The organism is Ketobacter alkanivorans (genome assembly GCF_002863865.1).
GTDB classification, from domain to species: Bacteria; Pseudomonadota; Gammaproteobacteria; order Pseudomonadales; family Ketobacteraceae; genus Ketobacter; species Ketobacter alkanivorans.
The window spans coordinates 2382571-2497913 of sequence record NZ_CP022684.1; the positions used below are offsets into that span (position 1 = coordinate 2382571).

98 protein-coding genes (2 of these 98 only partly in view) are annotated in these 115343 nt (G+C 51.9%); 53 read left to right on the plus strand and 45 right to left on the minus strand.

Annotated features, from left to right (window positions below):
* The 3 genes in view from Kalk_RS21695 to slmA are tightly spaced (at most 60 nt apart) and all read left to right on the plus strand, a layout consistent with a single transcriptional unit that may run on beyond the window.
* Positions 1-2136 carry the 3' portion of a phosphomannomutase/phosphoglucomutase gene (locus Kalk_RS21695; RefSeq protein ID WP_101894158.1) on the plus strand. 504 nt of this gene lie to the left of the window's left edge, so 2136 of the gene's 2640 nt are visible here — the last part of the coding sequence; its start codon lies off the left edge, out of view; the stop codon is at positions 2134-2136.
* A gap of 60 nt (positions 2137-2196) precedes the next feature.
* Positions 2197-3099 (plus strand): acetylglutamate kinase, encoded by a 903-nt coding sequence (gene argB, locus Kalk_RS10265; RefSeq protein WP_101894159.1) that lies wholly within the window; start codon positions 2197-2199, stop codon positions 3097-3099.
* A complete protein-coding gene (gene slmA / locus Kalk_RS10270) occupies positions 3099-3695 on the plus strand; it encodes a nucleoid occlusion factor SlmA (protein ID WP_101894160.1) in 597 nt (198 codons plus the stop codon). Before argB ends, slmA begins: the two co-directional genes overlap by 1 nt.
* Before the next feature lie 4 nt (positions 3696-3699).
* Here the strand turns inward: slmA and Kalk_RS10275 are convergent, their stop codons facing one another.
* Positions 3700-4326: a DUF4124 domain-containing protein gene (locus tag Kalk_RS10275; RefSeq protein WP_158643425.1), complete on the minus strand. Its 627-nt coding sequence runs from the start codon at positions 4324-4326 to the stop codon at positions 3700-3702.
* A 496-nt stretch (positions 4327-4822) separates the two neighbouring features.
* On the opposite strand from Kalk_RS10275, the gene Kalk_RS10280 reads away from it, so the two are divergent.
* Positions 4823-5200: a response regulator gene (locus Kalk_RS10280; RefSeq protein ID WP_101894162.1), complete on the plus strand. Its 378-nt coding sequence runs from the start codon at positions 4823-4825 to the stop codon at positions 5198-5200.
* A gap of 10 nt (positions 5201-5210) precedes the next feature.
* Here the strand turns inward: Kalk_RS10280 and Kalk_RS10285 are convergent, their stop codons facing one another.
* From Kalk_RS10285 to rph, 3 genes are all read right to left on the minus strand, one after another.
* On the minus strand, positions 5211-6113 hold the full coding sequence (locus Kalk_RS10285) for a CHAD domain-containing protein (RefSeq protein ID WP_101894163.1): 903 nt from the start codon (positions 6111-6113) through the stop codon (positions 5211-5213).
* 78 nt (positions 6114-6191) lie between these two features.
* Positions 6192-6842: an orotate phosphoribosyltransferase gene (pyrE, locus tag Kalk_RS10290; protein ID WP_101896278.1), complete on the minus strand. Its 651-nt coding sequence runs from the start codon at positions 6840-6842 to the stop codon at positions 6192-6194.
* Between the two features lie 6 nt (positions 6843-6848).
* Positions 6849-7565, minus strand: a complete 717-nt coding sequence (gene rph, locus Kalk_RS10295; protein WP_101894164.1) for a ribonuclease PH — start codon at positions 7563-7565, stop codon at positions 6849-6851.
* A gap of 159 nt (positions 7566-7724) precedes the next feature.
* Here rph and Kalk_RS10300 point away from each other — a divergent pair, with 159 nt between their 5' ends.
* Together Kalk_RS10300 and Kalk_RS10305 are read left to right on the plus strand one after the other, a co-directional pair.
* A complete protein-coding gene (locus tag Kalk_RS10300; RefSeq protein WP_101894165.1) occupies positions 7725-8591 on the plus strand; it encodes a YicC/YloC family endoribonuclease in 867 nt (288 codons plus the stop codon).
* Positions 8592-8780: 189 nt separating this feature from the next.
* A complete protein-coding gene (locus Kalk_RS10305) occupies positions 8781-10127 on the plus strand; it encodes an alpha/beta hydrolase (protein ID WP_158643426.1) in 1347 nt (448 codons plus the stop codon).
* Between the two features lie 9 nt (positions 10128-10136).
* Here the strand turns inward: Kalk_RS10305 and Kalk_RS10310 are convergent, their stop codons facing one another.
* Positions 10137-11978, minus strand: coding sequence for a sensor domain-containing diguanylate cyclase (locus Kalk_RS10310; RefSeq protein WP_101894167.1), 1842 nt, complete (start codon positions 11976-11978; stop codon positions 10137-10139).
* Positions 11979-12324: 346 nt separating this feature from the next.
* Here Kalk_RS10310 and ppk2 point away from each other — a divergent pair, with 346 nt between their 5' ends.
* Positions 12325-13257, plus strand: a complete 933-nt coding sequence (ppk2, locus tag Kalk_RS10315) for a polyphosphate kinase 2 (RefSeq protein WP_233716870.1) — start codon at positions 12325-12327, stop codon at positions 13255-13257.
* Positions 13257-13484, plus strand: coding sequence for a phosphatase (locus Kalk_RS10320; RefSeq protein ID WP_101894168.1), 228 nt, complete (start codon positions 13257-13259; stop codon positions 13482-13484). Before ppk2 ends, Kalk_RS10320 begins: the two co-directional genes overlap by 1 nt.
* Positions 13485-13550: 66 nt before the next feature.
* Here the strand turns inward: Kalk_RS10320 and Kalk_RS10325 are convergent, their stop codons facing one another.
* A complete protein-coding gene (locus tag Kalk_RS10325) occupies positions 13551-16760 on the minus strand; it encodes a methyl-accepting chemotaxis protein (RefSeq protein ID WP_199768047.1) in 3210 nt (1069 codons plus the stop codon).
* A gap of 256 nt (positions 16761-17016) precedes the next feature.
* Here Kalk_RS10325 and gmk point away from each other — a divergent pair, with 256 nt between their 5' ends.
* The 5 genes from gmk to polA all read left to right on the plus strand — a co-directional run bounded on the left by gmk (position 17017) and on the right by polA (position 23284).
* Positions 17017-17628: a guanylate kinase gene (gene gmk, locus Kalk_RS10330; RefSeq protein WP_101894169.1), complete on the plus strand. Its 612-nt coding sequence runs from the start codon at positions 17017-17019 to the stop codon at positions 17626-17628.
* Between the two features lie 78 nt (positions 17629-17706).
* On the plus strand, positions 17707-17979 hold the full coding sequence (rpoZ, locus tag Kalk_RS10335; protein ID WP_101894170.1) for a DNA-directed RNA polymerase subunit omega: 273 nt from the start codon (positions 17707-17709) through the stop codon (positions 17977-17979).
* Positions 17980-18050: 71 nt separating this feature from the next.
* Entirely contained in the window at positions 18051-20165 is a 2115-nt protein-coding gene (spoT, locus tag Kalk_RS10340; RefSeq protein WP_101894171.1) for a bifunctional GTP diphosphokinase/guanosine-3',5'-bis pyrophosphate 3'-pyrophosphohydrolase, read from the plus strand.
* 18 nt (positions 20166-20183) lie between these two features.
* Positions 20184-20567 carry a RidA family protein gene (locus Kalk_RS10345; RefSeq protein WP_101894172.1) on the plus strand — a complete coding sequence of 128 codons (384 nt, stop codon included), beginning with the start codon at positions 20184-20186 and terminating at the stop codon, positions 20565-20567.
* An 8-nt stretch (positions 20568-20575) separates the two neighbouring features.
* Positions 20576-23284, plus strand: coding sequence for a DNA polymerase I (polA, locus tag Kalk_RS10350; protein WP_101894173.1), 2709 nt, complete (start codon positions 20576-20578; stop codon positions 23282-23284).
* Positions 23285-23566: 282 nt separating this feature from the next.
* Here the strand turns inward: polA and yihA are convergent, their stop codons facing one another.
* Positions 23567-24196, minus strand: coding sequence for a ribosome biogenesis GTP-binding protein YihA/YsxC (gene yihA / locus Kalk_RS10355; protein WP_101894174.1), 630 nt, complete (start codon positions 24194-24196; stop codon positions 23567-23569).
* Positions 24197-24384: 188 nt separating this feature from the next.
* Between yihA and Kalk_RS10360 the strand changes: the two genes are divergently transcribed.
* The 10 genes from Kalk_RS10360 (at position 24385) to Kalk_RS10405 (ending at position 35877) form a co-directional block, all read left to right on the plus strand.
* Positions 24385-24675, plus strand: coding sequence for a c-type cytochrome (locus Kalk_RS10360; protein ID WP_101894175.1), 291 nt, complete (start codon positions 24385-24387; stop codon positions 24673-24675).
* 46 nt (positions 24676-24721) lie between these two features.
* On the plus strand, positions 24722-25360 hold the full coding sequence (locus Kalk_RS10365; RefSeq protein WP_101894176.1) for a c-type cytochrome: 639 nt from the start codon (positions 24722-24724) through the stop codon (positions 25358-25360).
* A gap of 174 nt (positions 25361-25534) precedes the next feature.
* A complete protein-coding gene (locus tag Kalk_RS10370; RefSeq protein WP_101894177.1) occupies positions 25535-26194 on the plus strand; it encodes a thiol:disulfide interchange protein DsbA/DsbL in 660 nt (219 codons plus the stop codon).
* Positions 26195-26337: 143 nt separating this feature from the next.
* Positions 26338-27177, plus strand: coding sequence for an endonuclease/exonuclease/phosphatase family protein (locus tag Kalk_RS10375; RefSeq protein ID WP_101894178.1), 840 nt, complete (start codon positions 26338-26340; stop codon positions 27175-27177).
* Positions 27178-27294: 117 nt separating this feature from the next.
* Positions 27295-29094, plus strand: coding sequence for a GGDEF domain-containing protein (locus Kalk_RS10380; protein ID WP_101894179.1), 1800 nt, complete (start codon positions 27295-27297; stop codon positions 29092-29094).
* Positions 29095-29286: 192 nt separating this feature from the next.
* Positions 29287-30621 (plus strand): hypothetical protein, encoded by a 1335-nt coding sequence (locus Kalk_RS10385; protein WP_101894180.1) that lies wholly within the window; start codon positions 29287-29289, stop codon positions 30619-30621.
* A gap of 4 nt (positions 30622-30625) precedes the next feature.
* On the plus strand, positions 30626-32935 hold the full coding sequence (locus tag Kalk_RS10390) for an efflux RND transporter permease subunit (RefSeq protein ID WP_101894181.1): 2310 nt from the start codon (positions 30626-30628) through the stop codon (positions 32933-32935).
* A gap of 22 nt (positions 32936-32957) precedes the next feature.
* Positions 32958-33992 (plus strand): 3-oxoacyl-ACP synthase III family protein, encoded by a 1035-nt coding sequence (locus tag Kalk_RS10395; protein ID WP_101894182.1) that lies wholly within the window; start codon positions 32958-32960, stop codon positions 33990-33992.
* A gap of 1 nt (position 33993) precedes the next feature.
* Complete coding sequence (locus tag Kalk_RS10400) at positions 33994-34887, plus strand: beta-ketoacyl-[acyl-carrier-protein] synthase family protein (RefSeq protein ID WP_101894183.1); 894 nt, start codon at positions 33994-33996, stop codon at positions 34885-34887.
* 9 nt (positions 34888-34896) lie between these two features.
* Positions 34897-35877, plus strand: coding sequence for an NAD-dependent epimerase/dehydratase family protein (locus Kalk_RS10405; RefSeq protein ID WP_101894184.1), 981 nt, complete (start codon positions 34897-34899; stop codon positions 35875-35877).
* Here the strand turns inward: Kalk_RS10405 and Kalk_RS10410 are convergent.
* The 3 genes from Kalk_RS10410 to Kalk_RS10420 form a co-directional block, all read right to left on the minus strand.
* Complete coding sequence (locus Kalk_RS10410; RefSeq protein WP_199768048.1) at positions 35874-36239, minus strand: response regulator; 366 nt, start codon at positions 36237-36239, stop codon at positions 35874-35876. The genes Kalk_RS10405 and Kalk_RS10410 overlap by 4 nt on opposite strands.
* 175 nt (positions 36240-36414) lie before the next feature.
* A complete protein-coding gene (recG, locus tag Kalk_RS10415; protein WP_101894186.1) occupies positions 36415-38514 on the minus strand; it encodes an ATP-dependent DNA helicase RecG in 2100 nt (699 codons plus the stop codon).
* Positions 38514-39425, minus strand: coding sequence for a hydrogen peroxide-inducible genes activator (locus Kalk_RS10420; RefSeq protein ID WP_101894187.1), 912 nt, complete (start codon positions 39423-39425; stop codon positions 38514-38516). Before Kalk_RS10420 ends, recG begins: the two co-directional genes overlap by 1 nt.
* A gap of 109 nt (positions 39426-39534) precedes the next feature.
* Here Kalk_RS10420 and Kalk_RS10425 point away from each other — a divergent pair, with 109 nt between their 5' ends.
* Entirely contained in the window at positions 39535-40371 is an 837-nt protein-coding gene (locus tag Kalk_RS10425; protein WP_101894188.1) for an NAD(P)H-binding protein, read from the plus strand.
* Between the two features lie 6 nt (positions 40372-40377).
* Here the strand turns inward: Kalk_RS10425 and Kalk_RS10430 are convergent, their stop codons facing one another.
* The gene (locus Kalk_RS10430) at positions 40378-40902 is read right to left on the minus strand and encodes a hypothetical protein (protein ID WP_101894189.1); all 525 of its coding nucleotides are present in this window, start codon (positions 40900-40902) and stop codon (positions 40378-40380) included.
* Between the two features lie 137 nt (positions 40903-41039).
* Here Kalk_RS10430 and Kalk_RS10435 point away from each other — a divergent pair, with 137 nt between their 5' ends.
* From Kalk_RS10435 to Kalk_RS10455, 5 genes are all read left to right on the plus strand, one after another.
* Entirely contained in the window at positions 41040-41636 is a 597-nt protein-coding gene (locus tag Kalk_RS10435) for a LemA family protein (RefSeq protein WP_101896281.1), read from the plus strand.
* Positions 41636-42352 (plus strand): TPM domain-containing protein, encoded by a 717-nt coding sequence (locus Kalk_RS10440; protein WP_101894190.1) that lies wholly within the window; start codon positions 41636-41638, stop codon positions 42350-42352. The genes Kalk_RS10435 and Kalk_RS10440 overlap by 1 nt, the downstream gene beginning before the upstream one ends.
* Complete coding sequence (locus Kalk_RS10445) at positions 42352-42969, plus strand: TPM domain-containing protein (protein WP_101894191.1); 618 nt, start codon at positions 42352-42354, stop codon at positions 42967-42969. The genes Kalk_RS10440 and Kalk_RS10445 overlap by 1 nt, the downstream gene beginning before the upstream one ends.
* Positions 42970-43060: 91 nt before the next feature.
* A complete protein-coding gene (locus Kalk_RS10450; RefSeq protein WP_101894192.1) occupies positions 43061-43522 on the plus strand; it encodes a hypothetical protein in 462 nt (153 codons plus the stop codon).
* Positions 43523-43840: 318 nt separating this feature from the next.
* Positions 43841-45685 carry an alkyl/aryl-sulfatase gene (locus tag Kalk_RS10455; RefSeq protein WP_199768049.1) on the plus strand — a complete coding sequence of 615 codons (1845 nt, stop codon included), beginning with the start codon at positions 43841-43843 and terminating at the stop codon, positions 45683-45685.
* 190 nt (positions 45686-45875) lie between these two features.
* On the opposite strand, the gene Kalk_RS10460 is transcribed toward Kalk_RS10455, so the two are convergent.
* From Kalk_RS10460 to Kalk_RS10480, 5 genes are read right to left on the minus strand one after another with little or no spacing between them, the layout of a single operon-like run.
* Positions 45876-46205 carry a hypothetical protein gene (locus Kalk_RS10460; RefSeq protein ID WP_101894194.1) on the minus strand — a complete coding sequence of 110 codons (330 nt, stop codon included), beginning with the start codon at positions 46203-46205 and terminating at the stop codon, positions 45876-45878.
* Entirely contained in the window at positions 46186-46806 is a 621-nt protein-coding gene (locus Kalk_RS10465) for a hypothetical protein (protein ID WP_101894195.1), read from the minus strand. The genes Kalk_RS10460 and Kalk_RS10465 overlap by 20 nt, the downstream gene beginning before the upstream one ends.
* A complete protein-coding gene (locus Kalk_RS10470) occupies positions 46803-47438 on the minus strand; it encodes an AHH domain-containing protein (protein WP_101894196.1) in 636 nt (211 codons plus the stop codon). The genes Kalk_RS10465 and Kalk_RS10470 overlap by 4 nt, the downstream gene beginning before the upstream one ends.
* On the minus strand, positions 47435-49081 hold the full coding sequence (locus Kalk_RS10475) for a LysM peptidoglycan-binding domain-containing protein (RefSeq protein ID WP_101894197.1): 1647 nt from the start codon (positions 49079-49081) through the stop codon (positions 47435-47437). Before Kalk_RS10475 ends, Kalk_RS10470 begins: the two co-directional genes overlap by 4 nt.
* Positions 49078-51363, minus strand: a complete 2286-nt coding sequence (locus Kalk_RS10480; RefSeq protein WP_101894198.1) for a type VI secretion system Vgr family protein — start codon at positions 51361-51363, stop codon at positions 49078-49080. Before Kalk_RS10480 ends, Kalk_RS10475 begins: the two co-directional genes overlap by 4 nt.
* 93 nt (positions 51364-51456) lie before the next feature.
* Between Kalk_RS10480 and Kalk_RS10485 the strand changes: the two genes are divergently transcribed.
* The 6 genes from Kalk_RS10485 (at position 51457) to Kalk_RS10510 (ending at position 60979) form a co-directional block, all read left to right on the plus strand.
* Positions 51457-52200 carry a nitroreductase family protein gene (locus Kalk_RS10485; protein ID WP_101894199.1) on the plus strand — a complete coding sequence of 248 codons (744 nt, stop codon included), beginning with the start codon at positions 51457-51459 and terminating at the stop codon, positions 52198-52200.
* Positions 52201-52248: 48 nt separating this feature from the next.
* Positions 52249-52485: a hypothetical protein gene (locus Kalk_RS10490; protein WP_158643427.1), complete on the plus strand. Its 237-nt coding sequence runs from the start codon at positions 52249-52251 to the stop codon at positions 52483-52485.
* A 237-nt stretch (positions 52486-52722) separates the two neighbouring features.
* Positions 52723-55599 carry a PKD domain-containing protein gene (locus tag Kalk_RS10495; RefSeq protein ID WP_158643428.1) on the plus strand — a complete coding sequence of 959 codons (2877 nt, stop codon included), beginning with the start codon at positions 52723-52725 and terminating at the stop codon, positions 55597-55599.
* 27 nt (positions 55600-55626) lie between these two features.
* A complete protein-coding gene (locus Kalk_RS10500; protein ID WP_101894202.1) occupies positions 55627-59217 on the plus strand; it encodes an IPT/TIG domain-containing protein in 3591 nt (1196 codons plus the stop codon).
* A gap of 25 nt (positions 59218-59242) precedes the next feature.
* The gene (locus tag Kalk_RS10505) at positions 59243-59821 is read left to right on the plus strand and encodes a TetR/AcrR family transcriptional regulator (RefSeq protein ID WP_158643429.1); all 579 of its coding nucleotides are present in this window, start codon (positions 59243-59245) and stop codon (positions 59819-59821) included.
* A 60-nt stretch (positions 59822-59881) separates the two neighbouring features.
* Positions 59882-60979, plus strand: coding sequence for an NAD-dependent epimerase/dehydratase family protein (locus Kalk_RS10510; RefSeq protein WP_101894204.1), 1098 nt, complete (start codon positions 59882-59884; stop codon positions 60977-60979).
* 102 nt (positions 60980-61081) lie between these two features.
* On the opposite strand, the gene Kalk_RS10515 is transcribed toward Kalk_RS10510, so the two are convergent.
* Together Kalk_RS10515 and Kalk_RS10520 are read right to left on the minus strand one after the other, a co-directional pair.
* On the minus strand, positions 61082-62221 hold the full coding sequence (locus Kalk_RS10515) for an autotransporter outer membrane beta-barrel domain-containing protein (RefSeq protein WP_158643430.1): 1140 nt from the start codon (positions 62219-62221) through the stop codon (positions 61082-61084).
* Between the two features lie 33 nt (positions 62222-62254).
* Positions 62255-63337 (minus strand): S8 family peptidase, encoded by a 1083-nt coding sequence (locus Kalk_RS10520; protein ID WP_158643431.1) that lies wholly within the window; start codon positions 63335-63337, stop codon positions 62255-62257.
* Positions 63338-63544: 207 nt separating this feature from the next.
* Here Kalk_RS10520 and Kalk_RS10525 point away from each other — a divergent pair, with 207 nt between their 5' ends.
* The 4 genes from Kalk_RS10525 (at position 63545) to Kalk_RS21355 (ending at position 67262) form a co-directional block, all read left to right on the plus strand.
* The gene (locus Kalk_RS10525) at positions 63545-63811 is read left to right on the plus strand and encodes a DUF4212 domain-containing protein (protein WP_101894207.1); all 267 of its coding nucleotides are present in this window, start codon (positions 63545-63547) and stop codon (positions 63809-63811) included.
* A gap of 11 nt (positions 63812-63822) precedes the next feature.
* Positions 63823-65553: a sodium:solute symporter family protein gene (locus tag Kalk_RS10530; RefSeq protein ID WP_101894208.1), complete on the plus strand. Its 1731-nt coding sequence runs from the start codon at positions 63823-63825 to the stop codon at positions 65551-65553.
* 100 nt (positions 65554-65653) lie between these two features.
* Positions 65654-66145 (plus strand): hypothetical protein, encoded by a 492-nt coding sequence (locus Kalk_RS10535; protein ID WP_101894209.1) that lies wholly within the window; start codon positions 65654-65656, stop codon positions 66143-66145.
* A gap of 355 nt (positions 66146-66500) precedes the next feature.
* A complete protein-coding gene (locus Kalk_RS21355; protein WP_199768078.1) occupies positions 66501-67262 on the plus strand; it encodes a PEP-CTERM sorting domain-containing protein in 762 nt (253 codons plus the stop codon).
* Positions 67263-67343: 81 nt separating this feature from the next.
* Here the strand turns inward: Kalk_RS21355 and Kalk_RS10545 are convergent, their stop codons facing one another.
* Positions 67344-68105 (minus strand): ABC transporter permease, encoded by a 762-nt coding sequence (locus tag Kalk_RS10545; protein WP_101894210.1) that lies wholly within the window; start codon positions 68103-68105, stop codon positions 67344-67346.
* A complete protein-coding gene (locus Kalk_RS10550; RefSeq protein ID WP_101894211.1) occupies positions 68102-69040 on the minus strand; it encodes an ABC transporter ATP-binding protein in 939 nt (312 codons plus the stop codon). The genes Kalk_RS10545 and Kalk_RS10550 overlap by 4 nt, the downstream gene beginning before the upstream one ends.
* Before the next feature lie 201 nt (positions 69041-69241).
* Here Kalk_RS10550 and Kalk_RS10555 point away from each other — a divergent pair, with 201 nt between their 5' ends.
* The 5 genes from Kalk_RS10555 (at position 69242) to Kalk_RS10575 (ending at position 74266) form a co-directional block, all read left to right on the plus strand.
* Positions 69242-70156, plus strand: coding sequence for an alpha/beta hydrolase (locus Kalk_RS10555; protein ID WP_101894212.1), 915 nt, complete (start codon positions 69242-69244; stop codon positions 70154-70156).
* A gap of 71 nt (positions 70157-70227) precedes the next feature.
* Positions 70228-72081 carry a putative nucleotidyltransferase substrate binding domain-containing protein gene (locus Kalk_RS10560; RefSeq protein WP_101894213.1) on the plus strand — a complete coding sequence of 618 codons (1854 nt, stop codon included), beginning with the start codon at positions 70228-70230 and terminating at the stop codon, positions 72079-72081.
* A gap of 2 nt (positions 72082-72083) precedes the next feature.
* Positions 72084-72710 (plus strand): 3'-5' exonuclease, encoded by a 627-nt coding sequence (locus tag Kalk_RS10565; RefSeq protein ID WP_101894214.1) that lies wholly within the window; start codon positions 72084-72086, stop codon positions 72708-72710.
* Positions 72711-72793: 83 nt separating this feature from the next.
* Positions 72794-73648: an LEA type 2 family protein gene (locus Kalk_RS10570; RefSeq protein ID WP_158643432.1), complete on the plus strand. Its 855-nt coding sequence runs from the start codon at positions 72794-72796 to the stop codon at positions 73646-73648.
* A gap of 39 nt (positions 73649-73687) precedes the next feature.
* Positions 73688-74266, plus strand: coding sequence for a PhnA domain-containing protein (locus tag Kalk_RS10575; protein ID WP_101894216.1), 579 nt, complete (start codon positions 73688-73690; stop codon positions 74264-74266).
* Here the strand turns inward: Kalk_RS10575 and Kalk_RS10580 are convergent.
* Together Kalk_RS10580 and Kalk_RS10585 are read right to left on the minus strand one after the other, a co-directional pair.
* Positions 74263-74913 (minus strand): 2OG-Fe(II) oxygenase, encoded by a 651-nt coding sequence (locus tag Kalk_RS10580; RefSeq protein ID WP_101894217.1) that lies wholly within the window; start codon positions 74911-74913, stop codon positions 74263-74265. The two genes, Kalk_RS10575 and Kalk_RS10580, sit on opposite strands and share 4 nt — an antisense overlap.
* 94 nt (positions 74914-75007) lie before the next feature.
* Positions 75008-76501, minus strand: coding sequence for a cellulase family glycosylhydrolase (locus Kalk_RS10585; RefSeq protein ID WP_101894218.1), 1494 nt, complete (start codon positions 76499-76501; stop codon positions 75008-75010).
* A 195-nt stretch (positions 76502-76696) separates the two neighbouring features.
* On the opposite strand from Kalk_RS10585, the gene Kalk_RS10590 reads away from it, so the two are divergent.
* Entirely contained in the window at positions 76697-77164 is a 468-nt protein-coding gene (locus Kalk_RS10590; protein WP_101894219.1) for a YehS family protein, read from the plus strand.
* An 11-nt stretch (positions 77165-77175) separates the two neighbouring features.
* Here the strand turns inward: Kalk_RS10590 and Kalk_RS10595 are convergent, their stop codons facing one another.
* Positions 77176-78030 carry a helix-turn-helix domain-containing protein gene (locus tag Kalk_RS10595; RefSeq protein ID WP_158643433.1) on the minus strand — a complete coding sequence of 285 codons (855 nt, stop codon included), beginning with the start codon at positions 78028-78030 and terminating at the stop codon, positions 77176-77178.
* A gap of 149 nt (positions 78031-78179) precedes the next feature.
* Between Kalk_RS10595 and Kalk_RS10600 the strand changes: the two genes are divergently transcribed.
* The 4 genes from Kalk_RS10600 (at position 78180) to Kalk_RS10615 (ending at position 84403) form a co-directional block, all read left to right on the plus strand.
* Positions 78180-78836, plus strand: a complete 657-nt coding sequence (locus Kalk_RS10600) for a hypothetical protein (protein WP_101894221.1) — start codon at positions 78180-78182, stop codon at positions 78834-78836.
* A gap of 80 nt (positions 78837-78916) precedes the next feature.
* Entirely contained in the window at positions 78917-82438 is a 3522-nt protein-coding gene (locus tag Kalk_RS10605; RefSeq protein ID WP_101894222.1) for a PAS domain-containing hybrid sensor histidine kinase/response regulator, read from the plus strand.
* Positions 82439-82557: 119 nt separating this feature from the next.
* Positions 82558-83349 carry an SDR family NAD(P)-dependent oxidoreductase gene (locus Kalk_RS10610; RefSeq protein ID WP_101894223.1) on the plus strand — a complete coding sequence of 264 codons (792 nt, stop codon included), beginning with the start codon at positions 82558-82560 and terminating at the stop codon, positions 83347-83349.
* A 13-nt stretch (positions 83350-83362) separates the two neighbouring features.
* Complete coding sequence (locus tag Kalk_RS10615; protein WP_158643434.1) at positions 83363-84403, plus strand: alpha/beta fold hydrolase; 1041 nt, start codon at positions 83363-83365, stop codon at positions 84401-84403.
* A 52-nt stretch (positions 84404-84455) separates the two neighbouring features.
* On the opposite strand, the gene Kalk_RS10620 is transcribed toward Kalk_RS10615, so the two are convergent.
* Both Kalk_RS10620 and acs read right to left on the minus strand, forming a co-directional pair.
* A complete protein-coding gene (locus tag Kalk_RS10620) occupies positions 84456-85133 on the minus strand; it encodes a response regulator transcription factor (RefSeq protein ID WP_101894225.1) in 678 nt (225 codons plus the stop codon).
* A gap of 91 nt (positions 85134-85224) precedes the next feature.
* Complete coding sequence (gene acs, locus Kalk_RS10625) at positions 85225-87144, minus strand: acetate--CoA ligase (RefSeq protein WP_101894226.1); 1920 nt, start codon at positions 87142-87144, stop codon at positions 85225-85227.
* A 166-nt stretch (positions 87145-87310) separates the two neighbouring features.
* On the opposite strand from acs, the gene Kalk_RS10630 reads away from it, so the two are divergent.
* Positions 87311-88525, plus strand: a complete 1215-nt coding sequence (locus Kalk_RS10630; RefSeq protein WP_233716612.1) for a DcaP family trimeric outer membrane transporter — start codon at positions 87311-87313, stop codon at positions 88523-88525.
* A 56-nt stretch (positions 88526-88581) separates the two neighbouring features.
* Here the strand turns inward: Kalk_RS10630 and panP are convergent, their stop codons facing one another.
* Entirely contained in the window at positions 88582-90255 is a 1674-nt protein-coding gene (gene panP / locus Kalk_RS10635) for a pyridoxal-dependent aspartate 1-decarboxylase PanP (RefSeq protein WP_101894227.1), read from the minus strand.
* Between the two features lie 408 nt (positions 90256-90663).
* Between panP and Kalk_RS10640 the strand changes: the two genes are divergently transcribed.
* Positions 90664-90954 carry a DUF2782 domain-containing protein gene (locus Kalk_RS10640; protein ID WP_101894228.1) on the plus strand — a complete coding sequence of 97 codons (291 nt, stop codon included), beginning with the start codon at positions 90664-90666 and terminating at the stop codon, positions 90952-90954.
* A 268-nt stretch (positions 90955-91222) separates the two neighbouring features.
* A complete protein-coding gene (locus Kalk_RS10645; RefSeq protein ID WP_101894229.1) occupies positions 91223-91618 on the plus strand; it encodes a globin in 396 nt (131 codons plus the stop codon).
* On the opposite strand, the gene Kalk_RS10650 is transcribed toward Kalk_RS10645, so the two are convergent.
* From Kalk_RS10650 to Kalk_RS10725, 16 genes are all read right to left on the minus strand, one after another.
* On the minus strand, positions 91615-92223 hold the full coding sequence (locus Kalk_RS10650) for a GNAT family N-acetyltransferase (protein WP_101894230.1): 609 nt from the start codon (positions 92221-92223) through the stop codon (positions 91615-91617). The two genes, Kalk_RS10645 and Kalk_RS10650, sit on opposite strands and share 4 nt — an antisense overlap.
* 118 nt (positions 92224-92341) lie before the next feature.
* The gene (locus Kalk_RS10655; protein ID WP_101894231.1) at positions 92342-93304 is read right to left on the minus strand and encodes an alpha-E domain-containing protein; all 963 of its coding nucleotides are present in this window, start codon (positions 93302-93304) and stop codon (positions 92342-92344) included.
* The gene (locus tag Kalk_RS10660) at positions 93304-94755 is read right to left on the minus strand and encodes a circularly permuted type 2 ATP-grasp protein (RefSeq protein ID WP_101894232.1); all 1452 of its coding nucleotides are present in this window, start codon (positions 94753-94755) and stop codon (positions 93304-93306) included. Before Kalk_RS10660 ends, Kalk_RS10655 begins: the two co-directional genes overlap by 1 nt.
* A gap of 44 nt (positions 94756-94799) precedes the next feature.
* The gene (locus tag Kalk_RS10665) at positions 94800-95681 is read right to left on the minus strand and encodes a transglutaminase family protein (RefSeq protein ID WP_101894233.1); all 882 of its coding nucleotides are present in this window, start codon (positions 95679-95681) and stop codon (positions 94800-94802) included.
* Positions 95678-98275, minus strand: a complete 2598-nt coding sequence (locus tag Kalk_RS10670; protein ID WP_101894234.1) for a circularly permuted type 2 ATP-grasp protein — start codon at positions 98273-98275, stop codon at positions 95678-95680. Before Kalk_RS10670 ends, Kalk_RS10665 begins: the two co-directional genes overlap by 4 nt.
* Before the next feature lie 49 nt (positions 98276-98324).
* On the minus strand, positions 98325-101672 hold the full coding sequence (locus tag Kalk_RS10675; RefSeq protein ID WP_101894235.1) for a transglutaminase family protein: 3348 nt from the start codon (positions 101670-101672) through the stop codon (positions 98325-98327).
* A gap of 212 nt (positions 101673-101884) precedes the next feature.
* Positions 101885-102724 (minus strand): hypothetical protein, encoded by an 840-nt coding sequence (locus tag Kalk_RS10680; RefSeq protein WP_158643435.1) that lies wholly within the window; start codon positions 102722-102724, stop codon positions 101885-101887.
* Between the two features lie 68 nt (positions 102725-102792).
* Positions 102793-103998: a hypothetical protein gene (locus Kalk_RS10685; protein WP_101894237.1), complete on the minus strand. Its 1206-nt coding sequence runs from the start codon at positions 103996-103998 to the stop codon at positions 102793-102795.
* A gap of 2 nt (positions 103999-104000) precedes the next feature.
* Positions 104001-105155 (minus strand): methanobactin export MATE transporter MbnM, encoded by a 1155-nt coding sequence (locus Kalk_RS10690; RefSeq protein WP_101894238.1) that lies wholly within the window; start codon positions 105153-105155, stop codon positions 104001-104003.
* Between the two features lie 14 nt (positions 105156-105169).
* Entirely contained in the window at positions 105170-106021 is an 852-nt protein-coding gene (locus tag Kalk_RS10695) for an MbnP family copper-binding protein (RefSeq protein ID WP_158643436.1), read from the minus strand.
* Between the two features lie 149 nt (positions 106022-106170).
* Positions 106171-108279, minus strand: a complete 2109-nt coding sequence (locus Kalk_RS10700) for a hypothetical protein (protein ID WP_158643437.1) — start codon at positions 108277-108279, stop codon at positions 106171-106173.
* Between the two features lie 283 nt (positions 108280-108562).
* Positions 108563-109201 (minus strand): FMN-dependent NADH-azoreductase, encoded by a 639-nt coding sequence (locus Kalk_RS10705; RefSeq protein WP_101894241.1) that lies wholly within the window; start codon positions 109199-109201, stop codon positions 108563-108565.
* An 11-nt stretch (positions 109202-109212) separates the two neighbouring features.
* A complete protein-coding gene (locus Kalk_RS10710) occupies positions 109213-110358 on the minus strand; it encodes a hypothetical protein (protein WP_158643438.1) in 1146 nt (381 codons plus the stop codon).
* Between the two features lie 29 nt (positions 110359-110387).
* Positions 110388-111080: a nucleoside-binding protein gene (locus Kalk_RS10715; RefSeq protein WP_101894243.1), complete on the minus strand. Its 693-nt coding sequence runs from the start codon at positions 111078-111080 to the stop codon at positions 110388-110390.
* A 53-nt stretch (positions 111081-111133) separates the two neighbouring features.
* Positions 111134-111811: an HAD family hydrolase gene (locus Kalk_RS10720; protein ID WP_101894244.1), complete on the minus strand. Its 678-nt coding sequence runs from the start codon at positions 111809-111811 to the stop codon at positions 111134-111136.
* Positions 111804-112547, minus strand: a complete 744-nt coding sequence (locus Kalk_RS10725; protein WP_101894245.1) for an AfsA-related hotdog domain-containing protein — start codon at positions 112545-112547, stop codon at positions 111804-111806. Before Kalk_RS10725 ends, Kalk_RS10720 begins: the two co-directional genes overlap by 8 nt.
* A gap of 134 nt (positions 112548-112681) precedes the next feature.
* On the opposite strand from Kalk_RS10725, the gene Kalk_RS10730 reads away from it, so the two are divergent.
* Positions 112682-113527 (plus strand): LysR family transcriptional regulator, encoded by an 846-nt coding sequence (locus Kalk_RS10730; protein ID WP_101894246.1) that lies wholly within the window; start codon positions 112682-112684, stop codon positions 113525-113527.
* Here Kalk_RS10730 and Kalk_RS10735 read toward each other — a convergent pair.
* The 3 genes in view from Kalk_RS10735 to Kalk_RS10745 are tightly spaced (at most 54 nt apart) and all read right to left on the minus strand, a layout consistent with a single transcriptional unit that may run on beyond the window.
* The gene (locus Kalk_RS10735; RefSeq protein ID WP_101894247.1) at positions 113508-114611 is read right to left on the minus strand and encodes a hypothetical protein; all 1104 of its coding nucleotides are present in this window, start codon (positions 114609-114611) and stop codon (positions 113508-113510) included. The genes Kalk_RS10730 and Kalk_RS10735 overlap by 20 nt on opposite strands.
* Before the next feature lie 54 nt (positions 114612-114665).
* On the minus strand, positions 114666-115163 hold the full coding sequence (locus Kalk_RS10740) for a DUF2165 family protein (RefSeq protein WP_101894248.1): 498 nt from the start codon (positions 115161-115163) through the stop codon (positions 114666-114668).
* Positions 115164-115183: 20 nt separating this feature from the next.
* A protein-coding gene (locus Kalk_RS10745) for a hypothetical protein (protein ID WP_101894249.1) crosses the window boundary here: on the minus strand, positions 115184-115343 show its 3' portion. It continues 485 nt past the right edge of the window; only the last 160 of its 645 coding nucleotides appear in the window; its start codon lies beyond the right edge, outside the window; the stop codon is at positions 115184-115186.

A 115343-nucleotide genomic window follows, 5' to 3' on the forward strand; every position in this document is an offset into this window, starting at 1 on the left:
AACGCTGCACCGGAAATCCATCAGCACGACAAGAAATCCTATCTGACCATAGTCAAAGCAATCCGCGAGCAGGACAAAACCCTGGGCACCCTGCTGGTGAGTTTTGAGCTCAGCGCTTTGCGCAAAAACATGTCCGGGCTGGATCCCAGCCTGGGTTATGTTGAAGTTATCCAGACCTTCTCCAACCAGCCTGTGGTGATGTACAGCAGCGGCAATGCACAGCACAAAACGGGGAACGGCTACGAAGCCAAGGGTGACATCCCACACTGGAGCGCCCGCTTCTATCCCGCCGCCGACACCAACGTTATCGCCAACAACAGCGCCATGGTGTGGGTGCTCGTGGGGCTGTCCGTGATTCTGGTATTGGGATTTTCCAGCGCCAGTTATTTCATGCTCAATCGCGCACTGCAAACCAACGCCATGGCGATGGCCGCTTTCTTCCAATCCCAACTCATGCGCGAAAAAACCAGCAAGCCCTTCACCCTGGGGATTTTCGCATCGCTGGCCCAAACCCTGTCCCGCCTGTTCGACGAATACGAAGTCAAACAGGCCAAGGTGCTGGCCAAAGCCAAGGCTGGAACCAAGTCGGCCGACGACAAGCCCATGCCTGACTTTGACCCCACCTACCGCAACAACGATGTGCTGGATCTGGATCTGGACAATGACGACGATGACCTGCTGAGTGCCGCAGCGGATATTGACGACAACCCGCTGGAACTGGATCAGATGGAAATAGCAGAGCCCGAACTGGCCAGCATAGACATCAAGGTATCTCCGCTGATTTTCAGAGCCTACGACATCCGCGGCATCGTCGGCGACACCATCGACCGTGACGTTGCCTATGCACTGGGTGCTGCCATCGGCAGCGAGGCCAAAGAGTGCGGGCAAGATGCCGTCATCGTGGCCCGTGATGGCCGTCACTCCAGCAGCGAGTTAGCCGAATCCCTGGCGGAAGGCCTCCAATCCACCGGCTGCGATGTCATCGATATCGGCATGGTGCCCACTCCCATCCTGTATTACGCCACCAAAACCCAGCGCACCCAGAGCGGCGTCATGGTCACTGGCAGCCACAACCCGGCGGACTACAACGGATTCAAAATCGTCATAAACGATGAAACTCTCTCCAAAGAGCGCATTCAAGGCCTGCGTAAACGGCTGGACGACGGCAAACTGGTCAAAGGACAGGGGCGTTACGAAGCGATCGACATCGCCCCAGAATACCTCGAGCGCATCTGCAGCGACGTCGTATTAGCCAAGCCCATGCGCATTGTGGTGGATACGGGCAATGGCGTGGCCGGCCCCCTCACCTGCCAATTGCTGGAATCACTGGGTTGCATGGTGACGCCACTTTACACCGACGTGGATGGGGATTTCCCTAACCACCACCCGGACCCCAGCGTCCCGGAGAACCTGGAAGACCTGATCCGCACCGTTCAGGCCGAAGGCGCTGAACTGGGACTTGCCCTGGACGGCGACGGCGATCGCCTGGGCCTGGTGACCGCCAGTGGCAAAATCATCTGGCCTGACCGCATGCTGATGCTGTACGCCCGCGACCTGTTGGCCCGCAACCCGGGGGCCGACGTGCTCTACGACGTAAAATGTACCCGTGATGTCGCCGAACTGGTGAGCAACCTCGGCGGCCGCGCCATCATGTGCGCCACCGGCCACTCCCTCATGAAAGCCAAGATGAAAGAAACCGGAGCCGTGGTGGGAGGTGAACTCTCAGGCCATATCTTCTTTAACGACCGCTGGTATGGCTTTGACGATGCCCTCTACAGCGCCGCCCGGTTACTGGAAATCCTCTCCATGGAGCCGTTCGAAGCGGAACAAGTATTCGAGGAATTCCCGGAAAAAGTCAGCACGCCCGAGCTTCACATCAAGGTTTCCGAGTCCACCAAGTTCAAAATAATGGAAAAACTGGAATCTCAGGGCAATTTTGCGGGCGGGAATCTGGTCAAAGTCGATGGAGTCAGGGTAGACTTCCCTGATAGCTGGGGGCTAATCCGCGCATCCAACACCACTCCGGTACTGGTTGCCCGCTTTGAGGGCGATACCGAAGCCGCGCTGGAAAACGTAAAATCCGTGTTTCGCGAGCAATTATTGGCCGTTGAACCCAGCCTGAACATCTCTTTCTAGTTATCAGACATTGACGTAAACACGTGGACGCCGGGCATATACTGTCCGGCGACAGGCATCATGACCCTTAGTAAAGACAAAGCACTGAACATTGCCCAGGTATTATCCGAAGCCCTGCCCTATATCCAGCGCTTCACCGGCAAGACCATCGTCATCAAGTTTGGCGGTAACGCCATGGAAACCGAAGAACTCACCAACAGCTTCGCCCGCGACATCGTGATGATGAAACTGGTGGGCATCAACCCGGTGGTGGTGCACGGTGGCGGTCCCCAGATCGGCGACCTGCTGAAAAAGATCGGCAAGCAGAGCGAATTCGTCGACGGTATGCGCGTCACCGACTCCGAAACCATGGACGTGGTGGAAATGGTCCTGGGCGGCCTGGTCAACAAAGACATCGTCAGCCTGATCAACAACAATGGTGGCAAAGCGGTGGGCCTGACCGGTAAAGACGGCCAAATGATCATGGCCAAAAAGCTGACCATCAGTCGCAACGCCCCAGGCATGAACGCGCCCGAGATCATCGACATCGGTCACGTAGGCGAAGTCGCCTCAGTCAACACCGACGTCATCAATATGCTGGTCAACAGTGACTTCATCCCGGTTATCGCGCCCATTGGCGTGGGCAAAGACGGCGCCTCATACAACATCAACGCCGACCTGGTGGCGGGTAAAGTAGCCGAAGCCCTGAAGGCTGAGAAGCTGATGCTGCTCACCAATATCGCCGGCTTAATGGATAAACAAGGGAAAGTGCTCACCGGCTTATCCCCCAAAGAAGTGGACGGACTCATCGAAGATGGCACCATATACGGAGGTATGCTGCCGAAAATCCAATGTGCCCTGGACGCAGTGAAAGCCGGCGTGACCAGCTCCCATATCATTGACGGACGTGTTCCTCACGCCGTACTGCTGGAGATCTTTACGGACGCAGGCGTAGGCACCCTGATCACCAGTGAGAATGTCTGATGGCCATCAGCGAACGTAAAGCGTCCCGTAAAGAACAGATCCTGCAGGCTCTGGCCCACATGCTGGAAGCCAGCCCCGGTGGCCGCATCACCACAGCGGCCCTGGCCAAAGAAGTCGGGGTTTCGGAAGCTGCCCTGTATCGCCACTTTCCCAGCAAAGCCAAGATGTTTGAAGGGCTGATCGAATTCATCGAAACCTCCCTGTTTTCCCGCATCACCCTGATTCTGAAAGAAGAGCCCGACAGCACCCAGCAGTGTGGACAGATTCTGCATCTGCTGCTGGCGTTCTCCGAAAAAAACCCCGGCATCACCCGCATCCTCACCGGCGATGCCATCACCGGTGAGACCGATCGCCTGCGCCAACGCGTCGTGCAATTATTCGATCGCATCGAAACCCAGTTAAAACAGATCCTGCGAGAAGCGGAGCTCAAAGAAGGCAAGCGCACCCAGTTAACAGCGGTGCAAAGCGCCAACCTGATGCTGTCGGCTGCGGAAGGTCGTATCTGTCAGTATGTGCGCTCCGGGTTTACCCGATCGCCGATTGAGAGTTGGGATGATCAATGGAAGCTGCTGTCGCTGAGTCTGTTCCGCGCCTGAAAACCTAGCGCCCTTCAAGGGCCTTTTGTTTCTGATCCTGCAAGTACTTAAGACGATCAATGTCCTCTTGATACGCCTTACGGATTACCAGTTTTTCCTGTTCTTTTTCTTCTATGGACTCTTCGGCCTGTTGGATCTGACGCGCAAAGCTATCCATTTTTTCCACCAGAAAATCCGGCACAGCCTGCCCTGCGCGCTCTTTTTCAGCAGCCTGCGACTGCGCCTGATTGTATTCGCCTTTTAGCTTCAGAATATTCCCCTTGGTGACACTGATGTACACCTCAAGGGCTTCGAGCTTGCGATCCCGCGCCCGCTCGGCGTCTTTTGGGCTGCTGAAGATGGAAAGCAGCTTTTTGTCACGTCGTGCCTGCTCGGCCTGCTGATGTTGACTGCGCTGCTCCACCTCCAATGCATCCAATTCCTCCGCTGTTAATGCCCGGGGCACCACCTTCACCACCAACCCGCGCTCGTTCAATACCTCATAACCCTTGTGCACTACATTGGGGGGTAAAGTCTGGGTGATCACCTTGTGACCTTCATCATTTTCATAACGATAGAAACTGATCGCCGCAACACTGTGACTGAACAGCACAGCAATCAGCAAAAGAATCAGGTTTTGCGGTTTTGACAACACGTTCTCGTCTATCTCCAACGTTTACTGGCTATATGAATACTGACTATAAGATTACTAAACTAAGTGTACATTTAGCGGCGCTGAATCCCGCAAACCGCCGTATTCCACTCACTGTGACCACTCAGATCCCGTTTTATTACACTGTAAACCAAATCAAACGCATTACAACGCTCTCACAACCCCACATCGCCCCGAATCAAAGACTTACCCTATTCATTCTAGACGCTGGTTTGCGCTCCATGACAATTCAAGCGCAATTATGGTTGTCATCCTAGCACCTGCTCACTGAACCGCAGCTTAACCCGTGCTTAACGGCAGGCAGTGCATGGCCTGGCCCAGCGTGTGGATTACCATTGTAGCTGTCACCGAAACCTAATTATCTTATAGTTGTATTGTAGATGCCTGTGGCCTGTATTTTTTGTGAACAGTGTCTATATTCAATGATGGCAGGATTCTAATTACAACGCCGCTGGCAACATTAGAGGTATTCCCTATGCAGCACCCATTCAATATTCTGTGTGTAGACGATGATCTAGGATTTCGGCGCTATTTAAGCAAGTCGCTGGACAGTAGCTTCGACGTAAAATTCTACGCTCTGGGTTTTGAATGTCTGGCCAAATGCCAACAATGGAACTACGACCTGATTTTGATCGACGCCACCTTGCCGGATATGGTGTCAGAGCAGCTGGTTGAAAAGCTGAAAGCCATGCCCGAAGCCGCCTCTATCCCCCTCGTTATTATTTCTTATAAAGATTCAGAAAAGGAACGTGCCCGCTTCGCCAAGTGTGGCTGCGATCATTTTCTCAGCAAAGTGGCCAGCCCGCAGGAAATCAAAGCCATGCTGGCCAACGCCATCAACGAAGCCGCCTGAACCGGCGGCTTCAGCTTGATCGAGCCAATTTAACCGGGTTGTGTGGGCGGGCAAACACACTCTCAAACAAACCCTGACATTGGCTCTTGTCCACTCGCTTCTGCTCCATCAGCCAGGACAGCATTAACAGCGCCGCCTGCTCCAGCGCTTCATCCTGCTTCTTGGCCAGCAACCCGTTAAGAGCCTGCTCCAGCACGCAACGGTCGTGAAACCCACCCAACAATTCCCCCAGCTGCTTAAGCTGTTTGATCAACGCCTTATCCCTTGGACGGGGCCCGGCCACTATCATCTGTAATTGATATAAGTAATATTTGGTCCACTTCCGACAACAATGATACACCTCGTCATCATCCGACGACTCCGCCTCATAGGCCAGCTTACGCGCTTTGCGATACGCAAACTCAACACCGCTCTCATAATCCGGGGCTTTCTTACCCTTGAGCGAATCCTTCCACAGCTGCTGGATGCGTTGCAATGCTGCAATCGGCTCAAGCGGCTCCGCCTTCACTGCTACCTGCTGCAGACGCGCCTCAAAACATCGCATCAGTGGCTGCATGTCCTGATCATTACTCTGTTGAAACACCTCCACCAGATGACACAGAGTTTCATATTGCGCCACGGCATCGCGCTGCCCTGACCAGGAATCGGCCAATGCCTTTATAGGGCGCTCCACCGCTTTAATCGTGGCTTTACTGGCCACCGGACGATACAGCTGCAACAGCGCCCGCAGCCGTTTGGTGCAGACCCGCAAGCGATGAACAAGGTGAGGAGGGAGCGACGTTAAAACCGCTGCATCAGAAGAAGCTGCCGTGGCAGCGGGTTGTGCCTCAGCCTCAAGGCTAGTGAGCAGCTTGCCAATTCGAAGTTTGGCGGACTTATACACTGGATCTGGCCGGGTACGGGATTGAGTCATCCGCCTATTGTACCCTAGCCAAACCCGTGAACAGGAGGCCTTTAACGTGACGTTTTAATGACAGCGCACCGGTACTGCCTACTGCACACCGTATTGATCGCGATAGGCTTTTACCTTGGGCAGGTGCTGCGCCAGCGAGCCCGAGGCCTGCTCCTCCATGTAGCGGATAAGCTGATTCAGATTGATGATGCTGATTACCGGTATACCGAAATCCCGCTCCACCTCTTGAATAGCCGACAACTCCGCTTTGCCCTTTTCCTGGCGATCCAGCGCCACCACCACACCAGCCGGTTTAGCGTCGGTTTGACCGATGATGTCCATCACCTCACGAATAGCCGTACCCGCGGTGATCACGTCATCCACAATCAGAACCTGACCTTGCAGCGGTGCACCGACCAGCGTGCCCCCTTCGCCATGGCCCTTGGCTTCCTTGCGGTTGAAGCACCAGGGCAGATCCCTGCCATGATTATCCGCCAGCGCAATAGCCGCTGCCGAGGCAATGGGAATACCTTTATAGGCCGGACCAAACAACACATCAAACGCCACACCGCTGTCGGCGATGGCCGCAGCGTAAAATCGGCCCAGCTTAGCCAACGCCAGGCCACTGTTAAACAGGCCTGCGTTAAAAAAGTAAGGGCTGTTGCGCCCCGATTTGAGGGTAAACTCCCCAAACCGCAGCACGTCCAGACTCAAGGCAAACTCAATAAAGTCACGCTGATAAGGCTTGATCATCGCTTACCACCCCAGCGCTTTCTGCTGCAGTGCAAACAACTCCTTGATGCCCTTGTCGGCCAAATCCATCATGGCGTCCATCTCTTCCCGCTTGAAGGGCTCAGCTTCTGCAGTGCCTTGCACTTCTACCATGCCACCGTGCTGGGTCATCACTACGTTCATGTCCGTTTCGGCTTTGGAATCTTCCGGGTAATCCAGATCCAATACAGGGGTGCCTTTGTACATACCCACTGAAACAGACGCAATCAGACGCAGCAGAGGGTCATTTTTGATCATATTTTTATTCAACATATGGGTAAGTGCGTCCACCATCGCCACACAACCACCGGTGATGGAAGCGGTACGGGTGCCGCCGTCCGCCTGAATCACATCGCAATCCACATAAATCGTGTTTTCACCCACCTTCTTCAAATCCACCGCAGCGCGCAAGGAGCGGGCAATCAGGCGTTGAATCTCAAGAGTGCGGCCACCCTGCTTGCCACGGGCCGCTTCTCGACCATTACGGGTGCCGGTGGCACGGGGCAACATGCCGTATTCAGCCGTTATCCAGCCCTGCCCCTTGCCTTTCAGAAAGCGCGGTACGCCCTCTTCCACACTGGCGGTACAAATCACCTTGGTATTGCCGAATTCCACCAGCACTGCACCTTCCGCGTGGCAGGTGTAGTCTCGGGTAATGTTCACGTCGCGCATTTGATCAGGTTGGCGTCCGCTGGGTCGCATGGTGTGGCTCCTTGACAATTCTGTGATCTTAAGGCCGCACAGTATACTCAAAAACCACGGCGAATTTGGAACAATTCTAACCCCGCCATTAGGAGGCTTTGGAAAAACTCGGTTAGAATGGTGCGCCATCCAACGGCCTGAACACAGGAGCAACACCCGATGATCCGCAGCATGACCGCCTTCAGTCGCAAAGAACACACCGCCAGCTGGGGCACCCTGTCCTGGGAACTGCGCTCCGTGAATCATCGCTATCTGGAACTTCACCCCCGCCTGCCCGACACCCTGCGCGACCTGGAGAACCCCGTACGCGAGGCCCTGCGCAACGCCCTAAGTCGAGGCAAAGTGGAATGCACACTGAAGATCAAGGCCGAAAACCTCGCCCCCACCAGCCTGCAGATCAACGAAACCTTCGTCAAACAACTGCTGGACGCCGCCCATCACCTGGGCAACCTAACCGGCGATAGCGGTACGCTGTCCATGGCCACCCTGCTGAACTGGCCCGGCGTGGTGACAACACCGGAAACAGACCAATCCGAAATCCAGTTGGCAGCCCAGACGCTGTTGCAAGAAGCCCTTACCGACTTCATCGCCAACCGTGAGCGGGAAGGCCAGGTATTGCACAACATCATCAGCGATCGCCTGGACAAGATCGAAGAACAAGTAGCGATCGTACGCACCAACCTGCCTGAGATCCTGCAGGCACAAAAAGCAAAACTGAAAGCTCGCCTGGAGGAGCTTACCGCCAACGTGGACATGGACAGGCTGGAACAAGAGATCGTGTATCTGGCCCAAAAAGCCGATGTCGACGAAGAGCTGGATCGGCTGGTAACCCACGTTAAAGAAGTTCGTCGCACCCTAAACAAAGGGGGCGCAGCAGGGCGCCGCCTGGACTTTTTAATGCAGGAACTGAATCGCGAAGCCAACACGTTGGGCTCCAAATCCATCAATACCCTCACCACCCAGGCCTCGGTAGAACTGAAAGTATTGATTGAGCAAATGCGGGAACAGATCCAGAACATAGAGTGATTGTCACGCCCCGTTTGCCCCACTCTCAACGCCTGTTTGAGCACCAAGTCAGACAGGCCTGGCACAACAGCTGATACAGCATAAAACCGGTTTGGCCTCTTCACGCTGCTAAAGCACCGTTTTCACACCTCTCTGCAAACCGGCCCGGTGGTAAGCTTTTGGCAACCTAATCACCACGAAACCACCATCATGATGAAATCCTTCCAACGCGGTATCGGACTGCTAATACTCTCTGCATTGCTGTTATTTTCCCACTCGGTCAGCGCGGGTCAGCACAGGCATCACACCCCCAAAACACCCCTTATATTTGTCCACGGCGGCGCGGGCTCTGCCTCACAGTTTGAATCCCAGGCCATGCGCCTCACCAGTAACGGCTACCCACAGAAACTGTTGTTCGCCCTGGAATACGATTCCTCATTCAGAATCGACACCGTGGACGCCGTGCATAACCGGCTAGATCAACTGATCAGCCGGGTACAGGCACAAACCGGTGCCTCGCAAGTGGATGTAATGGGGCATTCCTTGGGCACCTACGTATTGAACGGCTACCTCACCAGCAGCCCAGAACGGGCAGCCAATGTCGCCCATTACGTTAATCTGGACGGCTATTCTGCAGCAGCCGAACCAGGCGGAGTACCAACCCTGGCACTGTGGGCCGAAATCGGTGAAGGTGGTCATGTAGGTGGGGCAATGAATATAACCGTCGCCGGCCAAACCCACGTTGAAACCGCAACCTCCGCCGAGTCATTTGGCTACCTGTACGAATTTCTCACCGGCAAAAAACCCCGCTCCTCCACAATTCGCGCCAGCCGCCGCCCCTTTGTTTCCATCGCCGGTCGCGCGGTGCTGTTTCCCTACAATATCGGTGTAGACGGTGCCCGGGTCGAGGTATACGAGGTAGATGGTACCACCGGGCAGCGCCTGCGCAGCTTTCCCAAGGCCCGGTTTGAAATCGATAGCAGTGGCGAATGGGGGCCCTTTTTCGGCTGGGCCGGTGCTTATTACGAATTCGTCATTGTGCGGGAAGGGCAGGAACATCATATCTACAAGCAACCGTTCCTGCGGGATGATCATTTTGTACGCCTGCTCACCTCCGCCGTGGGTGGAGGCATCAGCGCCAACGTGGACTCTGCCCCCGAGCAATCCAACCTCATCATCAGCCGGGATAAGGAGTTCTGGGGTGAACGCCCGCTGCAAAACGACGTGCTCACCATCAACGGAATCAGCGTCATCAACGCCGCCAACAGCCCCTTCAGCAATCGCACCAACGTACTGTATTTCTTTGATCAGGGCAGCGACGGCGACAGTGATCTAAGCCAGCCCATTCCCTACTTTCACGGCCTGCCTTTTATTACCGGTAACGATCTGTTTATTCCTTCCAGCGACAAAGGAGACGACCGCATTCGCTTAACCCTGACGCCCCGTGGAGGTAATGGTGCACTGCAGGTGTTGAACGTACCCAACTGGCCCTCGCCAGAGCACCGCATCACCGTAATGTTCAACGATTTTGTGCAAGATGACAGCGTGCCACGTTAATCACGCCGCTTATTCGCTGGGCGCCACCACTACCCGGTTGCGCCCGGCTTTTTTGGCATCATACAGTGCTGCATCTGCCGCTCCGACCAACGCATCAATACCCTGATCCAAGCCCGGGCGCATCCCGGCAACCCCAATGCTGATGGTCATCACAATAGTGTGGCCTTCCCATTCTACCGGCGTCTCCGCCACTGCTTTGCGCACACGCTCTGCAACCACAGCTGCGCCCTGCAGGTCTGTGTTACTGAGCATCACCGCAAACTCCTCTCCACCATAGCGGGCCACGAAATCACCGCTACGGGACACATTGGATTGTAAAATATTCGCCAGATGTTTCAGCACAGCATCGCCGCCCAAATGGCCATACTTGTCGTTGATTCCCTTGAAATGATCACCGTCAATCATTAACAAACACATCGTTAACGTATCGCGCTTAGCCTTGCTCCACTCCTGCTCCATCCGCTGATCCAGAAACTTACGGTTTTTTACCTGCGTCAATCCGTCGGTCAAACTCATTTCCAACAGCTTCTGATTGGCTTCGGCCAGTTCGTTTGTGCGCTCAGCCACTCGCGCCTCTAACTGCTGATTAGCATCAGTTTGCACTTGCAAAAGTTGCGCTTGCGCTTCGTATCGCTTACGTCGCTCCATATTCATGCGATACGCTAACGCAAAGGAAAGCAGTAATCCCTCGGCTACTGCCCCGATCTGCTGGCCGTATTCAAACAGAAAGATACTGGGCAGCCAGCCAAAGTGACTAAAGGTAATGGTCACGCTTCCCGCCAACAGCAAAAACCAGGCAATCGTGTAAAACCTAGCCAGTACTTCACCGCGATACCAAAGATAGCTACCTGTGATGATGCCACAGGTGGCCCCGGTAACCGAGAACAGCGCGACCAGCTTGATGGTGACAATGTAGGGCAAAAACAAATTCAGCACAAAGCACACCAACCCTGCACCGCTGTGCCCCAGGAATATTGCCTTTACCCACCAGCTGAAACGCCCTAAGTTCAAAAACGAATAAGCAAACAGGCAGGCGGCAAAAATATTGGTGCTAATAGAGGCAACCAGCACCGGGTTATTGAGTTGTGGCCATTCCGGCCATGCATACTGCGCCAACACACCATGAAAACTCATCACTACAAAACTGATGGATATTACACTCAGCACATACCACAGATAGTTAAAATCACGGGTACCCAGCAACAGAAAAAAGTTATACAGCGCCAACGCCAGCATCAGTCCGGCAAATGCCAGTTGCGGTGCGATGGCAAGCTGGTCATATTCAAAAAAAGCTTTCAGACTCCATAATTCAAGTGGAAGCTTAAGAGCCCCATAGGATTCTGCCCGTATCAACAACAGTGCGTCCTCACCGGCCTTCAGCTCAACCGGTATCAGAAAGCTGCGGTGGGCCAGCGCTCGCTCGCTAAAGGGTCGCTGATCCCCTGTCTGTGCCAACAAACTGACTTCACCCGCTGCGACAAAATACACATCCAGCAGATCCAGCATGGTATAAGGCATCTCCAGCATACCCGCCTCGTCCTGCTGCCCGGAATTGACCAGACGAATAGCAAACCAATGAGGGGTCACCCCCAACCCCAGATTCGGAACAGCCTCAGCACTGCGCTGCCATTTTGACTGGCCTGCCAAAGCAACAAAGTCTGCAACAGAGGTGCGATCCTCTCCCTCTTCCAAATAAACAAGATTCTCATTTAGCACCAAATGACGGTCAAAGCCTGCAATGTCCACGCTCTGGACATCATGAATAGCATCCGCTTGAGCACCGCCAACCCACAGGCAAAGCAACAGAAAAATCAATTTACAGAACTTACCTTCGAACCACTTTGGCGGCATACCAAAATCCTAGCGAGAGCTCAGAGTCAATTTAAGGGCTGGTTATGTGGACATGACTTCCCCAGCCTACTTATCAAGCATAGCAGAGCATTTCCGACTGCCATTTCTGCTCTGCCTCATTGCGTCTTGACAGCATTAAGCTACGGGCAAACCTTAAAACGGCCCAAGTGAGGGGCTGCAGAAAGCTTAAAGCGCCAGCCTAGTTATTCTTAACACATCTAATCAGCTGACATTCAGAACCAATCGTTCTCAACATCATTGTCGCAGCTGATTCAAGTCATGCACAAAGCACGCATTGTCCTCCATACTTAACCGTTCCTATCAACACTCTGCCTACGAGGTGACAGTGAACAATCCATTACAGCAACCCAATTCTATCGACGCAATGGCAGACGAAATACAGCAGGCATCAATCAACAAGTCAGATAAAAAGGTGCTAACCAAACAAGACATCTTCAAACACGGCTATTACCCCTACCAACAGAAGATGACCCGCCGCGAATACGAACAAAAAAAGAAAGAACTTCAGGTTGAACTACTTAAGTTTCAGAACTGGGTCAAAACCACAAAACAACGAATCGTGATTCTATTCGAAGGCCGCGACGCCGCAGGAAAAGGTGGCACCATCAAGCGGGTAATGGAGCATATGAATCCACGGGGTGCGCGAGTAGTTGCACTGGAGAAGCCATCGGAGACAGAAGCAGGCCAGTGGTACTTTCAGCGTTATATTGAACACCTGCCAACAGCCGGTGAGATCGTCATGTTCGATCGATCCTGGTACAACCGGGCTGGCGTTGAACGCGTCATGGATTTTTGCAACGAACAGGAATATCTTGAGCTCATGCGCCAAACACCTGAACTAGAACGCATGCTGGTGCGCAGCGGCATCATGCTATTCAAGTTCTGGTTTTCTGTAAGCAGAGAGGAACAGTTCCGCCGCTTTCAGGAGCGGCGCAAAGATCCATTAAAGCAGTGGAAACTGAGCCCAATTGATTTGGCTTCGCTGGATAAATGGAGTGACTACACCAAAGCCAAAGAGGCCATGTTCTTCTATACCGACACAGCTGACGCACCCTGGACGGCAATCAAATCCGATGACAAGAAACGCGCCCGCATCAATGCCATGCGCTATTTGCTCAGCAAAGCCAACTACCCCGATAAAGACCCAAACGTGGCAGTGAGCCCTGATCCATTAATTGTAGGCAGCGCAAAAGATATTCATGAGCAAGATGAACAGGTTTTGACGCGGGATGAAGTCACCAGCCAAGGAGTAGCTTAATGTCCAAAAGCCAAACCCAGCACGCATTAGACGTGGTCAACACTTTTAAATCCAAACTGAGCAAAAGTGGTGTTGATCACGTTGGTCAAAAGCATTTCGACGAATTGCAGCTGCTTATAGAATCTGCCATTGATTCGGCAGTGTTCCTGGAAATTGAACGTATCGCGAAACGTGTAGACAACCTTGCTCACGATATCAGAAAAAGTGCCGAGAGCTTCGATGCCTGATTAATTCAGCAGAAACAAAAAAGCCCCTACGTTTCCAAGCAGGGGCTTTTTTGTAACCAGCCTACATCAGAATTCTTCCCATTCGTCATCCTGACTATGGCTGGGGGCAGCAATCGGTGAACGCACGGCAGGCTTTGCAGGCTGACGCTTGCTTGTCGCAGGCGCTGACGCCGTAGCCCTGGCACCAGAGCCAGCCCCAAAGCTTCCCGCAACAGCACTGACACCATGATCCAGTTTGAAGAACCCAACCAAATCCATCAGCGCCCTGGCTTGTTCTGCCATGGCCTCGCCTGCGGCGCTGGCCTCTTCCACCAAAGCAGCGTTCTGCTGCGTCATTTCATCCATTTCACCAATCGCCTGATTGATCTGAACAATACTGGAACTTTGCTCGCTGGCGGCTGAATTGATGTCACCAATCATGCTGGTCACTTCACGCACCGCCTCAACAATTTCGGAAAGCGTCATGCCTGATTGGTTTACCAGTTCCGTACCGGCTTCCACCTTATTCACCGAGTCACGAATCAAATCCTTGATTTCTTTTGCTGCACCGGCTGAGCGCTGTGCCAGGTTACGCACCTCTCCCGCCACCACCGCAAAACCACGACCTTGTTCACCGGCACGGGCCGCTTCTACTGCAGCATTCAAAGCCAACAAATTGGTCTGGAACGCGATCTCATCTATAACACCGATGATGTCAGAGATACGCTTGCTCGAACGGTTGATTTCATCCATAGCCACCACAGCGCGCTTAACCACATCCCCGCCTGTTTCGGCTTTATTGACTGCGTTTTGTGACAATTGATTCGCATGCTGGGCGTTGTCGCTGGTTTGCTGTACCGCGCCGGTCATTTCTTCCATACTGGATGCGGTTTCTTCCAGTGATGAAGCCTGCTCCTCGGTGCGCTGACTCAAATCCGCGTTACCTTGCGCAATTTCATTTGCACCGGTGGTAACCGACGATGAAGACTCGATTATATTAGCAATAACTTCTTCCAGCTTTTCTACTGTTGCGTTGGCATCATCTTTCAAGCGCTTGAACAGCCCTGCGTAGTCTGCCGAAATTTTTTGCGTTAGATCACCACCTGCCAACGCAGACAGTACTCGGGCTACGTCATGCATCCCTTCATTGGTTACAGACATCAACTGATTCAGGCCTGTGGCCAAGTTCGCAAAGAAACCCTGCTTACCTTCCAGACTCAGTGATCTGCTGAAGTCACCCTGTGACGCTGCTTTCACGATTTCATTTACTTCATTTTCTACCATGACTTCCTGAGTACGATCCAACCATTCCACCACCGTACCCAAGCGATTGCCATCGCCATCCACTACCGGGTTGGCAATCAAACGGAAGGAGCGACCACCGGCCTTGATTTGTGTGTTGTATGTAGACTTAAGATCGCTGATCAAGCGTTTTTGATGTGATGGATTCTTATGGAACACATCCATATTGGTACCCATCAGCTTGCTCGCCTGAAAGTTCGGCAAATCTTTACGCAAATCTTTCTCTGCATTGGACATCATGTCACGCAGGGTTTCATTCATGTAAATGATGTTGTTTTCAGAATCCGCAATCATGGTATTGGTTGAGCTGTTGTCCAGGGCAATACGCACCCGCAGGTTTTCATTCGCCACTCGTGCAAGCTCACGATCCTTAGCCAACTGATCGGTCAAGTCCTCCCATTCAACAATGGTGCCCGTACGCTCACCACTTTCATCAAACAAGGGGGTGGCAATCAGAGAAAACGTCAGCTCTCCGACTTTGATGCGGGTCTTATAGACATCTTTCAACTTATTGACCATTGCACGCTGATGGGATGCATCTTTATGGAAAATATCCATATTCGAACCCATCAGCTTTTTGATATTAAAGTTCGGTACATGCTTGGTCAGAACCGCATCCCGATTTTCCATCATGCGGTGTACAGCTGCATTCATAAAGATGATATTGTAGTCTTCGTCTGCGATCATTACCGACGTATCACAGACACTGAGTGCGTCGGCCAGACGCTTGCTTTCAAACGCAACTCGTTTGTTTTCTTCGACTGCTTTTTCCATTTCCTGGGCAGCTTTTTGCTCTCGGGTTCGAGTTTCTTTTAGCTCAGATTGCAGTGATTTAATACCCTTCATCAACGCTGCTATTTCATCGGTTCCGGTAATTTCAATATTGTCATCCAAATTGCCACGCTGAATATTGGCCAGGTAGAAGTTGGCGCCATTCATCCCCTTCAACAAACTGCGGATAATAAGGAAGGACAACACCACAGCCAGAATCGATGCCAATACCATTTCATAGAGTACAATTTTTTGATCACTCTTCATGGTATCGATCCGCACCTGCAGCAGACGCTTAAGGTGCGGTATTGTTTTACTTTCCAGATCATACCCGGCATTAACCAGTGCAGTGCCTTTGGCAAACATTTCACTTGCACTCAAGGGCGATCTACCGGTGTCTATCACCTCCTGCACCAGAGCAGCAAACTCTTTATTCGCCGCGCTGAGGGTTGAAATCTGCTGGTTAAGGTCGCCTCCGATGCTATCACTGGCTTTAACTGCAGAGCGTAACGCTTCTTCTACTTTATCTACCGCAATGGGTTTGATGCCAATCAGGTTGCGAACCGCTTTGTCACTTGCTGGCCCATTTACAACAGCGCCAGCAGCCTCGCCCCGCATCTGGGCTGAATATTCGATGGCTCGAGGCAAGGAGAAAGACAACAACTGCATCATGTAGAAGCTGTCGACTTCTGGATCAAGGGTCAGGTTTGTTTGATCCGAATAAAACTCTATATAGGACAGGATGTCCTCGATCATATGATTATGGGCAGCAAACCCGGCTTCCTGGCCCATAGTAACGTAGGCCAGTTTAACCGTATTCCAGCTGGCGGTGATCTTGGCCAGTCGATCCCCCAAATCAAAATCTGAGGAATACTTTTTTTCCAAGGCTACAAGCTCCTTAAGCGCTTGTTCGAAACGAGCTTCGGACGCCTGCATAAGGCTCTTCGCCGCCTCGTCACCCTTTGCAACCTGCAAGCCGGTACCACGATGCAACTGGGCCGACTTAATCAACTGAAACGATGGCTCGTAAAACTCAGTGCCGTACAATTCTTTAAGTGAAAAGTACTCACTTTCACTCCATTCGGTGAATACGATATTAGCGAAGATGCCTACAACCAAGGCAAATAAGCCTACCACCAGGCCCATCTTCACTTTCATACTCAGATACGTCATCCAGTTCATATCGGTTTTACTCCGGCTCACACAAGTACGGCGTTTACTCACGGCAAAATGCCCCTGACTATTTAGTTATAGCATCGGATCTCAGCTTCGCTACGCTGCCCCCAATGTTTTCTCAGTCAGGAACTGCGGGTCTTTACATGCAGCGTGTATGAATTTTGTACAGAAGCGAGCCTGACGCTGGGCACCCAAACCCGCTATAATTGCGGCCCATTAACATTCGTGGCCAGAAATCGAAATATTTGCCACTTACCACTAAACTGAATAGACAGCACTCACCGCTTAATCAAAAAGGTACCCCATGCAAGGCACCCTGTTTGTCGTATCGGCTCCGTCCGGTGCAGGTAAAACCAGTCTGGTTCACGCCCTGGTGGAATCCAACCCGGATCTGCACGTCTCTGTATCCCACACCACCCGTCCCCAGCGCCCTGGGGAGGTAAACGGGGTTAACTATCACTTCGTCGATAGCGATCAATTTGCAGCCATGCTCAATGAAAACGCTTTTCTGGAGCACGCTCAGGTGTTTGGCAACCTCTACGGCACCAGCAAGCAAAGCGTGGCAGATCAACTTAAAGCCGGCCACGATGTCATTCTGGAGATTGACTGGCAGGGGGCAGAGCAGATGCGACGCCAGGCACCGGATGCGGTGAGTGTATTTATTCTGCCTCCTTCAAAGGAGGTGCTGCAGCAGCGCCTGGTGGGCCGGGGTCAGGATTCTGATGATGTGATTCAGAGCCGCATGGCACAGGCGGCGGAACAGATCTCCCATCATGTGGAGTTTGATTACCTGATCATCAATGATGATTTCAATATCGCCCTGGATGAGCTGAAAGCCGTGATCACCAGCCATCGCCTGACCCAAAACAAGCAAGCGCAGCGCTATCAATCCCTGATTACCAGCCTGTTGTCGTAAGCCAGCGTGCTTGACGCTTGTCTTGCACCGGCAAACCAGTACAATAGGCGGCTTGGCCGAAAAACTCTGAGGTAGAAAATGGCACGTGTTACCGTTGAAGACTGTCTGGATAAAGTAGACAACCGCTTTTCTCTGGTTCTGGTTGCGAGCAAACGTGCTCGCCAGATCGCTACTGGCGGCAAAGACCCCTATGTTGAGTGGGAAAACGACAAGCCCACCGTGGTTGCCCTGCGCGAAATCGCCGAAGGCTACGTGGATCAGTCTATCCTGACCCGCAAACCGGAGCCTAAACAGTTCCGCGATACGTCGTCTTTCCACAGTGCATTCAACAACCCCAACCTCGACGAATAAACAGCTAAATCTACTGTTCTCATTGCCGCTCAATCCCATTACACTAAATCCTCTGAGGAGGGATTGAGCGCTTGCAAACTGTTGAAACACTTATAGAAAAACTCGACTATTTGCCCCCCGAACAACGGGAGGATATTCGTCGTGCCTATTACTTTGCCGAACAGGCCCACGAAGGCCAGTACCGACGCAGCGGCGACCCTTATATCGTCCACCCTCTGGCAGTCGGCAAGATCCTGGCTGACATGCACATGGACGCCCAAAGCGTAGAAGCCGCCCTCCTCCATGATGTAATTGAAGACACCCATGTCTCCAAAGAGGACGTGACCGGTGCCTTTGGTGAAATCGTGGCAGATCTGGTCGACGGCGTGTCCAAAATTGGCGCTATCAAGTTCGAATCCAAAGCCGAGGCCCAGGCGGAAAACTTCCGCAAAATGGTGCTGGCCATGACCAAGGACATCAGGGTCATACTCGTCAAGCTGGCTGACAGGCTTCACAACATGCGCACCTTAGGGGTGCTACACCCCACCAAACGCCGCCGCATCGCACTCGAAACCCTTGAAATCTACGCCCCCATCGCCAACCGGCTGGGGATGAACAATATTCGGGTGGAGCTGGAAGACTTAAGCTTCTCGCATATGTATCCCATGCGCTCCGCCCGCATCAAAAAAGCCACCAAAACCTCCCGTGGCAACCGCAAGGATATGGTGTCTCGCATCCAGGAAGCCATCGAGAATCGCCTGGATCGGGATGGCCTCAAAGGTCGGGTGGTGGGCCGCGAAAAACACCTTTACAGCATCTACAGCAAGATGAAGACCCAGCGCAAACCGTTTAACGAGATCATGGATGTGTACGGCTTCCGCATTGTGGTGGATTCTGTAGACATGTGTTACCGGGTACTGGGCGCCATTCACAACCTGTACAAGCCTATTCCCGGGCGCTTCAAAGATTACATCGCGATCCCCAAAGCCAACGGCTACCAATCCCTGCATACCACGTTAATTGGCATGAATGGTGTACCCATTGAGCTGCAGATCCGCACGGAAGAGATGGATGCCATGGCCAATAATGGCATCGCCGCCCACTGGCTCTATAAATCCGACCCTGATCCCGCAGGCGGTGCCCAGAATCGCGCTAAAGAATGGCTAAAAGGCCTGCTGGAGATGCAGCAACGGGCCGGTAACTCCCAAGACTTCCTGGAAACGGTCAAAATTGACCTGTTCCCCGACGAAGTCTACGTGTTCACGCCAAAAGGCAACATATTAGAACTGCCTACCGGGGCCACACCAGTGGACTTCGCCTACGCGGTTCACACCGATGTGGGCAACAGCTGCGTGGCTGCGCGCCTGGATCATCGCCTAGTGCCATTGAGCACCCCCATCCAGAGCGGGCAAACCATTAAGATTATTACTGCTCCCGGTGCCTGCCCCAACCCGGCATGGCTGAGCTTTGTCACCACCGCCAAGGCCCGCGCTAACATTCGCCATTTCCTGAAAAACCAGCGCCGCTCCGAATCCGTTTCCTTAGGCCACCGCCTGCTGGACAAAGCCCTCTCCAGCTTCGACCTGGCTCTGGAAAGCATTCCTCCCGATCACATCACCACCGCCCTCACTGAGGCCGGGTTCAAAACCCTCGATGACCTGCTGGAAGACATCGGCCTGGGCAACCAAATGGCGCAAATTGCCGCCCGCCGCATGCTGCCCCACGATGGCGAAGCCACCAACCCGGACAGCAACAAACCCAAACCACTGGTGATCCGTGGCACCGAAGGCATGGTGATTGCGCTGGCCAAATGTTGTCGCCCCATCCCCGGCGATTCTGTAATGGGCCACTTAAGCTCCGGTCGCGGTATGGTGATTCATCGAGATAACTGCAAGAACATCGCCTCAGAGCTAAAAGACAACCCGGAAAAATGCCTGTCGGTAGAATGGGCCAAAGATTTTGTGGGCGAATACGCCGTAGACCTGCGAGTGCAGATGGAAAATGAACGGGGCGCTCTGGCCAGCCTCGCCTCCCTTATTTCCCAGGCAGACGCCAACATCGAAACCATCAACATAAAAGAAAAGGATGCCCACCTGTCGGTGGTAAGCCTGCGCATTTCCATTCGCGACCGGGTGCATCTGGCCAAAACCATCCGCCGCATGCGAACCCAAAAAGCGGTCAATCGCATCGTGCGGGTCAGAAACTGATTTATTAGGAGACCAAGCATGAGCAAGCGCGAAATCATTTCCACGGACAAAGCCCCCCAAGCCATCGGCACTTATTCCCAAGCGGTAAAGTGCGGCAACACGGTCTACCTGTCCGGTCAGATCCCACTGGATCCAGCCACCATGGAACTCGTGGACGACAACATGGAAGCCAGCATCGTGCGCGTATTTGAAAACCTGAAAGCCGTGGCAGAGGCGGCCGGTGGCTCCTTACAAGACATAGCCAAGCTCAATATTTTTCTGATTGACCTGAGCCACTTCGCGTTAGTGAATGAAGTCATGGCCCGCTACTTCGAACAGCCCTATCCAGCCCGCGCAGCGCTGGCAGTCGCATCGTTACCAAAAGGTGCATCGGTGGAAATGGATGGGGTAATGGAACTTTAGTGAACGCTATGTCATCCAACAAACCTCTAGTGCTTGTCGACGGCTCTTCCTACCTGTATCGCGCCTTTCATGCCCTGCCACCGCTCACCAATTCCAAGGGTCTGCCCACCGGCGCGATCAAAGGCGTGCTGAATATGCTGATCCGTCTGCGCAAGGATTACGCTCCTGCGCATATGGCGGTAGTGTTTGACGCCAAGGGCAAAACCTTCCGCGATGATCTTTACCCCGAGTACAAGGCCAATCGTCCGCCTATGCCCGATGATCTGCGCTCACAGATCGAACCACTGCACAACGCTATTCGCTTTATGGGGCTGCCACTTTTAATTATCGAAGGTGTGGAAGCCGATGACGTGATCGGCACCCTGTGCCACATCGCCAGCAAGCAAGGTATCGACACCATCGTGTCCACCGGCGATAAAGATATGGCGCAACTGGTGAACGATCATGTCACCCTCATCAACACCATGAACGACTCTAAAATGGATCGCGCTGGTGTGATCGAAAAGTTTGGCATACCCCCTGAGCGCATCATTGATTACCTCACACTGGTGGGCGACAGCGTGGACAATATCCCAGGCGTCCCCAAGTGCGGCCCCAAAACCGCCGTCAAGTGGCTGGAAGAATTCGGTTGCCTCGAAAACCTGCTGCAAAATGCCGACAGCATAAAAGGCAAAGTAGGAGAGAACCTGCGCGCCAGCATGGAACAGATACCGCTCTCCAAAGAACTGGCCACCATCAAACTGGATGTGGAACTGGAACATCAGCCATCGGATCTCACCATCCAGGAGCAGGATGACGCCAATTTGTTGGAGCTGTATAAAGATCTCGAATTTAAAGGCTGGGTAGCGGAGCTGTCTGCCAGCGCCGACAGCAGCAACAGCGAATCAACCAGCACTGCGACAGCCATTGAACAGCACTACGATTGCATTACCACCCAAGAAGCCTTTGCAAGCTGGCTGCAACAACTGCAAGCCTGCGATGCGTTTGCCTTCGATACAGAAACCACCAGCCTCAACTATATGCAGGCTGAATTGGTGGGCGTGTCTTTCAGCATAGAACCCGGGCGGGCTGCCTATGTTCCCGTCGCCCACGATTACCCGGGGGCGCCGGATCAGCTGGAACGCGATTGGGTGCTGCAACAGCTCAAACCACTGCTGGAAGCAGAGCAACCCAAAAAAATCGGCCAGAACCTTAAGTACGACAAAAGCGTGCTGGCTCACTACGACGTCGAATTAAAAGGCATCGGTTACGACACCATGCTGGAATCCTATGTACTGGATTCCACTGCCACCCGTCATGACATGGACAGCCTGGCCTTGAAATACCTGGGCCATAAAAATATTTCGTTCGAAGAGATCGCAGGCAAAGGAGCCAAGCAGCTCACCTTTAACCAGATCGACCTTGAAAAAGCCAGCGAGTATGCAGCAGAAGATGCCGACATTACGTTGCGCTTGCACCAGGCACTGTGGCCACAACTGGAGTGCGAAGCTACGCTTACCCATGTATTTAATGATATCGAAATGCCGCTGGTGCCACTGCTATCAAAGATAGAGCGCACCGGTGCGCTGATTGATGCAAACATGCTGCGCCTGCACAGTCAGCAATTGGCCAAGCGCATGATGGAGCTGGAAACCGAAGCTCACGATTTGGCCGGCGGCCCCTTCAACCTCAGCTCGCCCAAACAACTTGGCGAAATCCTGTTCGAAAAACTGGGCTTACCGGTCATATCCAAAACCCCCAAAGGTGCACCTTCAACCGCCGAACCGGTACTGGCAGAACTCGCTCTCGAATACGAACTGCCCAAAGTGCTGATGGAATATCGTGGCTTAAGCAAACTGAAATCCACCTATACGGACAAACTACCCGAGCTGATCGACTCCCGTACCGGGCGCATTCACACCTCATACCATCAGGCGGTAGCGGCCACCGGACGTTTATCATCCTCTGATCCAAACTTACAGAACATCCCGATCCGCAACGAAGAAGGCCGCCGCATTCGACAAGCGTTTATCCCCCGCACAGGCTGCAAACTGTTGGCGGCGGATTACTCACAAATAGAGCTGCGTATCATGGCCCACCTGTCCGGCGACGATAGCTTATTGAATGCGTTCAATCAGGGCCTGGACATTCACAAAGCCACCGCTGCAGAAGTCATGGGTGTAAGTCTGGACGAGGTCACTCACGAAATGCGCCGCAACGCCAAGGCCGTTAACTTCGGTTTGATTTATGGCATGTCGGCGTTCGGCCTGGCCAAACAACTGGGCATCGGTCGCAAGCAAGCCCAGGAATACATCGACATTTATTTTACTCGCTATCCCGGCGTTCAGCAGTACATGGAAAACATTCGGGAGCAAGCCGCCAGCCAAGGTTATGTGGAAACGCTGTTCGGCCGTCGACTGCATCTGCCAGAGATCAACTCACGCAACGTGCAACGACGACAAGCAGCAGAGCGCACCGCGATCAATGCGCCCATGCAAGGCACCGCTGCCGATATTATTAAGCGCGCCATGATTCAAGTGGATGACTGGCTGGTTAAAAAACAACTGGATACTCGCATCATTATGCAGGTACATGATGAATTAGTGTTCGAAGTTCCGGAGCAAGAATTGGACTGCATCACAAAAGAGGTAACGTCACTGATGCAGGGCGCTGCAGAACTTAAAGTTCCCTTGCTAGTGGAGGTCGGGGTAGGTGATAATTGGGACCAAGCGCATTAGTTTGAGCGGGTCCCCCAATACCTGCTTGAAATCCCCTAATGAGCCCACATAATAACCATAAGAGCGTGGATTTGTCTCTAGCACTGATCGGTCACTGATTTTTGAAAAAATTTTCAACGACAGTGAACTTTATCCGATCTTCATCGTCTTAATACATGAAGCTAAGGCAGCAATCCCCAGCCGAGTAAAATCGGCTAACAGCAAACCGGCTTTCCCCCAAGAGCCGGACCCTAGGCCGGTAGCTTGCCCCAAGGCTACCGGCTCTTTTTTTCTAACTTCTGACTAAACATCTGCGGAAAATTCAAACCAGTTCGACAACACTTGCCGCGCGTCTTCCACACCCGTTTTATCCAAAGACGAAAACAACTGCACGCTGACCTTGTCACCGTATGGCTTCACCTGCTTCCGCACATCAAACAGGGTGTTTTTAGCGGGCCCCCGTTTCAACTTATCGCTCTTGCTGAGCAGAATATGAACCGGCATTTCAAAGTGGCGCGACCAATCCAGCATCATCACATCGAACTCCTTAAGCGGATGGCGCACATCCATCACCAGGAACAACCCCGCCAGACATTCACGGTTTTCCAGATATTCGCCCATCTGCTCCTGCCATTCCTTTTTAACTTTCTCGGGCACTTTGGCGTACCCATAACCGGGCAAATCCACCAACTTGCACTGATCGTTCATACGAAAAAAGTTGATCAGCTGGGTGCGACCCGGCGTTTTACTGGTACGAGCCAGGCCGGAGTGATCCACTAACGTATTGAGGGCGCTGGATTTACCCGCATTAGAGCGCCCGGCAAAGGCAATTTCGATACCCTGCTCCGGGGGGCACTGGGCGAGAGTAGCCGCACTGATCTCAAATTGGGTCTGGCGCAACAGAGCCGTAAACGGATCCTGAGGAGTATTCATGACAATTCACCGCACTGGATAGAGTTGGCGGCATTCTCTCCAATATTCCCCAGTGCTGTAAAGGACATTACCCCTTCGCCGAAGATTGTTATATAATCCGCAGGATTTTTTGCGTACGCTATACGAGAGAGGGGTTCCGCTAATGGCGGAAACCGAGCCAAAACAAGGGTATATAAAGGGGTTCGTCCATGAAGAAACTAATGCTTGCTTCTGCAATGATCGTGTTAGGCCTATCTGTGAATGCTCAAGCGGAAGCGCCCGCTAAATACAATATGTATTGCATGGCCTGTCATGGCACCGGTGCCGCTGGTGCACCCAAAACCGGTGACAAAGCTGCCTGGGAACCCCGCCTCGCCGCCGGTATCGATGCAATGGTCGCCAGCGCCAAGAAAGGCAAGAACGCCATGCCCCCCATGGGCCTGTGCAGTGACTGCAGCGATGCTGAGCTTAAAGAGCTCATCGAATTCATGTCGAAGTAAGATCGACGCAAACAACTGATTTTTAAGCATTAATTAGGGTTAGACTATGAAATTGGTAGCAAACGTGCTGGTAGCTGCAGCTTTGGCTGCTGGGGCAGTAAACTTGGCACAGGCTGCTGGCGATGCTGAAGCCGGCAAGAACAAATCTGCTGTTTGTGGTGCTTGTCACGGTGCTGACGGCAATAGCATGATCCCCAACTTCCCAAAGCTGGCTGGTCAGGTTGAAGCCTACACCGTCAAACAGCTGAAAGACATGAAGAGCGGTGATCGTGTCGTGCCTGAAATGGCCGGTATTGTGCCTGGCTTGTCCGAACAGGATATGGCGGATCTGGCTGCTTATTATGCAAGCCAAACCATAAAAGGCGGTTCAGCTGACCCTGACCTGGTTAAGCATGGTGAGGATGTGTTCCGGGCCGGTAAAGCGGATGCTGGCGTAACTGCCTGTACCGCCTGTCATGGTGCCAAAGGCAAGGGCATGCCAGAAGCTGGCTTCCCTGCACTGGCTGGCCAGCACAGCGCCTACCTCGAAGCTCAGCTCAAGGCGTTCCGCGCCGCTGGCCGTGAGGATCATGAAGGCAAGCGTCGTGAGAACGATGGCGAAGCCAAGATGATGCGCGCCACAGCTGCTCGCCTGAGCGATGACGACATCAAAGCGCTGTCCAGCTACATCAATGGCATGTACTAAGCCAGACTCTGATTAGCGTGACACCAAAAGCCCGGCCATCACTAGCCGGGCTTTTTTGTGCATAATGAATCACTTAGCGTTATGATTGGTTCAGTTTCGATTCAGGGGGAACCCTGTAGCCTGCAAACAGTCTCAACACTCAGGCAACGTTAACACCCGCTTCAGGATCACAGGATGACTATGAATTACAAAACCCTACTCAACGCAACTCTGCTGGCCACTTTGGCTCTGTTCTCCGGCTTATTACAGGCCGAAACCTTCCGTGAAGGTGTGGACTACGAAGTCCTGCAGCAACCGGGCAAGGTTGAAATACCCGGAAAAATAGAAGTACGGGAATTTTTCTCCTTCAGCTGCCCCCACTGCTTCCGACTGGAGGGCTTCACCAGCGAATGGCAGCCCAAGCAGGCCGATGACGTCAACTTCATCATGACCCCGGCAGCCATGCGCAAAGACTGGGAGCCACTGGCCCACGCGTACTATGTGGCAGAGGCTTTGGGCAAACTGGATCAAATCAAGCCAGAGCTGTTTAACGCCATCCACGTCAAGAACGAGAAAATCATCTCCCAGGCGGATCTGGCTGGCTTCTTCAAGCGCTATGAGGTCAGCGAAGATGACTTCAACAAACTCTTCAACTCATTCAGTGTTCGCGTAAAAGTGCGTCAGGCCAGCGCCCTGGCGAAAACCTATCGCCTGCGTGGTGTACCCGCTCTGGTGGTAAATGGTAAATACCTGGTGAAAAGCCAGTCCGGCAGAGGCTTCGAAGACATGCTGGAAGTGGTGGACTTTCTGGTAAACAAGGAAAGAGCGGCATCTAAAGTTGCGGCTGCCCAATAACCACTCTAGCGTAGCGGCAGGGTGGCTGCGCCCTGCCGCCCTTCCTTTAAATCATATTGCTTCCATGTTTATGGTGCTGATTCATAGAACCGCCACCAATATGCACCTACAATGAAAAATCCAGGCACGTTGAGTGAGACCGCGTGAATTTCGACATCAAATCTACCAGTCCGTCCAGCTTTGACCCCGCTGACCAACCCAGCGTGTTGCGCCTGCTCAGCTATAACATCCAGGCAGCCATTGGTGCCAGCTCATTCCACCATTACGTAACCCGCAGCTGGCGCCACGTACTGCCCGACTGGCGTGGCCTGCAGCGCTTGGATCGAATTGGCCACGTACTGACCCACTACGATTTGATTTGCCTTCAAGAGGTGGACGGCGGCAGTTTGCGCAGCGGCTTTGTAAATCAGGTGGCATATCTGGCCGAACTGGGCCAGTTCGACTACTGGTATCAACAGTTAAACCGGAATCTGGGACGCCTCGGCCAATACAGCAACGGCGTGCTGTCTCGCTTTGTGCCCTACGAAATCGAAGACCACAAACTGCCGGGGCTGAAAGGCAGGGGCGCCATAGTTGCCAAATACGGCAACGACAAACACACGCTGGTACTGGTGGGGTTACATCTTGCCCTCAGCGAACGCGCCCGCTTTCGTCAACTGGACTACGTGCGAGAGCTGATTCAACACTATGAGCACGTTGTGGTGATGGGCGACATGAACTGCCGCAGCGACCAAATCATTGATACCCCCCTGCGTGACACCCACCTTAAGCAAGTCAGCGGCGATCACCACACCTATCCCAGTTGGAACCCCACACGCAATATCGACCACATACTGGTCTCCCCCAGCTTGAAAATCAATCATGTGAAAGTCCTCGACTACGACTATTCCGATCACCGCCCCATCGCCATGGAAGTCGCCCTGCCGGACGAACTGGCCAGCGCCCTGGCGGAACAGTCTGCCCTGTGCTCAACCAACCCCTAAATTCCAGCCAACAACCTCGATAAGGTGACTCACTCGTAACTTTTTAACGTCAGTGCTGGGTAATTCCCACAACTTTCCTATACTTTTACAGACTTATCTGTAAACGATGTCCAACCCATGTCCGAGAACAACACTCAAAACTGGAAAGACAAGTATCTGACGGCGCTGGAAGAATTTGAACTCTGCCAGAAAAAGGACAGCCAACGGCTGGATCTGCTGCGCAGAGGGCTGGTGCGCGTTAGTCTGGCGGCAGACGGCCTGGACCCTGCCTTGGATGAACAGCTGGACGAAATCCGCACCGGGCTGCGGGGAGGGCGCGACATCCAGACCTTAGAGCCCGTGGTTGCTCAGCTGGAACGCACCATCGTTGCTCTGGATGATCGCCGCAAAGACGAGCACGGCGAACTGCGGAACCTGATAGATACCCAGCTTGAGCAGTATCTGGCCATGAGCCTGCCTCGGGCGGATAAGTCCACCATCAAGAAATTACGCAAATCGCTGCCACAACTGCTGTCCGGCAGCGGCAACCTGGCCGATATCATCAAAAGCCTGAATCAGGCCAATGGCCAGGTTATCCGACACCTGTCACAACGCATAGAAGAACTGGGCGAAGGCAAAAGCGGACTACTATCACGCCTGTTTAGAAACGCAGGCAACGACAAAATCGACAGCGACAAAATCGGCAGCGACAGTACGGACGATGACAATAACGATGACGACAATGACAGTATCGTTATCGACAACCCGGACTTCGAAAACCCCGCCATCTCCGCCAGCGACCAGGAAGAGTACGGCATCGATCCGAAAGACAGCGATGAAGCCTCCGATTCTGCGCCACCCCCACCAACCTCAGACATGCCTCTGGCCCAGCACGACCCGGAACTGCTGCAACGCCTGGGACACATCCTCTGCGGTTTGCTCGAACAGCTGGAGGTGCCGCCAGACTATAGCAGCCGCAAGGAACAGCTGGTCGATCGCATTAAAGCCCCTTTCCCACTGGATCATTTACCGGAATTTCTGGATGAAACCACCCAGCTGGTGGCCTCCACCCGCATGGTGGCACAAAAGGAATTTGAAGGCTTTCTGGTAGCCCTGCACCAGCGCTTAAATGATATACAGGAATTTCTCGTCACCGCACGCCAAGGCGAAGAACGCTCCCTGCAAAATCAGGAAAAACTGGACCAGGATGTCCGCCAGGAACTGGCAGACATGAAAGTGACCGTAGAAGGCAGCAACGACCTGGGCAAACTGAAACTGGACATTGAAAGCATGGTAAACCGAATAGTGGCGGCGGTAGACCTCTTCCATTCCGAAGAAAAGCAGCGCCGCGATGCCGTTTTCGAGCATATCGAAGCCCTCGGCCAACGCATGGCGTCGATGGAAGGCGAGGCGCTGGAGCTGAAGAACAACCTGGAAACCCAGCGCTTGGAAGCCCTGCGGGATGCCCTCACCGAACTGCCCAACCGAGCCGCCTACGACGACCAGATCGATTCCGAATTCACCCGCTGGCGCCGTCACAGCCGACCGCTCTCGATTGCCATTATCGACATCGACCACTTCAAACAGGTAAACGATACCCTGGGTCATCTGCGCGGCGACAAAGTGCTCAAATTAGTGGCACGAGAAGTGTCCCGTCGCATCCGTAATGAAGACTTCGTGGCCCGCTACGGCGGTGAAGAGTTCGTAGCCATCATGCCCGAAACAGACCTGGAATCAGCCTACGCTGCCATGGAAAAAGTGCGGCTGGCGATAGAGGAATGCCCCTTCAACTTTAACCAACAGCGCATCCCCATTACCGCATCATTCGGCATTGCCACCTTCCACGAAGGGGATGAAATTGAAACCTGCTTTGAGCGCGCCGACAAAGCCCTCTACAAAGCCAAAGAAAACGGCCGAAATAGAATAGAAAGGGGTTGATACGGCCACTTTTTACAAAACCCATACAATGTGCAATCCCTGTCGGCCATCTCCTTACCCCATTTGGCCAAATATGCCTATTTAGACAGCAACCCTCATGATGTAATTTCGCTTATGCGACGATCAAGTCAGCCGCTTTAAAGATAATCTTGACCCCAAAATAATAACAACAATAACAGGATTTACTTCGTCATGAAGCGCACCAACCAATCAGAACGTCTCACGTTACTGGACAAGGTCAATGTTTGCCTGCAGGACTTTGGCGATCACGTTATGCATCTTGTCTTTGATGTCAGCGGCTCGGTAGATGTTTCCCGCTTGCAAAGAGCCGCTCGCCTCAGCCTGATTCAGCACCCCATCATGTCGAAACGTCTGGTCAAACACCGTTGGCAACCTCGCTGGCATGATCGCTCCGCCCAAGAGCTGGACAGCTACGGCTACTGCGAATTGATCACCAGCCAGCCCCGCCAATCCGCCATCGACGAATTTCTGGTAAAGGAATTGGATTACCAGCGGGAGCCCATGCTTAAAATCAGGGTTGTACGGCAGCAACACGATACCATATGCATCAAAGTCAGTTGCGTTCCCATCGATGGCCGCGGATTTCTGATCTTTGTGGAAGACCTGTTAGCCATTTATGAAGCGCTAAAACATAACCCAGAATATCATCCTGAACCAGGGTCAACCGCATTACGCAGCACCAAAGCACTGCTCCCACTGTTCAAACTTCCCGATCTGTTCAAGCTGCTGTTTTTTGGCCTCAAGAATCAACTTACCGACAGCCGCACCGCTGGCAATTGGCAGTTCCCATGCACTGATGCCACGCACATAGAAAAACGTTATTACTGTCACCAGTTTTCCGAATCGACTCTGCAGGCCATTACCCAATATCGAAAAAAAGCGGGCCTTACGTTTAACGACATATTACTGGGGGCCTATTACAAAGCGCTCTACGATATCATCCAGCCCACCAGGAAAGGTCCGTTTTGCATTCTAAACACCTACGACCTGCGCCGCTATGAAACCGAAAGCGCCCCCGACCGAGTCGCCAACTACTCCAGTTTTATCAACACCAATGTCAGCATGGACGCCAAAACCGATTTCATTGGTGCAGCACGGGGCGTACATCGATCCATTAACGATCGTAAAAACCATTACCCCGGCATGACCGAAGGCCCGTTCATCTGGCCAATCCTGACATTCCTGCCTTTTTCTGTGGGCAGCTTTATTGTTAAACAATTGTTGAAACATCGCGGCGAAAAAATACCGGTCTTCACCAATGTCGGCGTCATCAACACCAGCAGCATGCTCGTTGAAGGACGCCCCATTACCAACGTCATGCCGTTTGCACCACTGGAATTTCCCCCCAAGCTGACAGTAACACTGGCCACCTCAGGACAAGTAGTGAGCCTCAGTGTCGGCTATAGCGCGCAGCATTTTCCCTCGGCGTTAATGAAGCGCCTGTTTGACGAAATGGAACGATTAATTCTGCAAACCTGCTCCCTCCCGCAAAAAGAGGTTGCATAGTGTCATGTTGCAGCACCTAGTCCATAAACGCCTGTATTATTTCATAGGCACACTGATTCTACTGTTGGCGCTGTCCAGTCAACTTCTACACATGGTGTTTAATGGCAACGTGAACGTCATGTTTGATGAAGATGACGTGCATTTTCAACGCCTCAAACAACTGGATCAGCAATACATAGAGTCCAATTATCTCATTGTGCTGTTCGAGCCCGCCAACAAGGATATCTACAGTCCGGAATCCATAAAGGCGATAGAAGAACTAACCCAGGAGCTATGGCAATTACCTCACACCATTCGCGTGGACTCCCTCAGTAACTACCCTCGCTTGAGCGTTGCCGGTGATGAACTTTCAGTAGAAAGCCTTGTAGAGGCCGAACAAACACTGACTCAAACACAGATAGACAGCATTCGCCGCTACGCGCGGGGAGATCAGCAGCTCAATGGACGCATGGTGTCACCTTATGAAAACGCCAGCGCCCTGTTTGCCAGCATTGCACTACCAGAAGAACATCTGGAATCCATTCTTGAACTGAGCAAACAAGCCCTACTGCTGCAACAAGACTTTGAACAACGTTATCCCGGCAGCAAGCTGTACCTGAACGGCGATGTCGCCATTGAAAATGCCATGCTGCAAGTCACCATGGACGACATCCTGCGGGTAAACCCAATTGTATTCGGCACCATATTCATCCTACTGGGAATATTCCTGCGCTCCATTATGGCCATCGCCGCCGCCGGTGCTGTGGTCATCGCATCCACGGGGCTGTCTGCCGGTGTTCACGTTTTATTAGGTTTTGAAATGAACCCCATTACCATGATGGCACCGGCCATCATTATGGTGCTGGCAGTAGCCGACAGTATTCATGTACTCACCGCCTACCGAATTCTGTGCGCAGGAGGCACGCCACCACATCAGGCCATGGTAGAGAGCCTGCGTAAAAACCTGAGCCCGGTATTCTGGACCAGCGTCACCACAGCCGTCGGCTTCATGGGCATGAACTTCGGCGACTCTCCTCCGTTCCGAACTATGGGCAACATGGCGGCCATCGGCGTTTTGTTCGCATTTGTCTGTACCTTTACCGTACTGCCTATGGTGGCGTTGCTGTTCCCTACCCAATATAAAGGCCAGGCCTTCACCATGGCACGCTCAATGGAAAAGCTGGCACGCTGGGTAATAGGCACCAGCCGCTCACTGCTACTCATAGTATTTGCCGTCTCCATTCTGTTAATGATGTGCATCCCGAACCTAAAGCTGAACGATGACATTTCAGAATACTTTGATTCATCTCTGCCGATTTATGATTCAATTCAGTTTGCCCGCCACAACACCAATGGCGTTCAATACATCCTGTACTCCATGGACAGCGGTGAAGAGAACGGCGTTCACAACCCCGCCTTTCTGCAGAAAGTTGATGCGTTTTCTACTTGGCTACGCTCCCAGCCGGATGTGAGCGGTGTATCCAGCTATGTGGATACCATCAAAAAAATACATCGCACCATGAACCAGGATGATCCTGATTTTTACGCCATCCCTGATACAGCACCACTGATCGCCCAGTACCAACTGCTGTATGAGATGTCGCTGCCACCAGGCATGGATCTGACGCGGGATCTTTCACTGGATCGATCAGCATTGAAGCTCACCGTCAACGTCGATGGTAGCGAAAATCAAACTCTGATTGATCTTGAACAACGCATTGATCAATGGCTTGCAAGCAACCAGCCAGCGTTACGAAATCAGGGAACCAGCCAACTATTGATGTTTGCCCACATGGGCACCAACATTATTCGCAGCATGGTGGATGGCTCGCTGTTCACCCTTATCTTCATCTCCATATTCATGATTGTTGGTTTACGTTCACTAAAATTTGGCTTGCTCAGTATTATTCCAAATGTGTTCCCACCGATTGTGGTATATGGCATATGGGCCGTGGCCGTAGGCCACGTTAATCACGCTGCGGCTATGACGTTCAGCATCTGCCTCGGCTTGGTGGTGGATGACACCATTCATTTCATCAGCAAATATCTCTACGCACGCCGTGCCGGATCGACACCACAACAATCAGTGGAATACAGTTTTATTCATTCAGGCACCGCCATTGTTATCACCTCGATCACACTAAGTTGCGGCGTACTACTGCTTTCATTATCCAATTTCACTGTTAACGACACCATGAGCATGATGCTGGCAGGGATCATCATGACAGCGTTGGCTTTTGACCTGATTTTTTTACCCAGTTTATTGTTATGGGCGGATCGCTTTCAGATCACTAAGCCCGCAACCAATTTACAGGATTCTTCCGCCAATATCTGATTGCCATTACGGAGCATGAACCATGAACATGACACGTTTTGAGAGTATGGGTGTTTATCTACCCGAACGAGAGGTAACTACCAAGGAGTTGGTAGAAAGCATGGAAACCCAACCCATGTTTGATATAGAAAAACTCACAGGAATCAAAACCCGTCGCTGGCGCGGCGAGGATGAAGACTGCCATAGCCTGGCATTGTCGGCGATTAAAACATGCCTCAATAACTCCAAGTACAAGATCGAGGACATCGATATCATCATCTGCACATCGATAACCCGCTTCAAAGATGGGCTTACATTTGTGCTGGAACCTTGCCTCAGCAGCTACCTGAAAAAATCCCTCGGTATGCGCAAGGATGCTCTGAACTTTGATATCACCAACGCCTGCGCAGGCATGTTTACCGGCGTGCACGTACTTGATCAGATGATCAAAAGCGGCGCAGTTAAAACCGGACTGATCGTAAGCGGTGAATGCATTACTCCCATTACCGAAACCGCACTCAAAGAAATAAACAACCCCATTGATGAGCAATTTGCCTCCCTCACTGTAGGGGATTCCGGGGCTGCGGTAATAATGGATCTTTCTCCCAGCGAGGATGAAGGCATTGATCTGCTGGAAATATCAACGCTCTCGCAATTCTCAGATTATTGCTATGGCATGCCCAGCGATCAAAACCCAGGGGTTGCCATGTATACCAAAGCAATGGAGATCCATGCCACCGTTATCCAGCGATTGCCTCAGTCATTGGGCCGTTTTTCAGAAAAGAACAACGTAACCGGGCTTGATTTTGACCATGTCATTCCACACCAGACCTCGGAACGCGCTATACGGTCCGCACTGGATCTATGCGGTGAAACATTGGGTAACGTACCCCACACTTGCGTGGTATTGGATCGGTTCGGTAATACTTCATCAACATCCCATTTCGTGGCCCTTGATGATCAACTTAAACAGGGCGTCATCCAACCCGGACAGCGCATACTGATGCTAATCCTCGCTTCAGGCATCGTGCTCGGTGTGGCATCCGTAAAACTCGGCAATCTACAGGGGGTGCACTGATATGGGAACCATCATCAAAAGCGCAGCAGTCATTACCGACAATGGTTTCAGCGCCATTAAAAATGCTACTCAGGCCAGCATAAAGTGTCTCGAATCTGCGGGTATCAGCCCAGATGAAGTTGGGTTACTGATCAACGCCGGTGTATGTCGGGATGACAATATCATGGAACCCAGCATCGCCAGTCTGATTCAAAAAGATCTGAGCATGGGCCTTGATCTTTCTGCTGAAAACCCTGACCAATCCACATTATCTTTCGACGTGGTAAACGGTGCCTGCGGTTTTCTCAACGCTGTCAATATTGCCGACTCCTTTCTCAAGAATCGAACCGTGCGCTATGCTCTGGTGGTCTGCGGCGACGCCCACCCCTCCCGCACGGATCACGCTGAGTTTCCTTATGTAGCCGTGGGCGCAGCAGCGCTGCTGCAACTCGGTGCCGATGACAAAGGCTTCCAGGGTTTCGGTTATATCAGTAACGATAATCACACACCTTCAAGTGTCAGCACCTTTGGACGCGTTCTCGACTTTGGCGATCAAGGTCGCAACAAAATCAATTGGGAATTCGACGACAATCACCTGCAGACGTTTGGTGCGTTAAACATTGAACTTATCAACCAATACCTGGATGACCACCAATCTCCGCAGATTGATTTTCTGTTAGGTAGCGATTTGGCACCTGGATTCAGCACGCAGGTGTGTGAGCAAAGCCAGCTAGCACAACAGAACACTCGTGCAATGGAGCTGTTTAAGTTGCTTCAGGGGGATGCACACAGTGCCACCTCGATTGCGGCGTACGATCAACTGCAAAACGAGATCACCGACCTTAGTGGCCGTACAGCTCTGTTCAGTGCCGTGGGATCTGGTGATGCCAGCGTCTGCGCTTTATATCGTTTCTAGGGGCTCAGTATGAACGTACTTGTCACCGGAGGAGGCGGATTTCTTGGCCGCTATATCGCTGAGCAACTGATGCAACGCGGTTATGTTGTCAGTGTGTTGTGCCGGAGCGCTTACCCGGAGCTGTCCGAGCAGGGCATTAATGTCATTCGTGGCGATGTGACCAACCCAGACGATGTAAACAGAGCGATACAGGGTAATACTTTTGTGTTTCATGTTGCTGCCATGGTGGGTTATTGGGGCAGCTACGAAGATTTTTTTAACACCAATGTAAACGGTACACAGAACGTCATTAACAGTTGCCAGATGCATGGGGTTAGCAAATTAATCTACACCAGCTCCCCTAGCGTCACCATGAACAACATGGATATACACAATGGCAACGAATCGCTGCCCTACCAAAAACAGTATCATTCACATTACTCAGCCACCAAGGCCATTGCCGAACGGGCGGTGTTGGCAGCACACCATCCCAACGGGCTACACACCGTCGCCATTCGCCCCCATTTGATTGTAGGCCCGCGGGATAACCACCTGCTGCCTCGACTGCTGCAAAAAGCCAACAGCGGCAAACTGAAACAGATCGGGCCAGGGCATAATAAAGTCAGTGTGACCTATGTAGAAAATGCGGCCCATGCTCACATCATGGCAGCCGAATCCCCCAATACTGGAGGTAAGGCTTATTTCATCAATGAACCGGAGCCAGTGGTGCTGTGGCCGTGGCTGAAGCACATTCTGGCCAATCTGAATGCGCGCCAGCCACGCATAAAGGTACCGTTCAAGGTGGCCTTCGCGGCGGGCTGGGTGTTGGAGTTAGTATACGGTGCGCTGAAGATTAAAAAGGAGCCATTGGTAACACGGTTTATTGCGTCGGAGCTGTACAGAAATCATTATTTTTCGATAGAACGTGCCAAACGCGATTTCGATTATGAGCCACTTTTCAGCTTTGAGCAGGCCGAAAGAAAAACATTGGACTCTATCCGCAACGCCTAGTTTAGTAACTTGCGCAAACGCTCCAGCAGCACGTCTTCATCCAATGGTTTGGTAATCAGATCGGTGACACCGGAGGCGAGGATTTCTTCATCTTCGCCTTTGATGGCGTGAGCGGTGAGAGCGATAATCGGCAAAGTCTGAAAGCGCTCCTGGGCACGCAAGCGACGGGTTGCTTCCTTACCATCGATGCCCGGTAAGGAAATATCCATCAGGACAACATCAAACTCTTCGCTTTCCAGCCTGGTAAGACAGTCTTCCGCACAATTAACACCAGTAACTGCATATTCCTCATCTTCCAGAATCCAGGTCACCAGCTTCATGTTGTCTGGATTGTCTTCCACCACCAGCACTTTGTTACCCATTTTCATAACCCTTATCGCTACTGCTCACCGTTAAGTGTAGCTGCTTTTGAAAAAGACAGGATGCGGTTCAAGAGCACTTCAACCTACTGATTTTTAATGCATTCTGCATTTTCATGATAGCGATTAAGTATAAGCCGTTAGTGCTTTATGGCCTGGAGTTATAGCAACGAGACGATTACACCTCTCCGTACTGGGCTGCGTTGCCAAGCCAACGTGCAATCAGCCGCTCCCCCCTGGCGGGATCCTTTTCCAGCAACACCTGGGCCATATCTTTGCTGTCCTCCAGCAGACCCTCATCGCGCAGCAAATTGGCGATACGGAAGGTCATTTCGCCCGTTTGGCGCGTACCTAGTACCTCCCCTGGGCCCCGCAGGTGCAGATCTTTCTCTGCGATCACAAAGCCATCATTGGTCTGGCGCATGATATCCAAACGTTCCCGCCCAAGTTTGGACAGAGGCTTTTGATACATAAGCAAACAGAAACTCTCTGTGGAGCCTCGCCCCACCCGGCCACGCAACTGGTGTAACTGGGCCAACCCTAAGCGTTCCGGGTTTTCGATGATCATCACGCTGGCGTTAGGTACATTGACCCCCACCTCGATCACCGTGGTGGCAACCAACACTTGAATCTGTGCTTTCTTAAACTGATCCATAATATCGGCTTTTTCTGCAGGCTTGAGTCGACCATGCACCAGGCCAACACGGACCTCCGGCAGAAACTTTTTTAATTGATCTGCGGTATCTTCGGCAGCCTGGCATTCCAGCACTTCAGATTCTTCAATCAACGTGCACACCCAATACACTTGCCGCCCTTCCTGACAAGCGTTACGAACCCGCGCCACTACTTCATGGCGACGACTGCTTTCCACCACCACGGTTTTTACCGGCGTGCGGCCCGGTGGCAACTCATCGATAATAGAGGTATCCAAATCTGCGTAGGCACTCATGGCCAGCGTGCGCGGTATGGGGGTGGCTGTCATGATCAATTGATGCGGCACGACACCGGTTGCCTCACCTTTTTGTTTCAACGCCAAACGTTGATGTACGCCAAAGCGATGCTGCTCATCAATGATGACTAACGCCAGGTTGCGGTAGTTTACCTCTTCCTGAAACAGCGCATGAGTGCCTACCACCATGTGGGCCGTACCACTTTCAATCAGAGCAAGCTGCTCATTGCGCTTTTTGCCTTTAAGTTTTCCCGACAGCCATGCAACCCTCAGCCCTAACGGCTCAAACCACTCCACAAAAGCGTGAAAATGCTGCTCAGCCAATATTTCAGTGGGCGCCATCATAGCCACTTGGTAACCGGCCGCAATGGCCAGTAACGCAGCGCGCGCAGACACCAGGGTTTTACCGGCCCCCACATCCCCTTGCACCAATCGCAACATCGGATGGTTCTGCACAAGGTCAGCACAGATCTCTTCATGCACTCGCTGTTGGGCAGCCGTGGGTTTAAACGGCAAGCCCTGCAATAACTGTTGCTCCAGAGGTGAGGCTGAAGGTAATGACACCGAGGTTTGAGCCTTCGCCCGTTGCCGTAGTTTCAGTAAACTCAGATGGTGGGCTGTTAACTCCTCCAGCGACAAGCGCTGCTGGGCACGATGCGATCCATCCAGCAATGCCTGCACTGGCGCATCCGCCGGAGGGCGATGAACATAATGCAACGCTTCAACCAATGATGGCCACTGTGCTGCATGCATAGCCTCTACCGGTAACAGTTCTGCCACCGCCTGGGCCTTGCCCAGCAACTTCAGCACCTGATCGCTGAGTTTTCTCAGCGTGGGTTGTTGAATGCCCTCGGTGGCCGGGTATACCGCCGTGAGCGCAGCTTCCACCGGCGCGTCGGCAGACTCCATAATGCGATATTCAGGGTGTGCCATTTCTTTACCCATGCCGGTAAGGCGAACCTCACCGTAGCAACGTACAATCGCACCGGGCTGGAAATGATTTTTTTGACTGGTCGAAAAATGAAAAAAACGCAGATGAATCTGACCGGTGCCATCTTCTATGCGGCAAATAAGGCTGCGCCGCTTCCGAATCACAACATCCGCCATTAACACTCGACCTTGGATCAACACCTCACTACCCTCCCGCGTGGCACCTATGGGCACCAAACGGGTTCGATCCTGATAACGGAATGGCAGATGAAACAGTACATCCTGCAGAGTACGAATGCCTAAACGGGCGAGCTTTTCAGCCTGTGCAGCCCCCACACCTTTTAGCTGTGTCACCGGCGTGCTGGAAAAAAAATCGGGCGTCACTGCTGATAGTGTCATTACAGTGTTGCAGCACCCGGCAACGCGCAACTGGTAATGGCCTCTACCAACGCAGCAACGGCTTTAGGGCGAGAGAAACGTTGGCGCGACACTATGGACACTCGACGATAAGGTGTTTTGCCTGCAAAAGGCCGCTCCACCAACGTATCGCTATCATATATGTGCTTGTCGGTAGATGAACTGGGTAGAATGGTGAGCCCAAGCCCCGACGCCACCATATGGCGCAGTGTTTCCAACGACGTGCCCTGCGGCAAACTGGTTTCATCGCTGTGCTTGAGTATGCCTGGACATGCATTCAACACCTGATCACGGAAACAGTGGCCATCCCCCAACATAAGGATGTTTTCTTTCTCCAACTGCTTGCGGGTTATTTTTTCCTGCTTTGCCAATGGATGAATAGTTGGAATCAATACCACAAATGACTCATCATACAGATCCTGTATTTCCACATCCGGCTCATCGAAGGGCAGCGAAATAATGATCGCATCCAGTTCGCCATTGCGCAGTTTCTGTCGCAATACCCCGGTATAGTTTTCTTCCAACACCAATGGCATATCCGGTGCGATGCGTTTGATATTACGAATCAAATGAGGAAACAGGTAAGGGCCCACAGTAAATATTGCACCCACCCGCAAAGGCAGGTTCAACTGGCCTTTACCCTCTTGGGCAATCTGTTTCACCAACTCTGCTTCTTCCAGCACCTTGCGTGCCTGCCCTACGATGCGCTCCCCCGCCATGGTCACCCGCACATCTGATCGGTTGCGCTCAAAAATGGTCACATCCAGTTCGTCTTCCAACTTCTTAATCGCCACACTCAGGGTAGGCTGGCTGACAAAACAACGCTCCGCGGCCCGACGGAAATGCCGTTCCTGCGCCAGGGTAACAATGTATTTCAGTTCAGTGAGGGTCATGGCAGATTCCGTAATTGTTGCTGGTCACATGGATTGCAACACGATAGCATAAGCTGATTGCAATCTGAAGAATATAACACTTTAACTATCAAGACTGGTAACGGTAATCATGGCGAGAATTTTGTTGGCAGGCTGCGGATCAATTGGCAACCAGCTGGGAGAGCAACTGCAAGCAGCCGGGCATGAGGTATATGGCTTGCGTCGCTCGGCCGTGGCGATGGCCTTTCCCAGTATACAAGCGGATCTGAGCAAGCCATTGCCCGATGATTTACTGCCTGCCGATTTGCATTACGTTGTTCACACCGGCACCCCCTCAGAACGCAGTGACGCAGGCTATGAGACAGGCTATCCACGGGCCGTTAAGCATTTACTCAAAGCGTTGCAAGGGCATGCCCTACGCCGTTTTTTGTTTGTCTCCAGTACGGCAGTTTATCATCAGGATGATGGCAGTTGGGTGGATGAACACAGCACAACACACCCACAGCGTTACAATGGGGTTCGTATGCTGGAGGCCGAGGCTCTGCTGGAGGAGTCTGGCTTGCCATACAGCGCCGTGCGTTTTGGTGGCATTTATGGGGGCGGCCGCAGCTGGTTGATCCGAAGAGTTCAGGCGGGAGCGGAAATCCAGTCCGAGCCCCCCAAGTATACCAACCGCATCCACCAGGACGACTGCGTGGGGGTGTTGCGACATCTGATCGAGCAAAGCGAACAGGGCGCACCCCTTCATTCCGTCTACGTTGCGGTGGATGATGACCCTGCCAATGAAGCAACTGTTTGCCGCTGGTTGGCGTCACAACTGGGGGCACCAGATCCCAAACCGGTCTGTGCCGCCGATCCAGCATCACAAAACAAACGATGCAACAACAAACTATTGAAAACGACTGGGTACTGCTTCACGTTTCCTGATTTTCGTGCTGGCTACCAGGCCGCCCTTGATCACATGTAGCATCCTCTATCGGGAAACCGGTGCAACCCACTGCTGCTGGATCTGTTGCTGCGTTTCATACATGCTGCGCTGGTTATCGTAGAGCTTTTTCTCTACGATCTGCTCCTTCTTCAAAGACTCCAGCGTAGCCTGCTTGCTTTGATACGCCTTAGCCAGGGAATCATCCGCTGACACCCTGCGCAGCTTCGACACCACCGCCGATGAAGCGCTGAGGGCTTGATTATCCTGCAGGCTGGCCAATTCCTGTTTGACCTCTTCCAGCTCCTGCACCCGCTGATCCAGAAGCAGCTTCAATTCATTCACTTCCTTTTCCCGCTCGGCAATGATTTTTTCCTGCTGGCGAATGCTTTCTTCCTGCTTGCTTAAGCTGTCTTCCAAAGCGAAGGTATTGGTAGTACGGACTTCCAGCTCATTGAATTTTACAGTCAGATCCCCATATTTGTACGAGATGAACAAAAACCCAACGGTAAACGCCACCAGGGCAAAACTGGCTGCATGCCAGAACGATTTTGGTATGCCTTCCAGATCCATGATGTACCCCCTATTTGAATTGTAAAGTTGAACTCCGTATTACCATGATCAATACAGTGGATACAACCATGGCTTTGCGGGCAGCTATTGAATACACTGGCCGCAGCTTACTAAACGTGCAGACGAAGGAGCACTTCATGTTGCCGAAGAATTTTCTCATCAGTTTAATGTTACTGATTTCCGTGATCAGCCTCAGTGGTTGCGGAGTAAACAACATCCCCAGCCTGGATGAGCAGGTTAAAGCCAACTGGGCCCAGGTGGAAAATCAGTATCAACGCCGTAGCGATCTGATTCCCAATTTAGTATCGACCGTTAAGGGCTATGCAGCCCACGAGCAGGAAACGCTGCAAGCGGTAGTGGAGGCCCGCGCCAAGGTAGGCTCCATGCAGGTGGACAACTCCATCATCAACGACCCCAAAGCCCTGCAACAATTTGAAGCGGCTCAAGGCCAGTTGACCAGCGCCCTGAGTCGATTGATGGTGGTGGTTGAACGGTATCCTGATCTTAAGGCAAATCAGAACTTTCTGGCATTACAGTCGCAACTGGAAGGCACCGAAAACCGGATCAGCGTGGCGCGCAGGGATTTTATTCAGTCTGTAAGCGCCTACAATACCGAGATCCGCACCTTCCCGGGCCGTATCTGGCACAGCTTGCTCTACAGTGACATGCCCCTGCGCGAAACCTATCAGGCCACCAGCAGTGGTGCCGAAGAAGCACCTAAGGTTGAGTTCTGATGTTACGGCTATGCTGCGGACTGCTATTGGGAATATTGATCAGCACCTCGTTGCTGGCGCAGCCCTCGTTTCCCAAATTGTCCGGGCAGGTGGTGGATACCGCCAATTTGCTGGACAGCTCAGCAGAACAACGCATCACGTCTCAATTACAGGCCCACGCCAACGCAACCGGTAATCAGATAGTGGTGGTTACCGTGCCTGATTTACAAGGCTATGGCATAGAAACATTCGGCTACCAGTTAGGCCGACACTGGGAGATCGGCCAAAAAGGCAAAAATAACGGTGTGTTGCTGATCATCGCCAAAGCCGAGCGTAGCATGCGGATTGAAGTGGGCTATGGCCTGGAAGGCACCCTCACCGATGCTATCAGCGCCAATATCATTCAAACCATACTGCGACCCGCCTTCAAGCGCGGCCAGTTTGAACAGGGTATTGAGGCAGGCACCACCGCCATCATTGCCGCCTTGGGCGGCCAATACAGTATGCGCAAAGCCAGCAGCGGCAAAAAGGCGCCAACCGCCCTCGTGCTGCTGATTTTCATCATAATCATCGCCATGAACGTGTTACGTGGTGGCGGTGGCCCTGGTTTTGGCCGTCGCTACGGCTCTGGTCACTACTACGGTGGCGGCCTGGGCAGCGGCGGATTCGGTGGAGGGGGCGGTTTTTCCGGCGGCGGTGGCAGTTTTGGAGGCGGTGGCGCCTCGGGAGGATGGTGATGACATTATTGACGCAGCAGCAGCTTAAATCGGTAGCAGATGCCATAGATGCCATCGAACACAACACAGACGCAGAACTGGTCACCGTATTAGCCAAGCAGGCCGATGGCTACCTGTATATCCCGACACTGTACGCTGCCGTTGCCGCACTGTTGGTTCCCATTGTGCTGAAGCTGACGCCTTTTTGGTTAAGCAGCGATGAACTGTTCCTGGCTCAATGGGCTACGTTTGCAGTGTTGGCGTTACTGTTTCGGATACCGGCCATTATGATGCGACTGGTTCCAAAATCGGTAAAACAGTGGCGCGCTTCGAGTTTGGCACGACGCCAGTTTCTGGACAACAACCTGCACCATACCAAAGGCGAAACCGGGGTGCTGGTATTTGTATCGGAAGCAGAGCACTACGTAGAGATCATCGCCGACCGCGGCATCAGCCAGCACGTGAGCAACGATCAATGGCAAGGCATCGTGAACGAATTGACCGCCCATATTAAGCGCAAGCAGACCTTGGATGGCATGCTCGGTTGCATCAACGCCTGCGGTGAATTGTTAAAACAATATTCGCCGGCGACAGAAAGCAAGAATGAGTTGCCGAATCATTTGGTGGTGTTAAATTAGCCAACCTACTATACATCCAATAGATGGGTACAAGTCTTATACATATATTGAGGAAGATATTATCGCCAATATCCCGAAAGAGGACTGTAGCTTGGTGTTAATTCAACCTAAACAGACCTCGGAGCTTATTAAAGTCATGCTCAACTCCCTGCTGATATCCTTGCTCGCCCTTCTTCCTCTAGTGTGCTTCGCCAGCCCAGCTGTGTCAGATACCGAGACCAGTGCCAACACAAACAATGGCACCATCGTCTTCTTTCGAGAAAAGAAAGCAAAAGGCGCAGCCATTCGATTTTCCATTAACGACCATGCCGGCGCGGTGATTGGTTCGCTTTCAAACGGAACCGTGATCCGCAAAGAGCTGGCTCCGCAGGAGTATACCTTTACCGTTAGATCGCCTTCAGTGGATGGCCAGGATTCCATCACGGTTAAAGTGACACCAGGCACCACGATCTATATAAAAGGGGAAATACTCTGGGGTTGGCCGGCCGGCCGGCCGAAATTCACCCTGACGCCTGAGTCTGAAGCACTAAGCATAGTTTCACAACTCGAATAACCGCACCGGACAATCATTATTCGATAAACAAGAGCGCCTGAATCCACAACAATGAGAAAGCATCCATGATTTCAAAACTGAGCCACACTGCTCTAGCCCTTACCTGCCTCCTTAGTATAAGCACACACACTGGCCGCTGGCGGCGGGGGCGTTGTTACCAGCGACCCGAGCAAGCACTTTGATCCGAAGGGTAAGTTACCCTCGAAGTACACGATAGAGCTGCAAGAAGGACTGCGTAAGAGTCTGCCATTCGACGACAAACGTGATTTTGAAGAGGCAAAGCGGGGCTTTATCGCTGCGCCTACCTACAAACAAATCATGGCAGAAGCCGGCAACGTGGCGTGGGACATGGGAAGCTACGAATGGTTGTTGGAAGAAGGCCAGAACTTCGACAGCATTCATCCCTCACTCCAGCGTCAAGCCATTCTCAATATGGCCTATGGCTTGTACGAAGTGGTGCCCGGTAAAATCTATCAGGTACGCGGCTACGACCTTGCCAACATCAGCTTTATTAAAGGTAAAACCGGCTGGATTGTCTTCGATCCATTGACCGCAAAAGAAACCGCTGCCGCTGCCCTTAAGTTTATAAATGAACAACTGGGTGAGCGCCCGGTGGTTGCTGTGGTTTACTCGCACTCCCATGGTGACCATTTCGGTGGAGTTCGCGGCGTAGTGGACGAGGCTGACGTCAAATCAGGCAAGGTCAAGATCATCGCTCCCGAAGGGTTTATGCATCACGCCGTGGCCGAGAATGTCATGGCTGGCAACGTCATGACACGCCGCATGTTCTTCCAATACGGTGTATTGCTACCCCGTAGCCCCTACGGCCACGTCGATCAATCCATCGGCAAGAATACCGCCGCTGGCAACCTCGGACTTATTGAACCCAACGTCATCATCAAGCAAGACTTTGAAGACATGACCATCGACGGCATTAAAATGGTCTTTCAGAACACGCCCGGCACCGAGGCTCCGGCCGAGATGAACACTTGGTTTCCGGACATGAAAGCGTTCTGGGCAGCTGAGAACATCACCGGCACCATTCACAACATCTACACGCTACGCGGCGCCCTGGTACGTGATGCACTGGAATGGTCGAAGCAAATCAATATTGCACTGTACCGATTCGGGCAAGACGCGGAAGTCATGTTCGCCTCCCACAGCTGGCCACGATGGGGTAACGATCGAATTCAGGAAATCATGCGGACTCAACGTGACACCTACGCACACCTGAACAACCAGGTTTTGCATCTGGCCAACCAAGGCGTAACCATCAATCAAATACACAACGTCTATGCACTGCCGGACAGCCTGCGCAATCAGTGGGCAGCACACAGCTATCACGGCTCCGAAGAGCACAACAGTCGTGCGGTGGTGAATCGTTATCTCGGTTACTGGGATGCCAATCCAGCCACACTCGTCCCTCTGTCACCGGAAGACTCAGCCCCACTGTATGTTGAAATGATGGGCGGCGCCAAAAAGATCATCAAGAAGGGGCGCGCGCTGTATGAGGAAGGCAAGTATCTGCACGCTTCCGAGATACTCAACAAGCTGGTGTATGCCGAACCCAAAAACCAGACCGCAAAAGACCTGCTGGCTGACACTTTTGAACAAATTGGCTACCAAAAGGAAAGCCCCAGTGTGCGCAACAGCTTCCTGGCCGCTGCGTATGAGCTACGGCATGGCATGCCCAGCGGTGCGTCACCGAAAGCATCAGGCCCCGACGTAATCCGTGGCATGTCCACTGGACTGTGGCTCGATTTCCTGGGAGTCCGTTTAGACACGAGCAAAACCGACGGTAAGCACTTCATTATCAACTTCGTCACACCCGATAATGGTGAAAAATATCTGGTGGAACTGAGCAATTCTGCACTCACCAACATCAGCGGTGTTCAGTCGTCAAAGGCCGATCTCACCATCACCATGAACCGATCCGAACTGAATGACGTCATGATGGGCAAAATTACCTTTGACGAGAAAATCAAAGCTGGAAAAGCCACATTAAAAGGCAACCGAAAGCCCTATGATGAACTGAAGAACATGCTGTCAACGTTTACCATGGCCTTTGAACTGCTACCCGGAACCCTGCCCGACAAAAAGGCGACACCAACATCTGGCAACACATTCCAGCAAGCGAGCCCCGCTGACACTTCAGGGGGTTGATAGCCAGCGCACAGCCAGCCTTCTGGCGCGGAGCCCGAATCAGGCTCCGCGCCAGAAGGCTTCTATTTTCTTACCCAAACCCAGTCTTTCTTCTGAATACTTTTTCAAATCAGCCTCACGCTTAACGTCACCTGATTTCCTGGCGGCAATCCGATATTGCTATTATTCCTATCAATGTCCGTTTTATATCTCAAATAACCGCCCCTCCATAGTTCCAACCTCCAATCGCATCAAAGAGAGCAATCCCACGCTCTGGGCAGTTCGTTGATATACGATAGCTGTAGTTCCCTATTTTGAAATCACTATCATCATAAGATGAGCGGGAAGAAAGTTCTTTTATCGAGGTTTTGTAGTCAATTGGAACCCAGTTAAACAAAATGACGTCTTTGTTTAACTCCGGCATATACCTGAATTGCTCTATATATTGCGTGTCTATCTCCGCGTCAAAATGAATTTTTGCAGAATCATTTAGTGATTCTGAATCAATAGCGTGGCTTGCCTTACACGTACTGATCACCATCCTCAAATTCATGCACTTTAAGGAAGTTAATGCCACTCAACCCCTGACGCTCGACGAAATCAACGATATGCTGATGAAATATGATGTACCCCAAGGTTTTAATGTGTAACAGCATGCGCTCTGGCTCAGGAATTGCGCCCAGCTTATCCTCGGCCAGCCTGATTCGATCAAACAGGTATTCGTTATCTTCTGGCGTCTCCCCTTCAACCACATCGAACTCACTGCCATCCCAATCTATTATGTCCTGCGACTGGTAGAAGTTGGTAAACCAGTAATTTTCGTGATACTGATTTTGGTTATCAATATAGACTGCGGGATATAAATTCAAACCACGCGTAGGAAACTGTTGCAGCTCCGCATGCAAATCGGCATTTATCAAGCAAAACGGCGCATCGTGCAGAATATCAGTAATATTCTCTTTCATCCCCTGCGCCAGGAACTCAGCCCGAAAGCCATTAGCAAAACGCAGCGGTGCGCCGCCTACACTCAAATCATGATACCGATATTTCATTGCACGGGCTTTGTCATCTGCCTGCAATATGGGTATTTCTTCCACATCGGGCCGGAATGCAAAATAGTATTCATCACCTATTGACGTCATCGACCTACCTGTAATTTATAGTTCCTGGATATGGCTGATTTAAATCCTGCGCTCTGATCGTCTGAATGATCCCGATGATAAGGGCACGTATCCAATGGCGATTCGCTTACACCGTTGCGCCCACCGCAGCCACGGGCACCCGCCTCAAAGTCTTTGGATATACGGGTTAATTTAACCTTATATTTTTTGATCAACAACAGCAGAATTTTGCTTTTTTGGTCAAGCTTGGCCTGAACCCGCTTTCGAGTACGCTCTGTTTCTGATCCCGACCCACAACCTTTGCAGGCATCGATAAACTGTTCGATTTTGGCCAATTCAATCTTTACCCGCTCATGATAGGTGAACGGGTGATCCGCATCGGAATCACGGTGATCGCCCCGATGCAGCTGCACGTTCATATGACAGGCTGCCTGCAAGCTATAAGGCAGCAGCACCAGGTTTTCCAATACATTAATATCGTAACCCAGCTTTTTCAGATCATTACCCAAAGACGCTAACTGCACGCCTTTAGCTGAAAGCAAATGGTGTGCCTGCATCTTAACGCCGTTATTGATAGGATGAGAATCATCGTTTTTCACTGCACGTTCAATACGCTGGCGATACTGTTTTTTTTCCAATAGCAGATCTGTCATTGGTACTCTACCACCCCTTTACGCCGCCGCACGGGAGCATCACCCACTTTCCCGCAAACACTGCATTTCTTACTACGCTTCTGCTGCTTTTTGCGCGCTTCGAGGGTATCGCCAGATCGGCCACGATATTTCACGCCACTATTACGACCTTTGCGCAGCTTTTTACCCAACTGCTGCATGTCTACTGCGGTTTCGGCAAAGGTATTCACGGCCTCCGCGAATACTTCAATGGCATTAACACCCTTCCTCACCTTTTGGCTAACCCGTGCGGCCTTACCCGCCATGGAACTGATTCGTGCGGACAACATGGCCAGACGACCTGCCGTAGCCACGCCAGCGGATAACAGTGAACACAAAATCAACAACAGGACTTCCATTAGGACATAGGCTCCCCCCTTGCCGCCCAAATAGGCATAGAAGTTAGGAGGAATGGCTTCAATAAAGAGGCTTACATAAGCAAGATACGTCAGTATCGTTTCATGATCTGCAATGATCTCAAGCACAGCAGACCAATCCGGATTATTCTTGATTTCCTGTGCCAGGGCTGGATCGATATCCATCAGCACGGTATCGACAAAACGTTCGATAGCCGCCACATCGCCCGCTGCCATTTGTTCAGGCAATGCCAAAATTGCATGACGATGGCGAAAGATTTTTTCCGTTGCATCCACACTAGACTCGAGCAAATCCGCAGCCTGCTCTACATCACTTTTGATTTCACCCACAATGCGGACAGCGCTGGATTCCAGCTCATCCTGCACTTCGTCAAGCTCATTACCCCACCAGTTCCAATTGGTGAGGTTATCGCCCGCCTCATCCAACCACTCGCCAGCTCTACGATTGGCCTCCTGCATCTCTTTATATTTGGATTCAATATAGGTGGAGGTAAAAGCCCAGATATTGCCACTGACTCCAGCAATGACATTGCCCAGATCTTTCCAGGTTTGCGCCTCCAGCAACTCCCCCTGATCCTCAAACCAATCTGCTGCACCACTGTAAACCCCGTCTGCACCACTCATAATGATGGAGGCAGTGCCATATTCTTCCCACTGTTTCTGGAATTCAAACATCTGGCGCACAACCGCACGATAGGCATCATCAAGACGCCCCTCGATACTGTTTCTCTGAGCGTCGATTTCCTCCTCAATGCCCGGTGTCCGACTGAATTCCAGCTCCACGACACCCTCGGGCACCTCATCCAATACGACGGTACCCGGCTCAGTGGAGGTCTCTTTTGCGCGGCTTTCGCTCTTTGTGCGAGTGTTTTTACCGGCTCCCGCCTGCAGTGGTTGCTCTTTCACAAAGGGCGTTCGATCAATAATCAGATCGATTTTTTCTTCCGGTAAAGGCGTTTCCCAAGGATCATCATACAGCGCTCGTACCTTGAGCCAGCTGAGGTCTGGTAGGGGAATTTCAGGTTTGATCTTGAACTTATGAATGGTGCCGGTATTGATAGTGGTTGACTGCTGATCCACTGCAGGGATAAAGATTTGGTCACCTGGGTGAATCAGATTCGGATTGGGTCGGCGCTTGCGAAAGGCTGCGTTTTCCGAGTGGTTATAGATGATACGCCAATCCTTGTGCTTATACTGGCGGGCAATTTTGCTTAGATTATCGCCTTGTTGCACCGTGTGAATGGTCATTGTTTCTTCCACTCTTCGCTGTCTGGGAATTGGACATCGCAGGCGCCCACAGGCAGCCCTTCCAAACGCGCCATGCCAGTTGCATCGGTGGTGCCTGTATATTCTTTGCCTTTGCTGTCGGTGATCACATAGGCTTGATTGGCCACTGGGCGGCCTTGATCATCGGATAGCTGAATACCCACCCAGGCTGGCGTAGTTTCAATTTCTTTTAGGGTAACGCGGGTATCCCTGCTGGAGACAGCCGCTCTCTGTACGGATTCATTGCCGCCTTTCAGCGCGTCTGTACTGATCACGGCCTGCACCACGGGTGCAGTATTGGGCATGGCTGGTGCACTGGCTTTACCAGCTGGATCGCCTTTATCCGCCGCTAGGGGTGGGGCAGGTGGAGTGATTTGGGCAGGCTTACCCGGGGTGGCAGCACCACCGGTATTGATGCGTACCATTGGCCCTTTAACGGTAACACCAGACGGATCTAATTTAACAAGGCCACCGCCGGCTTTGAGGGTGAGTTCCACCCCCGCCTGAATCACCAGCGTCATACCTGCCTTGAGCACGATATCCTGACCGGCCTGCTCCACATGGGACCCCCCGATTTTCAGCTGGGCTTTTTGGGCCACGTTCTGGGACAGGTTTTTGCCCACTTTCAGGTTGTGGTTCTGCTTGATGATGGTGTTTTGGTCTGCCCCGACGGACTGATTCAGATTGTTGGCTACCGTGGTGTGCTGTTCGTTGCCTATCCACTCTTTCCATTCGTTGCGAACATACACATCCAGGTTTTTTTCCGCGTGCAGATAGATCTGCTCCTGACCTTTTTTGTCTTCAATGCGTAATTCGTTGAAGCCCCCGCCACCGGGGCTACTGTGGCTTTTGAATGTGGATCGGGTTTTGTGGGCAGGAAGCTCATAGGGCACCGCGCTGGTACCGTTGTAGAGCGCGCCCGTTACGATGGGTCGATCCGGATCACCGCCAAGGAAGGCGACCATCACCTCCTGCCCCACCCTGGGAATCACCATCGCCCCCCATTGGTTACCCGCCAGCGCCTGGCTTACCCGTAACCAGCAGGTGCTGTTCTCGTCATACTGACCTTCACGATCCCAATGAAACTGTACTTTCACCCGACCGAATTTGTCGGTGTAGATTTCCTCCCCTGCCGGGCCGGTCACAAAGGCGGTCTGGGTGCCTTCTATTCGCGGTGCCGGGGTCAACGCCTGCGGGCGATAAGGCACTGAAGCAGGTATGGCTTTGAACTGAACATAGAAACGAGTGCCTTCACTGCTGCTGCCCTCCCCCAGGGACTGGGGTTGCCGCCCCTGAATATGGACAGCGATCAGGATGTGCTCTGCGTTGAGGTCTTTTTGTGGGTGATCTTTAACCGAGAAACGCGCCCCGGCCCAAAGCCGCTGACAATCGGATTCACCTTCTATTCTGCGGGCAAGTGCTTGATGGCTCTGCTGTCGCAATGTGGCATAGCGTTCACCCTGCGCAGGATCGGCGAAGTTACCACGGTAGTGGTATTGCTCCAGGGCGCTGTAATCACCCTGCAGCGCGCTGTGCTCCAACCGGAGTTTGGTTTTTTCGAAGAAGTAATCACGCAAGGTGACCTTACCCGGCCGGATACTGGCATGGGCAGACAGTTCGTAAATGGATTCCTGATCCGACACCATGCCGGTGCGCTCTTTGAAACGCACTGTGGCTGCACCGGCAATCGGTTGAAAGCGCTGATTGTTGTCGCTGATCACCAGCACATGACGATCAAACTGATGCTGGAAAAAGTAGAACAGCCCTTCTTCTTCCATTAGACGGCTGACAAAGTGAAAGTCTGTTTCGCCGTATTGGGTACAGTATTCGCGCAGGGGATAACTGCCGCTTAGATCCAACTCCAGATCCTGCCCCTGAATACTGGCCTCTTTCAATACTTGTCGGATGATGTCAGGCACCGACTTCTGCTGAAAGATGCGCAGGTTGCTGCGATATTGCAAAAACTCAATTTTTGGCACCAATGTTAAGGTATAGAGGGTAAAGCGGTTGCCGGTTTCCCCCTGCTGTATATTCAGGATTTCACCGTGCAGATACTGGGGCGTACGCTCATCAAACAGTGTCAGCAGGCCGTTTTTGCCAATCAGATTCTGCAGGTCTAATCCGCTGTTTTCACAGGCAAGCTCCACTTCACAGCGAAACGGGGCGGATATCGCCGCCTTTATGTCAAAACCCACCACACGCAGCGGCTCTTGCAGGCTGGGTATCTGGAATAAAAAGCGAGTCACATTGGCAGGTACGGTCATGGGTTCAGCTTCTGGGTTTTGTTAGCCTTACGGGAATACAGATTGCCCGTGTTTTTCATAGAGACAGGGCTACAACAAAAATAGAGGCCAGTTATGACCGATTACCGCGACGAAGCCATCGCCCCCGAAACCAGCATCGAAGAATTCCGCAAAATTGTGGAGAGCCGCCGCTCGGTGCGTCGTTTTACCGATGAGCCGGTGCCGGATGCGGTGGTGGAGGACTGTCTGGATCTGGCCATGCTGGCCCCCAATTCATCCAACCTGCAGCCTTGGGAGTTTTACGTGGTGCGGGATGACGCAGTGAAAGCAAAGTTGGCTGAAGCCTGCCTGGGTCAAAATGCAGCCACCACCGCGCAAGTGCTGATCCCCATCATCGCCCGCCCGGATACCTGGAAGCAGAACAGTCTGCGCAATCTGGAATACTGGCCGGAAGAAACCATGCCTAAAATCATCAAGAACTACTATTCCAAGATCGCCCTGTTTCATTACAACCCCGGCCCGCTGGGCAGCCTTGGCCTGGCCAAAAAAGCCTTGGGGTTGGTGGTAGGCCTTAAGCAGGCCATTCCCCGCGGCCCTTATGGTATTAACGAAATGAAGACCTGGGCGGTAAAATCCACTGCATTGGCGGCGGAGAACATGATGCTGGCATTCCGCGCACATGGCTACGATACCTGCCCCATGGAGGGTTTTGATGAACGCCGGGTGCGCAAAATCCTGGATCTGCCGTCCGATGCCATCGTGACCATGATCTTAGGGGTGGGCAAGCGGGCAGAAGACGGCATCTATCACCGCCGCTACCGTTTTCCCCGCGAGGAATTCATCCACTATATTTCTTAGGGCACAGCTCTGAATCGGCGAGCGGCTCATTTCATGACGGCGCTGGCCGTGGCGGTTGGTAGCACAGCATCCCACGGCCAGCCCACACAGATCGACTCCCTGCTGAAGCTGCCGTTGGAAGAGCTGATGAACATCTCAGTGACCGGGGTGGGCAGCCTGACCCCCACCAAACGACGCCACCTTCCCGCCAGTGTGACCCGCATAACCCACAATCAAATTACCGCATCAGCTTCGATGCCCTGGATGTGGAATACGGCACGCGCAATTACCGGGAAGACGAGCTGATGATGCGGCTGCTGGGCCATTGGCAACCGGCAGCAGAGCACCATCTGGCAGGCGGTACCGTGTATGATTCCCCTGCAGGAAGTTTTCAAATAGTCACTAAAGCTGTACTAGGAACCGAAAGCTGCTGCTCCTAATCTATTGTGTTAATATTCCTAACGCCACCAGTATGGGGCACTCTGACTTTATTAATCTATAAAAGCATAGAGCATTTGAAAATCAAATTGGGGGAAGGTTTACGTGAGGTCTTTTAACTATTACGTTATTGCGGGGCTACTTTGCCTTAACCTAGGTGCTTGTGGTGGCGAGGTGGAGGAACCCGGCATAGAAGAACCCGGCATAGAAGAACCCGGTGCCAACTGTGGAGTAGACGCCGAAGGCAACATGTTGGTGGGAACGGCAACTATAAACGGCCCTGACACAATTAATGCAGGCTCGATACGAACCTTTTCCTTGTCTCTCACTAATAGCGATCTTACCCCACCTTATACCTACGAATGGCGTCAAACTGAAGGCACTGAAGGAACCATATCGCAAAACAGCGAGTCTGTGAGATTCTCGACGCCTCTTACCATAGAAACGATAGAACTCACCACGATTATAACTGACAGCGAAGGCCTATGCCTTTCAGCGCAGAAATCAGTTTCTATTGTGGCGACTCAGCTGGATATTTACGAACCTAATTCGGTATCTCGTAATGAGGAATTGAATTTTTTTATATATAAGAATAATCTGCCGCCAACTGCTAGAAATAAAGATGTTACTCTGCAGTTGGTTCAGCAATCCGGGCCGCCGGTTCCAATCACTTATGTCAATAGTGACTTTCAGCTATCAATCCAATTTAGCGTTCCCAACGACTTAAGTCCTTTGGAGTTCGTACTCTATGGAATCTATGAAGGTAGGGCATTTTCCCGCCAGCCCGTGGTGGTTTCACCTACCAATCGAACACCGGTTGCCCGCATTAACCGCTCGGCCTATCCCATCATTGTATCTGGATTTAAACACCAACCCATTACTCTGGATGGAGCCACCTCCATAGATCCAGATGGCGACACCCTCAAGTACCAGTGGACTCAAATTGCTGGCGAGCCGGTGGACATTCCTGCTCCCACCAGCCCACAGCTAACACTGACCATGCCCGGTTTTATGGATAGCCTAGAGTTTAGATTGGTCGTTGAGGATGAATATGGCGCAGAGGATGATCTCACCGTTACCGTGAACGTCAGAAACAATCCCCCCGTTGCTGATGCTGGAAACGATTTTGTCGCGCCTGCCGGTATCCCGATATTCATGAACGGCAACGCCAGCAGCGATGCAGACAACGATATCCTGACCTACGTCTGGACCCAGCTGACCGGCCCCACTCTGCAGCTAACCAATCCCAGCAGCAGCTCACCCAGCTTCATAGCTGAGCAGCCAGGGGAAGGCTACCTTTTCAAGGTCGAGGTATATGACGGTGACACCTACAGTGACAACGACAGTTTCGTCGCTGTCAGCATTAAGCCTAACACCGAAGACCTGGATACCGACGGCGACACCATACCTGATCGTTACGATGCCGACGAAGATGGCGACGGCCTGTTGGAACTCTTTACCGATGAATTGTTTAACATCATTAAAGTACGCCGCTTAAACCTTCTCGGCTGCCCAACACAAGGTTGTAACGGTTACGAACTTACAGCCGATTTGGATTTTGACACCAACCAGGACGGACAGATCGGCGAGGGTGATGACTGGACCACGTTGCAACTTCGCTGGCGCGGAGAAGCCCGCTATACTGCCTTTAACTTCGACGGTAATCTGCATTCACTGAACAACCTACCAGGCAATCTGACATACTCATTCATTGATGCCCCGTATTTGTCGGAGCCGATTGAAGCCAAAGCCTATTTCGTTCGCAACCTGCAGCTAAACTCTATTGATATAGACTGGCAACATAACGGGCTGTTTAGTCAGGTGCAACTTTCCAACGGGCGCTCGCTGACCTTGGAAAACATTTCTGTTACCGGCAACCGGTCTGGCGGCACCAACGTGTCAGGCATGATTGGGATACTGGATATTCGGCGCAGCTCTCAGGTGGACTTCATCACTTGTTCTTACCAAGGCAATTTATTGAATCTGGCTAGCACAGCAGGCGGTCTAATAGGCGAAGCAACCGTTTATAGTTCAACACTTAATATAGTTGATAGCCATTCTACCACGTCAATAAACGGCGCTGAGAATTTGGGTGGCCTGATCGGCTACGTCTCTGCAAGTACCGGTATAGTAAACATTGTGCGCAGCCACAGTAGTGGCGAAATAACAAAAACCGGACCTATTGAATCTTGGGCTTTGAGCGGCGGTCTGGTTGGCCATTTCAATTCAAATTGGGACGATCAGCCGTACGCCGAACTCAATATTATCGATAGTTACAGCACTATGAATTTGCTTACAAACTCCTCCCAAGTTGGCGGACTATTGGGCAGATATTACACTTCATCCCCCAATACTCACCTTACCATTGAAGGCAGCTATTTTGCGGGTCATGTTATGGGTAACGGGTATATTGGAGGCTTAGTCGGGTTCTCCGATTCCGGCACGACCACCATTAAAAACAGTTGGACTGGTGGCTTGATCGAAGGTTCTGCAGATGGCTTCGCCAACCTGCCGTCAATTGGCAGTTTTGCCGGGGGCATCAGACCTAGCGGTAACCGGGTTAGGGTCTCTAACTCCTATTCCGTGAGCCAAGTACAGTATGGCACCGAAACTGGCGCATTGATTGGCGTTGTATACACAGATGACGCTCCTACCGATTTATCCGTGCTGATGGAAAGTTCGTATTGGTCCCAAGATGTCACCGGGCAAGCACTCGCCGTGGGTCGTGATGAGACCTTTATAGTAGATGACAGGACCACCATGGTTGAGTACGTCAGTGAGCTTGCCTGCCCAATATCCAGTGATGATTTCACTTGCAGTACGTCTGTACTATTTGAAAACTGGGGCTCTGAACTGAATGAACAGAGTCTGCCTGCTTGGGACTTCGGCAACAGCGACCAACTACCCGGGTTGCGACTGGGTGATGACATTCATCGCCCAGTTCTGGATCCAGTCACTGGTCTCTACACGGTTCCACTCTAAGCGCTTGACTAACAGGATGTAACTCTCATGTACCAATTCAATTCAGCTTTTCGAGCGGCAACCCTCAACCTCGTCGTGATGCTTGGCGTGATCGGTTGCGGTGGTGAGATAGAAGGTGATTACACCATCAGCGGCAACGTTTTCAATCTCCAAGGCACCATTCAGCTTTCAAATGGAGACGATGTCGTCACTGTGACTGGTGAGGGTGACACCCCCTTCAGATTCCCAAAGAAGATGTTCTCAGGGGACAGCTACGATGTACTAGTGTCGGCGCATCCGGATTCTCAGCGGTGTACCTCCGCACAAAACACAGGACAGGTGTTAGACGAAGACATTTCTGACGTCATCATATCCTGTTCAGGGGGCGACTACGCCATCAACGGCTACCTGGTCAACCTCCAAGGCACCATCCAGCTTTCAAATGGCGATGATGTCGTCACTGTGACTGGTGAGGGTGACACCCCCTTCAGCTTCCCAAAGAAGATGTTCTCAGGGGACAACTACGATGTACTAGTGTCAGCGCATCCGGATTCTCAGCGGTGCACCTCCGCACAAAACACAGGACAGGTGTTAGACGAAGACATTTCTGACGTCATCATATCCTGTTCAGGGGGCGACTACGCCATCAGCGGCTACCTGGTCAACCTCCAAGGCACCATTCAGCTTTCAAATGGCGATGATGTCGTCACTGTGACTGGTGAGGGTGACACCCCCTTCAGCTTCCCAAAGAAGATGTTCTCAGGGGACAACTACGATGTACTAGTGTCAGCGCATCCGGATACCCAGTTGTGCGACCCCGTAAACAACACGGGATTGGTAGTAGACATAGACATTTCCTACGTCATCATCTCCTGTACAGCGGCCTACAAAATAGGTGGCACCATTAATGATTTGCAGGAGCCCATATCACTTGCACTTAACGACCATATAGAACTATTACCGCTGGCTAACGGTGACACCCAGTTTCAATTCAAAACGAAGTTGCTCCCCACAGAACTCTATAAGGTAGACTTCGGCACCAAACCGCAATCACAAATCTGTCGTCTGGAGGATCGTAAAGGCGTGATTGAAGCCTTGGATATCGTCTCCATCAATCTGCACTGTGAGGCTGGCCGAAAACTGGGCGGCTACATTGATGGGCTCAGTGGCGTAATTCAACTCTCCAACAATGGCAACACTCTTACGGCCGACACCAACGGCGAATTCAGCTTCAGTGGAAGTTATTTTGAAGGGGAAGGCTACAACGTTTTCATCAGCGAACAGCCAACTGAGGATTTCTGTAGCGTCACACAGGGCAGCGGCTTTTTTGCCGGTGAAGACGTTAACTCACCTCGAATAAACTGTATTCCCAGAACTTCCCTGCCGCCATCAATTTCCTCCATCTGGCCGACAGTGCTATGGCCTTCCGCAGAAGCCAAATTATCAGGAGTACACCTGGGCAACAGCACTTTAACTATAAATGGCGCCGTGATTGATCCCTCCTATGTCGATGACAACGAGATCCGCTTTAATACCCCCGACCTGGCAGCAGGGGACTATGTAATTGAGGTTAACTCCCAAAACGGAGGTGATCAGTCCAACGTTGTGGTGAAAGCACCGATAAAAGCCAAATCTTTGAGTGCCGGAGTTGGCATCACCTGCGCGATTGACCCGGAGGACGATGTGTACTGTTGGCCTATTTCCGCCCCAGAAGGCCTGTTTCAACTGGTGAGCAACCCAGAGGACGGCAGGTTACGTAAATTAAATATTGGAAAAGTTAAAAAGATTTCCTTCCTGAATCCATTCCATGCCTGCGCCTTGAAAATGGACGGCAAGGTGTTGTGCTGGGGCAACAACGCTAATGGCCAGCTTGGTGTGAACACCAACGATTATGGATACATCCCGATGGAAGTTTCCGGCCTGAATGACGTGGTAGATGTTTCAGCAGGTAATTTCCACACCTGCGCCGTAACAAGCAATGGGTCTGCCTATTGCTGGGGGTACTTGGAAGGCATGGGTTCGCAAACCTTACCATTGAAAGTCCCTGGCGTGGAAAATGCTGTGCAGGTCGTTTCCGGCGGTTACCATGCTTGCTTTCGCACTGATCAGCATCAAGTGTATTGTTGGGGCGACAATTTCAGTGGCCAACTGGGCGTTGGATCGGATATTGACAACACAGCAACCCCCATCGCCATTAATTTTCCCTTTGAGCTGATCGATATAGATTCAACTCATTTTTCAACTTGTGCTCTGGATGTACTGGGCTACGTTCGGTGCTGGGGCGATAATAGTAATTACATCATTGGCGCCCAATACAGCAGCGGCCGTTTTTATTACACTCCAACAACTGCCACATACTTGTCAAAAGCTGGTATAAATGGCATCTCACTGGGTGGTGACCATGGGTGTGCCAATCATGAAGACGGAACGGTAAGCTGCTGGGGATCCAACCGGGAGGGTCAATTCGGTATTGGAGTTACCAGCCCGAGTGAGTCCAGTCTCAGTTACCAAGTTTTGAACTTAAACGGCGTAACTAGTATCGCCGCAAGCTCACGTTACACCTGCGCTCTATTGTCCAATCAGACAGTCAAATGTTGGGCAAAGCTGAGTGATTCAGATAATGATTCCCGCTCCCCAACCAGGGATTCCTTTACTCCAACCGGTCTTGTCACTGTCAGTGGTATCGACAATGTTCGTTCCATCAAGGCAAATCAGAACTCGATCTTTGTCGTGGACCGAGATGATGATTTGAGTTTTTGGGGATTAGGGCGCTGGTCAATAGCTTCAAGCTCCGCGTTCACACACACACCAGTGACTCCGTTCGAATTAACAGATGTTGCATCCATAGACCTTGCAGAAGGAGCCTGTATTCATCAGCTAGATGGCGAAGTACGGTGTTGGGGCGGCTATTACAATGGCAGAAACTACTCAGAGGCCTCCCCCGAGGTAGTCGCCGGACTGACTTCAAGTTCGGTGGTGAAAGGTGACAGGCTAAAATGTGCATTGTTTCAAGATCAATCTGTTTCCTGTTGGTCGGAATTCACCAATAACGCAGGTATAAACCGTCAACTTACACCAATCTTAGGATTGGAGCCGATCATTGATTTGGATGTACATTATAATCATGCCTGCATGCTGGATATATATGGCGACGTGTTCTGCATCAGCCTGAATAGCTCGATTGTGCCGGAGCAGGTAATCGGCCTACCCAAGTCCAGCAAAATTGTAATCACTGGATCACACAGTTGCGCCATCACCAACAACGGCGATGTGTACTGCTGGGGTGGAAATCACGCTGGACAGCTTGGCACCACCGGCATCGCCTCATCCACTATCCCGTTGAAAATTGAGGGCGTCTCCGCTGCAGCCCAACTTTTCACCCATGGATCTGGAGCCTGTGCCAAAACTGCACATTCAGATGTCATTTGTTGGGGTAACCGTAACCTAGATGTTGATACAGCAGAACCCCGGCTGGATACGGATTTCAAAGATGTAGACACGATCGTTAGTCCAAGTACAGACCTAGTCTGCAGCCTGCTAAACAATGATCGAGTTCAATGTCGGGGGCAACACCGGGTTGGGGTCTTGGGGCTTGATGGTGGCTATCTGGAGCCCAACTATCCGATCTTGCATCAATAAACCAATCGGTCTATTATCTGGTCCCATGACAAGCAAAGGCCAACAGACACAGGAAAAGATCCTCAGCGCCACACTGGAACTGATCGAACGGCAGGGTTTCCACAACACCGGGCTGCAACAGATCATCAAAGCCAGTGGTGCGCCGAAGGGGTCACTCTATTTTCATTTCCCCGAGGGCAAAGACCAGATCGTCGCTCTGGCGTTGGCCCAGGGTGCCGAGCTGATTCGGTTCACCATTGAGCAGGCCTTTAGCCAAGCCAGTGATACGCAGCAGGCCATCTGCTGGCTGTTCGATGGCTTGGCGGTTCGATTGCAGAACTCCGAGTTTGAAAAAGGTTGCCCAGTGGCTACCACTGCGCTGGAAGCAGGCGATGAGCACCCGGTTGTGCAGGCTGCCTGCGCCACCGCCTACGATGGCTGGAGTCATGCCCTGGCCGGTGGCTTGAAAAAGCTGAACCCCGGTGTGGAGCAGTCGGGGCAGGAGGCCACGTTGATACTGTCCATACTGGAAGGGGCACTGCTGTTGTCTAAAGTGCGCCGTTCCACCGAGCCCCTGGCCCAGGCTCGAGATGCCGTCTTGCAACGTCTCACATCGCAGACATAGACTGCTTATTTTTTACCCCAATAATATATAGACCAGTCTATTAATAAAGAGGAAACAAATATGACAAGCCCAACACACATTCACAAACCCACCATTCTCGTCACCGGTGCCAACGGCTTGATTGGACGCTGGCTGGTACCTGCGCTGCTGAATCAGGGTTACCGGGTACTGGCAGCCATGCGGCAGCCAGAGCAGCGAGAACAGGCATATCGCGCCTTTGTAGAACGCCGCTTGGAGCACCCGAACCAAACCCGACAGCAACTGCAACTGGTGGCGTTTTCGCTGCAGGAACCTGAGCGCCTATTCAAGGATCAGCCCGAGTTATGCCTGCCAATCCAAGCCGTTTTCCACCTGGCCGCCGCTTTCGCTTGGGATCTGAAGCAAGCAGACACCCACCAGGTTAATGTGGACGCCAGCCTGCAACTGTTGGAGCAGATTGCTCATTTACCGCAGCTTAAGCGCTTTATCTGGATTGGAGGTTATCGCGTTGCTGGCAAGCCGGATCTGGATGACGCGGCTCTGTACAAAAAACTCGGGGCATACGAAGCCTCCAAGCTCATTGCCTATGAGCGCATGAAGGAGCAAGCCAGTGAGTTGGGCATTCCCTGGACGGCACTGAATCCTTCCAGCGTAATCGGTGACAGCATCAGCGGCGACACCACCCAATTCATCGGCATCGCCGAAATAGTGCAGCAATTACAGCACAAAAAGCTCGCCATGATCCCCGGCAACCGCGACACCTTTGTGCCCCTGGTGCACGTGGATTTTGTGGCGGAGTTCTGTGCTCGATTGCTGGAATACGACGAATCCATCAATCAGGAATACTGGCTACTGGACGACACCACCCCCAACCTGGATGCACTACTGCAGCGATTTGCCCAACAGCTTGGTGTAAAAGCACCCCGCTCGCACATACCTGTATGGATACTGGAACGGCTGCCGTCTTTCTTACTACCAGGCTCCCGGGAAACCTTGTCGTTTCTGTCCACCGATCGTTATGACATTAGCAACACCAAAGCACTGGCACAACGCATGGGCATCGCTCATTTGTTACCACTGAATAACGTGGAAGGCTGGGTGGATAGCCTGGTAAGCCAGGGCTTTGGGGCCGCTGGCATAGCCGGAGTTCATCTAGGCAGCCAATTATCTGTGAAATGAACCGTTGATAACTAGTACCGATTTGACGAGAGCACCCCATTCAAACGGTACTTTCAGTCTAAGCGAGATGCCACAATCTGCGAGGCAGCATCACTTGCGGCTTTAAAGCTCCAAACGGAACCCCGAAGACAAACTCCATGTATTCAGAAAATCATGCGCAACCAGGCTCTCTGCATCGATGTACAGCATCAGGCCGCCGGGGGCGACAAACTGAACGCCCATGCCCACTGTTCCATATAGATCATCCGGCGTATCGGTCCTCACCACGAACGCCTCGGCATCCGGCGCGACCACCAAGTGGCTGCTGATCTCTCGGGCTTCATCCTCATGCTCAGATACCGCCTCTGCACGAACATAGGGGGCCATAACCCCCGACTGCAGGCTGACATTAAACACCGAATACAGCGCTAACGTTACTGTTCTGGAATCAATGGTTTGGGCCTCATAGCGCAGGTTGAGGTTCTCTATCACATCGCCCCCTGTCTCCTCATAAGCCTCAACGTCAACGCTGCCGGAGTCATATCTCAATGCAACGTCCAGCGCTATTGGCCCCGCGCTGAATTGATAGCCTGCCCCCAAACCCCATTGATCCGCATCGGAATCAAAATCGCCTTGGGCATCGTATTGAATCTGACCAAAACGCACAGAGCGAGTCATATCGTTACTCCGTTGCGTCAACCCCGCATACCCATCCACGTAGAGGGCATCATTCAGCTGATAATTAGCAAAGGCAATCCACTCATAACGCTCACTGTCCACACCCCCGGAATCACCATTGAACTCAATATCGGTATCGCCATATGAGCCGGCAAACCCCACCAACATGGCGCTGTTGACCCGATAATCCGCGCCGACTGTGACCACGACACTGCTGCCATCGAATCCGTTTTCTATCGCCGTCAGATCACGATCCAGATTACGGTACTCAATGTTACTGAATACCCCCCAGCGCTGCTGCTGGATGCGGATGGCCTCGGCATCACCGGATACCGCCTGATCCACCTGATTCCGAGCAGACAAATCATTGCTACCCTGGGTGCCGGTATTGCCAGTTTGGGACAAAGTGCTGCCGCTCCCTCCAATAGTGATCGTGGCTGCATTACAGGTAACCACCAAATCACCTTGAGGATTCAGGCAGATGACATTATTGATGTAATCTCTGAAGGCATCATCATTCTCAGTGGCCAGCAGCGCTGCCGGTAACATCAGGCACAAAAGAGTCGCGCTGACACGCATAGTCATAGTGTTATCCAACCGCATAGTGTTGTTCCTTGTTTACTGAATGCTGAAATTACTGGGGGCAACCGGGGCCGTTGGTGCTACCGGCGGTGCGGGGATCGCGCTCATTGCTTTGGACAGGTTCAACCTGCCCGCCCCCAGCCCGCTGTCGCTCAACGGGTCGGTGTTATCCAGCAAATACTGCATGGCCTGCTTGGGGCTGAGTGACGGATCAGCTGAAAGCAAAACCGCCACCGCGCCGGCAACAAACGGCGTTGCCATGGAGGTACCTGACTGTGACCTATAGGCACCCTCTAACCAGGTTGAATACACCTGCTTGCCCGGAGCTGCGATGGAAACCCAGCTGCCAAAATTTGACGCCCGAGGCCCTTCAGTCCAGCGTGCATCGTTCTCATCCACAGCGGCCACGGCAAACACTCGTGAACAGGCAGCGGGGTAACGCTCTGCTGACGTGTTCTCGTTCATGGCTGCCGCAACGATAATGACTGAGTTTTCCAGTTCCGGGTGATCGCTAAACAGCTTATCTATGGCTGCACAATAGCCATTTTCAGCAGGCGACCCAAAACTGGCGTTGATCACCATCCGCTTATTCTTGGTTAACGCATACAGCGCCGCCGACTGAATGCCTTTGATGGTGGACAACATGGTGCGCTTGCTGCAATTCGGGTTTGGGGCTGTCTCTGGATCGTTATAATCCTCACAATATGCCATTGCCTCCGAACCCTTGACGTCATTCAATACACGCACTGGCAGGATCTCTGCCTGCGGTGCAATGCCGGTTATTCCGACACCATTGACTAAAGCGGCGATAATGCCCGCTATGTGGGTGCCGTGACCGTTGGGATCAACAGAACCATCAGACTGGTTATCAACATAATCGTAACCAAGCAGCAGATTACCGTTCAGATCAGGATGAGAAGATTGAACACCGGTATCCAGCACTGCCACCACCACATCTTTGCCTTGGCCCCGCTGCCAGGCTGCAACAGGATTGGTTTGCTGCAAGCCCTGCTGACGCGTCGCATAGTCAGGCTCCGTTGTTGGCTCTGCTGCATAAACTTCATTCGATAACAGCAAGCCCAACACAATCAGCCCACTGCATAATGTGCTTCCCTTCATAAACATTCCCCAATGTGATTCAGTGCCAAAACAAAAATTAACCAGTTTAGGAAGTTGAACATATTACCACCTGTATCGTCCAGAACATTCCCGACCTAACCCGGCACAGCCCAGCTGTCTCGACCAACGTCTAATACCCAAGCACCTGATGGTGGTTTAAAACGATAGGGTACAACGATAATAAACAGGTTCTCGGAGGGATCGTGTATGGCGTTTAAAAACAAAGAAGACGCAGCCGCATATTGGTCTGCCAATGTCAGGCTGATGCTGACGCTACTGGTGGTGTGGTTTGTGGTGTCATTTGGTTGTGGTGTGATTCTGGTGGATGTATTGAATCAAATCCAAATCGGTGGTTACAAACTAGGGTTCTGGTTTGCACAGCAGGGTTCCATCTACACCTTCGTGGTGTTGATTTTCGTGTATGCGAAAAAAATGGGACAACTTGATCGCAAATTCGGCGTAGAAGAGAAGTGAGGTAACGCACCATGGATCTGCAGACTTTAACGTACATCGTAGTGGGCATGACCTTCGCGCTCTATATCGGCATCGCCATCTGGGCGCGGGCCGGATCCACCAAGGATTTCTACATTGCCGGTGGTGGCGTACACCCGGTTGCCAATGGGATGGCCACCGCCGCAGACTGGATGTCGGCGGCCTCGTTTATCTCCATGGCGGGCATGATTGCCTTCATGGGCTACGGCGGCTCCGTCTTTCTGATGGGCTGGACCGGTGGCTTTGTGCTGCTGGCCATGCTGCTGGCACCCTACCTGCGCAAGTTCGGCAAGTTCACCGTGCCGGAATTTATTGGTGATCGCTATTATTCCAAAGCCGCACGCATTGTCGCCGTGGTGTGTTTGATTATCGCCTCCGTCACCTACGTAATCGGTCAAATGAAAGGGATCGGCGTGGCGTTCTCCCGCTTTCTGGAAGTGGATTATGGCAGCGGTTTATTGGTAGGCATGGGCATTGTATTCGTCTATGCCGTGTTAGGGGGCATGAAAGGCATTACCTATACTCAAATCGCCCAGTATTGCGTATTGATCTTCGCCTACACCATTCCCGCCATCTTCATTTCGCTGAACCTGACTGGCAACCCGATTCCACAATTAGGGCTGGGGTCCACCATGGTGGGCAGCGATACCTTCTTGCTGGATCGGCTTGATCAAGTGGTGACCGAACTCGGATTTCACGAGTACACGACACAATCGCGGCTAAGCCAGCTCAACATGTTCGTTTATACCATGTCGCTGATGATCGGCACCGCCGGTTTACCACACGTCATCATCCGCTTTTTTACCGTACCCAAAGTAGCCGATGCACGCAGCTCTGCCGGTTGGGCGCTGGTATTCATCGCCATTCTATACACCACGGCCCCTGCGGTAGCGGCCATGGCGCGCATGAACTTCATGAACACCATTGAGCCCAACAAAGGTGAATACATGGTTTACGACGAACGCCCACAATGGTTCAAAAACTGGGAGAAAACCGGGCTACTGGCCTTTGAAGATAAAAATGGCGACGGCAAAGTTCAATACAGCGCAGACAAAACCGTGAACGAAATGGTGACCGTGGATAACGACATCATGGTGCTGGCCAACCCTGAAATCGCCCGCCTGCCCAACTGGGTGATCGCCCTGGTGGCGGCAGGTGGCCTGGCGGCAGCCTTGTCCACTGCGGCGGGCCTGTTGTTGGCCATTGCCTCGGCCATCTCTCACGATTTGTGCAAAGGGGTATTCATGCCCGACATCTCAGAGAAAAACGAGCTGCTGGCCAGTCGTATCGCCATGGCAGGTGCCATCGGTGTGGCGGGTTACCTTGGCTTCAATCCGCCGGACTTCGCCGCCGGGACAGTGGCGCTGGCCTTCGGCTTGGCCGCATCGTCAATCTTCCCGGTATTGATGATGGGCATCTTCAGCAAACGGATGAATAAGGAAGGCGCCATTGCCGGGATGATCGCGGGTATCACCGTCACCTTGCTCTACGTGTTTCAGCATAAAGGCATCATGTTTGTGGCCAGCACCGCATTCCTGGGTGATTTGCCACAAAACTGGTTCCTGGGTATCGAGCCCAACGCCTTCGGTGCCGTAGGTGCAGTGGTGAACTTCGTGGTTGCTTTTGCAGTATCCCGAGTGACCCAGGCTCCGCCAGAGCATGTACAAGAGATGGTGGAAAGCATCCGCATGCCAGCTGGAGCCGGTGAAGCCCAGGCCCACTGATCAACCTGCATAAGAACAAAGCCCGGATTCATCCGGGCTTTTTTTTCGGGCTGATGTACCATTGGCCCTGAAGCACGATAACCCCAAACAAGAGATCCCCATGCTCGCAAACAAACACATTATTATCGCCATGATTGTGGCCCCTATTCTGGCCATCATCGCGTATTTTGCCACCGACGCATTCGTGGGCGAAAAAGCTCAAAAAGCGCAAGCAGGTAAATCCTACTCCCTGGTAGCCCTGCCCAACTGTCGCTACCCCAGCGGGCTCTGCACGCTTAAAAATGCAGGCTTTAGCATCGAGCTGAGCGTTGCGCAGGTTGGCGTCAATGTGATGACTCTGAGCCTTAGCTCTAAACATCCGTTGCAAGGGGCCAAAGCCGCGCTGGTGACCAACAGCGATGAACTGGGCGCACCCACAAGCCTTGCCGCTACCGACAACACCAACACCCGCTGGACAATCGATTTAACCGGTGAGCAAACCGCCCAAAGCCAATTACGGGTAGTGGTCGCAGCCGCTGATGCCTTCTATTTTGGTGAGACCGGGCTTGCGTTTATCGACTACAAAACCAGCTTTGGTGAGGATTTTCGTTAACACTGCAAATTGTCGAAGTAGATAGATCTGTACTTGGCAAAGACGCTTTCGCAGCGATCAGCGCTCATTGTTTCAATTGCCAAATGTTAACGCCCCTATCAGGGAAGTATGACTGCTGAATTGATACATGGGGCCCACCGACAACCAAAAAGCGTCGAAAAACTTTACACACCCATGCAAAAACCCACCCGAAATACTTATAACCGACTGTAAACCAAGGGTTTTATATCATGGCATGTGACGTGCTTCACATTTTCGGTTGTAGCTGCCCGGTTTCTGATCTTTCCTTCGGGCCGCACGCAGCACTTCATTCGTTTCAATTTGCGACCAATTTAAATCATTTGGGGTATTAACCATGACCCAACTAGTCAAGTATTGCCTGCAAGGCTTTGCGCTGGCAGCAATGATGACCTTCGGAAGCCTGAGCCAAGCTCTGGTAATTTCCGATTCATCCAGTTTCAACACAGGTACTGCTTATACAAGCACAGCCTGGAGCACCGGCAACACGTATAATCGAAACACCAACTACGGCTACACCAGCCTGAACGGATTCGATTCCAGCCTGGGTGTACTGACGGGCGTTACTGTTAGCTACAACACCAACGGCGTAGTACGGGGCAACATCTCTGTATACGATCCTTCAGACTGCTGGGCATTCTGCGAAGACGACGTTTATGGTGTCGGCTATGTTCGCGGCACCTTCGGCCTGGATCTGTACAGCCCCAACCTGGGCTACAACCCAAGCACCAGCCGTACGCTGTCAGTATCCTGCTCCGCCAGCGATGGTGATTGCAACGGTCATTATTCTGATTACACCAACTACCTGAACGGCACCTTGTTCTCAACTACCGATGCCGGCCTGTTGACTTACTTCCTGGATAATACCCTGCAGCTGAGAGCCAGCTCCATGACTGAAGCCGCTACCACCAACTGCGCAGACGACGAAGATCGCTGCCGCACCTATGGTGACAGCTGGTTCTCCGGTAGTGTATTCGTTGAGTACATTTACGACGAATTCCCCACGCCTCCTCCACCGGCCGCCAATGTACCAGAGCCTGCTTCACTGGCACTGCTGGGCCTGGGTCTGTTAGGTCTGGGTCTGCGTCGCAAGAAGTAAGATCGTTCAAGCAGTAAGATCAGGGGGGCTGAAAATTTCAACCCCCCTTAGTTTGTGACCGGCTACGTTTGTGACGGGCTACTACGTTTTCAGGCGATAGCCGGTTTTAAAAATCCACCATACTGCACCAAGGCACAGCAGCAAAAACAACGCAGTCATCCCCAGACTGACCACCACATTCACATCCGCCACGCCATAAAAACTCCAGCGAAAGCCACTGATCAGATACACCACCGGGTTAAACAGCGTAATGGTTTGCCAGATTGGCGGCAGCATACTGATGGAGTAAAAACTCCCACCCAAAAACGCCAGTGGCGTAATCACCATAAGGGGGATCAATTGCAGTTTTTCAAAGCTGTCCGCCCACACGCCGATGATGAAACCAAACAGGCTGAAGGTAATGGAAGTCAGAATCAAAAAACCCACCATCCATACAGGGTGATCAATGTGATAATCGACAAAAAAACGCGCCGTCACTAAAATCAGCGCCCCCACGATCAGCGACTTGGTGGCAGCCGCCCCCACGTAACCCATAACAATTTCTACAAAGGATACCGGCGCCGACAGCACCTCATATATGGTGCCGGAAAAGCGCGGAAAGTAGATACCAAATGAGGCATTGGAAATACTTTGGGTTAGCAGAGTAAACATTACCAACCCTGGAATAATAAATGCGCCGTATTCGATTCCATCGATGGCCACCATGCGTGAGCCGATGGCTGAACCAAACACGATAAAATAGAGTGACGTCGATAGCACCGGTGATGCAATGCTCTGCATCAACGTGCGCCAGGTACGGGCCATTTCAAATTTATAGATGGCTCGAATTGCGTAGAAATTCATGCTTGCTCCTTTCTCGATTCGTGCACCAGGTTCACAAATATTTCCTCCAGCGAGCTTTCACTGGAATGCAGATCCCGAAAATCAATACCGTGCTGGTTAAGGCGTCGCAGCACTTCGGCAATACCGGTCTGCTCACTCTGCACATCAAAGGTGTACGTCAGGCTACTGCCATCATCAGATAGTGCCAGCGGATACGATGCCAGCGCTTCCGGGATCGTCTCAAGGGGTTGCTGCAAATAAAGGGTAAGCTGCTTTTTACCCAGCTTATGCATCAACGCCTGTTTTTCTTCCACCAGTACCAATTCGCCTTTATTGATGACGCCGATTCGATCCGCCATCTCTTCCGCTTCTTCGATGTAGTGAGTGGTTAATATGATGGTTACACCCTGGCTGCGCAGCTCCCGCACCATCTCCCACATATCACGACGCAGTTCAACATCAACCCCTGCCGTGGGCTCGTCCAGAAACAGAATCTTCGGCTCATGTGATAACGCTTTGGCAATCAGCACGCGCCGTTTCATTCCACCAGACAGCTCCATAATACGGTTGCCGCGCTTATCCCACAGCGACAAGGCCTTCAGCACTTTCTCAATGTGCGCATCATCGCGCGGCTTGCCGTACAAACCACGACTGAAGGACACTGCATTCCATACGCTCTCGAACGCGTCGGTGGAAAGCTCTTGCGGTACCAAGCCGATAATAGAACGGGCAGCACGGAAATCTTTCACGACATCAAAGCCGTCGGCCAGCACCTGACCAGAACCAGGATTTACAATACCGCAGATAATGCTGATCAACGTGGTTTTACCCGCACCGTTGGGGCCAAGCAGGGCGAAAATTTCGCCACGCTGAATATCCAGACTGATATCCTTCAGTGCCTGAAAACCACCTTCATACACCTTGGAAAGATTGCGAACAGAAATAACAGGTTGCACGGTGTCTCCCTTCTTGAATGTTATGTGGCGACCATCACCAACCTTGGCAAGCCTAACAGAGCACCCTAAAAATCGACAGGTGCATTTGTGACAAGACGCCTTGCAAAAATCAGGCGCTATGGTCAAGGATTCGGCACCTCCTGCCATGTTAGGATTCCCTGCATATTTACTCAGTTGCGCACACAGTGCCCGGAATCAACCATGACCAACCAAACCACACAATGGACTCGACAAGATATCCGTTTTGCAAGTGATGACAGTTTCTGCGCTGGCTGGCTCTATCTACCATCCGAAGGCAGCAAGCCCAGGCCTGCTGTGATTTTGGGGCACGGTCTGGGTGCCCTGAAGGAAATGGGGCTGGAACCCTATGCCGAAGCCTTTGCCAATGCGGGCTATGTCGTGGTGGTGTTTGATTATCGCCATTTTGGTGAAAGTGGCGGCAAGCCACGGCAATTGTTGGATATCAAGCATCAGCTCACTGACTGGAAGGCAGCGCTGGCCTATGTGCGGGCACTGGATCAGGTAAACCCGGAGCAGGTGGCCATTTTCGGCAGCTCGTTTGGAGGTGGTCACGTGATCATCACCGCCGCCGAAGACGCTAAAGTGGCAGCGGCTATCGCACAATGTCCATTCACCAATGGTATTGCGTCCGCTTTTACTCTAGGCCCACTGGGTTTGGCCAAGGTGGGGATGTTATCCGCGATGGATACGGCAGGCAGCCTGCTTGGACTGAAACCCGGCATGATCAACTTGGCAGGCCCACCTCATTCCGCTGCACTGATGAATGCACCCGATGTGGTTTCCGGATACCAGGCCATGGTGCCTGATGGCTTGCAACATGGGGACAAAGTCGCCGCGCGTGTAGGGCTTGCCATCAGCCGACACTTTCCAGGCCACTATGCCAAAAAGGTACGCTGTCCAATTCTGTTTGCAATCTGTGAGCACGACACAGTGGCCCCGGCAGGCCCCACTATTCGCTACGCCAGGCAAGCACCCAAAGGTGAGCTGGTGAGCTATCCCATCGGGCATTTTGATATCTATCTGGGTGAGGCATTCGCCAACGCAATTGCCGACCAATTAGCGTTTTTACAGAAACATGTGCCGGTTACGCCATAACCCACCAAAGTCTAATCGCCGTTAAGTGGCTGATCCGCTAAGCTAAACAGATAAACACTGCGGTGATTCACATGACTAACGACCCTAATCAGCCGGAAATACAGGCCGTCGCGGATTTTCTGCGGGCCTGTTTACCCTTTAGTGAGCTGCCTGAACCTGCCCTGCAACAAACTGCCCGGCACATCCAGATCACCTATGTGCGCGCCGAGCAGCGCTTCAATGCCGATAAGGACGATTACGCCTTGCGGATATTGCGTTCTGGCGCAGTGGAAATTCGCAGCAGCACCAACCAACTGATGGATAAACTGGGAGAGGGGGAAAGCTTTAACATCCACGGTTTGAACGTGGGGGATGAAGGCGTGTTCGCCAAAGTCATCGAAGACAGCCTGATCTACAACCTGCCTCGCGTTCACTACGAAAACCTGCGGGCCGAGTTTCGCGATTTTGATCGCCACTTTCACAGTCAGCGCAGTCGTCGCTTGCGTCGGGCGGCGCGGTATCAACCCAATACCAATATGATGCTGCTACCCATCGAGGGCCTGATCAGTCGTGATCCACTTAGCCTCAGTGCCGACACCACGCTGCAGCAAGCTGCCGTAGCCATGTCCGAACGCCGTGTTTCTTCAGTTTTGATCATGGATGAAGACGCATTACAAGGCATAGTGACCGACCGGGATCTACGCACCCGCGCCATCGCCAAAGGCCTGCCTTTGGACACCCCATTGGCGCAGATCATGACACCACAACCCCAAAACATAGACATTAGCGCATCGTTGTTTGATGCCATTCTGCAAATGACTCAGCAAGGTATTCATCATCTGCCGGTGATGCAAAATAACCAGTTGGTCGGCATCCTTACTTCGTCCGATCTGATGCTGGCCCGCCGTGACGACCCGGTGTACTTAGTGCAACATCTGTCGCGACAGACCGACACAAACGCTATGCGGGCGGTCATCGACACTTTGCCCAATCTGTTGGTGGAAGTGATCAAAGGCGGCATGCGCGCACATCAAATCAGTCGGGTTTTGACTGCCATCAGTGACACCCTTTGTTGCCGACTGATCGAACTGGCAATTGAAAAGCTGGGGCCAGCCCCGGTGCCATTTTGCTGGTTGGGATTTGGGTCTCAGGCCCGAGGAGAACAGCTAATCGGCGCGGATCAGGATAACGGGCTGCTCATACACGACAGCGCCACAGAACTGGATCTAACCTGGTTCCAAATGCTGGCGGATTTTGTGTGCGATGGTTTGAATGAGTGCGGCTATCCCTACTGTAACGGCAAAGTCATGGCCACCACTGATTCCTGGCGACAGCGCTTGCAGGGCTGGAAGGATACCGTCGATCACTGGACCCGCACCCCCACACCGGATGCGGTCATGCGTGTATCTATATTCTTTGACCTGCGCGCTGTGTATGGTGATCAAAGTCTTTGCCAACAGCTGCAGGCTCATATGCTTAAACGCACGCAGAAAGACACCATATTCCTGGCAGCGCTGGCGGCAAATGTGTTGGAGCAAACTCCACCGCTGGGTCTGTTTCGTCGTTTTGTGGTGGAGCGCAACGGTGATCACCGAGATGAGTTCGACATCAAGAAGCGGGGCATCATGCCCATCGTGGATTTGGTGCGTATTCAATCATTGGCCCATGGCGTGGCTGCCGTCAACACCCGCGAGCGTTTGCAACAACTTATGTTAAAAAAAGTATTCACCATTGCCGATGGCCGTAACCTGCAGGATGCCTTTGATAGCATTCAACAACTACGGGTAGAAAACCAGAGCCATCAAATTGCTAACGGCAATCAAGCCAGTAATTATATCAATCCTAAAGATCTGCCCGAGCTGGAACGCAAACATCTGAAAGATGCCTTCAGAGTTGTGCACGATTCCCAGGAAGCCCTGCGCAGCCGCTATCGACAAGGCATGTGAAGATGAAACGAGTGTGGTTGGCCTTACAGCGACGCTGGTGGCAACATAAAACCCACTACGCTCCACTTAAGGCACTGCTGTCTGAACCTCTTTCCCGCACAGAATTTGCCGACACCCGCTATGTGGTGATTGATCTTGAAACCACAGCCCTTGACGCCGGTAAGGGTGAAATCGCCAGCATTGCCTGGGTCGTCATCGAGGGCGGCGCCATTCATTTGAGTCAGTCACGCTATTATCATGTGGCGCTGGAGAAAGGAGTGGGGCAAAGCGCAGTGTTCCATCACCTTACGGATACCGATTTAATGCAGGGGGTTCCTATTGAGATCGCCATGTCTGCTTTATTGGCCGACCTCCCCGGCAGTACGTTGGTGTTTCACAATGCCCAATTGGATATGAGCTTTATCAACAAAGCATGTCGTTCCCTGTGGGGGGCACCACTGCTGCTGCCGGTTGAAGATACCCTGCAACTGGAGCATAAAAAGCTTTCCCGCCAAACCGAGATGGTTCGGCCTGGGGCGCTACGCCTGTTTCAATGCCGACAACGATACGGCCTGCCGGATGTCAGCCTGCATGACGCTTTAGGGGATGCACTGGCGACCGCTGAATTATGGCTGGCAATGAACGGCTGATCTGTGTATTGCCGCGCAAATGCCTATACAATAGCCACATCACTACCGCCCTCTACACCCATATCGCTCAACCGAGGTTTTTTATGTTGCACCGCTGCCGCTCCCTTGTAATAACGCTGTTTGCTCTGCTGTCTATCTTGAGTGGTTGCGCACAGCTAAACAGCAACGCCTTCAAAAGCGTAGTGAAAGAACCCACCGTAAAAGTGCAAAACATATCGGTGAGCCACGTAAATCTTGATTCCGTCGGCCTGAATCTAACCATGAATGTATCGAACCCTAACAGCTACAGCCTGGCCCTGGCGGGTTATGACTATCGCATTCGTTTCAACGATCGGGAGCTGGTTAAAGGCAGTACCGATAAGGGGTTCAGTGTACCCGCCAAGCAGTCCAGCGTGGTGCAGGTGCCTTTCACCATCGGTTTTAGCGAGGTGATGCAGCTGCTGGATTCAATGGGTGACAGCAACATTCTGCGCTATGAAGTGGATGCGGACATGCGGCTGGACGCACCGGTACTGAACTTGTTCAATATCAAAAGTCACAAGAAAGGTGACATCGCCATTCCACAATTGCCAGAGGTGTCTTTTGGCGATCTGAAAGTCAAAAGTCTTAACTTTACCCAGGCCAGCTTTGAACTGGAAATGAACGTGCGCAACCCCAATACGTTCGGCGTGGATTTGAGAGATATCAATTATCAGTTCAGCATGGGCGGTCAGAAATGGTTCGATGGCCGCATCGACCAGACTGTGAGACTAAGTGAAAAACAAACCACCACCGTAAAAATACCGGTTACTGTCAGCCTGATGAAACTGGGGAGCGGCGCATTAAATGCGATTCGCAGTGGCGACTTCAGTGATTACGCACTGGATGCCAATTTCAATGTGGACAGCTCCTACCCCGCCCTCAACAACCTGAACATTCCCATTCACTATGCCCCCTGAGCCAATACCGGCCAGCAGACATATATAAAGGCATTCACTATGAGCACCGAACAAACCTTGCTACAACGTTGCGATCACAAGTGCGAACTCTGTTCCGCCGACACCGCCTTGGCAGTCTTTGATGTACCACCGGATGCCGATGGCAGCGCCGATCGTTGCGTCATGATCTGCGACACCTGCCGCCAGCAGATCCAGCAACCAGACAGCATTGACCCCAGCCACTGGCGCAGCCTGGGTGACAGTATGTGGAATCCAACCCCAGCCGTTCAGGTCATGGCCTGGCGTCAACTGAAAACCCTGTCGGACAAAGGGGAAGTGTGGGCTCAGGAACTGCTGGATATGCTGTATCTGGAAGAGGATGTACAAACCTGGGCAGCCGCCGGCATCACCGAATCAGACGATCGCGCACCTACATTGGACAGCAACGGCACCCCCTTGCAAGCTGGCGATACGGTTACCATCATCAAAGATCTGGATGTAAAAGGCGCTAATTTTACGGCGAAACGGGGCACCGCCGTACGCAATATTTCCCTGACCGATAACCCAGAGCACATCGAAGGCCGGGTCAACGGTCAACGTATTGTATTGCTGAGCTGCTACCTGAAAAAATCCAGCTAGATCGCCACACCACTGCTCACCCGAAACCAGCCTGCGATACTGTAGCGGCTGGTAACGGCGGGCAGCACTTCATGGGGAAACTCTTCGCTCATAAAAAACACCGTGGTTCCCATGGTCGGCAATACTCGTCGCAGCTGCGCCCCGGATTCATCATACAGCACCAGCTCTCCGCCCCAGTCCGACTGCCATACAGGGTTCAGGTATGTCACGCTGGTGACTACACGATTGCGCTGACCTTTAAGGGCATCCACATGGGTGCGATAGAAATCACCGGCATCGTAACGGGCATAATGGGCTTCAAATTCCTGTAGGCCAAGATACAGGCTGCGGTTCAATTGCTGCCTGATCTGATCCATACGCGCCAGGTATTCTGCCTGCAACGGCGATTGTCCTGACAACCAACGGGTTTTGTCGCGGCGAACACGGCTATTACGCTGCTGATCATCGGCTCGACCGATACTGGCTGGCGTCAGATCATTGCGATCCGATACCTCCTCATACAATTCCTGAATCAAGCGCGGGCTGAACACCTGCTCCGTGATCATCCAGCCGCATTGGGCAAGCGCATCCGGCAACGCTTCCGTCAACACAACATCAACAGGCTGCAACAACTCAACAGGTGTTACGGGTGTTTCATGGTACTGCATGTGAACTCGCCGATATGACAGGGGGGTGACGTTGTCCCACAGTCACATCGACAAATACAGCAAAGGATTTTGTTAGTCACATATACGGATACCGTCAGAGCAGCGGACTATCCAACGGCGGCGCAATGAACAGCTCAATGCCCCCCGGCTGACCACCGTCGCAGCTCAGATGTAAGCCGCGTCGCCGACACTGGGGCGCTACCCAGACCGCATCGGCACCAGAAGCGTCCACAGGTAATAGCTCAATCTGAAACCCCTGCTCCCACCATTGGGGCGGTATAAACAGCTCGGTTGCTCCACGTTCTGGTTGATGTTGCCAGTGATAATACAAACCTTCTGCACTGAGCCGAAACGAAACCGGCACCCCTGAGGTGGCCGCCGGGTATGGCCGCACAGCAAAGTTATCCCGCAACGTTAGATTGTCTGCGCCAGCAGCTTGGTACCCGGTAATACTGAGGTCTTCGTGATTCCAGCCATCTTTAGTGTCGGGATGCCAGTTGGGGGTGTAGTTCCAATGAGCGCTGGAAGCCAGCCTGTCATCCAGCCAATCATAGATCTGATCAATATAAGCCGAGCCACCACGGGTACCGGCCGGGGCACCAAATTCACCCAGCATCATAGGTACATCCCACGCCTCGGCCTGCCGCCACATCACATTCAAGGGCCCAACGGAGCTGTTCCCCAACCACCATTTCAGCGTAATCATAATGGGATCGTAATAGTGCGGCGCGTAAGCAAAGTTATCCAGCCCCGGCCGGGGAATCCGATTGGGGATCAGGCCGGATGACAAAAAAGCGTGGGGTGGCACAAACAGCATGGCCGACGGATCCTGCTTACGAATAACCCGCCCTGCATCTTCATACAACGACAGCAGTTCCGAATAGGTGCCCCAGGGCTCATTAATCACATCGTAGCCAATCACATTGCTGTGCTGCGCCATGCGGTTGGCCACCCGCTCCACCATGGCCAGAAAACGGCTGCGAGCGCCTTCGCTATCCCGGTGAAAGTGATGCCAGGCACGATGATGGCCCCAGTCAAACAGCATGCGGGTACCCCAGGATTCGCAGGATTGATCATTACGGGGTTCCCGCAGACGAATCGAGGAATGCACTGCCCAGGCCGGAAAGCCCTCTCCACACCCGCCAGTGCTAAAGCGGGAAAAGGCATCCTGATGAAAATCCACAATCACGTACAAGCCGCGTTCGGCAGCCCAGGCCGTTACCTGCTCATAGTACTGCAGATACGCCTCCTCGTATTCACAAGGTAACGGCTCAAAGGCCTCCCAGGTGAACAACAGCCGCAACGTGTTCAACCCCCACTGGGGCAACGGATCCAGTTGGCTGGCATCGGTCACACCGATAAAAGGTGGTACCTTGGAATCGCCGGACACATTAATGCCCCGCAGAATCACCACCCGGCCCTGACTGTCCACAAACGTCTGACCCTGAACCTGCACTTCAGACAAGCGCGTCGACGCTGCCGGCTGCGGGGGCTCGCACTGTGCCGCCCATACAGACCCCGACCCAACCAACGCAACAAAACCGAACAGGGCCGAAAACACCGATGCCGATCGATACCATCTACTCATAACCAACCTCTTGTTTTAATTATATTTTTATTGTCAGAGGTTTGGACAGCGCTGCCAGAAACAAGCACCAAACAGAACCATAGTGCCAGATCAAATAATAAAGTACAGCCCCATTTGCACTCGCCATGGTGTGGATCATTTACTTTAGACAGACAGACTTGTAACCTCGCCCCCCTGAATCACAGGAATCCCCATATGAACCACAACGAATTAATACGTAACCTGCGCAAAGCGCTGGCCGTGAATGAAAACGGTTTAGCGGAGATCTATGCCCTGAGCGGCCAGACCATGAGCCCGGAAGATCTGAAAAGTCGCCTGAAGCAGGAAAACGAGCCGGGGTTTGTTGCCTGTGAAGAATCCGTGGCCGCCACCCTGCTGGAAGCCATGATCCTACACCTGCGAGGTGCCAAAGAAGGTGCCGAGCCACCCACACCGCAGGTGCCTCTGAGCAACAATCGCACCCTGAAGAAACTGCGCATCGCCTACGATCTGAAAGACGAAGATATGCACGCCATATTTGCGACAGAAGGTGAAGAGCTGGGGAAACAGGAACTTAAATCCCTGTTCCGCAAAGAAGGTAACAAAAACTATCTGCCTTGCTCGGACAAACTACTGCGCACGTTTTTGAAAGGCCTGATAAAGCGCGCACGATCTAGCGACTGATTAAACCCGCACTAGTTAAAACATCGTACGCGCCTGAATTTACGCGGGTTATTACGCTCGGACAAACTGATCCCGAACATATCCGAATACACCCGATAGAAATGGGATACATCATGGAATCCCAACTCATGGGACGCGGCAGTAACGGTGTAATCCCGCTGCGTGATCAGGTTCAGTGCCCGCCACAGGGCAGCCTGCCTGGCATACTGGGACACAGTACAGCCTGTCGTTTCTTTAAACAGATGCCGAAAACGGTCCGGGGACAGATTCACTGCTTTCGACAGCACATCCAGACAAATGCTCGCCAACGGCAGCTCTTCGATGATATTAAGTGCCTTGATAATACGAGGATCATACTCCAAGGGTGAAAGCTGGGTGCCCGTCACCAAAAACACCGCCGACTGCATAATCTCCACCAACTCATCACAACCAAGGGAGCCATCCTGTCCGCCAATCAGCCGCGGGATCAAAGCGCTGAACTGATCAACATCCAGCTCTTTAACCGGGCTGCCTCCCAGGAACTGATCAAGCGCCTCGAACTCCGCCATGACCGGAGAGAAATCCAAAATAGCCACATGAGCGTCCGGCCCGGAGATATTACATAGCCCGGCATCGGGCCCCACCAGCAGAGCCTCGCCCGCAAGGACACCGCCACCCTCGAATTCCAGCGTGACCGGCTTTTTACAGCCAATCACTAAACGAATGGATCGGCGTTTGTGAGTTTTATCACCAGGCCCGATCTCGAGGCTGGGCGCCAACAGTAATATGCTGCGGGAGCGGTAATAAACCACGCCTTCGAATTCAGTGTCACCTTGAGCTTTGATGCTGGGTATGGCCATAACGTTCTTATTAGTATTGGTGGTCACAGGTGTAATCGTGATCTAATACCATACTAAAATTCTGCATCGATGCGAATGTAAACCCTACGTAGAAGACGGTTTTCAATGCAGCTTAGCCGATTGATACAATAATTTGGCCGCAAGCAAACCCTACCAACCCCATAACGGATGTGACTATGATCCTGCGAAGCACCTTTCTCGCCCTGCTGTTTATACTGACGGCCTGCTCCACCACCAAAATGAATGACACCTGGCAAGAACCCGCATTCCACGGTAAAGACATGAAAAAAGTACTGGTGGTTGCCGTGGCATCCAACACCACCAATCGCTTCCTGTTCGAAACCGGCTTCATCGGAGCCCTGGCTGAAAAAGGCATCAACGCCACCGCCAGCTTCACCACTCTGGGGGATGAACTTCCCACCAAAGAAAGCGTAGAAGCCCATTTAAAAACAAGCGATTACGATCACATCATTGTCACCGCCCTAGGCCGGGTGGACATTGAGAAAGACTACGTGCCTGAGCGAGTGCGAACCTATTACACCGGCGCCTATTACCCCCATTGGAGCGGTTACTGGGGCCCCAGCGCTGGCGTGGCAGTGGGTACTGGCGGCGTGGGCTTGAGCACCGGCTACTACGGCGGTGGCTCCGTCACCACCATGACCCGCGAAGCCTACACTGACACCCAAACCAACGTCATCCTTACTACCTCGATTTACGATACCAAAACCGAGCAACTGGCCTGGGTAGGCCGCAGCACCACATTCCAGGTCGGCTCGGTATCGGATATGGCCGACAGCCTGGCCCGACAAATGATTCGAAAAATCAAAAACTAAAGTCGAATAGTTCACGGCGGCGCCATTTGTTATATCTTTAAGGGCAACAATAAAAATGCCCTTAATAAAAAGGCGTCCCCATGTTCTCAGTCTGGACCCTGGCCGGTTTCGCGCTGGCCTACACCTGCTTACTGTTTGGCATTGCCTGGTATGGTGATCGCCGCTCGGCACTGTCCCAACAGGCCCTCGGTAGCCCCTGGCTGTACAGCCTTACCCTGGCGGTGTATTGCACCTCCTGGACCTTCTTCGGTGCAGTCGGGCAGGCCGCCAATTTTGGCTGGGATTTCCTGCCCATCTATATCGGCCCCATGCTGGTGTTCATCATCGGCACCCCGATGCTGTTCAAAATCATCGCCATCAGCAAACAGCAGGGCATCACCTCCATCGCCGATTTTCTAGCCTCGCGCTACGGCAAGTCCCAACCTCTGGCCATACTGATCACACTGGTCGCCATTGCCGGCACTATCCCCTACATTACGTTGCAGTTAAAAGCCGTGACCATGGCGTTCGACAGCCTTACCCCAGGCATCAATACCGATTGGCCTTTGCAAGGCGACAGCCCCATTAACAGTGCCCTGGCGGTGGCCCTGCTGATGGCGATGTTCGCCGTGTTATTCGGCACCCGTCATATCGATGCCAACGAGCACCAAAACGGGCTGATGCTGGCCATTGGCTTTGAAAGCATCGTGAAGTTATTGGCGTTTGTGATTGTGGGCGGCTTTGTAGTGTGGTGGGTGTTTGATGGCATTGATGACCTGTTGGTACAGGTAGAACAAAACGCCGTGCTGCGGGAACGCTTTTCTGCCGACTTTTTTGACCAGGGATTCTTTACCCAAACCCTGCTGGCTATGGCTGCCATTATCTGCCTGCCACGGCAGTTCCATACCACCGTTGTAGAAAACCGCCGCAGCCACGACCTCAACAAAGCTCGTTGGATATTTCCTGCCTACCTGCTGCTGTTCACCCTGTTTGTCGTGCCCATTGCCATGGCAGGCTTGCTGTATCTGCCAGAGCAGAGCACCCAGGCCGACCGCTACATTCTCACTCTGCCCATTCACTTCGATCAGCCCGGTTTAGCTCTGCTGAGTTTTCTGGGAGGTGTGTCCGCCGCCACCGGCATGGTGATCGTATCTAGCGTTGCCCTCAGCATCATGGTGTGTAACGAACTGGTAATCCCCATCTATCTGAACCGAGCCCGCCGCGCCGGGGAACTCCCACGCCAAATCACCCCGCTGGTGCGCAAAATACGCCGCATCTCTATTTTCGTGATCCTGCTACTGGCCTACCTGCTGAACGATGTGTTTGCTCAATTTGGTGCCCTCGCCAGCATTGGCTTACTTTCCTTTGCGGCTGTCATCCAGTTTGCCCCGGTATTGGTTGGCGGCCTGTACTGGAAACAGGGCCACAAGCGTGGCGCAGCCCTGGGCATCCTGTCGGGCTTTTTGGTATGGCTTTATTGTCTTTTGTTGCCAGTGGTACTGCCTGCCCCGTGGGTTGAGTTTCTACAAACAAAAGGCTTGCTTGGCTTCGGCATACTGCGCCCCTACGCCCTGTTCGGGTTGGAAGGACTCGATCCATTAAGTCACGGCGTGTTCTGGAGCCTGGCTGTGAATATTTTCTGCTACGTATACTTTTCCAAAACCGCCCATCACGCGACCATTGATCGCAATCAGGCCATTCTATTTGTGGATGTGCCCACCCATTACGAAAGCCTGCTGGGGCGCTACCATGCCGCACACATTCGCGTTCAAAACCTGCAAGACATCGCGACGCGCTGCCTGGGCCCACACAGCAGCGAACTGGCTTTTGCCCAATACGCGGCCACCCATCAGATCGACCTGGATCCAACCCTGCCCGCCACCGTAGATTTATTTCGCTTTACCGAAAAAATGCTGGCACGAGTGATGGGGGCAAGTTCTGCACGGGTACTGTTAGGCTCAATGCTAAGCCGCCACAACGACAAAAGTGCAGATGCCGTGGCCATGATTGACGAAGCCGCCGAACTGATCCAATTCAATCACCAGCTGCTGCAAACCACGATCGAAACTATCTCCCATGGTATTTGCGTGGTGGACAAACATCTCAACATTGTCGCCTGGAACCGAACCTACATTGAACTGTTTGAATATCCTGATGGGTTGATCCAACTGGGTCGCCCGATTGCCGACGTATACCGCTACAATGCCCGCCGTGACTTTTACCCGGGCGATAACGAAAACGAAAGTGAATACGACCAGGTACAACGCCGAGTCAATTTACTCAAGCAGGGCGGCCCGCATCGATTTGAACGAGAGCTGCCTAACGGCCTGCACATAGAGGTCCGGGGCAACCCCATGCCTGGCGGTGGATTTGTTACCACATTCCTCGACATCACCGAAAGCAAAATGGATGAACGTGCATTACGTCAAATGAATGAAAGCCTTGAGATGATGGTAAAAGATCGCACTCAGGCCCTATCCGAACTGAACGAAGCCCTGCACAAAGCCAACGAAGGCAAAACCCGGTTTCTGGCAGCAGCAGGTCACGACCTCATGCAACCGTTAAATGCTGCACACCTCTTCACCTCATCATTGCAACAGCGTCTGCAACTGAAGAACAACAACCTGCAGTGCGAAGAGGAATTGGAAATACTGCATCACATTGATAACTCCCTGCATGTAGCTGAACATCTGATTAATACCCTGCTGGACATCAGCCGCCTGGATACCGGAACCATTAAGCCCAAACCAACCCCCTTTAATCTGCACTCCCTGCTCACCAGCCTGGCTTCGGAGTTCAATGTTATTGCCGCAGAAAAAGGCCTCCAACTAAAGTGGATGGACTGCAACATCTGGGTACGCAGTGACGACAAACTATTACGGCGTATTTTACAAAACCTGCTGCTAAATGCCGTGCGCTACACGCCTTCTGGCCGCATTCTGCTGGGCTGTCGCCGTCGACCCGGGTATGTGGACATTCAAATTTGGGATACCGGTGTTGGCATCCCCGCCGATCACATAGATCTGATCTTCAAAGAGTTTCATCGCATACGCCACAAAAACAATGATGGCACATTGGACAGCAAAGGGCTGGGGTTAGGGTTAGCCATCGCGCAACGCATCAGCCAACTGTTGGATCACCCGCTTTCTGTCCGATCTATCGTTGGCAAAGGCACTGTGTTTTCCATTCGCGTGCCCACCGCACCCGCCACTCACTCACAGCCACCTGCTGTGCAAACACCGGCCCAATTCAACCCGAACGGCCTGAAGATACTCTGTGTCGATAACGAGCCCATGATCCTTAACGGAATCGACACCTTGCTCAGGCAATGGCGATGCGACAGCTCTTTGGCATCCTCCCTGAAAACAGCACTGCAGCAAGCCAGCACCCTGACCCAAACGCCCGATGCCGTACTGGTGGATTATCAACTGGATGATGAAACCGGCTTTGATGTCATCGATGCTCTGGATGAATACTGGGAGGACGTAGTGCCTGCCATACTGATGACAGCCGATCACTCCGATGCGGTTCGCAAAAAAGCCAAGGAGAGAGGTTACTATTTTTTACAGAAACCAATAACACCAGAAGCATTACAGGCTGCTTTAGAATCAGTGTTAAAGTGAAGGCCCATAAAGCAGATACCAGGCGGACAGCACCCTACAACCCATGTCAAATCTTTACGAGCCTTGAGAAAATATATATAGTGTTTACCCTTCCGTGCACGTCCATTTTGGAGTGACTCATGAACACAAGCGTAGCTTTGATTACAGGTGCGTCATCAGGCATTGGATCTGATATTGCGACAGTTTTAGCAGAACAAAAATACAACCTCATTTTGGTCGCCAGACGCGAATCACGTTTAAAAAGCCTCTCTGAAAGTTTAATCAACAAACACGGCATACAATGTCATTTTATTCCCTGCGATTTAGCTAATACCCATGATCTGGATTCACTTATGGATAATGCTTTTTCTTGGGCTGAAAAGAATAAATTAGTATTGAATACGCTTGTTAATAATGCTGGCAATGGATACTGGGGCGAATTCCATGCGCAGCCAATTGAAAACAATCAGCTCACCATTAACTTAAACATAACCGTTCCCACACAGTTATGTCACCAGTTTATCCAAAAGCGACTGGATCAAGATTCTTCATCTTGGATACTGAATGTTTCATCGTTGTCGGCAATTTTACCGGCCCCTAGATTTGCTGTGTATTCCGGCTCAAAAGGCTATTTGAGGAACTTCAGTGAGGTCCTTTCCTACGAACTACGCAACTCCAAAATATCAGTAACCTGCTCGTGCCCTGGCGGTGTCCTAACTGAATTTATGGATCACTCGGGCCAAACGGTAAAGCGCAATACTGGCATGATGACTTCCCGCGATGTTGCTGAACAAATGGTGCATGCAATGTTTAAAGGCATCACGCTGCATGTCCCAGGCACATTCAACAAACTGGCACGTCTTACCAGGGTATTTCCAAGTTCTATTCGCTCCCTGATTGTCGCACAAAGCATGAATGTATCCGTTGAATAACGGGGGGCTAAAAATGGAACCAACTAAAAATGCTAAACGCTATCAGCACCTATCTGATAACGAATTGAGCGCGCTGAAATTCTGGCAAATAGACGAATCAAAAAGCGATATTCATTTTATCGAAACAGAAGACCATTGGCAGCTTGCCGTTACCCATTACCCACCAAAAGAGAAAAAGTTTCCATACCCCATATTGCTATGCCATGGGCTAGGATCAAACAGATTGGCCTTTTATTCTGAATCTTCGCGTTCATTTGGGCAATATCTTGCCTCAAATGGTTTTGATGTCTATGCCTGCGATCTTCGTGGTCACGGCCTAAGTGAAAAGCCAGGGCGCACCAATGATTTACGTTACAACTGGGGCTTTCTGGAATACGCGACACTGGATATGCCAGCAATCATTGATGCTGTATTGTCTCTTAGCTCTGAAAAACAATGCTGTTTCATCGGTCATAGCATGGGAGGAATCCTGCTTTACTACTTGGCATCCCAAAGTGATGCACGTATCAAGCGAGGCATTACATTAGGATCTTCCCTCGATTACAGCAATACCGGCTCATTGTTCAGGCTGATCGCAACTGCAGCACCCTTAACGCATATTTTGCCTGCAACGCCCATCCACTGGGCTGCCAGAATATCAGGCTATCTAAGTCGATACCACGCTGGAGCCATAGACCCCTTTCTAGCCAATCCCAAAAACATTTCACCTCAAAGCTTTTCCCAATACACACGCACAGCAACCCACCCTGTTAGCTCCCGCGTACTCAGGGATTTAGCCCTTGCCATTACAGGAGAGGGAATGGTCGACCAACAAGGTCAAAAGATTGCGCGCAGCTTGGCAGAAAAGGGGTACCCATTTCCTATTTTGGCTGTTTCGGGCAGCCGAGACCTACAATGCCCACCGGAAGCCGCCCACCGCTTTGGCACCGAGCAAAAAGTATTTGGAAAGGAGTATGGCCAACAAGAAGAGTATGGCCATCACGACTTACTGATTGGAAAAAGAGCCCATCTTGAAGTTTGGCCAACACTTGCTGAATGGTTAGTGAAAACATAGCGTTCTTACTGCATGACAAAGGCAATGCAACACCACTTACAATCCTTTGAATTCACGAATGGGATATATCCCCGCTCGGAAACGATTCCACATCCAGTTTCTGCAATCGAATGACCGCCTGAGTTCGATTGCGCACACCCAGTTTGCGGAATATAGCCGTCATGTGGGCTTTGATTGTCGCTTCAGACACGCTTAATTCATAGGCTATTTGTTTATTAAGCTGGCCTTCTGCCAGCATACCCAATACACGAAACTGTTGTGGCGTCAGAGATGCAATACTGGTTGCCAGATCATGGTCATCTTCATTCAATAACGGATTGTGCTGCGGCAGGATATTCGGAGGCAGACAGCGCTCTCCGCCGCATACTTTTTCAATAGCAGCCACCATGATGTCCATGGATGCTGATTTTGGGATGAATCCATTTGCGCCGAATTCAACCGCTTTATGAATCACCGCTGGCTCTTCAGAAGCGGACACCACCACCAGTGGAATATCTGGATAGCGTTTACGCATGTAGATCAAACCGGAGAAACCATGAGCGCCGGGCATATTCAAATCCAGCAACAACAAAGAGAAGGTTTCGCCTGCCTCCGTCAGCCGCTCTAACTGATCAACGTTTTCCGCTTCAACCACTGAGGCTCCTGGAAAAGCCTGCGTCACCGCCTGTTTCAGCGCCATGCGGAACAGTGGATGATCGTCTGCAACCAGCACATTGCCCTGTAGTGTCATTGTTCGTGTTCGCCGTTGCCTGTGCGCGGGTAATTGTGGGCGCTACAGCAGGCAACGTCAAATGTGTAAAAAAGGCCTGTAACACAGGCCATCAACGATTTACCCTTGAATCCACTAACTGCGGTACCACCGCAGGATCGGCAAGAGTCGACACATCGCCTAACTGATCAAACTCGTTGGCCGCAATTTTCCTGAGTATGCGGCGCATGATTTTTCCAGATCGGGTTTTTGGCAGGCCCGGAGCGAACTGAATCCAGTCCGGCGAGGCCACCGGGCCGATTTCTTTGCGCACCCAATCTCTCAATTCTTGCAACAACTCGTCGGTGGGTTGTATGCCTTCGTTTACCGTTACATACACATAAATTCCCTGGCCTTTGATGTCATGAGGGCAGCCTACCACCGCAGCCTCTGCCACTTTAGCATGGGCAACTAAAGCACTTTCAATCTCAGCGGTACCAAGGCGATGACCAGACACATTAATAACGTCATCCACTCGACCGGTAATCCAGAAATCACCATCATTATCCCGCCGCGCGCCATCACCTGTGCAGTACTTTCCGGGGAATGTGGTGAAATAGGTTTGCACAAAGCGCTCATGATCGCCCCACAGCGTGCGCATTTGACCTGGCCAGCTATCGGTCATTACCAAGTTACCTTCGGCTGCTCCATCAAGCACATTACCATCGTTATCCACCAGTTGCGGGCATATGCCGTAGAACGGCTGAGTTGCAGCTCCTGGCTTAAGCACAGTACTGCCAGGCAAGGGCGTAATCATGACACCCCCGGTTTCGGTCTGCCACCAGGTATCAATCACTTGAGCCTGGCCCGCGCCAATCACATCGTGATACCACTGCCATGCTGCGGGGTTAATGGGTTCGCCTGCCGTTGCAATAATACGCAAACTACGACGACTGGAATGTTCAAACGGTTCGACACCCTTGGCCATAAAAGATCGGATCGCCGTGGGTGCTGTGTACAGTATTGATACGTTATGATCGTCGATCACCTTACCCAAACGAGTTTCATCCGGGTAATTAGGCAAGCCCTCACACATCACCGCCGTCGCCCCATTAGCCAGCGGCCCATATACCAGATAGGTGTGCCCGGTGATCCAGCCGATGTCTGCGGTACACCAATACACATCACCAGGCTGATAATCGAAGACCTGCTCATGGGTATAAGCGGCATACACAAGATAGCCACCGCTGGAATGTAAAACACCTTTGGGCTTACCGGTTGATCCCGAGGTGTACAAGATAAACAAGGGATCTTCTGCGTTCATTTCCTCTGCTGTACAGTCCGCGCTGGCAGCACGGGTTGCAGTTTCATAGTCCACGTCACGATCATCATGCCATTGCACGTCACCACGGGTGTGACGCACCACCAGCACGTGTTCGACGGTATTAATTCTGGGATGGGCCAATGCCGCATCAACGTTGTGCTTTAACGGGATCGGGCGAGCACCACGTAGCCCTTCATCTGCCGTAATCACAAGCTTCGCACCACAATCCTCGATTCTGCCCGCCAATGCTTCCGGCGAGAATCCACCAAACACTACCGAGTGAATGGCACCGATTCGGGCACACGCCAACATTGAGAATACGGCCTCCGGAATCATGGGCATGTAGATCATTACCCGATCACCTTTACCCACACCCAAAGACTTCATCGCGTTAGCCAAGCGGCATACTTCGTCGTGCAGTTGTTGATAGGTGACTGTGCGTGGTGTGCCGGGGGTATCCGGCTCCCAAATGATGGCAGTCTGACTGGCTCGTGTCGCCAAATGTCGATCTATACAGTTGCTGCTGACATTGAGGGTACCATCTTCAAACCAGCGCACATGGACATCCTTGGGATCGAACGACACGTCCTTCACTTGAGTAAACGGTTTGATCCAATCAATACGCTGCCCTACTTCACGCCAAAATTCATTAGCCTGACTAACGCTGCGCTCATACTGTTGCGAATACTGCAGATGCCTGGAAGATTGGATTGACTTGACCGTGCTCATACTAAACCCCACTTTAATTCAATGGATCCAGTCTGCCCTACTTAGACTCTGGCGAGAATTAGACTTTGGTCGAGACTTCGACGTTTGGCTAATACTCACCTTGATATTTTTGTTACAGCCTTGTCATCAGTAGTACACATAACAAACAGGATAAACAGGTGACACAATGACGCTACGACCATTTACCGCTGCTTTGGTTTCTGCCGGAATGCTTTCTTCCCAAGTCATGGCCAATGAAGTGAATCAACGAATCGAAAAGCTGGAGCAGGAAATCAACGCTCTTAAAACTCAAACCACTCACCACAATACCAGCACCAAATCGAATAACAGCGCAGTAACACTGGGCGGCTACATCAAGTTCGACGGCATCGTCAGCGAATACAGCGACGGCCGCAATGCTACATCAGGTATCGGTGAGGATTTCCTGGTAGTGTCCACCATCCCCACCGGTGGTGAGGCCGGTGATCCGCAAACTCATTTTTCTGCCAAAGAGTCCCGCCTTTGGGTAAAAGGCCAAACGCAAACTGACGCAGGCCTGATCAAGGGCTACATTGAAGTTGACTTTCAAGGCAGCAGCCAGGGTGATGAGCGCATCAGTAATTCTTATTCACCCCGCATACGCCATGCTTATTTCAGCTGGGAAAACTGGCTCTTCGGTCAAACCTGGTCCACATTCTTTAACGTCAGCGCGCTGCCCGATCTGCTGGACTTCGTTGGACCGGTGGGCACCATTTTTGTTCGCCAGGCACAAATTCGCTATAGCAGCGGTGGATTTCAGTTCGCTGCCGAAAACCCTTCCAGTACACTGTATAACGATGCGGCCTCATCGTCTGACGATAACCAGGTTCCCGACCTCATCGCCCGGTACAATTTCGGCAGCGGCAACACCAACTACAGCGTTGCCATTATGGGCCGAGAGCTGGCCTACGATACCGGCACCGACATTGAGAGTGAATTCGGCTATGCCGCCAGCTTCGCCGGTAAAGTCGCTGTCGGTGAAAGCGGTGATGACTTGCGCTTTATGCTGAACGCCGGTAATGCCTTGGGTCGCTATATGGGTTTGAACGCTTTTCGCGGAGGTTCAATCGAGACAGACAGCAGTATTGAACTGGTCGACCAATGGGGGGTGTTTGCCGCCTATCGCCATCTCTGGAATGAGCAGTGGCGATCCAGTTTTTCCCTCTCTGCAGCACAGGCAGACAACCCGGCATCCGCTGGCAATGCCGCCAAACAGTACGAAACCGTCCACGCCAACCTGATCTATAAACCGGTGGCAGCGCTGGATATAGGGGGCGAGATGATTGTGGGCAACAAAGAACTTGAAGATGGCACGGACGGCGCGGTTAATCGTCTGCAGTTTTCAGCAAAATACACGTTCTAACCGAAACAACAGAGCGCAAAACCCTTGCGCTCTGTTCCGCACCCAGGCTTGATCGATCACATCGCCTGCGCGCGCACCGCCTGTGGTGATTCGCACAACTGATGCAATTCAGCCATGCATTCTTTGCAGGCTTTACTGGCCGTGATCTCTTTCTGTTCAGCCAGCACATCCTGCAGGATATCGTAACTGGTGAGCGGGTTTGCCAACACAACGCGAAAAACAACCGTACGACGGCGATCGTATTCCTGTGGCGTTAATGTGGTACGGGACACAAACGACTTACCCCGAGCACGCTGATTTTTTTGAATTCGTTTGGTGAGGCGGTTCAACACTTCGTGAATCTGATCAATCTCTTCCACGCTGGCATTTGCGAGTTTGTCCTTCACAAACTGGGGCACAAAACGATAAGTAAGAATATTCAGTTCAGGCTCGGTGATCAGTTCAAAATCCTGTTCCGCCTTGATCATATCGGCAAAGGTGCGGGCTTTCTCAATACCTTGCTCAATCAGAATCTCATAACCACTGCGACCGATAATTTTCAAACCGGAATGCAGCAACATGGCAATACCAGGGCGCGAGCCTTCCAACGTATACGCACCCAGGTCACGGGAACCTTTACGGATAATGTAATCAGCGTGATGTTCAATGGACGACACCAGGGCCGGATCTTTGAAAATCACCATACCGGCCCCCATGGGCACGTACATCTGCTTGTGAGCATCGATGGTGACGGAATCCGCTCGCTCAATACCTTTCAATATATGAGCATACTTGTCAGAAAACAGGGTAGGGCCACCCCAAGCAGCGTCTACATGAAAATGACAACCAGCCTCCTCGGCAATATCCGCCATCTGATCCAACGGATCCACGCTGCCGGTTTCTGAAGTGCCTGCCACTCCCACCATTCCAATGATGGCGACGTTGTCCTGCTTTAACTGCTTAACGGTTGCGCGCAACTCGTCCAGCTGAATTTTATTACGCGCATCCGCCTTGATGCTGATCAACGAGTCACGACCAATACCTAATACGTCTGCGGCTTTGCCCAGTGAATAATGGCCTCGCTCCGATACCAAGATGGCAGCGCCGCTGTAGCCGTAATGCTTGAGCGCACCAAACAGCCCTGCACGCTGAATACCGGCGAACCCGGCTTTTTTGTCACGATCAAATCTGCAGTTGCGGGCAACCCAAAGGGCCGTCATGTTGGCAATGGTTCCACCAGAGCAGAATGAACCCAGTGAATATCCCGGCTGGTGCATCCATTTGGTATAGAACCCATCATCTTGCTTGTATATAAGCCGATGTATCATACCCAACACCTGACGCTCCATAGGCGTAAACGCTTTGGAGGTTTCGATCTTAACCAGGTTCTGATTCAGGGCAATCATAATGCGGGACAACGGCATCATGAAGTAGGGCAGGGCCGAGGTCATGTGACCAATAAAACTGGGCGACGCGGTATGCACAGACTGCGCAACCAGTTTATCCATCAGGAAATCCGCCTGATCGGATACAAAGATCGGCTTCTCGGGGATAACAGAGTCGGAGAAATCTTTTTGCAGTTCGGTGAGATCTTTTTCAACAGCAACTATATGTTCCTGCAGGAACCCTGCAAGATTCTGGGAAAGCTTCTGATCGATGTTACCCAGTGTCGTACCTGGTGCCTCTGGTACCGTAAAAATACGATACATGGCTTCCATACTGGCATCGGCATATCGCGGTTTATTCGTCATACGGCTGACCCATGTTTACGGCTGACCCCATGTTAAAGGTGAAACACAGCCCTAAAGTCGTGCTTATAGAAGGGCGATAATTTAACCATAAAGTCACACTTCACGATACCACTTCTACCAAACGCTCGCTTGAATTCCGTAATCGTCTGATTTAAAAGACAATATCACCTTTTACCTGAACAAAACCCCACTGACTAAATGGTCAAAAACGCAGCAAAAGTAAACACCAACACAATCTTTGTTTAACAGTATAAGCACTGTACCTCGATCTGCACCACATTGTTAACGACACAACTCTATCTCATAATCATCAATACAGCCATGGATTGCTCCTCTTGCTCACCCTTTGTGTCACTCACAAATACGCTATAGACTAATTCGGCATACAACTTTTTATTGAGAACCAAGATGAAACAACTGCTAGCATTATGCCTGATCGTGTTACCGCTTTCCTTACATGCAAGAGTGGAACCACGTGAAGGCGAAGAAGCCATCACGCCGGAGCCCATGGTTACCATCGTGGACGATCATGACAAGGTAATGCATATCCACCAAATCAACGGTAAGGTTTACGGTGTGAAAGTCATACCCAAAAACGGCGCCCCCTATAACCTGGTAGATCCCAATGGCGAAGGTCAGTTTATCCGTGATTCTGCCGACCGGATACTGGTGCCGGAGTGGGTGTTGATCTCCTGGTAGCCGCGCTGCTCGGTAAATGCCTTCTGGCTGGGAGCGTCAGATTCTGCGCTCCTGGCCTGCCTGTTACACACCTCCCTTGCTTCATTTCCACTCAGCCCAAATACCAGCGCGCCCGCGTCCAACTTATATTCCACGCAGAGCCGAACGAGACAGGTTTACTTTGGTAACAAGGCATACCACTTTGGTTCTACTCCAAATGGCCGTATTGATAAATACGCTGGCTGGTTATGCTTTTAGAATACGTACGCAGCTTATGCCGGATACCAGGATGAATCACTCAGAACTTATTAATCTATCGCTCGAACAAGCTGTAGCAGCTTTAGGCGACCCTACAGACCCAGTGTTTGAATTGATGTATACCCGCCATCCGGAGTTAAAAGAGTTTCTGCGGGAGGATAACTCTTGGCAGAATTACATGATTCAGGAGATTCTGCAAAACTTGATGGCAATGAGTGAAGATCCAAGCGTGGCGCTTGCCATCATCCGCGATATGACCCAGCACCATCAAATGATTGGCATAACCGCGGAAACCTTCAAGGGGCTATACCAAGCATTGCTCGACACCATAGTGCCTGTATTAAGCGGCCCATTACGGGACGAGATGGTCACACTGTGGCAGGATACGATCAATCGTATCAACCACAGTGTTGATTCAGCGTTTTAGGGCATCAATGCCAATTCCATCTTGCGAGCGGAATTAACACCGGCTTTCGGATTGGAGAAATGTTTCTCTTTCATCACTTGCAGGCCCAAACGGGTATACAGAGCCTGCCCGCGCGGATTGGCCACCGACACATCCAAGCCAAACAGGTTGTAGCCCTTTTCTCTGGCTTCCTGTAATTTGTGCTGAATTATTTTTGTGCCAATACCCTGACTGCGCAGCTTATCTGACACCCCAAAGTTAGAAAGATAAAGCTCACCAGGTTTGGGGGCCCGCATCACGCTCTTGATATGACGGGAGCGCAACATAACGGGCACGACACCGAAGTAGCCGAAAAAGCCCACCATATTTTTGATACTGCCTTTTAACAGGCGCTCATAATTGTCACGGTCGTAAAAACAGCCGGTGCCCACTACTTCGCCATCACACAGCGCCACTGTGACGTTGGGGTGTCCGGCAAAACCGATACCTGAGGCAAATTCATAGCGCAAATAATCGAGGGCTTTGGATTTATAGAGGTAGCTGTACATGTCCGGTCCCGAGCTGTACATCAACTCGGCGATGGCTCCAACATCATCTGCCCGCGCAGTTCGGATTTCGATTTCCATTCAAAGTAGTCCTACAATTTATTAGCAGGATAATGTGACATAAAGCGAAAGGGGAAACAATTGCCTGTGATGATTCGTCGTATCCAAACCATCACAGGCCAGCTTGCTTTTATATAGCTCAGGATGCCTGCTGTTGCTGCTGAGCAGAAATCCGCCCGGTGAGGAAATACTGCTCGTTTAAGGCCTCATGTATGTGATTCATTTCAATCTGAATATGATCAATAAAATCATGCAACATGACTTGATCGTAGGCCTGCAACTCAGCCCCCTGGATCAAACGCTTGGCCTGATGAATGCGACGCAAGGTATTTTCATAGTCCGGCAGCTCCTGTACGCAGCGCTCCATCTGCTGCACACAAAATAGGATCGAACGCGGGAAGCGCTGGGATTGAAACAGGAATTTCACCACATCACTGCGACGGATTCGAGCCTGCATGGCCTGCCGGTACATCTGATACGCTGTGAGTGATTTCAATACACTCATCCACTGGATATTTTCGAACGGGCGCAATTCCATGCTTTCTTCGGTAAGCAGGTTGGCAGAGCGCACATCAATGATACGGGATGTCATGTCCGAGCGTTCGATGTTGCGACCCATGCGAATAAACAAATAACCTTGATCACGATTCACAGTGCCGGACAACAATCCAACAATGGTTTGATTGCGCAGAATGACTTCATTGAGATAGCTGAATCGCCCCCGCTTCGACATGGCCACATTGAGCTGATCTTTGGCATAGTGATTGAGGGCGTTGATTTGCTCCCAGGCTTCACGAGGAATGACATCGCGCACTGTTCGTGCGTTTTCCCGCGCCCATTTCAGCGAATTGGCAATAGATACCGGGCTTTCAGGATCACTGATGAGGTATTTCATCACCGAGCGTTCTTCGAAGTTATCGTTCCGCTTCACGTAAATATCACGGGTGCCGGTAATGTCGATCAGAGGCTCCCAACCCAGTACCGTTCTCTTGGGTATATCCAGGATCAGGTTGGCGTTTACGTTGATGAGGCGCGCCATGTTTTCGGCACGCTCCATATAACGGGCCATCCAGTACAGTGTTTCTGCAACGCGCGCCAGCATCAGGCATCCTCCTCCACGATCCAGGTGTCTTTACTGCCACCACCTTGGGATGAATTAACGACCAACGACCCTTTTCGCAGGGCGACCCGGGTCAGGCCACCCATGGTGACGGAGATGCTGTCACCACTGAGAATAAATGGACGCAAATCCACGTGGCGGGGTTCTACACCGTGATCAATGAACGTTGGCACCGTGGATAAACCCAGTGTCGGCTGTGCGATGTAGTTACGTGGATCTTTTTTAATAAGTTGCGCAAATTTTTCGCGCTCTTTTTTACTGGCTACCGGGCCGATCATCATGCCGTAACCACCGGATTCATTGGCGGGTTTGACCACCAGATCCGCCAGGTTGTTGAGCACGTAATCCTGTTCATCCTGATACATGCAACGATAAGTGGGCACGTTGGGCAACAGCACGTCTTCGCCCAGATAGTATTTGATAATCTCCGGAACAAACGCATATACAACTTTATCATCCGCCACGCCTGCACCGGGGGCATTAGCCAAAGCTACATTGCCCTTTTTCCATGCCCGTAACAGGCCCGGCACACCCAGCATTGATTTTTTATCAAATGCTTCCGGATCCAGAAACAGGTCATCGATACGGCGATAAATTACGTCCACCCGCTGCAAACCTTCTACGGTGCGCATGTACACGCAGTCATCGTCGCACACCACCAGATCCCGGCCTTCTACTAATTCGCAACCCATCTGCTGAGCCAGATAGGCGTGCTCAAAATAGGCAGAGTTGAAGATGCCGGGAGTAAGCACCACCACTTCAGGGTAATCCGCCGGACGCGGCGACAGGGAGGCCAACATATCGAACAGCTGGGAACAGTAATCGTCCACTGGCTGAATGTTGTAACTTTCAAACAGTTCAGGAAACACCCGCTTCATTACGGAACGGTTTTCCAGCATGTAGGAAACGCCAGAAGGCACTCGCAGGTTATCTTCCAGCACGTACATGGTGCCATCGGAATCCCGCACCAGATCGGATCCACAAATGTGGGCCCAGATATTACGTGGCGGAGAGATGCCAACACATTCTTTGCGAAAGTTAACAGAGTTCGCCAACAGTTCGGCTGGGAACACTTTGTCTTTGATGATCTTCTGATCGTGATAGATATCATCGATAAAAAGATTCAGCGCATGAACTCGCTGCTTAAGGCCTTTTTCGATGGGATCCCATTCTGATTTAGGGATCATGCGCGGAAGGATGTCTAGGGGCCAAGAGCGATCTATTGAGCCTTCTTCCTCGGTGTATACTGTGAAGGTGATGCCCATTTCTTTAATAGACAGCTCGGCCACCGCTTTACGGGTTTCGAGTTCTTCGTCGCTGTGATCCACCAGAAACTTGGCCAAGTTTTTTGCATACTTACGCGGTTTGCCTTTGGACTGCATCAACTCATCAAAGAACTTGCCTGGATCGTATTCATTCCAACTTAGAGACATATTATCGCTTCTTTCTGCTGCAAAAATGCGTTGAGTGGAGCGTGCTATTCTTCAATGCGGCGCACATCTACGGACACACTTAGCTCGTGATCGTCGCCACCATAAATCACCCCTTTAAGCGGGGTTACATCTGCAAAATCTCTGCCAAAGGCCAATGTTATATGCTGATCGCCTGCCACCATGTTATTGGTGGGATCAAGATGCATCCAGCCGTGATCCGGCAAATACACAGCAAGCCAGGCATGGGATGCATCAGCCCCCTCCAGCTTTTCTTGGCCGGGTGGCGGCAGGGTTTCCAAGTATCCGCTTACGTAACCTGCGGCCAACCCCATGGAGCGTATGCAAGCAATACCCAAGTGTGCAAAATCTTGACACACTCCACGTCGGTGTTCCAGCACGGTCTTCAACGGGGTGCTGATGCTGGAGAAGCCGGGGTCGTATTTAAAATCCTTGAATATCCGCTCCACCAGCTCACGAATGGCTTCCATCACCGGCCGACCAGGCTTGAACGATTTATCAGCGTATTCCTTTACCTCATCGAAAACAGGAATCAGCATGGATGGCAGGATGTATTCCCGCACCACAATCTGTTCTGGATCAGTTGTGGTTTTCAAACTGTCCCGCACGAATTCCCAAGGGTAGTCTGCGGAAAACAACGCCTGTTGGGCGTGCGCCAGAACCTGCACTTCACTGTACACGGTTACTGACAGCTCTCGGTGGGGCTGCAGAATATCGAAGCTGGTGACTTGGTTGCCAAAATAGTCAAAACGCTTGTGGAGCGATTCTGGTGCAGGGTGAATAACAAACCGATTGCGCGCACAGGTTTGGTGCGCGCTATTGACCGGTGACATGCGCGCCTCATTAAAACACATGCTTACCTGGCTGCTGTATTCGTAGTGCGTGGTGTGTTTGATGCGGTATTTCATGCCGGCAGCTCCAGTTTGGTGGGTGCCAACTGACGCACATTCTGGGTATGGGTGAAGTATTTCTGATGCAGCAGTTCAGCAACTTTTTCTAATCTGCGCTCAACGCTGTCCAGCAGTTTCGCCAACGCGCGCCGGGTTTTCAGTTCGTCGCTGACGTTAGCCAGTTTTTCAACTTCGACCATTTTGATTTCGGTACTGACTTGCAGAATCAGGCGCTGCTCCCGACTCAAATGATGAGAGGGTGTTTTCAGCGGATTGGGCAGCTCATCCATCAGCGCCTTGATTTTGTCCACCTGATAGGCCAGTGAACGGGGGTGACGAGTATCCAGCAACATCAAGTCCAGCACTGTGAATATGTGCTGCACCGAGCGATAACGGCGTCGGTGAGTAATCAGACTTTCGTGGTTTACTAAGGTTGCCTCCAGCATAAGATGCTCTGGCACATCACCGCAATGGGTCACAAAACAGGTGCGTATAAAGGTAATTAACTGCAAAGCCCGCTCTACACGGCGACCGATATTCAACAGGTACCAGCCGTGCTCATGGGGCATGCTTTCCTGGGTCTGGGCCGTGAACGCCATAAGGGACGCCAGCAGGCTGTCCAGCTCGGTTTGCAGAACCGAGAAACGGGCTTTGTTGGAGCTTAAGTATTGCAGGTTTTCATCGATGTCATCCACCACCCGCCAGGTGTCTACGGACCACAAATCACGCACGTTGTAAGCGCTTTGCAATAATGCATTCAGGGTGCCAATCAAACTGCTGCGATGTTCACGGTTCAGCACCATATCCATGATATGAAGACGGGGTCGCTGCAGTTTTTCCTTGGCATCCTCACCGGTAAAGCCGGGGTATACGTAGGTGAAATGGGTCAGGGTTTCCAGCAGATGTTGCAATACGATGTGATCGGATTCATCCCGATAGTCGTCGTAGTCGGCGAGTTTATTCAGTACGGTACGAATCAGTCGCAACAGGCCTTCGGCACGCTCGGAATAGCGGCCCACCCAGAACAGGTTCTCACCGGAGCGCGACGGCAACAGGCCTTCGCCGATCATGAGACTTTCCATCTGACGGATGTTAGGCCAGAGACTGGCCTGATGCACCGGCTTGTCTGCCAGTATCCAGGTGTCTTTTGACAGGCCGCCGGTCTGATTGGTGACAAACAGTGCGCCTTCATCCTGGGCTACTCGGGTGAGGCCACCGGGCATGACATCGTAGTCGCCCTGGTGTGCAGTCAGATAGGTGCGCAGCAACACTCGTCTGGGTACTATTTTGCCATTGCGCAACGACGGCGCGGTAGAGCAACTCAGCACTTGCTGACCAACATACAAGTAAGGTGCTGCATTGATGCGCTCTTTTACTTCTTTGAGCTGCTTTTCATTCAATTGGGAGCAGAATATCGAAGGACCGCGGCGATCAATGGGTTTGATCACCAAATCTTTCAGGTTTGCCAGTACGTAGTCGCGCTCTTTTTTCTGACCACACCACCAAGTGGCTGCAGAGGGCAGCAGGATCTCTTCCCCCAGCCAATGTTTGGCAATATTGGGTAAAAACGGCATCAGGGCAGGGCTTTCCAGAATGCTGGAGCCCAGCGGGTTGGCAATGATGACGTTACCCAAGCGGGCTGCCTGCAGCAAACCGGGCACCCCCAGATGAGAATCCTCCCGCAGCTCAAGTGGATCACAGAAGCTGTCATCCACCCTGCGCACGATGATGTCCACCTGCTTGAGGCCATCCAGCGACTTCAACCATACTTTGCCATTGCGCACGGTGAGGTCGTCACCCTGCACCAGGCTGTAACCCAAATAGGAGGCAAGGTAGGCGTGTTCGAAATAGGTCTCGTTGTGGGGGCCCGGTGTCAGGATAACTACCCGTGGATCATCTTTACGATGAGGCAGCAGGCTCGCCAGCATGCTGCGCAAATGACGAAAGAAGATGGACAGACGGTGTACCTGTGTGCGACGGAATTCCTCCGCCATTACCCGCGTCATGGCCATGCGGGTCTCGAGGGCATAACCGGCACCGGAGGGCGCCTGGCTGCGATCACCCAGTACCCACATGCGACCATCCGGGCCGCGCGCCAGGTCAGCTGCGTACAGCAGTAAATGGGGTAAATCTTTCATCTGTACTTGATCGCATGCACGCAGAAAACCCTGCTGTGCGTAGATCAGTTCCGGGGGAATCAGGCCTTCTTTCACCAGTCGTCGCGGGCCGTATATATCCCTCAGGATCATGTCCAGCAGACGGGCGCGCTGCTTCAAGCCTACGCTGATCGCCTCCCAATCAACACTGTTGATGACCAGTGGTATCGGGTCGAGCTGCCAAGTGCGCTTTTGCCCTTTTGGATCGCTGTAGATATGGTAAGTAACACCGTTTTCCCGCAGCAAACGGCGCGCATCGGTGCGCCGCCGCTCCAGCTCGGTTTCACCCAAGCCGGTCAGATCTTTCATCAAGCGACGCCAATGGGGGTTGGTGCTGTTGCTGTCCGCACCCCACATCTCGTCGTAACCCGCCAGTCCCTCTGGGTAATGAGCCAGTATCTGTTCCAGACTGGGTTCCGCCGCGATGATCTTTTTATCTTCTGCCTGTGTTGCCATAAGCCCCTGTGGGCACCTCAAACTACCAATTGGCACTCAGTATAACTGGTTACGAGAGAGTTCGCAGAGGCTTCCGCAGGTCTAGAGTATAGGGGTATTCACGGGATGGTTCTTCCGGCGGTGGCGTCATAGGGCCAACGCCGCTGCCATGGGGGTAGAAGCGATCCTCGCTATGCAGGAACGGGCGCACCTCCGGCGGCACAGTCAAGGGCCCCTGGGTATGGCCGTGGCTCCAGAAACGGCTGATGCGGCGGCCTTCTGCCTCATAAGCGTTCACTGGGAAGGTGTCATAGCTGCGGCCACCGGCGTGGTGCACATGGTAGGTACAGCCACCAATCGAACGCCCGTTAAAGGTATCGATCAGGTCAAACACCAAAGGTGAATGTATGCCGATGGTGGGGTGCAGCGCAGAGGGCGGCTGCCAGGCACGATAACGTACCCCGGCCACATACTCACCATGAACGCCGGTGCTCTTAAGGGGAACCTGACGGCCATTACAGGACAGCACATAGCGCCCTTCGCTGAGACCTTTCAGTTTCACCTGCATACGCTCAACCGATGAGTCAACAAAGCGGGAGGTGCCGCCCCGGGATACTTCCTCGCCCATAACATGCCAGGGCTCAATGGCGGTTTGCAGTTCGATCTCGATATCGCGAATATTAACCCGCCCATAGTGGGGGAAGCGGAATTCTAAAAAGGGCTCCAGCCACTCAAGCTGGAAGGCATAGCCCTGCAACTGCATGAATTCACACACATCACGCAAATCCCCCCACACGTAATGGGGCAGCATAAAGCGATCATGCAGCTCTGTACCCCAACGTACCAACCTGTGCTCATAAGGCTTGTTCCAGAACATCATCAACAGCGTGCGCAACAACAGCATCTGCACCAAGCTCATGCGGGCATGAGGCGGCATTTCGAAGGCGCGGAATTCGAGAATCCCCAAACGCCCCGTGGCGGAATCAGGGGAATACAGTTTATCGATACAGAATTCAGAACGGTGGGTGTTACCGGAAATATCCACCAGCAGATTGCGCAATAAACGGTCAACCAGCCAAGGCACGGACACATCGCCTTTGGGCATCTGGCCGAAGGCAATTTCCAATTCGTACAGGCTTTCGTGACGACCTTCATCCACCCGTGGTGCCTGACTGGTTGGGCCGATAAAAAGCCCGGAGAACAGATATGACAAACCCGGGTGATGCTGCCAGAAGGTAATCAGGCTGCGCAGAACATCTGGCCGCCGTAACAGTGGGGAATCCGCAGGCGTCGCTCCCCCCATGGTGACGTGATTACCACCGCCGGTGCCTGCATGACGGCCATCCACCATGAACTTCTCTGTACCCAGGCGACAGCGGTGGGCCATCTCATACAGGTCTATGGTGTTCTTCTGCATTTCATCCCAGGTGTGCACGGGGTGAACGTTGACTTCGATAACACCGGGATCCGGGGTCACCATGAATTTCTCCAGGCGGTTATCTTTGGGGGGCTCATAGCCCTCCAGCACCACCGGCATGCTCAGTTCCCGCGCACAGGATTCGATGGCGGTCATCAACTGTATAAAATGATCACCGTGAGTAATCGGTGGCATGAACAGATACAAACAACCGTTGCGCACCTCTACGCAAAGCGCCGTTTGCACAAAGGCTTCCGTTTCGTTTACCTCGTCGGTCGTGGCTGATTCCAAAGGCTCAAGGCTCGGCGGATAGTAAGGCAAGGCGGGCGCAGCCTCAAACAAGCTCATAGGCTGATGGTGCTCACGCTTGTCTGCAGGCAGCCAATTGATGACCTCCAAAGGCAAACGCATGCCGATGGCGGAATCACCCGGCACCAGATGCAGATGGCCACGACGAAACGTCCAGCTACAACTGTGCCACGCCCCTTGCTGCCAATCCCAACTTAGGGGCAACACGTAACCCACCGGCTGATCAAGGCCGCGCTGCAGTTGCTTTAACAGCCGTTTGCGCTCAGCACCCAGCTTTAGATCATGTTGCAGCAGATCCAGTTTTTCCGGCAAGTTGCCTTCCTGCCAGAGGTAATAGATGGCGTCTTCAAACGCGGGCATGGCAAAACGCCCGGGCAAACGCAGATTCTTACACAGGGTCTGCATAAAACTCTGAGCATCATCTACGTCAAAGCCATAGTCATGATTGGGGTCTGCCAGCAGATCAGGGTAATGCCACAGCGCTTGGCCATCCTTACGCCAATAGCACGCATATTGCCAACGGGGCAACGGCTCCCCCGGATACCATTTGCCCTGGCCATAATGCTTGATGCCACCAGAGGCAAAGTGATCCTGCATCGCCAGGAAGAGATTATGAGCCAACTTGCGCTTCTGCGGACTATCGGCTGTGGTATTCCATTCCGGTGATTCCATATCGTCCACCGACACAAAGGTAGGCTCCCCTCCCATGGTCAGGCGCACGTCATTGGCCATGAGCTCCTCATCCACCTTGTAACCCAGCGCTTGAATGTTAAGCCACTGGTCTTCAGTGTATGGCTTGGTCACCCGCGGGTCTTCGTGAATACGATCCACCCGGTTTTCAAATTCAAACTCCACTTCGCATTTGCCGGTGGCCCCGGTAACCGGTGCAGCACTGACCGGATCAGGTGTGCAAGCAAGCGGAATATGGCCTTCACCGGCGAATAAGCCGGAGGTTGGATCAAGGCCGATCCAGCCTGCACCAGGCACAAATACTTCTGTCCATGCATGCAGATCGGTGAAATCCGCTTCCGGGCCAGAAGGGCCATCCAGGGATTTCACATCGGATTTCAATTGCACCAGATAGCCCGACACAAAGCGCGCGGCCAGGCCCAGATGACGCAGAATCTGCACCAACAGATAGGCCGAATCACGGCAGGACCCCACTTTGCGCGTCAGGCTTTCCTCGCAGGTCTGAACCCCTGGCTCCATACGGATGGAGTATTCGATGTCGTTAAAGAGCAGCTGGTTCAGCTCTACCAGAAAGTCGACGATATTGCGCTTTTTGCGATTTACTTTTTCCAGCCACTTAAGCAGCATCGGGCCTTCTTCTTTTATCTCAAGATAAGGCACCAGCTCCTTGGCCAGCTGCTTTTCGTATTTGAACGGGTAATCGTCGGCGTACTCTTCCACGAAGAAATCAAACGGATTGATCACCTTCAGATTGGCGATTACCTCAACGTCCACCTCCAGCTCTTTGGCCGGTTCCAAAAACACCACCCGCGCCAGAAAGTTTCCAAACGGATCCTGCTGCCAGTTGATGAAATGATTTTCAGGCTTGATTTTAAACGAGTAACCCTCGATGGGTGTGCGACTGTGCACAGCCGGACGCAAACGGAATACATGAGGGAACAGCTTAACGTTCCGGTCATAGGAATACTTGGTATGGTGGCGAATGGCGACTCGAATGGACATAGTGTTCCTTGCAGCAATGTTCAACGCATAATGAGGTTAATACCATGAAATGCCTTGCTCAAGACAGCAAAACCTCACCAACAAAGCAGCGCAAGTTTTATGCCATGAGTGAGCTAGGTGATTATGGGGGATAATGGACGCAACCGGATTTACCCTGCGCCAACAGCGCGCACGCTGAGCGGAAAGTGCTCAGCATTGGCGCCAGGCAGTGCTTAAAATGCACTGGTTAGATAGAAATTGACTCCGCTTAATTTGTTTTCGTAGGCAAACCGGTATGTATCCGTGGTTTCCGTAATGTTAAGGCCAGTACTGCCCACGCCAATGCCCAATCCCAGATAATCGAGCACTTGGTATTCTATTGCGAATTGAAGATCTGAAAATGAGCCAGACCAGTCTTCATAACGCATGGCGAACAGATCTGCCTGTAGGAACCAGGACAATTTAGGAGTGATCGAATACTGCACCCCCAAACCAAAATTCGGCAGTGGAATGGTGCTGGACATCCTACGCGCTTCTTGGGTCGAGCTTGCACCAACATTGTTCTCCACATCCAGATCCACTTCAAACGTGGTGCCGTGTATACCCGCACTGGTATAGAGCTCAACCTTATCATTATGATAAAACGACCATAAATAGCTTAGTTTGAATATGTTATAGTCAAGGTCGGTATCCACTGAAGCACCAGCACTGATGGTATACTCGTTCCCATCAGAATCTATCCACTCCACATCCTGATCCAGCGTATTAACACCACGACTGCTAATGCGGTACCAAGTCAAGCTCATCGCATGCTCGGAATTAATGCGATACTTGCCATCAAATCGGAATACCGACTGCTCCAGATCCGTTCCGAAAGTATCTGCAGGGTTAACAGATACTCCTGCACCAGCCTCGCGCTCGGTTGCCAGTATATAGGTATCCGCTTTCATCACCGCAAAATACCCCAAACTAAGCTTGGTGCGGGGCATCTCTTTTGCCCAGACCGATTCTGTAGCCAGGACAGCACTCAACATAGCCACTACGGGCACCAACAATCTCATCGCGTTCCGCACGTTAATTCACCTCAGCCAAATAGTTCACCACTAGTGTATACCAGTACAGCCTTGGCGATCATCTTAAATCAGAGTGCAGCCTTCCACACCATGCCCACTGCGAAGCGTTGCTGTTGCTCGGACTGGATTTGGTCATCCATTGCCTCCAGCCGCACAGCGACATCCGGATGCAACTGCCAACGATAAATAACACTGGTACGATTAGGATTGTGCCCCTGGTTATACAGTTGAGTTTCTATCGCCATCGCCTCTGCAGCCGCTCCACTAAGCTCGTTCTCTACAACCAGCTGTTCCCAGCGCAGGCCCCACTGATGATTACCATGCCGGACGCTGGCCTGCAGCCAACCGCCATTGTCGTCCGCATCCAGATCAGCCCTGCGGGTGGCATCCCGCAACACCCCAGCGGTATTTACCTGCAACCACTGCGCATCTACATTCAGGGCTGTCTGCACCGTCCATTGCCAATCTAACCGCACAAAAGCACCGGCCATTTCGGTATTACCATCAAACCAGTACTCAGGCGCAACCACCAAAGCCGCCCCCCCGTGCTGGTGCCCATCCGCGCTGTAACGACTGTCCTGACGATTCATCGCATCTGCTTGCAACCACCAAAGCCCGGCATGGTAGCGCAGCGCGCCATGCCGATCACGAACATGAATATACGCATCGCTGCTGCCTCCGCCCTCTCCGGGTGTGGCGGGGAAAGCAGTACCACGCCAGCTTTCCAAGCCTAACTGCAACGGCCCACGACTCAACACCAGGCGTACCCCTTCATCATTTAACTGACGCCCCAAAAAGGCATCGAGTGCCAGTGGCGTTTCGCTGAACAAACGATCACTGGCATGTTCACCATTAGCAGGTGTCATGGCTGCTGCCATCCTCCCGGCCACTATCGTTGCCAGCATCGGCCCGACATCAAAATCCAGACCGGCAAAGGCATGATGTAACTCCGCCTCCTGGCCTCCGGCGTGACTGGATACCTGAAGGTAACCAAACACATCGTGAACCGAGCGGTGATATACACCCACACGGGCTTCATCCACACTGATTCCTTCTTCAACCGGATAGGCCTCGCCCCCCATCAGCACACCGGGAATTTGCCACCGACCGTTGCTCAGCAAAACGCCTTGATCACGCCAGGTAACACTGACCGCCGCTTCTGCTTTAGTGCCAGGCTCCGGGTTCAGATCACCGTGACCATAAGTGGAGGACGCAACACACAGGCACACTGCGACCAATACGAATCTGCCAATACCACAAGTAAACAATTGCATGATTAATTCCAGGGATCACTGAAACGCGCTGATGTCACAAACTCGTTGTCCGTCAGGCTTTTGAGAAATTCGATCAAATCTGCTTTCTGTTGATTATTGATTGAAAAACCGTTCACAAAACTATCTTTAAACGGATTGAGTCGGCCATCCCCCATATAAGGACCACTCTCAACATTGCGCCCACCTGCAGCGTAGAAATCCACAACCTGTTCCAAGGTAGCGATGCTGCCATCGTGCATATAGGGTGCGGTGAGCTCCACATTACGCAAAGTCGGTGCACGAAATTTTCCCATATCAGAAGGATCACTGGTGGCTTCAAACAGGCCTTGGTTATCCGCAGGAAAATCACCTGTGCCGCCAATATTGTAAAGTCCGGTGTTGTGGAAAGGCCGCTCCACAAACGCAATGGTGCGATCTACATTTGAGTCGGTAAAGTTATATCCACCATGACAATGAAAGCACTCCAGATCTTCGCTAAAGAACAGCGTTTGACCACGTTTGGCGGAATCTGAAAGGGCTTGGGCATCGCCCATTTGAAAGCGATCAAAGGCACTGTTAAATGAAGTCAATCCACGGACAAAAGTGCCGGTAGCTGCAATGATATTGGCGAAGTTCACAGCACTCCCCTGCTCAGGGAAAGCAGCATCGAACAACGCGGCGTAACGTGGCTCATCCATAATACGCTGCAACACCGCATTTTGGTTGCTTTCATCGATTCCCTGCTCTATTGGATGTTCTGAAAACAGCGGAGTTTGCATTTGTGCTTCCAGCGTAATCAACGCAGGGTTGGCCCAGGTCAGGGTTGCGTTGTAAGCCACATTGGTCAAGGTTTGCGAATTACGGGGATGCATTTCGCCGGTGGAACCGATGGCCACCGTTAACCCATCGGTGAAGGCTTTATCCTGATGGTGACAGCTGGCGCAGGATTGAGTGCCATTGCCAGACAAGCGCACATCGTAGAACAAATGACGACCCAGCTGAAACTTCTCCTCCGTCATCGGGTTGCCAATTGGCTCCAGCGGTAAAGGAATACCATCGCGGATCGCCCAGGCAAACTCGGTGTCGCTTATATTGCCATCATCCACGGTAGTACTGCTGCTGCCACACCCGTAAATGCATATTGACAGCATAACCACAGCGCTGCTCAGGAACTTCATAACATCAACCCTGATCAGTCAGCGACAGAAAATACCGTTTGGGTCAAACCTGGATCGTTCTCACCGCTAACCAGGCTTAAACCCAACTGGGTGAAAACTTCATTGCATTCAGGGTCTGTACCACCGGACATACAACCAGACGGGCCACCAAGATTGGTCGTGATGTCACTACCTTGCAACAAGGCTCCAAAGTCAATTTGAATACGCTGGGTTTGGTAGTTGAAGTTAGAAAGCGCGATCTGAGGACGATTAGAATGCGTGCATTCAATATCACCGCCACCGCCGGCTGCGCAACCAGTCGCACCGATGTGCAAGTTCCAGTTTGGCACATCAAAGCGAATAAACTTGTAGCCATTGGTCCAACCCCAGTTCATGCCCGTTATATTGAAAGGGCTGACACTGACCTGCTCCAGATGATTAAGATGCTGAGGAATACCTACCGTAAAACGGACTGCATTAAAAACAGCGCCGCTATCGGGAACAGTTCCACTCACTGCACTATTGGTTTCTGCCGTACCGGTACATTCTCCAGTGGCGTTTTCAAAATCCAGCAGCGCCACACCCTGAGCCTGCCAATCGCTGGTATCCAACGTTAACGCCACCACCTCGTCAGCATCAGTTACAAGCTGTATGTCATGTACATACAGCCGGAAATCTTTGATCTGCGTGGTGGTCGCAGCGGTACCCACGTCGGTGTAATCCACATCACAGGCTAACGCAGCGCTGCCCATTACAGCGCTGAAATTAATCTCTACCGGAACGCTACGGGTAACTCCAGCTGCCGAAGCATCACTGGAACCGCTGCTTCCACCGCCGCATGCCACCAACGTGGCAACCCCGAAAATCACTGCAATACTGCGAATCATTAGAAGTGCACTCCCCATTGCTCATAACATAAGAGGCATATTGTAGGGAGCGGGGCACGGCAAAGGGATGTGGCATATTGTCGCAGGCAGGACAATCCTAAGCAGTCGCGCCTAGGATTGTCTAACGACAGAGGGGAGGGGGCTATAGCTTATAGACAAGGCCCACCTTGTATCCAGCCTTCACCCACGATAGGGGCTCGGCCTTCTGCAAGATGCTCCATAAAACAGCCATACTGATGCTTGGTGCCTTCCATATCAAAGGTGACATGATGGCCATTGTGATCAGGCAATACCGTGTTTTCATAACGCACGATGACCGCCGTGCGGGGGCCTTGACCTGGCACTTCAAAGTTGTTTACCACAGGGTAAGGCAACTGTCGCGCACCGCCAATTTCCAGATGAGGGAACAGGGTAGTATCATAAGTATCACCCAGATCAGGGCCAGCCAAATCCTCGCCTACCGCCAACATATGGGTACGCTGAACCGGTTCGCCACTGCCTTGATCATCAATACCGGAAATAGCCAAAACATGAGGGGCTTCTTTCAGAGGATAACGCAGAATGTTGTCCATATGCGGCACCACATCAGCACCCCCCATCAACCACTCCATCAACATCAGGAAGGGGTGTGCTTCATCCAGCTTCTGACCTGGCAGCAAATTGATAACACCGGCAGACATAGCCGTACGGAACGTGCTGCTGTTGGTGAACAGTTTCATCCAAGTGCCTGCCATACCAGTGAACAGCACACCTTCAAAAGGTTCTGGATCCGCTGCTAATTGCAGACTGGAAGTCCAGTTGCCCAGCGACTGTCCCATCAGCATTTGCATATCGGGATTGATACGGAAAGCAGTGGCACCGCCGGTATCGGCATCAGGGCACAAACCAGCATCCAGCTCCAGCTGATTCAAGAAACGGCGGAAGTAGGTACGCTCCCACACCATCTGATAGTAATTGTTGTACAGCGCCACCGGGTTGAACACGTTGTAACCAAACATACCGAAACCAAGCACCAGACCAAGATGATCAAGGGACATATGGCCCGCAAAGCCACTGCTGGCCCAGCCGCGTTCAGCCGCTATTTGTGATGGGCCATTACCACGATCCAGTACCTTGTAAGGCACCACAATATCGATCGCCGTACGCAGATATTTACCTCGGGTGAACACCTGCTCTGCATTACCCCCAGCACCGTGGTGGTAATACAGCATGGGGAAACCTTCCGCTGGCATAGTCTGCGTTTTAGGGATGGTAACGATGAACTCGGCATTACGGGTGTACTGCTGCACAGGATTGCCATTCTCATCCCAATCCACCTGACCGCCAGTCAAGATATAAGGTATAGCCCCACGCTGAAACCCAGGCACTTCCACGAATCCCTGCACGATACAGTAATCAGGAAACTCCTCCAGCAAGGTCACATCGGTTGCCGGTGCAATAGGCAGGCTGGCCGCATACTCGGCTCCCTTGCGCAACTTTACGGTAGGGTCGCCGGTAGTCCAAACCGTAGCACCGATGATGCTGCTGGCATCCAGACCTTGCTGCGCCATGTAATCACGCAGCGGGGCATAGACTTCCACTGCTCGGGAGGACAGTGGCACTTGCGCATCGGCGGGGTTCAGCAGGCCGGCCAACTGCTCATTCTGCTCTATGGTGTTGCCTTCAGGCAGGGGCACCTGATCGGTTACAAAAGCGGCGTAGGTAGTGCCGGGGCGTAGGTTGATACCCAACGTAGGAATAATCTGCAGCAAATCCATGGGACGGTAGGAGTCTGCTTTGGTGGTCATACTGATTTCGAGTGGGAAACGGCGGCCATACTCGGCGGAATCAGGATCCACATCCACAACCTGGATGGGAGAGTCCGCCCGAGCGTATTCCAAATCGGCATCGGGAAGGCTGTCGACATCAATCGCACCAGTAAATGGGATATATATAGGCGATATCGTGTGATAGCCGCCGATATTGATGTTATTTCGGATGCCATTTACATAGGTATTAGTGAGGATATGAAAGCGGCGGGGAAAGTCGTTAATATTGATGCTGCCGTCTTCATTTAGACGTAAATCCGTGGGAAACCCGTTGTTATAGAAGTTACCTGCTGTAGCCGAATTAGAAGTGGCGCTGTCGACAGAGGCATCTGTTCCAGCAACATTCATTTTCATTGCTACATTGGTGGATGTGGTAGATTTACACCCAGCCAATGAACCTAACGCAATCAACCCGACCAGCCCCAATGCTGCCGTTGCATTCTTTTTCATCAGTAACATCGTCTTCCCCGATTTATTATTCTGATTTTATAGTTATATAAGCATTCCATGCCAAGGATATGGACTCTATAGCCTTCTGATACTATAGCGATTCTGTGTTGTACTGGGTTGGATAATTGTAACCGGTTGTCAATGATAGATTTATCAACTGGCAGATCAGGCCACCTATGGACTTTGCTGAATAGAGCAGCATCTGCTTAAGCTTTCCCAACGCAGCCGCGTGCATGAAAAGTGGGGGCTTTCAACAAAGCCCCCCAAATATCCGTGGCTCGAATTACGCCGTCAGAGCATATTGTTCTATCATTGTTTCGATCTTGAACTCTGCGTTCTTCATGGCGTTAGCCACACCTTCAGGGCCGGTCGCCGTCATCGTCAGGTGTACAAACTCAACATTACAACCCATACAATATTGCAGCCACTGCTGCAGATATCGATAGGCAAAGTCTTCATGCTCGAGGCCAGATCCCGGAGTGTAGTCACCGCCGCTACTGGTTACCACGACTACATCTCTGGGGGGTAATACGGGGATATAGCCGTCTTCCGGGGTCCAGTTGAACGTCAATTGTGGTTGGGTAATGACGTCTACATAGTGTTTCAACCGATAGGGTATACCCCAGTTCCACATGGGCGCGCACAGAACGACCATATCGGCTTGAGCGAACTGAGTGACAAACCTATTGAGACGCTGCCAATGATCGGCCTGCTCCCCTGTCATAGGGGTGCCGGAAAACACGGCGTATTTCGCATCCATGGTAACGCCATTCATATCCGGCAAGTCCGTATTCCACAGATCCAGGCGATCCACTTCCCAGGTGTCCACACTCTGCAATCGCTCAATCAAGCGCAAAGCCATATCGGTGGTCAGCGAATTCTGCTTTCTTGGAGATGATTCGATCAATAATAGTTTTTTCATGCGTTTGCTCCTTAATGGGGTTCAAGATCATTGATGTACTGTCTGATTCTGCTCACTGCTTCTTCATCAATTACGTTAGTGCCAGTGAAGGGCATCTTCACGCCGACTTCCACAGAGAAGCCAGCTGAGTGATGCCAGCCTGGCACCGTAAATCGGTAGCGATCTGTTTCATTCGTCATTCGATAAAGCAATGCACTGCCACCCGCATTCCCTGGATCAATAACCTGCTGCGGAGAGTTCCCCGGATTAAGGTAGGGTGTAATGGATTTCGACAACGCAGTGCGATAGGTATCGTTTTCCTGAATAAATTCAGCCTGCGCCGGGTGATGGAAACTCAATGTTGTTGTGAATTCCGACATTCCTGCCGGGTTATGACAGTGGGCGCAGTTGCCATACAAATATCCAAATACGGATCTCTGCAGGGGGCTCTGCTCCGAGTCAGGGATTGCTGGAACAGTAGCCATACGATGAGTCGTCAACCTTACCTTCTCCAGATCAGACAACAACACCATTCGGTTCTTCAGCGGCTCTCCATGCATAGCATCGGGGTCGCGGTTATCCGAGAGCTGTAAGGCAGAAAATCCCAGTACCGGCGTTTTCTGGGGCCCACGCTCCAACCCTGCTTTGCTGTGGCAATATTGGCAGTCATGATGGGAGGGAATGCTATAATAGCGGTTGTTGGGTAACGCATAGTAGTCAGTGACCCCTTCCTCCGGCGCCCGATTTGCGTCGATCTGGTCATCATCCCAAAGGTACGTTTCCATCAGCCAATTCCCATCCTGCTGTTTCTCCAGCAGTCGGGTTTCTATTTTAATTCGCCGACCGCGCTCAATGAACGAAAACTCTTTCCATATTTTCGCACCAACCGGAAACTGCCAATTATCGGGGTCTTCTGTATTGATTCTTGATCGTTTTGGCAGATAGATCCAACGACGTTTCTCCGCGCCATCAGACCACAGTGGATACTGTGGCGAATAAGTCAGAAACAAACCTCGCTTAAAGTGAGTTAATTTTCGGAACCAAGTCGTGTCATAGGGTGCGCTCAACTCGTACTCAGCCATATACTGAAAATAGCCTGTGTCGCTGAGCCGATCGTATGCGTGGGAGGGCGTAGACAGCATCATGCACACTAAGCCCCATCCTAAAATCCATTTCATGTTATACCCTGCCCTAAGGTTAACTCTGCCTAGAAATGCAGCTTTATCAACGCATTTAAGTTGCGCTCATTCACATCACGCACGCCATACTTATTGTTCCAGTAAACGTATTCGACTCCGACATATAAAGGCTGACTCCGCACCTCCGTTACTTGCCATTTCAGTTGTGAGGTGAGGTTGAACGACGTGGCATACTGACCGGAAACGCCACTCACCCAATCAAAAAAGCCATCATAAAGAAACGACTGACTACCAAAAGAGAAAGGCAGCCCCCAAACCAGGTTCAACATACTGTTATCATCTACCATGTCGTTACGACGGGTGAACGCATTGACCTTGAAATACCTAAACCCAGGTACGCGCCAATCTGTACCAATACCGTAAGCCTGATTATCCTCTCCAAGCGGATGAGCGTGTTCAACCCTAACCGCCACCAATACGTCGGTTAACCAACCCGTTTGAATATTCCATGATGTATTTTTGTTCACGCTGCCCCGTACTAGCAATTCCGCGTAGGCACTGTAATCATGTTCCTCATCGTATTTGTTATCGATAAAGAAGAAGTGATCGCCGAAGCTATAGTCCGCACCCCATTCGATAGTGAAAATAGTGAGTTCGTAATCACTTAGTTGATAGTGATTACCGTGTAACGCACTCAAACTGACGTCAGACCAATTGACTTCCACAGCATCAACATCTGAAGCTGGTGCAAAAGCCATCATTACTAAGACCAAAAGCGTATGAAACCGATTCCTGCTCATTGAAAATGTCATTATCATGTAGCCCTCAGAACAGTGAACGGCATTGTTAACAGTTTCTGGTACTGTTTAACTAACGCATCTGATGGATTGACTAAGTTAGGGCACCCCACACAAGACAGCATGGCCTGATCGGAAATGTCATCGCCGTACGCATAGCTATGCGCCAGGTCTATACCTTGGCGCTTCGCAAATTCTCGCATCCTTCTGGCTTTGCCCTCACCTATGGTGGGCTCCGACAATAAAAACCCGGTATAACGATGGTTATCCTGCTCCAAGTCTGTAGCCAGTATATGAGTTACACCCAGGTCTTCGGCAATGGGACGCAACAGCCCGTCAAAAGACCCTGAAACAAACACAATCAGATGTCCCTGCGCCTGATGAGATTTCAGTTTATCTACCGTATCTGCGATATAGTGGGATGCTTCGTTGAAGGTCAACTCATACCACTTTCGACCCAGCCGATCTATTTCATCCACAGGGTAATCGCTCAGTATTCTGTAATAGAACCGGTTAAGCTGTTCTCGACTGCTGTTCGGCATCAACATGCCACGCCGTATCTTCTGGCAATCACGAGCAAAGGCACTGGATAGCGAGCCTACCTCCACCTCGAGGAAATCCAGAAAACTGAACATGCTTTTCAGGTCTATTAACGTATTATCGACATCAAAAAATGCGGCTATAGTGCTAGCCATTGATTGCCACCTCCGGTAGTTTGGTTTGCGCCATAATCAGCTCACGCGCTGCTGTGTCTTCTTTTTGCTCAATATGATCTGCGTCGTACGCAATGAATTCATAGCAGGCCTGTGCGCAAACCCTGCCACACTGGATTACGCGACACTCTATATCGAACGCCAACACGCCAGGCTTATGCGTTTTGTGACTGAGTATTCGATAATTGAGTTTGATATCGAGGGGAAAGACAAAACGTCGATATTCCATAGACGACTTCTTGATGACAAAGTAGAATTCACGTTCATAGGCTTTCAGGTAGTATTGCTCCGTCACTGCCAGAAACATCTGTCGACAGGCCTCTACCAAAACCATGCCTGATACATGCTGTCCGGTAATATGATCATCCAAGTCGCTACAGCGATCATCAATGTGTACGTCAGCCTCGTATAGATGCTCTGAAACTCGACGAGGAACGGATAGCATGGAATTAGCACAATTGTGCTTATGCACCAAATGACGACTGGACTTACGTATGGCTTCGAACGCAATATTGACACCCAGCCCTTTGAGTTCAACTGCATCATGGGAGATTCGATTAGCTCTTTCCATGGCTACTCCCTGGCCCAGATGGTACGCAACCCCCTCTTTCGGAATGGTGTTTCGAAACAATTGCTTTTCAAAGTTAGAAATCGAAATTGTATTTTCGTGATTCAGAAACTTACTGAACTTATCTCCAACAACAAATACTTTTTTCATAACTTCATCCTAAAGTTACCGATCAATGGATTTATCTTCTAAGTCGCTTGTTTCTTTTCCTCTGACACCAGTGATTTTATGGCGCGATAATTCAGTTGTGGAATAGCTAAATTAGACAAGGAGGTTGTTCGCAAATGAACAACATTAACTGGGGATTGTTAAAGTACGCATTAATGACCGTTCGCAAAGGGTCTGCATCCGGCGCTGCTATCGAGCTGGGAGTGACCCACGCCACTATCATTCGTGGCTTGAAAAGGCTTGAGCATGAAACCGGGACCAAGCTTTTTAACAAAAGCCCTTCAGGCTACACGCCAACAGAACAGGGTTCTCAACTTATCGAACTGGCAGACGCCATTGAAGCGCAAATCTTTCATTGGCTTCAGACAATAGAGAGCGATGCCCCTACTATTTCTGGCGAGTTGAGGGTGGCCACAACTGAAATCATTGCCAATGGAATACTCTGCCCCAGGCTTTCTCACTTTTACAGCGTGTATCCCAATATCCAGCTCGACATTAAGACATCTTATGAGTTTTGCAACCTGACCCGCTACGAAGCAGACGTCGCATTACGCTCAACCAATGAGCCCCCAGAACATCTGGTAGGGCGACACATTTCAAACATCACGTGGGCGGTATATGAAAGCAGGGCTCATCCACAACAGGAGAGCAACTGGGTTGGCTTTATCGATGATAGCTTACCACCGGCCAAGTGGCTGAAGACGCTGTACCCTGACGCTCGTATCCGGTACAAAGCGTCCTCTATATTGAATCAAATTGAGGCCACCAAGGCCGGGGTTGGTAAAGCCCTGCTACCGTGTTTTTTGGCAGATCAGGAATCGGAGCTTACGAAACTAGAGGCTTTGAGCAACGAATACAGCACACAACTTTGGCTACTCTATAACTCGGAATCCCGACAGAATAAAAAAGTGCGTGCTTTCGTCGAATGGATCAACAGTCAATTTACGTCTGACTACATTTAGCTTTCATTGGCCAGAATTCCAGATGGTCGGTTATCGCCACCAACACAGGAAAGCTAAAGGCCAACATGGCGTTCGCAGCCCACAGCTCTAATTGGTAACTAGGGGCACCGCTGGCCATCTCGATCATTAATATTTGATCCGCAAACAAAAAGTATATACGGTTTAGTGCATAGCCTGACACCAACGACACACCTATCAAGGCCAGCCCTCGATAGGGTTGGGCTATTCCTGTCAGCAGGTTTCCCTGATAGAGACTTAGCGGCACAAACACACCAAATATATAAGTCACGGGGCCATGCACCAAGTAGAGTACTGGATCCCATTTTAATTCAACAATAGCAATGTAATACACCGCCACCGAAAGCGATATTACTAGCAGGCTGCTTAATACAGCGCGACCGAATGCCTGATCTGCTCGCACCATCACGCTTACAGGCCAAAAGTCCAGCAGCACCAATGTAAAAATCATGGCCACCGTTGTCACGAGAAAGCTCACGCTATACCACGCATTGAACCAACCACCTGGATCAATGGACGCTTCATACAAAGGCGTTGCCTTGAGGAATTCAAAGTTAAACAACGACCCGAAAAGCATATAACCGATCAGATAGGCTGCGCCGTACAATATAAGTGCTTTCCATAACGGATGTACGTTGGGTTTATTCAGCGGCCATAGATTCCATACGATGGCAAACCAGAAGGTAACCACCACACTGACTATCGCGAAATGAATTAAGGGAGGGCGAGGCAAGCTTATACCACCGCCCACCAGATAAAACGTCAGCGCAGCAAATACCGCACCCAAGATTAAACTCAGCATGATATAAGCAAACCCTCGCCAAGGCTGAGCTAACCTGTATACTGGCCCAGGGTATTGCTGCTGTATCCAAACCCCTATCAAAACTTGACTGGGCACACAGGAAATACAGAAAAAAGCCACCCATGTCCCCAAGAAAGGTTCTGCCACTGAGTACATCAATCCCATGGCAATTATTAGTACCAATAACAGCGTGCTCGCCGCCAGCGCTGTTCCTTTGGGAACGATCAGTTTTACCGGGGCTTGTTGTGCTATGTCTCTGCTCATGATTCTTCCTGTCCAGTGTGTAGCAGTTACGTTTATGTCACTGTTTCGCATGCTTCAGATTGGAATTCTCAACAACAACAGCAGAAGAAAGCCAAACATCAGCATAATAAAGTGAACAATCTGTACCGAGCCCATTTTGATCCAGTAGCCAAACCACAGGCCACCGATCAGAAAGAAGAACCAAAGTGAAAGAAACGCTGACACTGATAACGTCGCCACATCGGTTAACCATACAGAATCCACTCTGCCCAGCTGCAAGCCAACGGCCGCCATAGCCAACGCAACCAACATCAATGTTGTTGCAATGGACAACTGTGTTAAGGCCACGATTCGCAACAACAAAGGGACACGTGCGTCGCTTTTGATCGCACGAACCAACAACCCCTGCCCCAGTATGCCGTCTTCACGAATTGCGTCCATTCTCATCATGCGCCTTAACAACGTGATATTGGTGTTGGCATCCATCAGATTATTAAGGGCAGCCAATAACAGCCAGCTGCCCAGCCCACCAAATACTATTGCTTTTGCCAGCCAAAAGGCATCCAATGTCATCGGTTAGGCCCCATATTGCATTAGCGCTGGTTCATGTTGTCTTTCAGATCGTTGTACATTTCCATTACAAACGGATCGTGCAGCCACGCTGGGGTCGAACGACGATTCATAATCGTATTCCACGTCACCTCACGCTCAAAAGCCATCAACGCTCCACCCCGACCGACAATAACCCACCCC

Excerpts from the sequence above, each read along its gene's own strand:
- Kalk_RS10380 (WP_101894179.1), top strand. The coding sequence starts at position 27,295 with ATGTCCGAGAACAACACTCAAAACTGGAAAGACAAGTATCTGACGGCG.
- Kalk_RS10590 (WP_101894219.1), top strand. The coding sequence starts at position 76,697 with ATGAACCACAACGAATTAATACGTAACCTGCGCAAAGCGCTGGCCGTG.
- Kalk_RS10425 (WP_101894188.1), top strand. The coding sequence starts at position 39,535 with ATGGCGAGAATTTTGTTGGCAGGCTGCGGATCAATTGGCAACCAGCTG.
- Kalk_RS10530 (WP_101894208.1), top strand. The coding sequence starts at position 63,823 with ATGGATCTGCAGACTTTAACGTACATCGTAGTGGGCATGACCTTCGCG.
- Kalk_RS10510 (WP_101894204.1), top strand. The coding sequence starts at position 59,882 with ATGACAAGCCCAACACACATTCACAAACCCACCATTCTCGTCACCGGT.
- Kalk_RS10385 (WP_101894180.1), top strand. The coding sequence starts at position 29,287 with ATGAAGCGCACCAACCAATCAGAACGTCTCACGTTACTGGACAAGGTC.
- Kalk_RS10360 (WP_101894175.1), top strand. The coding sequence starts at position 24,385 with ATGAAGAAACTAATGCTTGCTTCTGCAATGATCGTGTTAGGCCTATCT.
- Kalk_RS10285 (WP_101894163.1), bottom strand. The coding sequence starts at position 6,113 with ATGACTCAATCCCGTACCCGGCCAGATCCAGTGTATAAGTCCGCCAAA.
- Kalk_RS10445 (WP_101894191.1), top strand. The coding sequence starts at position 42,352 with ATGACATTATTGACGCAGCAGCAGCTTAAATCGGTAGCAGATGCCATA.
- Kalk_RS10305 (WP_158643426.1), top strand. The coding sequence starts at position 8,781 with ATGATGAAATCCTTCCAACGCGGTATCGGACTGCTAATACTCTCTGCA.
- Kalk_RS10320 (WP_101894168.1), top strand. The coding sequence starts at position 13,257 with ATGTCCAAAAGCCAAACCCAGCACGCATTAGACGTGGTCAACACTTTT.
- Kalk_RS10615 (WP_158643434.1), top strand. The coding sequence starts at position 83,363 with ATGGAACCAACTAAAAATGCTAAACGCTATCAGCACCTATCTGATAAC.
- Kalk_RS21355 (WP_199768078.1), top strand. The coding sequence starts at position 66,501 with ATGACCCAACTAGTCAAGTATTGCCTGCAAGGCTTTGCGCTGGCAGCA.
- Kalk_RS10500 (WP_101894202.1), top strand. The coding sequence starts at position 55,627 with ATGTACCAATTCAATTCAGCTTTTCGAGCGGCAACCCTCAACCTCGTC.
- Kalk_RS10640 (WP_101894228.1), top strand. The coding sequence starts at position 90,664 with ATGAAACAACTGCTAGCATTATGCCTGATCGTGTTACCGCTTTCCTTA.
- Kalk_RS10720 (WP_101894244.1), bottom strand. The coding sequence starts at position 111,811 with ATGGCTAGCACTATAGCCGCATTTTTTGATGTCGATAATACGTTAATA.
- argB (WP_101894159.1), top strand. The coding sequence starts at position 2,197 with ATGACCCTTAGTAAAGACAAAGCACTGAACATTGCCCAGGTATTATCC.
- Kalk_RS10435 (WP_101896281.1), top strand. The coding sequence starts at position 41,040 with ATGTTGCCGAAGAATTTTCTCATCAGTTTAATGTTACTGATTTCCGTG.
- Kalk_RS10475 (WP_101894197.1), bottom strand. The coding sequence starts at position 49,081 with ATGACCATTCACACGGTGCAACAAGGCGATAATCTAAGCAAAATTGCC.
- Kalk_RS10480 (WP_101894198.1), bottom strand. The coding sequence starts at position 51,363 with ATGACCGTACCTGCCAATGTGACTCGCTTTTTATTCCAGATACCCAGC.
- Kalk_RS10430 (WP_101894189.1), bottom strand. The coding sequence starts at position 40,902 with ATGGATCTGGAAGGCATACCAAAATCGTTCTGGCATGCAGCCAGTTTT.
- Kalk_RS10580 (WP_101894217.1), bottom strand. The coding sequence starts at position 74,913 with ATGCAGTACCATGAAACACCCGTAACACCTGTTGAGTTGTTGCAGCCT.
- Kalk_RS10280 (WP_101894162.1), top strand. The coding sequence starts at position 4,823 with ATGCAGCACCCATTCAATATTCTGTGTGTAGACGATGATCTAGGATTT.
- Kalk_RS10310 (WP_101894167.1), bottom strand. The coding sequence starts at position 11,978 with ATGCCGCCAAAGTGGTTCGAAGGTAAGTTCTGTAAATTGATTTTTCTG.
- Kalk_RS10390 (WP_101894181.1), top strand. The coding sequence starts at position 30,626 with ATGTTGCAGCACCTAGTCCATAAACGCCTGTATTATTTCATAGGCACA.
- Kalk_RS10505 (WP_158643429.1), top strand. The coding sequence starts at position 59,243 with ATGACAAGCAAAGGCCAACAGACACAGGAAAAGATCCTCAGCGCCACA.
- Kalk_RS10420 (WP_101894187.1), bottom strand. The coding sequence starts at position 39,425 with ATGACCCTCACTGAACTGAAATACATTGTTACCCTGGCGCAGGAACGG.
- Kalk_RS10725 (WP_101894245.1), bottom strand. The coding sequence starts at position 112,547 with ATGAAAAAAGTATTTGTTGTTGGAGATAAGTTCAGTAAGTTTCTGAAT.
- Kalk_RS10460 (WP_101894194.1), bottom strand. The coding sequence starts at position 46,205 with ATGGTGATCAGTACGTGTAAGGCAAGCCACGCTATTGATTCAGAATCA.
- Kalk_RS10735 (WP_101894247.1), bottom strand. The coding sequence starts at position 114,611 with ATGAGCAGAGACATAGCACAACAAGCCCCGGTAAAACTGATCGTTCCC.
- Kalk_RS10650 (WP_101894230.1), bottom strand. The coding sequence starts at position 92,223 with ATGGAAATCGAAATCCGAACTGCGCGGGCAGATGATGTTGGAGCCATC.
- Kalk_RS10620 (WP_101894225.1), bottom strand. The coding sequence starts at position 85,133 with ATGACACTACAGGGCAATGTGCTGGTTGCAGACGATCATCCACTGTTC.
- Kalk_RS10665 (WP_101894233.1), bottom strand. The coding sequence starts at position 95,681 with ATGAAATACCGCATCAAACACACCACGCACTACGAATACAGCAGCCAG.
- Kalk_RS10545 (WP_101894210.1), bottom strand. The coding sequence starts at position 68,105 with ATGAATTTCTACGCAATTCGAGCCATCTATAAATTTGAAATGGCCCGT.
- Kalk_RS10455 (WP_199768049.1), top strand. The coding sequence starts at position 43,841 with ATGGCAGAAGCCGGCAACGTGGCGTGGGACATGGGAAGCTACGAATGG.
- Kalk_RS10525 (WP_101894207.1), top strand. The coding sequence starts at position 63,545 with ATGGCGTTTAAAAACAAAGAAGACGCAGCCGCATATTGGTCTGCCAAT.
- Kalk_RS10715 (WP_101894243.1), bottom strand. The coding sequence starts at position 111,080 with ATGATGGCTTTTGCACCAGCTTCAGATGTTGATGCTGTGGAAGTCAAT.
- yihA (WP_101894174.1), bottom strand. The coding sequence starts at position 24,196 with ATGAATACTCCTCAGGATCCGTTTACGGCTCTGTTGCGCCAGACCCAA.
- Kalk_RS10405 (WP_101894184.1), top strand. The coding sequence starts at position 34,897 with ATGAACGTACTTGTCACCGGAGGAGGCGGATTTCTTGGCCGCTATATC.
- Kalk_RS10740 (WP_101894248.1), bottom strand. The coding sequence starts at position 115,163 with ATGACATTGGATGCCTTTTGGCTGGCAAAAGCAATAGTATTTGGTGGG.
- Kalk_RS10685 (WP_101894237.1), bottom strand. The coding sequence starts at position 103,998 with ATGCAATTGTTTACTTGTGGTATTGGCAGATTCGTATTGGTCGCAGTG.
- Kalk_RS10630 (WP_233716612.1), top strand. The coding sequence starts at position 87,311 with ATGACGCTACGACCATTTACCGCTGCTTTGGTTTCTGCCGGAATGCTT.
- Kalk_RS10485 (WP_101894199.1), top strand. The coding sequence starts at position 51,457 with ATGACCGATTACCGCGACGAAGCCATCGCCCCCGAAACCAGCATCGAA.
- Kalk_RS10695 (WP_158643436.1), bottom strand. The coding sequence starts at position 106,021 with ATGATTCGCAGTATTGCAGTGATTTTCGGGGTTGCCACGTTGGTGGCA.
- Kalk_RS10395 (WP_101894182.1), top strand. The coding sequence starts at position 32,958 with ATGAACATGACACGTTTTGAGAGTATGGGTGTTTATCTACCCGAACGA.
- gmk (WP_101894169.1), top strand. The coding sequence starts at position 17,017 with ATGCAAGGCACCCTGTTTGTCGTATCGGCTCCGTCCGGTGCAGGTAAA.
- panP (WP_101894227.1), bottom strand. The coding sequence starts at position 90,255 with ATGACGAATAAACCGCGATATGCCGATGCCAGTATGGAAGCCATGTAT.
- Kalk_RS10675 (WP_101894235.1), bottom strand. The coding sequence starts at position 101,672 with ATGTCCATTCGAGTCGCCATTCGCCACCATACCAAGTATTCCTATGAC.
- Kalk_RS10600 (WP_101894221.1), top strand. The coding sequence starts at position 78,180 with ATGATCCTGCGAAGCACCTTTCTCGCCCTGCTGTTTATACTGACGGCC.
- Kalk_RS10555 (WP_101894212.1), top strand. The coding sequence starts at position 69,242 with ATGACCAACCAAACCACACAATGGACTCGACAAGATATCCGTTTTGCA.
- Kalk_RS10700 (WP_158643437.1), bottom strand. The coding sequence starts at position 108,279 with ATGAAAAAGAATGCAACGGCAGCATTGGGGCTGGTCGGGTTGATTGCG.
- slmA (WP_101894160.1), top strand. The coding sequence starts at position 3,099 with ATGGCCATCAGCGAACGTAAAGCGTCCCGTAAAGAACAGATCCTGCAG.
- Kalk_RS10470 (WP_101894196.1), bottom strand. The coding sequence starts at position 47,438 with ATGACAGATCTGCTATTGGAAAAAAAACAGTATCGCCAGCGTATTGAA.
- Kalk_RS10465 (WP_101894195.1), bottom strand. The coding sequence starts at position 46,806 with ATGACGTCAATAGGTGATGAATACTATTTTGCATTCCGGCCCGATGTG.
- polA (WP_101894173.1), top strand. The coding sequence starts at position 20,576 with ATGTCATCCAACAAACCTCTAGTGCTTGTCGACGGCTCTTCCTACCTG.
- Kalk_RS10365 (WP_101894176.1), top strand. The coding sequence starts at position 24,722 with ATGAAATTGGTAGCAAACGTGCTGGTAGCTGCAGCTTTGGCTGCTGGG.
- Kalk_RS10300 (WP_101894165.1), top strand. The coding sequence starts at position 7,725 with ATGATCCGCAGCATGACCGCCTTCAGTCGCAAAGAACACACCGCCAGC.
- Kalk_RS10440 (WP_101894190.1), top strand. The coding sequence starts at position 41,636 with ATGTTACGGCTATGCTGCGGACTGCTATTGGGAATATTGATCAGCACC.
- rph (WP_101894164.1), bottom strand. The coding sequence starts at position 7,565 with ATGCGACCCAGCGGACGCCAACCTGATCAAATGCGCGACGTGAACATT.
- recG (WP_101894186.1), bottom strand. The coding sequence starts at position 38,514 with ATGACACTATCAGCAGTGACGCCCGATTTTTTTTCCAGCACGCCGGTG.
- Kalk_RS10400 (WP_101894183.1), top strand. The coding sequence starts at position 33,994 with ATGGGAACCATCATCAAAAGCGCAGCAGTCATTACCGACAATGGTTTC.
- Kalk_RS10710 (WP_158643438.1), bottom strand. The coding sequence starts at position 110,358 with ATGAAATGGATTTTAGGATGGGGCTTAGTGTGCATGATGCTGTCTACG.
- Kalk_RS10705 (WP_101894241.1), bottom strand. The coding sequence starts at position 109,201 with ATGAAAAAACTATTATTGATCGAATCATCTCCAAGAAAGCAGAATTCG.
- Kalk_RS10560 (WP_101894213.1), top strand. The coding sequence starts at position 70,228 with ATGACTAACGACCCTAATCAGCCGGAAATACAGGCCGTCGCGGATTTT.
- Kalk_RS10410 (WP_199768048.1), bottom strand. The coding sequence starts at position 36,239 with ATGGGTAACAAAGTGCTGGTGGTGGAAGACAATCCAGACAACATGAAG.
- Kalk_RS10575 (WP_101894216.1), top strand. The coding sequence starts at position 73,688 with ATGAGCACCGAACAAACCTTGCTACAACGTTGCGATCACAAGTGCGAA.
- Kalk_RS10520 (WP_158643431.1), bottom strand. The coding sequence starts at position 63,337 with ATGAAGGGAAGCACATTATGCAGTGGGCTGATTGTGTTGGGCTTGCTG.
- Kalk_RS10670 (WP_101894234.1), bottom strand. The coding sequence starts at position 98,275 with ATGGCAACACAGGCAGAAGATAAAAAGATCATCGCGGCGGAACCCAGT.
- acs (WP_101894226.1), bottom strand. The coding sequence starts at position 87,144 with ATGAGCACGGTCAAGTCAATCCAATCTTCCAGGCATCTGCAGTATTCG.
- Kalk_RS10730 (WP_101894246.1), top strand. The coding sequence starts at position 112,682 with ATGAACAACATTAACTGGGGATTGTTAAAGTACGCATTAATGACCGTT.
- Kalk_RS10345 (WP_101894172.1), top strand. The coding sequence starts at position 20,184 with ATGAGCAAGCGCGAAATCATTTCCACGGACAAAGCCCCCCAAGCCATC.
- Kalk_RS10660 (WP_101894232.1), bottom strand. The coding sequence starts at position 94,755 with ATGTCTCTAAGTTGGAATGAATACGATCCAGGCAAGTTCTTTGATGAG.
- Kalk_RS10570 (WP_158643432.1), top strand. The coding sequence starts at position 72,794 with ATGTTGCACCGCTGCCGCTCCCTTGTAATAACGCTGTTTGCTCTGCTG.
- Kalk_RS10585 (WP_101894218.1), bottom strand. The coding sequence starts at position 76,501 with ATGAGTAGATGGTATCGATCGGCATCGGTGTTTTCGGCCCTGTTCGGT.
- Kalk_RS10565 (WP_101894214.1), top strand. The coding sequence starts at position 72,084 with ATGAAACGAGTGTGGTTGGCCTTACAGCGACGCTGGTGGCAACATAAA.
- rpoZ (WP_101894170.1), top strand. The coding sequence starts at position 17,707 with ATGGCACGTGTTACCGTTGAAGACTGTCTGGATAAAGTAGACAACCGC.
- Kalk_RS10605 (WP_101894222.1), top strand. The coding sequence starts at position 78,917 with ATGTTCTCAGTCTGGACCCTGGCCGGTTTCGCGCTGGCCTACACCTGC.
- Kalk_RS10610 (WP_101894223.1), top strand. The coding sequence starts at position 82,558 with ATGAACACAAGCGTAGCTTTGATTACAGGTGCGTCATCAGGCATTGGA.
- Kalk_RS10690 (WP_101894238.1), bottom strand. The coding sequence starts at position 105,155 with ATGAAGTTCCTGAGCAGCGCTGTGGTTATGCTGTCAATATGCATTTAC.
- Kalk_RS10645 (WP_101894229.1), top strand. The coding sequence starts at position 91,223 with ATGAATCACTCAGAACTTATTAATCTATCGCTCGAACAAGCTGTAGCA.
- Kalk_RS10655 (WP_101894231.1), bottom strand. The coding sequence starts at position 93,304 with ATGCTGGCGCGCGTTGCAGAAACACTGTACTGGATGGCCCGTTATATG.
- Kalk_RS10515 (WP_158643430.1), bottom strand. The coding sequence starts at position 62,221 with ATGACTATGCGTGTCAGCGCGACTCTTTTGTGCCTGATGTTACCGGCA.
- Kalk_RS10370 (WP_101894177.1), top strand. The coding sequence starts at position 25,535 with ATGACTATGAATTACAAAACCCTACTCAACGCAACTCTGCTGGCCACT.
- Kalk_RS10535 (WP_101894209.1), top strand. The coding sequence starts at position 65,654 with ATGCTCGCAAACAAACACATTATTATCGCCATGATTGTGGCCCCTATT.